The organism is Neisseria sp. HMSC065C04 (genome assembly GCF_001815375.1).
In the GTDB taxonomy this organism is placed as follows: Bacteria; Pseudomonadota; Gammaproteobacteria; order Burkholderiales; family Neisseriaceae; genus Neisseria; species Neisseria flavescens_D.
Window position 1 is genome coordinate 325,582 of sequence record NZ_KV820422.1, and the last position, 95,508, is coordinate 421,089.

At 48.7% G+C, this 95,508-nt stretch carries 88 protein-coding genes, 2 tRNA genes and 1 pseudogene (1 of these 91 only partly in view); 58 read left to right on the forward strand and 33 right to left on the reverse strand.

The genetic code is table 11. The features are described from left to right. From HMPREF3022_RS10475 to HMPREF3022_RS10495, 5 genes are all read left to right on the forward strand, one after another. Window positions 1-367, forward strand: the 3' portion of a protein-coding gene (locus HMPREF3022_RS10475; RefSeq protein ID WP_049331964.1) for a hypothetical protein. Its footprint begins 89 nt before the window's first position; the window shows 367 of its 456 coding nt (coding positions 90-456); its start codon lies off the left edge, out of view; it ends in the stop codon at window positions 365-367. A 23-nt stretch (window positions 368-390) separates the two neighbouring features. Further along, window positions 391-828 (forward strand): cytochrome b, encoded by a 438-nt coding sequence (locus HMPREF3022_RS10480; RefSeq protein ID WP_070765611.1) that lies wholly within the window; start codon window positions 391-393, stop codon window positions 826-828. 39 nt (window positions 829-867) lie between these two features. Further along, the gene (locus tag HMPREF3022_RS10485; RefSeq protein WP_070765612.1) at window positions 868-1,338 is read left to right on the forward strand and encodes an antibiotic biosynthesis monooxygenase family protein; all 471 of its coding nucleotides are present in this window, start codon (window positions 868-870) and stop codon (window positions 1,336-1,338) included. A gap of 289 nt (window positions 1,339-1,627) precedes the next feature. Next, window positions 1,628-2,206: a TMEM165/GDT1 family protein gene (locus HMPREF3022_RS10490; RefSeq protein ID WP_070765613.1), complete on the forward strand. Its 579-nt coding sequence runs from the start codon at window positions 1,628-1,630 to the stop codon at window positions 2,204-2,206. A 1-nt stretch (window position 2,207) separates the two neighbouring features. After that, window positions 2,208-2,858, forward strand: a complete 651-nt coding sequence (locus tag HMPREF3022_RS10495; RefSeq protein WP_070765614.1) for a TIGR01621 family pseudouridine synthase — start codon at window positions 2,208-2,210, stop codon at window positions 2,856-2,858. A 75-nt stretch (window positions 2,859-2,933) separates the two neighbouring features. Here the strand turns inward: HMPREF3022_RS10495 and HMPREF3022_RS10500 are convergent, their stop codons facing one another. Beyond that, window positions 2,934-3,860 (reverse strand): LysR family transcriptional regulator, encoded by a 927-nt coding sequence (locus HMPREF3022_RS10500; protein WP_049331956.1) that lies wholly within the window; start codon window positions 3,858-3,860, stop codon window positions 2,934-2,936. A gap of 175 nt (window positions 3,861-4,035) precedes the next feature. Here HMPREF3022_RS10500 and HMPREF3022_RS10505 point away from each other — a divergent pair, with 175 nt between their 5' ends. The 6 genes from HMPREF3022_RS10505 to HMPREF3022_RS10530 all read left to right on the forward strand — a co-directional run bounded on the left by HMPREF3022_RS10505 (window position 4,036) and on the right by HMPREF3022_RS10530 (window position 8,894). Next, a complete protein-coding gene (locus HMPREF3022_RS10505) occupies window positions 4,036-4,785 on the forward strand; it encodes a Nif3-like dinuclear metal center hexameric protein (RefSeq protein ID WP_049331953.1) in 750 nt (249 codons plus the stop codon). Window positions 4,786-4,908: 123 nt separating this feature from the next. Further along, window positions 4,909-5,490 carry a ubiquinol-cytochrome c reductase iron-sulfur subunit gene (gene petA, locus HMPREF3022_RS10510; protein WP_003681863.1) on the forward strand — a complete coding sequence of 194 codons (582 nt, stop codon included), beginning with the start codon at window positions 4,909-4,911 and terminating at the stop codon, window positions 5,488-5,490. A gap of 18 nt (window positions 5,491-5,508) precedes the next feature. Then, entirely contained in the window at window positions 5,509-6,858 is a 1,350-nt protein-coding gene (locus HMPREF3022_RS10515) for a cytochrome b (RefSeq protein ID WP_003681866.1), read from the forward strand. A 14-nt stretch (window positions 6,859-6,872) separates the two neighbouring features. Beyond that, window positions 6,873-7,658, forward strand: a complete 786-nt coding sequence (locus HMPREF3022_RS10520; RefSeq protein ID WP_070765615.1) for a cytochrome c1 — start codon at window positions 6,873-6,875, stop codon at window positions 7,656-7,658. 214 nt (window positions 7,659-7,872) lie between these two features. After that, window positions 7,873-8,478 (forward strand): glutathione S-transferase N-terminal domain-containing protein, encoded by a 606-nt coding sequence (locus HMPREF3022_RS10525; protein ID WP_039861850.1) that lies wholly within the window; start codon window positions 7,873-7,875, stop codon window positions 8,476-8,478. Window positions 8,479-8,489: 11 nt separating this feature from the next. Then, window positions 8,490-8,894: a ClpXP protease specificity-enhancing factor gene (locus HMPREF3022_RS10530; protein ID WP_049331951.1), complete on the forward strand. Its 405-nt coding sequence runs from the start codon at window positions 8,490-8,492 to the stop codon at window positions 8,892-8,894. Window positions 8,895-9,033: 139 nt separating this feature from the next. Here HMPREF3022_RS10530 and HMPREF3022_RS10535 read toward each other — a convergent pair. The 3 genes from HMPREF3022_RS10535 to HMPREF3022_RS10545 all read right to left on the reverse strand — a co-directional run bounded on the left by HMPREF3022_RS10535 (window position 9,034) and on the right by HMPREF3022_RS10545 (window position 10,450). Next, window positions 9,034-9,109 (reverse strand) — tRNA-Ala (locus HMPREF3022_RS10535). 6 nt (window positions 9,110-9,115) lie between these two features. Continuing rightward, window positions 9,116-9,192, reverse strand: a tRNA-Met gene (locus HMPREF3022_RS10540). Between the two features lie 106 nt (window positions 9,193-9,298). Beyond that, complete coding sequence (locus HMPREF3022_RS10545; protein ID WP_049331949.1) at window positions 9,299-10,450, reverse strand: class I SAM-dependent methyltransferase; 1,152 nt, start codon at window positions 10,448-10,450, stop codon at window positions 9,299-9,301. A 402-nt stretch (window positions 10,451-10,852) separates the two neighbouring features. Here HMPREF3022_RS10545 and mraZ point away from each other — a divergent pair, with 402 nt between their 5' ends. The 25 genes and pseudogenes from mraZ (at window position 10,853) to ftsZ (ending at window position 35,393) form a co-directional block, all read left to right on the forward strand. Continuing rightward, a complete protein-coding gene (gene mraZ / locus HMPREF3022_RS10550) occupies window positions 10,853-11,308 on the forward strand; it encodes a division/cell wall cluster transcriptional repressor MraZ (RefSeq protein ID WP_039861849.1) in 456 nt (151 codons plus the stop codon). Further along, window positions 11,305-12,267, forward strand: a complete 963-nt coding sequence (rsmH, locus tag HMPREF3022_RS10555) for a 16S rRNA (cytosine(1402)-N(4))-methyltransferase RsmH (RefSeq protein WP_049331946.1) — start codon at window positions 11,305-11,307, stop codon at window positions 12,265-12,267. Before mraZ ends, rsmH begins: the two co-directional genes overlap by 4 nt. Window positions 12,268-12,329: 62 nt before the next feature. Then, window positions 12,330-12,593, forward strand: a complete 264-nt coding sequence (gene ftsL / locus HMPREF3022_RS10560; protein WP_003681879.1) for a cell division protein FtsL — start codon at window positions 12,330-12,332, stop codon at window positions 12,591-12,593. A gap of 74 nt (window positions 12,594-12,667) precedes the next feature. Further along, on the forward strand, window positions 12,668-14,416 hold the full coding sequence (locus HMPREF3022_RS10565; protein ID WP_070765616.1) for a peptidoglycan D,D-transpeptidase PBP2: 1,749 nt from the start codon (window positions 12,668-12,670) through the stop codon (window positions 14,414-14,416). Window positions 14,417-14,442: 26 nt separating this feature from the next. Further along, window positions 14,443-15,921, forward strand: coding sequence for a UDP-N-acetylmuramoyl-L-alanyl-D-glutamate--2,6-diaminopimelate ligase (locus HMPREF3022_RS10570; RefSeq protein WP_070765617.1), 1,479 nt, complete (start codon window positions 14,443-14,445; stop codon window positions 15,919-15,921). Window positions 15,922-16,101: 180 nt separating this feature from the next. Then, window positions 16,102-16,623, forward strand: a complete 522-nt coding sequence (locus HMPREF3022_RS10575) for a M23 family metallopeptidase (RefSeq protein WP_070765618.1) — start codon at window positions 16,102-16,104, stop codon at window positions 16,621-16,623. 24 nt (window positions 16,624-16,647) lie between these two features. After that, on the forward strand, window positions 16,648-17,502 hold the full coding sequence (locus HMPREF3022_RS10580; RefSeq protein WP_070765619.1) for a peptidase: 855 nt from the start codon (window positions 16,648-16,650) through the stop codon (window positions 17,500-17,502). A gap of 21 nt (window positions 17,503-17,523) precedes the next feature. Further along, the gene (locus HMPREF3022_RS10585; RefSeq protein WP_070765620.1) at window positions 17,524-18,036 is read left to right on the forward strand and encodes a hypothetical protein; all 513 of its coding nucleotides are present in this window, start codon (window positions 17,524-17,526) and stop codon (window positions 18,034-18,036) included. Continuing rightward, entirely contained in the window at window positions 18,033-19,400 is a 1,368-nt protein-coding gene (gene murF, locus HMPREF3022_RS10590) for a UDP-N-acetylmuramoyl-tripeptide--D-alanyl-D-alanine ligase (RefSeq protein WP_070765621.1), read from the forward strand. The genes HMPREF3022_RS10585 and murF overlap by 4 nt, the downstream gene beginning before the upstream one ends. Before the next feature lie 2 nt (window positions 19,401-19,402). Beyond that, window positions 19,403-19,834 carry a hypothetical protein gene (locus HMPREF3022_RS10595; protein WP_070765622.1) on the forward strand — a complete coding sequence of 144 codons (432 nt, stop codon included), beginning with the start codon at window positions 19,403-19,405 and terminating at the stop codon, window positions 19,832-19,834. A 16-nt stretch (window positions 19,835-19,850) separates the two neighbouring features. After that, window positions 19,851-20,000 (forward strand): hypothetical protein, encoded by a 150-nt coding sequence (locus tag HMPREF3022_RS11780; RefSeq protein ID WP_003748282.1) that lies wholly within the window; start codon window positions 19,851-19,853, stop codon window positions 19,998-20,000. A gap of 101 nt (window positions 20,001-20,101) precedes the next feature. Beyond that, window positions 20,102-21,184 carry a phospho-N-acetylmuramoyl-pentapeptide-transferase gene (gene mraY, locus HMPREF3022_RS10600; protein WP_004518887.1) on the forward strand — a complete coding sequence of 361 codons (1,083 nt, stop codon included), beginning with the start codon at window positions 20,102-20,104 and terminating at the stop codon, window positions 21,182-21,184. Window positions 21,185-21,300: 116 nt separating this feature from the next. Beyond that, complete coding sequence (locus HMPREF3022_RS10605) at window positions 21,301-21,789, forward strand: group II truncated hemoglobin (protein WP_070765623.1); 489 nt, start codon at window positions 21,301-21,303, stop codon at window positions 21,787-21,789. Between the two features lie 52 nt (window positions 21,790-21,841). Beyond that, complete coding sequence (locus HMPREF3022_RS10610) at window positions 21,842-22,759, forward strand: SEL1-like repeat protein (RefSeq protein ID WP_070765624.1); 918 nt, start codon at window positions 21,842-21,844, stop codon at window positions 22,757-22,759. A 70-nt stretch (window positions 22,760-22,829) separates the two neighbouring features. Next, a complete protein-coding gene (locus HMPREF3022_RS10615) occupies window positions 22,830-24,080 on the forward strand; it encodes a tetratricopeptide repeat protein (RefSeq protein ID WP_283119075.1) in 1,251 nt (416 codons plus the stop codon). 70 nt (window positions 24,081-24,150) lie between these two features. Beyond that, on the forward strand, window positions 24,151-24,750 hold the full coding sequence (locus tag HMPREF3022_RS10620) for a tetratricopeptide repeat protein (RefSeq protein WP_070765682.1): 600 nt from the start codon (window positions 24,151-24,153) through the stop codon (window positions 24,748-24,750). Between the two features lie 42 nt (window positions 24,751-24,792). Then, window positions 24,793-26,129, forward strand: a pseudogene (murD, locus tag HMPREF3022_RS10625) (UDP-N-acetylmuramoyl-L-alanine--D-glutamate ligase). A gap of 13 nt (window positions 26,130-26,142) precedes the next feature. Further along, complete coding sequence (locus tag HMPREF3022_RS10630; RefSeq protein ID WP_070765626.1) at window positions 26,143-26,703, forward strand: L,D-transpeptidase family protein; 561 nt, start codon at window positions 26,143-26,145, stop codon at window positions 26,701-26,703. Between the two features lie 291 nt (window positions 26,704-26,994). After that, window positions 26,995-28,257 carry a putative lipid II flippase FtsW gene (gene ftsW, locus HMPREF3022_RS10635; RefSeq protein ID WP_070765627.1) on the forward strand — a complete coding sequence of 421 codons (1,263 nt, stop codon included), beginning with the start codon at window positions 26,995-26,997 and terminating at the stop codon, window positions 28,255-28,257. 4 nt (window positions 28,258-28,261) lie between these two features. After that, window positions 28,262-29,329: an undecaprenyldiphospho-muramoylpentapeptide beta-N-acetylglucosaminyltransferase gene (gene murG, locus HMPREF3022_RS10640; protein WP_070765628.1), complete on the forward strand. Its 1,068-nt coding sequence runs from the start codon at window positions 28,262-28,264 to the stop codon at window positions 29,327-29,329. Between the two features lie 165 nt (window positions 29,330-29,494). Continuing rightward, on the forward strand, window positions 29,495-30,904 hold the full coding sequence (gene murC / locus HMPREF3022_RS10645) for a UDP-N-acetylmuramate--L-alanine ligase (protein WP_063069306.1): 1,410 nt from the start codon (window positions 29,495-29,497) through the stop codon (window positions 30,902-30,904). 88 nt (window positions 30,905-30,992) lie between these two features. Next, on the forward strand, window positions 30,993-31,907 hold the full coding sequence (locus HMPREF3022_RS10650) for a D-alanine--D-alanine ligase (RefSeq protein ID WP_070765629.1): 915 nt from the start codon (window positions 30,993-30,995) through the stop codon (window positions 31,905-31,907). Next, window positions 31,897-32,616: a cell division protein FtsQ/DivIB gene (locus HMPREF3022_RS10655; protein WP_049331910.1), complete on the forward strand. Its 720-nt coding sequence runs from the start codon at window positions 31,897-31,899 to the stop codon at window positions 32,614-32,616. Before HMPREF3022_RS10650 ends, HMPREF3022_RS10655 begins: the two co-directional genes overlap by 11 nt. A gap of 74 nt (window positions 32,617-32,690) precedes the next feature. Then, entirely contained in the window at window positions 32,691-33,941 is a 1,251-nt protein-coding gene (ftsA, locus tag HMPREF3022_RS10660; protein WP_004518873.1) for a cell division protein FtsA, read from the forward strand. Between the two features lie 252 nt (window positions 33,942-34,193). Further along, entirely contained in the window at window positions 34,194-35,393 is a 1,200-nt protein-coding gene (gene ftsZ / locus HMPREF3022_RS10665; protein ID WP_070765630.1) for a cell division protein FtsZ, read from the forward strand. A 121-nt stretch (window positions 35,394-35,514) separates the two neighbouring features. On the opposite strand, the gene ispH is transcribed toward ftsZ, so the two are convergent. The 12 genes from ispH to carA all read right to left on the reverse strand — a co-directional run bounded on the left by ispH (window position 35,515) and on the right by carA (window position 48,850). Further along, window positions 35,515-36,483, reverse strand: a complete 969-nt coding sequence (gene ispH / locus HMPREF3022_RS10670; RefSeq protein WP_070765631.1) for a 4-hydroxy-3-methylbut-2-enyl diphosphate reductase — start codon at window positions 36,481-36,483, stop codon at window positions 35,515-35,517. Window positions 36,484-36,496: 13 nt separating this feature from the next. Next, window positions 36,497-37,003, reverse strand: a complete 507-nt coding sequence (lspA, locus tag HMPREF3022_RS10675) for a signal peptidase II (protein WP_070765632.1) — start codon at window positions 37,001-37,003, stop codon at window positions 36,497-36,499. A 147-nt stretch (window positions 37,004-37,150) separates the two neighbouring features. Continuing rightward, window positions 37,151-38,050, reverse strand: coding sequence for a glycine--tRNA ligase subunit alpha (gene glyQ, locus HMPREF3022_RS10680; protein ID WP_070765633.1), 900 nt, complete (start codon window positions 38,048-38,050; stop codon window positions 37,151-37,153). Window positions 38,051-38,131: 81 nt separating this feature from the next. Beyond that, the gene (yacG, locus tag HMPREF3022_RS10685; RefSeq protein WP_003682475.1) at window positions 38,132-38,314 is read right to left on the reverse strand and encodes a DNA gyrase inhibitor YacG; all 183 of its coding nucleotides are present in this window, start codon (window positions 38,312-38,314) and stop codon (window positions 38,132-38,134) included. Continuing rightward, window positions 38,311-38,931 carry a dephospho-CoA kinase gene (gene coaE, locus HMPREF3022_RS10690; RefSeq protein WP_070765634.1) on the reverse strand — a complete coding sequence of 207 codons (621 nt, stop codon included), beginning with the start codon at window positions 38,929-38,931 and terminating at the stop codon, window positions 38,311-38,313. Before coaE ends, yacG begins: the two co-directional genes overlap by 4 nt. Further along, on the reverse strand, window positions 38,931-39,818 hold the full coding sequence (locus HMPREF3022_RS10695) for a prepilin peptidase (RefSeq protein ID WP_049331886.1): 888 nt from the start codon (window positions 39,816-39,818) through the stop codon (window positions 38,931-38,933). Before HMPREF3022_RS10695 ends, coaE begins: the two co-directional genes overlap by 1 nt. Window position 39,819: 1 nt before the next feature. Beyond that, window positions 39,820-41,061, reverse strand: coding sequence for a type II secretion system F family protein (locus HMPREF3022_RS10700; RefSeq protein ID WP_004518865.1), 1,242 nt, complete (start codon window positions 41,059-41,061; stop codon window positions 39,820-39,822). Window positions 41,062-41,139: 78 nt separating this feature from the next. Further along, on the reverse strand, window positions 41,140-42,819 hold the full coding sequence (pilB, locus tag HMPREF3022_RS10705; protein ID WP_049331882.1) for a type IV-A pilus assembly ATPase PilB: 1,680 nt from the start codon (window positions 42,817-42,819) through the stop codon (window positions 41,140-41,142). A 403-nt stretch (window positions 42,820-43,222) separates the two neighbouring features. Next, window positions 43,223-46,438: a carbamoyl-phosphate synthase large subunit gene (gene carB / locus HMPREF3022_RS10710; RefSeq protein WP_070765635.1), complete on the reverse strand. Its 3,216-nt coding sequence runs from the start codon at window positions 46,436-46,438 to the stop codon at window positions 43,223-43,225. A gap of 23 nt (window positions 46,439-46,461) precedes the next feature. After that, a complete protein-coding gene (locus HMPREF3022_RS10715) occupies window positions 46,462-47,097 on the reverse strand; it encodes a DUF1643 domain-containing protein (protein WP_141750537.1) in 636 nt (211 codons plus the stop codon). A gap of 224 nt (window positions 47,098-47,321) precedes the next feature. Further along, window positions 47,322-47,579, reverse strand: coding sequence for a SemiSWEET family transporter (locus tag HMPREF3022_RS10720; RefSeq protein ID WP_049331825.1), 258 nt, complete (start codon window positions 47,577-47,579; stop codon window positions 47,322-47,324). 140 nt (window positions 47,580-47,719) lie between these two features. Beyond that, window positions 47,720-48,850, reverse strand: a complete 1,131-nt coding sequence (gene carA, locus HMPREF3022_RS10725; protein WP_070765636.1) for a glutamine-hydrolyzing carbamoyl-phosphate synthase small subunit — start codon at window positions 48,848-48,850, stop codon at window positions 47,720-47,722. Between the two features lie 501 nt (window positions 48,851-49,351). On the opposite strand from carA, the gene pilC reads away from it, so the two are divergent. Beyond that, complete coding sequence (pilC, locus tag HMPREF3022_RS10730) at window positions 49,352-52,816, forward strand: PilC family type IV pilus tip adhesin (protein ID WP_283119076.1); 3,465 nt, start codon at window positions 49,352-49,354, stop codon at window positions 52,814-52,816. 275 nt (window positions 52,817-53,091) lie between these two features. On the opposite strand, the gene HMPREF3022_RS10735 is transcribed toward pilC, so the two are convergent. The 3 genes from HMPREF3022_RS10735 to tal all read right to left on the reverse strand — a co-directional run bounded on the left by HMPREF3022_RS10735 (window position 53,092) and on the right by tal (window position 56,160). Then, window positions 53,092-53,826, reverse strand: a complete 735-nt coding sequence (locus tag HMPREF3022_RS10735) for a LytR/AlgR family response regulator transcription factor (protein ID WP_070585143.1) — start codon at window positions 53,824-53,826, stop codon at window positions 53,092-53,094. Window positions 53,827-54,064: 238 nt separating this feature from the next. Beyond that, window positions 54,065-54,952 (reverse strand): tRNA glutamyl-Q(34) synthetase GluQRS, encoded by an 888-nt coding sequence (gene gluQRS / locus HMPREF3022_RS10740; protein ID WP_070765638.1) that lies wholly within the window; start codon window positions 54,950-54,952, stop codon window positions 54,065-54,067. Between the two features lie 152 nt (window positions 54,953-55,104). Beyond that, window positions 55,105-56,160: a transaldolase gene (gene tal / locus HMPREF3022_RS10745; protein WP_070765639.1), complete on the reverse strand. Its 1,056-nt coding sequence runs from the start codon at window positions 56,158-56,160 to the stop codon at window positions 55,105-55,107. Window positions 56,161-56,295: 135 nt separating this feature from the next. Here tal and HMPREF3022_RS10750 point away from each other — a divergent pair, with 135 nt between their 5' ends. The 8 genes from HMPREF3022_RS10750 (at window position 56,296) to raiA (ending at window position 62,308) form a co-directional block, all read left to right on the forward strand. Then, window positions 56,296-57,270 carry a KpsF/GutQ family sugar-phosphate isomerase gene (locus HMPREF3022_RS10750; protein ID WP_070765640.1) on the forward strand — a complete coding sequence of 325 codons (975 nt, stop codon included), beginning with the start codon at window positions 56,296-56,298 and terminating at the stop codon, window positions 57,268-57,270. A 66-nt stretch (window positions 57,271-57,336) separates the two neighbouring features. Then, on the forward strand, window positions 57,337-57,873 hold the full coding sequence (locus tag HMPREF3022_RS10755; RefSeq protein ID WP_070765641.1) for a KdsC family phosphatase: 537 nt from the start codon (window positions 57,337-57,339) through the stop codon (window positions 57,871-57,873). Beyond that, on the forward strand, window positions 57,870-58,451 hold the full coding sequence (gene lptC, locus HMPREF3022_RS10760; RefSeq protein ID WP_004518853.1) for an LPS export ABC transporter periplasmic protein LptC: 582 nt from the start codon (window positions 57,870-57,872) through the stop codon (window positions 58,449-58,451). Before HMPREF3022_RS10755 ends, lptC begins: the two co-directional genes overlap by 4 nt. Next, a complete protein-coding gene (gene lptA, locus HMPREF3022_RS10765) occupies window positions 58,432-58,962 on the forward strand; it encodes a lipopolysaccharide transport periplasmic protein LptA (protein WP_070765642.1) in 531 nt (176 codons plus the stop codon). Before lptC ends, lptA begins: the two co-directional genes overlap by 20 nt. A gap of 70 nt (window positions 58,963-59,032) precedes the next feature. Next, entirely contained in the window at window positions 59,033-59,767 is a 735-nt protein-coding gene (gene lptB / locus HMPREF3022_RS10770) for an LPS export ABC transporter ATP-binding protein (protein ID WP_070765643.1), read from the forward strand. A 45-nt stretch (window positions 59,768-59,812) separates the two neighbouring features. Then, on the forward strand, window positions 59,813-60,430 hold the full coding sequence (locus HMPREF3022_RS10775; protein WP_283119077.1) for an energy transducer TonB: 618 nt from the start codon (window positions 59,813-59,815) through the stop codon (window positions 60,428-60,430). A 158-nt stretch (window positions 60,431-60,588) separates the two neighbouring features. Next, window positions 60,589-61,944, forward strand: a complete 1,356-nt coding sequence (rpoN, locus tag HMPREF3022_RS10780; protein WP_070765645.1) for an RNA polymerase factor sigma-54 — start codon at window positions 60,589-60,591, stop codon at window positions 61,942-61,944. Between the two features lie 49 nt (window positions 61,945-61,993). Beyond that, window positions 61,994-62,308 (forward strand): ribosome hibernation-promoting factor, HPF/YfiA family, encoded by a 315-nt coding sequence (raiA, locus tag HMPREF3022_RS10785; protein ID WP_003748344.1) that lies wholly within the window; start codon window positions 61,994-61,996, stop codon window positions 62,306-62,308. A 73-nt stretch (window positions 62,309-62,381) separates the two neighbouring features. Here raiA and HMPREF3022_RS10790 read toward each other — a convergent pair whose 3' ends face one another. Together HMPREF3022_RS10790 and HMPREF3022_RS11930 are read right to left on the reverse strand one after the other, a co-directional pair. Further along, the gene (locus HMPREF3022_RS10790; RefSeq protein WP_283119078.1) at window positions 62,382-63,659 is read right to left on the reverse strand and encodes an AmpG family muropeptide MFS transporter; all 1,278 of its coding nucleotides are present in this window, start codon (window positions 63,657-63,659) and stop codon (window positions 62,382-62,384) included. A gap of 261 nt (window positions 63,660-63,920) precedes the next feature. Next, a complete protein-coding gene (locus HMPREF3022_RS11930; protein ID WP_225905495.1) occupies window positions 63,921-64,094 on the reverse strand; it encodes a hypothetical protein in 174 nt (57 codons plus the stop codon). A 910-nt stretch (window positions 64,095-65,004) separates the two neighbouring features. Here HMPREF3022_RS11930 and ftnA (HMPREF3022_RS10810) point away from each other — a divergent pair. Continuing rightward, on the forward strand, window positions 65,005-65,490 hold the full coding sequence (gene ftnA / locus HMPREF3022_RS10810; protein ID WP_003686837.1) for a non-heme ferritin: 486 nt from the start codon (window positions 65,005-65,007) through the stop codon (window positions 65,488-65,490). A gap of 16 nt (window positions 65,491-65,506) precedes the next feature. Beyond that, window positions 65,507-66,004: a non-heme ferritin gene (gene ftnA, locus HMPREF3022_RS10815; RefSeq protein WP_003686798.1), complete on the forward strand. Its 498-nt coding sequence runs from the start codon at window positions 65,507-65,509 to the stop codon at window positions 66,002-66,004. Between the two features lie 171 nt (window positions 66,005-66,175). On the opposite strand, the gene pgi is transcribed toward ftnA (HMPREF3022_RS10815), so the two are convergent. Continuing rightward, a complete protein-coding gene (pgi, locus tag HMPREF3022_RS10820; protein WP_070765648.1) occupies window positions 66,176-67,816 on the reverse strand; it encodes a glucose-6-phosphate isomerase in 1,641 nt (546 codons plus the stop codon). A gap of 251 nt (window positions 67,817-68,067) precedes the next feature. Here pgi and HMPREF3022_RS10825 point away from each other — a divergent pair, with 251 nt between their 5' ends. The 7 genes from HMPREF3022_RS10825 (at window position 68,068) to HMPREF3022_RS10855 (ending at window position 78,003) form a co-directional block, all read left to right on the forward strand. Further along, entirely contained in the window at window positions 68,068-69,111 is a 1,044-nt protein-coding gene (locus HMPREF3022_RS10825; RefSeq protein ID WP_070765649.1) for a LacI family DNA-binding transcriptional regulator, read from the forward strand. A 195-nt stretch (window positions 69,112-69,306) separates the two neighbouring features. Next, window positions 69,307-70,629: an MFS transporter gene (locus HMPREF3022_RS10830; protein WP_070765650.1), complete on the forward strand. Its 1,323-nt coding sequence runs from the start codon at window positions 69,307-69,309 to the stop codon at window positions 70,627-70,629. 208 nt (window positions 70,630-70,837) lie between these two features. Next, window positions 70,838-73,141, forward strand: coding sequence for a DNA topoisomerase IV subunit A (gene parC, locus HMPREF3022_RS10835; RefSeq protein WP_070765651.1), 2,304 nt, complete (start codon window positions 70,838-70,840; stop codon window positions 73,139-73,141). Window positions 73,142-73,211: 70 nt separating this feature from the next. Further along, window positions 73,212-74,798, forward strand: a complete 1,587-nt coding sequence (locus tag HMPREF3022_RS10840; protein WP_070765652.1) for a two-component system sensor histidine kinase NtrB — start codon at window positions 73,212-73,214, stop codon at window positions 74,796-74,798. Beyond that, a complete protein-coding gene (locus tag HMPREF3022_RS10845) occupies window positions 74,791-76,416 on the forward strand; it encodes a sigma-54-dependent transcriptional regulator (RefSeq protein ID WP_049348773.1) in 1,626 nt (541 codons plus the stop codon). The genes HMPREF3022_RS10840 and HMPREF3022_RS10845 overlap by 8 nt, the downstream gene beginning before the upstream one ends. Before the next feature lie 48 nt (window positions 76,417-76,464). Next, complete coding sequence (locus tag HMPREF3022_RS10850; protein ID WP_070765653.1) at window positions 76,465-77,217, forward strand: class I SAM-dependent methyltransferase; 753 nt, start codon at window positions 76,465-76,467, stop codon at window positions 77,215-77,217. A gap of 102 nt (window positions 77,218-77,319) precedes the next feature. After that, on the forward strand, window positions 77,320-78,003 hold the full coding sequence (locus HMPREF3022_RS10855) for a 2,3-diphosphoglycerate-dependent phosphoglycerate mutase (protein WP_003679823.1): 684 nt from the start codon (window positions 77,320-77,322) through the stop codon (window positions 78,001-78,003). Between the two features lie 136 nt (window positions 78,004-78,139). Here the strand turns inward: HMPREF3022_RS10855 and HMPREF3022_RS10860 are convergent, their stop codons facing one another. Beyond that, window positions 78,140-78,931, reverse strand: a complete 792-nt coding sequence (locus tag HMPREF3022_RS10860) for a DsbC family protein (RefSeq protein WP_004518838.1) — start codon at window positions 78,929-78,931, stop codon at window positions 78,140-78,142. 135 nt (window positions 78,932-79,066) lie between these two features. On the opposite strand from HMPREF3022_RS10860, the gene HMPREF3022_RS10865 reads away from it, so the two are divergent. After that, a complete protein-coding gene (locus tag HMPREF3022_RS10865) occupies window positions 79,067-81,256 on the forward strand; it encodes a primosomal protein N' (RefSeq protein WP_070765654.1) in 2,190 nt (729 codons plus the stop codon). A gap of 79 nt (window positions 81,257-81,335) precedes the next feature. Here HMPREF3022_RS10865 and HMPREF3022_RS10870 read toward each other — a convergent pair whose 3' ends face one another. The 3 genes from HMPREF3022_RS10870 to HMPREF3022_RS10880 all read right to left on the reverse strand — a co-directional run bounded on the left by HMPREF3022_RS10870 (window position 81,336) and on the right by HMPREF3022_RS10880 (window position 83,504). Then, window positions 81,336-82,010: a hypothetical protein gene (locus HMPREF3022_RS10870; RefSeq protein WP_004518836.1), complete on the reverse strand. Its 675-nt coding sequence runs from the start codon at window positions 82,008-82,010 to the stop codon at window positions 81,336-81,338. Between the two features lie 336 nt (window positions 82,011-82,346). Then, window positions 82,347-82,685, reverse strand: coding sequence for an iron-sulfur cluster insertion protein ErpA (gene erpA, locus HMPREF3022_RS10875; protein WP_003680162.1), 339 nt, complete (start codon window positions 82,683-82,685; stop codon window positions 82,347-82,349). Window positions 82,686-82,817: 132 nt separating this feature from the next. Further along, window positions 82,818-83,504 (reverse strand): S24 family peptidase, encoded by a 687-nt coding sequence (locus tag HMPREF3022_RS10880; RefSeq protein ID WP_003680158.1) that lies wholly within the window; start codon window positions 83,502-83,504, stop codon window positions 82,818-82,820. Window positions 83,505-83,765: 261 nt separating this feature from the next. Here HMPREF3022_RS10880 and HMPREF3022_RS10885 point away from each other — a divergent pair, with 261 nt between their 5' ends. Further along, window positions 83,766-84,041 (forward strand): hypothetical protein, encoded by a 276-nt coding sequence (locus HMPREF3022_RS10885; RefSeq protein ID WP_003680156.1) that lies wholly within the window; start codon window positions 83,766-83,768, stop codon window positions 84,039-84,041. A gap of 80 nt (window positions 84,042-84,121) precedes the next feature. Here HMPREF3022_RS10885 and argC read toward each other — a convergent pair whose 3' ends face one another. Beyond that, on the reverse strand, window positions 84,122-85,168 hold the full coding sequence (gene argC / locus HMPREF3022_RS10890; RefSeq protein WP_049331768.1) for an N-acetyl-gamma-glutamyl-phosphate reductase: 1,047 nt from the start codon (window positions 85,166-85,168) through the stop codon (window positions 84,122-84,124). Between the two features lie 1,138 nt (window positions 85,169-86,306). Between argC and serB the strand changes: the two genes are divergently transcribed. Beyond that, complete coding sequence (gene serB, locus HMPREF3022_RS10895) at window positions 86,307-87,137, forward strand: phosphoserine phosphatase SerB (protein ID WP_070765683.1); 831 nt, start codon at window positions 86,307-86,309, stop codon at window positions 87,135-87,137. Window positions 87,138-87,208: 71 nt separating this feature from the next. On the opposite strand, the gene lpxH is transcribed toward serB, so the two are convergent. The 6 genes from lpxH to rpsT all read right to left on the reverse strand — a co-directional run bounded on the left by lpxH (window position 87,209) and on the right by rpsT (window position 93,996). Continuing rightward, a complete protein-coding gene (gene lpxH / locus HMPREF3022_RS10900; RefSeq protein WP_070765655.1) occupies window positions 87,209-87,916 on the reverse strand; it encodes a UDP-2,3-diacylglucosamine diphosphatase in 708 nt (235 codons plus the stop codon). A 155-nt stretch (window positions 87,917-88,071) separates the two neighbouring features. Next, entirely contained in the window at window positions 88,072-89,457 is a 1,386-nt protein-coding gene (locus HMPREF3022_RS10905; RefSeq protein WP_070765656.1) for a PIG-L deacetylase family protein, read from the reverse strand. A gap of 239 nt (window positions 89,458-89,696) precedes the next feature. Next, entirely contained in the window at window positions 89,697-91,505 is a 1,809-nt protein-coding gene (aspS, locus tag HMPREF3022_RS10910; RefSeq protein ID WP_070765657.1) for an aspartate--tRNA ligase, read from the reverse strand. Window positions 91,506-91,569: 64 nt separating this feature from the next. After that, entirely contained in the window at window positions 91,570-92,271 is a 702-nt protein-coding gene (locus HMPREF3022_RS10915; RefSeq protein ID WP_070765684.1) for a DUF502 domain-containing protein, read from the reverse strand. Between the two features lie 152 nt (window positions 92,272-92,423). Beyond that, window positions 92,424-93,563 carry a phospholipase A gene (locus HMPREF3022_RS10920; protein WP_070765658.1) on the reverse strand — a complete coding sequence of 380 codons (1,140 nt, stop codon included), beginning with the start codon at window positions 93,561-93,563 and terminating at the stop codon, window positions 92,424-92,426. Window positions 93,564-93,732: 169 nt separating this feature from the next. Continuing rightward, complete coding sequence (gene rpsT / locus HMPREF3022_RS10925) at window positions 93,733-93,996, reverse strand: 30S ribosomal protein S20 (RefSeq protein ID WP_002212556.1); 264 nt, start codon at window positions 93,994-93,996, stop codon at window positions 93,733-93,735. Between the two features lie 308 nt (window positions 93,997-94,304). Between rpsT and HMPREF3022_RS10930 the strand changes: the two genes are divergently transcribed. Next, on the forward strand, window positions 94,305-95,447 hold the full coding sequence (locus HMPREF3022_RS10930; protein ID WP_070625056.1) for an extracellular solute-binding protein: 1,143 nt from the start codon (window positions 94,305-94,307) through the stop codon (window positions 95,445-95,447). Window positions 95,448-95,508: the final 61 nt, after the last annotated feature.

The window sequence follows — 95,508 nt, forward strand, 5'->3', positions numbered from 1 at the left end:
AAGCGAACTCTTCAGCTCGCATGAAACCATCGTTGTTGTAAAACAAACCATTGTTTATGCGCTATTCGGGCTGATGGCTTGTATGGCAGTTGCAGGTGCAACAGGCATGAAAATGGGTGGAAAAAGCAAACATACTGCGATTGCCGCGAAACGCCGCCGTATGCCCTTTATCGCTGCCAATGGAATGCTGATTTTGCTGCCTTGTGCCTTTTTCTTGAATAACCGCGCTTCTTCCGGACAGTTTGACAGCGTGTTTTATATCGTTCAAATCGTAGAACTGATTGCCGGTATGGCTAATCTGACGCTGTTGGGACTGAGCATGAAAGACGGATTTTCTATCCGTAAACCCAAATTGAAATCCATTTAATTGTTAATTTAAGAGAAAACATCATGAAACCTGATATTCCGCAACGTTACGGCACTACAACCCGCTTTCTGCATTGGACTATGGCGACCTGCTATCTGTTTATGTTTGCAACCGCCATTGCTTGGAATATGGATGAAAGTCTGAAGTTTTTGACTAATCCTCATAAGGCGGTTGGCTTTCTTCTGCTGATATTGTCTGTTTGGCGTGTGATGCGGGCAATCCGCCAGTCCAGCAATCGATCGGTTGGCAGTATGGCTGCCAAATTTGGACATTGGGCAATGTATCTTCTGATGCTTGCCGTTTCAGTCACAGGTGTTATGAGACAAATTACTCAGGAAGGACAGATTCACGGAGCACTGGCATTTTCGTTGCTGTTCTTGTCTCTGGGACATATCGGCATGGTCGTTTACCACCACATCAAAGGCGAATCCGTAATGCCCCGAATGTTCGGAAGAGATTAAATATCTCACATCAATTCAAACCTATAAGGAACTATCCATATGAATATCCGTAAAAAAACAGCTCTGATTGCCGCTGCCGCCACTGCCTTTGTCGCTGTCGGTTGTACTGCAAATGCCAAACAGTGGCAGGAAAAATGTGAAGCCTTTCAAAACAGTGTCGTCCTCATTAATACTTTTGAAGTGCCGCAGGGTAAAGAAGCCGAAGCTTTGGCTTCTTGGCGAAAAGCGCGTGATTTTTTGAAAACCCAGCCGGGCTATATAGCTACGCGCCTGCACCAAAATATAGACCCAAACGGTAAATATCATTTGGTCAACGTAGCCCGTTGGCGCAATATGGAAGATTTTAAAGCTGCTACTGCCAAGATGCGTCAGGCCCTGCCGGATAATATGCCTGAAGGGGTTACAGCCAGCCCGGGTTTGTTTAAAGTGATTGAAAACGATATGCCGCATGGTTTTGGCAGATACAATGGCAAAGGATCCGGCCGTAAATTTGAAGTATGCGGCAAGTAATCGCAGGCCGTCTGAAACCTGCTTGAATGAGGTTTCAGACGGCCTTTTGTTTTTCTTTTTGTTGCTTCAGGCCATGATTTGCCTTACAATTCGCGCTTCACTCTTACGGGAGTAGCCATTCGGTGCAATGCCGAAACCGTTGTCAACATAATCGGCTTGTGCGGCCGTGGCAGCGGTATCTTCTCTGCTTTATCGGAAGACAGGCAAGACGTAAGCGTTGTCCATACCCTTGCGGGCGGTATGCACAGCGCTTTTTGTTTGCCCGCTTTTCGGTTGAGTATCTTAAATCATGGAAGCTTTTTTCTCCTCGATGCTGGGCGTTGCCATTGCCGAAATCGGCGATAAAACGCAATTACTGGCGCTCTTTTTGGCAGCACGTTTTGCCCACAAAAACGCGATTGTTGCCGGTATTTTTATTGCAACCCTGTTGAACCATCTTGTTTCAGCCGCACTCGGTGTCTGGCTGGCATCCGCTATTTCGCCCGAAGTCATGAAATGGGTGGTCGGCGGCAGTTTTATTGCGGTCGGATTATGGCTGCTGTTGCCGGACAAAGACGAAGACCCTGACGGCAAGTGGCTGAAATACGGCGCATTTACGGCGACGGTCGTCCTGTTTTTCTTGGCGGAAATCGGCGATAAAACGCAGATTGCAACAGTTCTTTTGGCGGCAAAATACCAATCTATCCTGCTGGTCGTGTTCGGCAGTATTGCCGGTTTGATGATTGCTTCTGTGCCTGCCGTGTATTTGGGCGAAATGCTGATGCGCAAGATTCCGGCCAAAGCAGTGCGCATTGTTGCGTGTATTTTGTTCTGCCTGCTGGGTATTTTGACCCTGCTTGGCGATGGTATTGTGTTGAAGGCCGTCTGAAATGTGGGACATTGTTTTTGAACACAAAGACTTTGTGGTCATCACTAAGCCTTGCGGCGTATCGGTGCACAGCGAATCGGAAGGGGATGTTTGCCTGACCGCATCGCTGGCGCAGCAGCTCGGTGTTGAACGCGTGTGGCTGGTTCACCGATTGGATAAGGCCACCAGCGGCCTGTTGCTGTTTGCGCTCAACCGCGACAGCGCGGCCGCTTTGTCGGCACAGTTTGCCGAGAAAACCATGCGTAAAACTTATTTGGCACTCGGTACGCACAAGCCGGCGAAAAAGCAGGGCTGGGTGAAAGGCGGTATGGCGCGTTCGCGCCGCGGTACATGGAAGCTGACGCGAGACGAGGATAATTTTGCCGTTACCCGTTTCAGCAGCCAAAGCCTGCAGCCCGGTTTGCGCCTGTTTGTGTTGCAACCGTTTACCGGCAAAACCCATCAGCTGCGCGTGGCCATGAAAAGCATAGGCAGTCCGATTTTGGGCGATACGCTGTATGGCGGCGATGAGGCGGAACATCTGTTTCTGCACGCTTGGCGTTTGGTGTTCGACTATCGCGGCGAGCATTTCGATATTCGGGTTACGCCTGATAAAACATGGCCGTCTGAAATCGATTTGTCGGCGTGTTTGGGTTCGGATGAATCCGAATAGAAGCAGTGAAACTTTTGTATATATTAAAAAAGGCCGTCTGAAAATTGTTCAGACGGCCTTTTGATTGTTTCAAGTTTACATTTCCAATTCGCTCAAACCCGGCAAGTCGGCAAAACAGCGGTCATGCGTGATTTGGCAGAAGTTGTCCAGATAGCCTTTGTTGGCATCTTCCGTGCGAATGGCGGCATAAAGTTTGCTTTGCAGGCCGTCTGAAGTGATTTTGCGGTGGACGACGTAGCCTTTTTCCAGATACGGCATGACCGTCCAATAGGGCAGGGCGGCGATGCCGCGTTTGCTGGCAACCAGCTGAATAATGGCAATGGTCAGCTCGCTGTGGCGGCGCGGCGGATTAATGCCTTTGGGCAGCAGTACTTTTTTGGGCAAATCCAGCATCTCATCGGGGACGGGATAAGTAATCAGGGTTTCGTCGATAAAGTCTTCCGCTTCCCAAATGTCTTTGTCGGCAAGCGGGTGATCTTCTGCGCAGATGCCGACCATTTCATAGGCAAACAGAGGGCGGTAGCTGATGCCGTTGAGCGGCTCGGCTTCGGAAACGATGGCAAGGTCGGCGCGGTGTTGCAGCAGCAGCCCGACCGGATCGGCTTGGAAACCGGAAACGATGTCTAATTCAACTTGCGGCCATAAGGGGCGGAACTCGCCCATGGCCGGCATCAGCCAGTCAAAGCAGGTGTGGCATTCGACGGCAAGCCTGAGTTCGCCGGCTTCGCCTTCAATAATCCGCACCAAATCACGTTCGGCGGAGGCAACCTGCGGCAACAGCTCGCGTGCCAGTTGCAATAGGCGCATACCGGCAGGCGTGAAGCGCAAAGGTGTGGATTTACGTTCAAACAACGGCGTTTCGTAATAATTTTCCAAGGCGCGGATTTGGTGTGATAGGGCGGATTGGGTCAGGAAAACCCGTTTGGCGGCAAGGGAAACGCTGCCGGTTTCTTCTAAAGCCAGCAAGGTTTTGAGATGACGCAATTCGATAATAGAGTCCATGTGTTTTCAGACGGCCTGTGGGTAAGGTGGTGTATATTAAAATAATTCATGATGATGTGCAAATGATTAATGTTGGGAATGATTGCTGAAATCGGAATGTAAGAATTTGAGGCATAAACAGATTTTGCGGTTAGAATGCGAAGCTGTTTTTGAAGATAGATATAAGGAGCGGAATATGGCTTTACGCCGCGAAATTCTGGCTTGGTGCGATGAGATATTGCAGGTCGGGCTGTTTAAGGACTATGCACCCAACGGTTTGCAGGTCGAAGGCAAAGAAGAAATTGCCAAAATCGCCACTTCGGTTACCGCCAGCAAAGCTGCAATCGATTTTGCCGTAGAGCAGGGGGCGGATATGCTTTTGGTCCACCACGGCATGTTTTGGAAAAGCGAGCCTGTCACGATTACCGGTTGGAAAAAAACACGCATTGAAACCTTGCTGCAACACCAAATCAATATGGCGGGCTACCACCTGCCGCTGGACGCGCACCCGCAATTAGGCAATAACGCGCAGTTGGCCGAGAAACTCGATTGGGTGCTCGAAAAACAATTCGGCGAGCAAAATCTGTTGAATACAGGCCGTCTGAAAACCACGGAAACGCTGGCGCAGTTGTCTGAACGCATTGAGGCGGTATTCGGCCGCAAGCCGACCGTTATCGGCGATCTTGAACGCGAAATCAAACGCATTGCCTGGTGCAGCGGCGGTGCGCAGGGATTTTTTCAGACAGCCGTAGACGAAGGTGTCGATGCGTATCTGACCGGTGAGATTTCGGAAGCGCAATATCATCTTGCCAATGAAACGGGTGTGGCATTTATCAGTGCCGGCCATCATGCGACAGAACGTTACGGCGTCCGTGCCTTAGGCGATGCCGTGGCAGAAAAATTCGGTATCGAAGTGGTTCACTTTGATGAAAACAACCCTGCCTGAGTATTGAGCAATATCATAAAAACTTTACCTTATTTTAAATAATGCTTTGAGTATTACAACAAACTAGGTAGAATTACGCTGTTTAATGGCTCGGTATTCCCAAAATTTTAGGACGACTGAATAATGGATAATCAAGAAATCAACAACGGTCGCCGCCGTTTCCTGACACTGGCTACATGCGGTGCAGGCGGTGTGGCGGCTCTAGGCGTAGCTACGCCTTTCGTGGCCAGCTTCTTCCCATCGGAGAAAGCTAAGGCTGCCGGTGCTGCTGTCGAAGTAGATGTCAGCAAAATCGAAGCAGGTCAAATGCTGACTGCCGAATGGCAGGGTAAACCGATTTGGCTGGTCAACCGCACAGATCAACAGCTCAAAGACTTGAAAAGTTTGGATGGCGCAGTTACAGATCCTAATTCCGAAGTGGATCATCAGCCCGAAAACTGTAAAAACGAGACCCGTTCGATCAAGCCGAACCTCCTCGTCGCTATCGGTATCTGTACCCACCTGGGTTGCTCTCCGACCTACCGTCCCGACGTTGCCCCTGCGGATTTGGGTGCAGACTGGAAAGGCGGCTTCTTCTGCCCGTGCCACGGTTCGAAATTCGACATGGCAGGCCGAGTATACAAAGGTGTTCCTGCACCGACCAACTTGGTTGTACCGCCTTACAAATATCTGAGCGATACAACTGTTTTGGTGGGCGAAGACTAAAAATAAGGAACGATAATTATGGCAAACCAAACCAATAGCAAAGCAAAAGCATTGTTAGGCTGGATGGACGCTCGCTTCCCTCTGTCTAAAATGTGGAATGAGCATTTGGCTCAATACTATGCGCCGAAGAACTTCAACTTCTGGTATTACTTCGGCTCTTTGGCCCTGCTTGTCCTTGTAATTCAAATCGTCAGTGGTATTTTCCTGACCATGAACTACAAACCGGACGGCAACCTTAACGCCTACCATCTGCCTGCTGCCTTTACCGCAGTAGAGTACATCATGCGCGACGTGTCCGGCGGCTGGATTATCCGCTACATGCACTCCACCGGCGCATCTTTCTTCTTCATCGTCGTTTATCTGCACATGTTCCGTGGTCTGATTTACGGTTCATACAAAAAACCTCGTGAATTGGTGTGGATTTTCGGTTCCCTGATTTTCTTGGCATTGATGGCAGAAGCCTTTATGGGTTACCTGTTGCCTTGGGGTCAAATGTCCTTCTGGGGTGCGCAGGTAATTATTAACCTGTTCTCCGCCATCCCTGTTATCGGTCCTGATTTGTCCACTTGGATCCGCGGTGACTTCAACGTTTCCGACGTTACTTTGAACCGCTTCTTCGCCCTGCACGTTATCGCAGTACCTCTAGTATTGCTCGGCTTGGTTGTGGCTCACATCATCGCCCTGCACGAAGTGGGTTCTAACAACCCTGATGGCGTTGAAATCAAGAAAAACAAAGACGAAAACGGTATTCCACGCGATGGTATCCCATTCCATCCTTACTACACTGTTAAAGACATCTTGGGTGTTGTTGTATTCCTGATTGTCTTCTGTTCTGTGTTGTTCTTTGCACCTGAAGGCGGCGGCTACTTCTTGGAAGCGCCGAACTTCGATGCAGCAAATGCGCTGAAAACACCTCCTCACATTGCGCCGGTATGGTACTTCACTCCGTTCTACGCAATTTTGCGTGCGATTCCTTCCTTTGCCGGTACTCAGGTATGGGGTGTAATCGGTATGGGTGCAGCAGTTGTCCTGATCGCCTTGTTGCCTTGGTTGGATAAAGGCGAGGTTAAATCTGTCCGCTATCGCGGCCCAATCTTCAAAACTGCGTTGGTTCTGTTCATCATTGCCTTCATCGGTTTGGGTATTTTGGGTGCAATGGTAGCAACTGATACTCGTACTTTGGTTGCACGTATCCTGTCTTTCGTCTACTTTGCATTCTTCCTGGGTATGCCGTTCTATACCAAACTGGATACCAACAAACCAGTTCCTGAGCGCGTAACCATGAGCACTACTAAACAAAAAATTATGTTCTTTGTTTACGTCGGTATTACCGTTGTCGGTGCTTACCTGTTTGCAACCAATATCTGATGAGGGCAGCGAAAATGAAACAAACTCTGAAAAACTGGTTTGCTGCCTTATTGTTGGCAGTGCCTATGAGTGCAGCCGTCGCCAGCGGCAGCGGACACTACGAAAAAGTCGATATCGACCTGCGTGATCAAGTCAGTCTGCAGCACGGTGCGCAAATCTTTACAAACTACTGTTTGTCTTGCCACTCTGCAAGCGGTATGCGCTTCAACCGTCTGAAAGACATCGGTTTGACTGAAGATGAAATCAAGAAAAACCTGATGTTCACAACAGACAACGTTGGTGATGTCATGGTAGCGGCAATGGATCCGAAAGATGCCTCCAAATGGTTGGGTGCGCCTCCGCCGGATTTGACCCTGATTGCCCGTTCTAGAGGTGCGGACTACCTGTACGCTTATATGCGCGGTTTCTATAAAGACCCAACTCGTCCGACCGGTTGGAATAATACCGTTTTGGCCGGCGCGAGTATGCCTCACCCATTGTGGGAGCAACAAGGTGTTCAAGCCGTTGAGTTGGATGCCAAAGGTCAGCCCGTTATGATTAAAGACGAGCATGGCAACCTGACTCCTAAACTGTATTGGGAATCTACCGGTCTGCACAGCCGTCGTCTGCCTAATGGTAAAGTAATCCAAAAAGAGTACGATGCGTATGTGCGCGATTTGGTAAACTACCTGGTATACATGGGTGAGCCTGCTCAATTGCAACGCCACCGTATCGGTTACATGGTTTTGACATTCCTGTTTGCCGTAATGTTGCCGTTGGCGTACTTCCTGAAAAAAGAATTCTGGAAAGACGTTCATTAATTCTTTTGAATCAAAAAGGCAAACCTGTTTCAGGTTTGCCTTTTTTGTTTGCTTAATCAATTTATGTCGGATTAATGCAAATCTAAAAATTGCTTAATGTAAACAGTGTGTTATTTTAAATTTCTGGATTAAGTATTTGAAATTATGTATAATTCTTTCTGAATTTTTATAAGGCTTAAGGCCGTCTGAAAAGATTGATCAGGAGTAGAAGATTATGATGACTTTGTATTCGGGTATTACTTGTCCATTCAGCCAACGTTGCCGTTTTGTGTTGTATGAAAAAGGCATGGATTTTGAAATCAAAGATGTGGACGTGTTCAATAAACCCGAAGACTTGGCTTTGATGAATCCGTATAACCAAGTACCGGTTCTGGTTGAGCGTGATTTGATTTTGCACGAATCAAACATCATCAACGAATACATTGACGAGCGTTTCCCTCATCCTCAGTTGATGCCGGGTGATCCTGTTATGCGCGGTCGCGGCCGTTTGGTACTGTACCGTATGGAAAAAGAATTGTTCAGCTTAGTGCAAGTGCTGGAAAACCCTGAATCTACCAATAAAGAACAAGCTAAAGCGCGTGAAGCCATTGGCAATGGTTTGACATTGTTGGCACCATCTTTTACTAAAAACAAATACATCTTGGGCGATGACTTTTCTATGATTGATGTTGCCTTGTCTCCGCTGTTGTGGCGTTTGGATTATTACGACATCAAACTGGGTAAATCTGCTGCGCCTTTGCTGAAGTACGCGGAACGTATTTTTCAACGCGAAGCCTTTATTGAGGCATTGACGCCGGCTGAAAAAGCCATGCGCCGCTAAAGGATGGATATATGGCAACTTCAACCAAACCGTATTTGTTGCGTGCTTTGTATGAATGGTGTTTGGATAATAACCAAACACCGCACATCGTAGCTTGGGTAAATGAACATACCCGTGTACCGATGCAGTATGTGCGTGACAATGAAATTGTTTTAAATATCGGTCCTACCGCCAGCCATAACTTGAATATCGACAACGAATGGGTCAATTTCTCTGCCCGTTTTTCCGGCGTAGCGCACGAGATTTGGATTCCGGTCGGTCATATTGTCAGTATATTTGGCCGTGAAAGTGGAGAGGGTATGGGTTTTGAGGTAGAACCATATCAGCCTGCTTTTGCCGAGGTTGCGGTAGCTGAAGATAAAAAAGCTGAATTTGCGGAAGAAAAACCGAAAAAAGTATTGAAGCTTGTGAAGTAAGTAAAAGATAAAAGGCCGTCTGAAATGTTTCAGACGGCCTTTATTGATTGGGTATTGAAATGGCAAAATTAATGAGCAACGGTTATTAATTAGCCCAAACAAAAAAGCTCTTGCATTTAACAAGAGCTATTTTGTTTAGTGGTGGAGGTAAGCGGGATCGAACCGCTGACCTCTTGCATGCCATGCAAGCGCTCTACCAACTGAGCTATACCCCCGAAATTTGGTGGCGAATCAGGGATTCGAACCCCGGACACAAGGATTATGATTCCTCTGCTCTAACCGACTGAGCTAATTCGCCGTTTCGTGAAGTCGCTATTATAGTTTTTTTTGAATATTTGGCAAGCGCTAATTTTGGTTTTTTTTATTTCTTATTGTTTTTAAAAAATAAAAAGTAGGTTGTCAGGCTATAGCTTATGGCAAATATCGCCGTGGCTAAAGCCTGCCCAGTCGATATCGATGTTTTTGCCAAAAGCGATCACTTTAAAAAGTTCGCCCATTTCGTGCTGATGTATCAGTTTCTGTACTGCGGCGGCTGCTTGGATGTATTCAACTGAATCTGGGCTGCCGATTTGTGCCAGCAAATCGGTGATGCCGAGATTGAGCAGGAAATAGGATTGGGGCAGGTAGCCGATTAAGTCTAAACCTGATTCCGTGCCGGCGCGTGCAATATCGGTGAAATTGACGTGCGCAGTCAAATCGGTCAGGCCGATATTGAAAAACGGATCATGGATGGTATGGTGGCGATAGTGGCCGATAAATGTGCCTTCTTTACGTTGCGGGTGGTAATACTGAGTGGCATCGAAGCCGTAATCGATAAATATTATGCCGCCGCGCTGCAATTTGGCGGCCAGGGTTTGGATAAAGGCATATTGTGCAGGATGTAGCTCGCTTGTGTATGAATGGAAAGGAGGGAGGTACAAGGAGGCTGTTTGTATCAGTTCGGCTTGGGTCAATGGTCTGATGGTTTCGATTAGCTCGTCATTCTCTAGGCTCACGCCGATTTGTTGAAACCCTTCATCTTGATAAATCAAGCGTTCAACCGGCATGGCATCCAATACTTCGTTGCCGATGATGATGCCGTCAAAGTGTTCGGGTAATGTGGTGAGGTGGATGACTTTTGCGGCTGTTTCGGGAGATGTGTGCTCAAGAATGTGTTGACGTTGTCTTTCTGCAAGCTCTGCCGATAGCTCGATAATGTAGTAATGATTCAGGCCGTCTGAAAGATTTTGCAAGAGTGTGGCAGCGAGATGACCTGTACCTGCACCAAATTCGTAGATATTGCCTGCTGTTTGCGGCAGTAATTCGGCAAGTTGTTTGGCAAGGGTTTGTCCGAATAAGGGGGAGAGGGTTGGGGCAGTAATGAAGTCGCCGTCCGTACCAATTTTATGGCTGCCTCCGCTGTAATAACCGTATTGAGGTGTGTAAAGGGCAAGCTCAATAAAACGGGAGAAGGGTATCCAGTTTTGATGTTGTTCAATTTCGTTTTTTATGAGCTTCGTCAGGTGTGCTGAAGAGGCTTGTGCATCAGTGGAAGGGAGGGGGAGTTGTGGCTTCATGACTGTTAGATAATGTAAAAAATTTGAATTTGTTTGTATATTATAGCCCCTTGTGAGAGGGGTGGTAATCGGGTGTAAAAATACTATATGTAGTATTTTAAAAACATAAATAATACTAGATATGGTGTTTTATGCCATATAAAATGGCTAGCATATTAATTTGTCATGCATTTTTGTATATATAAGCTATTGAATTTTAAGTGTTTAGTGTTTCATTTCAGATAAAGGGTTGATTTGACCTGATTGCCAAAATTTCTTATAGTGTCGGTTAGTGGGGCATAGTGGGTGAAAGTGGTTACTTTTTCCCAAAAAGTGTTCCGTAGAAGTGAAAACGAAATATTTTAGGAAGGTGGGATTTTTAATCCCACTCTAGTTTTATTTTAATCGAATTTGGGGTGTGATGTGTTTGGCGGTGCTCATGAATTGAGTATGGACAGTAAAGGGCGGTTGGCGATTCCTGCCAAATTCCGCGATATTTTGCTGCGCCGTTATACGCCTGCAATTGTGGTTACACTGGATTCCCGAAAAAAATTATTGATGTACCCCGAGCCCGTTTGGGAAGAAAAAGCCGAGCAGATTTTGAAGTTGAAAGTAGCTGGCAATGAAGCTTTGCAACGGTATCAGAATTTACTGCTGCACAATGCGGAGATTTTGGAGTGGGATAGCGCCGGACGCGTTTTGATTCCGGCCAATCTGCGCAAACGCGTGGATTTTGAAAAAGAAGTTACTTTGGTTGGCCGTGCAAACCGTATGGAGTTGTGGGGTCGCGAACATTGGGAAGAGGAAATGAATCAGGCTTTGGATATCGATCCTGATGAATTGGCTTTCCAATTGAGTCAAACGGATTTGCAATTGTGAGTAAAGTTGAAAATTATCAGCATGTTACTGTCTTGTTGCATGAGGCGGTGGATGCGTTGGCAATCCGTGAAGACGGGATTTATGTGGACGGTACGTTCGGTAGGGGAGGGCATTCCCGGCTGATTTTGTCGCGTTTGGGTGAGCAGGGTCGTTTGGTTGTTTTTGATAAAGACCCCGAGGCGATTGCGGTAGCTAATGAGCTGGCGGCGCAAGATAAACGTGTCAGTGTCGTACACAATGGTTTTGAAACATTTCAAACGGCCTTGGATGAATTGGGCATCGATAAGATTGACGGTGTGCTTTTTGATTTGGGGATTTCGTCGCCACAAATTGACGATGGCAGCCGCGGATTCAGTTTCCGCTTTGATGCGCCGTTGGATATGCGGATGGATCCGACCCGCGGGATGTCTGCGGCAGAATGGATTGCAACTGCATCCGAACAGGATTTACACGAGGTAATTAAGAATTATGGTGAAGAGCGGTTTAGTCGCCAGATTGCGCGCGCCATTGTTGCGCAACGGGAGGAAAGTCCCATCGATACAACCCGCAAGCTGGCGCAGCTTGTGGCGCAAAACGTCCGTACTCGTGAGCGCGGACAAGACCCTGCAACGCGCACCTTCCAAGCAGTTCGCATCTTTATTAACCGCGAGCTCGAAGAGGTAGAGGCAGTCTTGCCGCAGGTTGCAGGCCGTCTGAAAGAGGGTGGACGTTTGGCCGTCATTGCGTTCCATTCGCTGGAAGACAGAATTGTGAAGCAGTTTATTAAAAAATATTCGCAACATGCGCCTTTGCCCCGTTGGGCAGTGGTTAAGGAAGCGGATTTGCCTCAGCCGCCTTTGAAGGCTGTGGGCAAAGCAATCAAACCGGGTTCGATAGAGACTGAAGCTAATCCGCGTGCACGCAGTGCGGTTTTGCGGGTGGCGGAGCGCAGTAGCGGCGAATTTTCGGTTGTTGACTAGGGAAAGCGTTTCGGCATTGTTGCAAGGGATGTTTCTGTTGACAGGCCGTCTGAAAGTTTGAAATGGGTAAGTTGAATATTTTATTACTGGTTTTGGTGACGGTTTCTGCCTTTGCCGTAGTGTTTAAGCAAAACCAGTCGCGCTTGCACTTTATCGAGTTGGATAAGGCGCAAAAGCGGGAAATTCAGTTGGAACAGGATTACGCGCGCTTGAAATTGGAGCAAGCAAGATTGGCAAACCACAAACTGATTAAAGTGGCGGCCGAAAAGCAACATCTGCTTCCGCCTGGTGCGCATAATACGGCTATGCTGGAACGCAAAAAATAAGAATATAGCCTTGTTTTCAAGGTGTTTACGGGAATTAATAGCTCACTGAGCAGCTAAGTCATGAGAAGTCCAACATGTTAATTAAGAACGAATATAAACCTCAAATGCTGTCTGGAACAACAAAAACGAAAAAGCCGCTGACAAGTAACGGGCGAATCGGTTTGGTGCTGGGCGCTGTTGCGCTGGCATTTACCGGTCTGTTGGTACGCGGGGTTTATCTGCAAACCAGTCAGCATGAATTTTTGAAAAATCAGGGCGACCAACGTTTTGTGCGTACGCTTCCGCTGCCGGCATCACGCGGTATGATTACCGACCGCAATGGTGCCACATTGGCTTTGAGTGCGCCTACTGAATCATTGTATGCCATGCCTTCCGGTATGGAGGAAATGCCGACTGACGAGCAGTTAGAAAAACTGTCGGTCATTGCCGATGTGCCTGTTGAAGTTTTGAAAAATAAATTGTCTAAAAAAGACAAAGGCTTTATTTATCTGAAACGTCAACTCAGCTACGAGAAAGCAGAAGAAATCAAAGCATTGGGCATTAAAGGCATCGCATTCCAAAAAGAATTGAAACGCCATTACCCGATGGGCAATCTGTTTGCGCACGTTATCGGTTTTACCAATATCGACGGCAAAGGTCAGGAGGGCTTGGAGCTTTCCCGTGAGGACAGTCTGCGCGGTGAAGATGGTGCGAAAGTCGTATTGCGTGACAACAAAGGCAATATCGTTGACAGCCTCGACTCTCCACGCAACAGCGTGCCTAAAAACGGCCAAGACATGATTTTGTCTTTGGATCAGCGTATTCAGACGCTGGCTTATGACGAGTTGAACAAGGCTGTGGCTTATCACAAAGCCAAAGCGGGTACCGTTGTGGTATTGGATGCGCAAACCGGCGAGATTTTGGCTTTGGTCAACAGCCCGGCTTACGATCCGAATCAGCCCGGCCAAGCCAATAGCGAACAGCGCCGCAACCGCGCTGTAACCGATATGATCGAACCCGGTTCTGCCATGAAGCCGTTTACCATTGCCAAAGCATTGGATTCCGGAAAAGTGGATGCAACCGATACGTTCAATACTCTGCCTTACAAAATCGGTCCGGCTACCGTACAAGATACCCACGTTTATCCTACTTTGGATGTGCGCGGCATTATGCAAAAATCTTCCAACGTCGGTACCAGTAAACTTTCTGCCATGTTTACGCCTAAAGAAATGTACGATTTCTATCACGATTTAGGTGTGGGTGTGCGTATGCATTCAGGCTTTCCTGGTGAGACTGCAGGTTTGTTGAGAAGCTGGCGCAGATGGCAAAAAATCGAACAGGCAACCATGTCTTTCGGTTATGGCCTGCAATTGAGCCTGTTGCAATTGGCGCGTGCCTATACTGTCCTGACCCATGACGGCGAATTGTTGCCGGTCAGCTTTGAAAAACAGGCGGTTGCGCCTAAAGGCAAGCGCGTCATCAAAGCCTCTACTGCAAAAAAAGTGCGCGAGTTGATGGTTTCCGTTACTGAAGCCGGCGGTACCGGTACTGCCGGTGCTGTGGATGGTTTCGACGTAGGTGCGAAAACCGGTACGGCGCGTAAACTGGTCAATGGCCGCTATGTGGACAACAAACACGTCGGTACGTTCATCGGTTTTGCTCCGGCTAAAAATCCACGCGTGATTGTGGCCGTTACCATCGACGAACCGACTGCCAACGGCTATTACGGCGGCGTGGTTGCTGGTCCCGTATTCAAAGAAGTCATGAGCGGAAGCTTGAACATCTTGGGCGTTTCCCCGACTAAGCCTTTAAGTAATACCGCTACTGTCAAAGTACCGTCATAATCCAAACAATCAAAGAGATATTGTTTATGTTCAGCAAGTTAACCCCCTTGGCTGAAACCAACTTTCCGCCTCTGCTGTGTGAAAACGCAGCAGGGCGTTTGTTGCATTCAGACAGCCGTCAAATCAAACAAGGTGATATTTTCGTTGCCTGTCAGGGCGAATATACAGACGGCCGTAGCTATATCCCTGCCGCCATTGCCAACGGCGCCACCTTTGTTTTTTGGGATGATGACGGAAAATTCACATGGAATCCCGAATGGAACGTTCCTAATCAAGGCATTAAAGATCTGAAACATCGCGCCGGTATGTTGGCGGCACAGGTTTACGGCAATGTTTCAGACGGCCTTAAAGTTTGGGGTGTAACCGGTACCAACGGCAAAACCTCTATCACACAATGGCTGGCGCAAGCTGCCGATCTGTTGGGCGAAAAAACCGCCATTATCGGCACAGTCGGCAACGGTTTTTGGGGCGCATTGGAAGAGACCACGCATACCACGCCAGCTCCCGTTGATGTTCAAACCCTGCTCTACCGCTTCCGCCAGCAAGGCGCAACAGCCGCCGCGATGGAAGTTTCCAGCCATGGTCTTGACCAATCGCGCGTCAACGGCGTGCCGTTTCGCAGTGCAATCTTCACCAATCTCACCCGCGACCACCTCGATTACCACGGCACGATGGAAGCCTATGGCGCCATTAAGTCGCGCCTGTTTTACTGGCACGGCTTGAAACACGCCGTCATCAACGTAGATGACGAATACGGCGCAGAACTCGCAGGTCGTCTGAAAAAAGACTGTCCTGATTTGGCCGTTTACAGCTACGGCTTCAGCGAACACGCCGACATCCGCATTGTTCATTTCACCGCCTCTTCAGACGGCATGGAAGCCGTATTCCAAACCCCGTGGGGCGAAGGCCGCTGCCGCCCCCGCCTGCTCGGACGGTTCAACGCGCAAAACCTCGCCGCCTGCATCGCCTTGCTTTGTGCCAACGGTTATCCGCTTGATAAAGTATTGGATGTGCTGGCAAAAATCCGTCCCGCCTCAGGCCGCATGGACTGCATTATGAACAGTGGCAAACCCTTGGTCGTTGTCGATTACGCCCACACGCCTGACGCATTGGAAAAAGCACTAGCTACCTTGCAGGAAATCAAACCACAGGGTGCGGCTTTGTGGTGCGTATTCGGCTGCGGCGGCAACCGCGACCGCGGCAAACGCCCGCTGATGGGTGCCGCAGCCGTACAGGGCGCGGATAAAGTTGTCGTAACCAGCGACAATCCGCGTTTGGAAAATCCGCAAGACATCATCCATGACATCCTGCCTGCCGTACCTAATCCTGAACGCGTCGAGGTTGATCGCGCCGTTGCCATCCGTTATGCGGTTGAGCAGGCAGCTGCGAACGACATCATCCTTATTGCCGGTAAAGGACATGAAAACTATCAGGATGTACAAGGCGTGAAGCACCATTTCTCCGATTTTGAAATCGCAGAAAAAGCATTGGCAGAGCGCGGTTAAGCCATAACGCAAATATTCAGACGGCCCGAAACTTTAAGGCCGTCTGAAAAAGATTTAAACCTATACAATAAAAGCAATACGACACACGCATTACGGCACGTCAGCCATTAAACCCATCACAGTTGTTTGTTTCGGAGGACTTTTTAACAAGGCCGTCTGAACAACAAGGAGACCGATTTGATGCTGAAAATGCCGACAAAAACCTTATTAATCAGTGCAGCCGTAGTTTTATTCGCAGGCTGTACAACCAAACAACTTCCGCGTCCAACTGCCGAAATCGAGCAGTTGAGGGCGCAACAGCCTCCTGCTGAGCAAAGCCTGCTGAATCCTGTTAAAGGCAAACGTTTTGACGACACTTGGGGCGCAGCGCGCAGTCAGGGGCGCAGGCATGAAGGTGTGGATATTTTTGCTAAGAAAAACACGCCGATACGCAGTACCACGCCCGGTATCGTCACCAAAATCGGGCGCAACCGATTGGGTGGCAAAGTCATCGGCATCCAAGGGCCGGGCGCATGGCACTACTATGCCCACCTCAATAAATTTGCCCGTATCCGTCTGTATGAACGAGTAAAAGAAGGGCAGGTCATCGGCTATGTCGGTAAAACCGGCAACGCTAGAACCACACCGGCCCACCTGCATTACGGCGTATATCTGCCCAGCGGCGCGGTGAATCCGTATCCGCTGATTAATCAGAGCAGATAGGCCTTCTGAACAAGATTTGAGAGTATGAACGCAAAGAAATTGGTTAAGGCAACGAATATCGTCGGTATGGTGGCAGTTGTGCTGCTGGTGTATTGGGTATTTGTTCTGATTCTATCCAATGTTTTCGGGCTTAAGGTATTCCGCGAATACATTACGGAAATTTTCCTGATGAGTATTTTGGGGATTTTTGCCGTGATGGCGGGTGCCTTGATACTGAACATCATGCTGAATCTGACCCGTATCGCCGAGCGAGGACAAGAGGAAGAAAGCAAAGGTGGCCGGAAAACCTTATATTTGCTGTTGGCAGTATTTCCTGTTTTAGCAGCCTTGTTATTTGGCGGAAATTATCTGACTGTTCAGAAAAAACGTCAGATCTTGACTCAATCGCTAGAGCGTATCGTCAAGGATAATCCATCGCAAATCAACGCGTTGGCAGATTATCGTTTTGACTTGGCATACATCAAAAAAGCGGCGTTAATCCTTGAGATGATGTCGAAGGAAGATTCTGCCTTTAAAGCAGCTACAGTGATTGTGCCGGATACGATCGGTAATAAACAGGTTTATTTGGCTTTCTCAGTTGATTCCCAGTTAAGTGGGATTGATGAGCAGACACCCAATGCTCAGGGAGTAGGCGATGATAATGGTTTTGTCGTTACTCGGAATAGCAATAAAGAAACAATCAGCAAAACGCAATATCTTTATGCCCCAAATCTGAGCGAGCGTGAATACTTGCAAAGAATATTTGTCGGACAAACAAATGAAATACGTTATGAGGCAAAAGACGGTAATTACAGCCTTTGCCACCCCTACCGCCAAAACGGAAAAACCATTGTATTGTGTTTTTCCGATTACCAGCAGTATGGGAAAATCGGCAGTTGATAAGAGAAAGTGATTTGTAGTATGAAAAGTTGGTTTTCCAATACATTTCCTGATTATAAAAAATTGCCCAAAAGCGGCAAATTTATGGCATGGCTGACTTTTGTGCAGGGCGTGGTTTGGTTGATTCTGGCATCAATTCAGAGTGTGCAAGGACTGATTAACAACATGGCATGGGCTGTGTTTTTTGGGATTTTACTTTTCATTTTGGGTGTGTTGGCGCTGTCTGCAGCATGGAATGCGTTTAAATACCGTGCAGTAGGTTTTAAGAGAATGACGTATGTGTACATGCCATGCTTGTTCCAAATAGTCTTTGTAGGAGAGGCATTTTCTTTTACGTATTATATAGAAAGTGTACTGCAATTATCATTTAGTCTTACGGTACATAAGCTTACTGTCGGTGTAAATTTTGCCGCTATTCTTTTTATTGTGCTGGCAGGACGCAATTGTCGTCATTTAAAAATGGTTTCCCAAAATACGGATAAAAATGTGGAACCGTTAGAACAAGTAGAACAAGGACAAGAAACACAATCATGAAACCACTAGACCTAAATTTCATCTGTCAAACCCTCGGCCTTCCGATGCCGTCTGAAAATCAACCCGTTTCGCGTATTGTTACAGACAGCCGTGATATTCAGGACGGCGACGTATTTTTTGCGCTTGCCGGTGAGCGCTTTGATGCGCATGACTTTGTTGAAGATGTGTTGGCAGCGGGAGCAACGGCAGTTGTGGTTTCGCGCGAAGATTGTGCGGTTTTGAAAGGCGCTTTGAAGGTTGACGATACGCTTGCGGCTTTGCAAAAACTGGCGAAGGCGTGGCGTGAAAATGTGAATCCGTTTGTCTTTGGTATTACCGGCTCTTCCGGCAAAACGACGGTTAAAGAGATGTTGGCCGGCGTATTGCGTCATCGATTCGGCGATGAAGCTGTGTTGGCGACTGCCGGCAATTTCAACAACCATATCGGCCTGCCGCTGACTTTGTTGAAACTGAATGAAAAACACCGCTATGCCGTCATTGAAATGGGCATGAACCATTTTGGCGAATTGTCTTTGTTGACCCGAATCGCCGGTCCGAATGTTGCTTTGGTTAATAACGCTTTGCGCGCGCATGTCGGTTGCGGTTTTGATGGCGTCGGCGATATTGCTAAAGCAAAAAGTGAAATCTACGAAGGTTTGCTTTCAGACGGCATTGCGCTGATTCCGTGCGAAGATGCCAATATCGCTACATTTGAAGCCGCTACTGCGCAATTGAATGCTCAGACTTTCGGCGTTGCCAGTGGCGATGTCCATGCAGAAAATATTGAGTTGAAACCGTTGTCCTGCGAATTTGATTTGGTGCGTGGCAATGAACGTGTTGCCGTGGTGTTGCCAGTCCCCGGCCGTCACAATGTGCATAATGCCGTAGCGGCTGCTGCTCTGGCTTTGGCGGCAGGTTTGAGCCTTGCCGAAGTTTCAGACGGCCTGAAAAATTTCAGTAATATCAAAGGCCGTCTGAATATCAAGCAAGGCATTAAAGGCGCGACTTTGATTGACGATACTTATAATGCCAACCCCGACAGTATGAAAGCCGCCATTGATGTGCTCGCTGCTATGCCTGCGCCGCGTATTTTTGTGATGGGCGACATGGGCGAATTGGGTGAGGACGAAGCCGCCGCCATGCACGCCGAAGTTGGCGCGTATGCACGGGATAAAGGCATCGAGGCCGCATATTTTGTCGGCGACAACAGCGTTGAAGCAGCGGAAACGTTTGGCGCGGAAGGTTTGTGGTTTGCTGACAAAGATCCGCTGATTCAAGTGTTGAGCCACGACTTGCCTGAACGCGCTACTGTATTGGTCAAAGGCTCGCGCTTTATGAAGATGGAAGAAGTGGTCGAGGCACTGACGGATAAAGAGGTTGTCTGAAAATGGAACAGAAAAGGAAACGGCCTATACTGTTGCAGGTTATTGTTGGGATGATGGTAGTGGCAGCAGTTTTATGGCCGGTTGTAGTGTGGCAGTACATCAAAGATGTAGGGTTTGAGGCAATAAGCGAAGCATACGAAAGTACAAGTGGACGTTGGGGGTGGTTTGAATTTTGGTTAGGAAATTTTCATTTGCTTGTGCAAGTGATATTGATGCTGGTTAGTGCTGTTGGGCTATGGAGAGGTAAGGATTGGGCGCGTAGATTGTGGCTGTATGGCTGTATACTGTATATCGTCTACAATATGGTCGGTTATTTGGTTTCCCCTAGGAACGGTTTTCCATTGTTGGATGTCATCATTCGTGTTGCAATTTGTTACAGCTTGTTTTGCTTACATCCCAAGGATTATTTTCAGACTCAAGAAAATAAAACTTAAGAAGGCCGTCTGAAATATGAAAAAGATTTTACTATTGGCTGGATTGCTGATTGCCGCATTTTATGCCGGAATGAAAGTACAGGCATTTATCTATGAGGATACCTGCTTGGACTTGGGAGGCGGAAAGAATCCCGGAAACTATCCAATTTGCGTGGTAGAGAAATAATCTTACTCAATAAGACCGTCTGTAATTTCAGACGGCATACCGATTTATTTTTAATTGGGCGATAAGCCCGCTGTAACAACAAAAACAAAAAAGGAAGCCCCATGTTTTTATGGCTCGCACATTTCAGCAACTGGTTAACCGGTCTGAATATTTTTCAATACACCACATTCCGTGCCGTGATGGCTGCGCTGACTGCTTTGGCGTTTTCTCTATTGCTTGGTCCGTGGACCATCCGCAAACTGACTGCGCTTAAAGTCGGCCAAGCCGTCCGTACCGACGGCCCTCAAACCCACCTGATCAAAAACGGTACGCCAACCATGGGCGGCTCGCTGATTTTGACCGCCATTACCGTGTCCACAATCTTGTGGGGTAACTGGGCAAATCCTTATATCTGGATTCTCTTAGGCGTCTTGCTTGCTACCGGCGCACTCGGTTTTTACGACGACTGGCGCAAAGTGGTTTATAAAGACCCTAACGGCGTGTCTGCCAAATTCAAAATGGTGTGGCAGTCCAGCGTTGCCATCATTGCCGGTTTGGCGTTGTTCTACCTTGCGACAAATTCCGCCAACAATATCCTGATTGTTCCCTTCTTCAAACAAGTTGCCTTGCCGCTTGGTGTAGTCGGCTTCTTGGTATTGTCCTACCTGACCATCGTCGGCACATCCAATGCTGTTAACCTGACCGACGGATTGGACGGCTTGGCTGCATTCCCCGTTGTACTTGTCGCAGCCGGTCTTGCCATCTTTGCTTATGCCAGCGGCCACTCCCAATTTGCCCAATACCTGCAATTACCTTACGTTGCCGGCGCAAACGAAGTGGTGATTTTCTGTACCGCCATGTGTGGCGCGTGTCTTGGCTTTTTGTGGTTTAACGCTTATCCGGCACAAGTCTTTATGGGCGACGTCGGCGCGCTCGCGCTTGGTGCGGCACTCGGTACCGTTGCCGTTATCATCCGTCAAGAATTTGTCCTCGTCATCATGGGCGGCCTGTTTGTTGTTGAAGCCATTTCCGTTATGTTGCAGGTCGGTTGGTACAAACGCACCAAAAAACGCATCTTCCTGATGGCACCGATTCATCACCATTACGAACAAAAAGGCTGGAAAGAAACTCAAGTCGTCGTCCGTTTCTGGATTATCACCATCGTCTTGGTGCTGATTGGATTGAGTACCCTCAAAATCCGCTAAATCTCCAAAGGCCGTCTGAAAGTTTCAGACGGCCATTATGTAAGGTAAGCATGCTTGCCTGAATCCTCTATTTCAAAAATAAATTCCGCAATAATCCACACAGAAAGTCTCCAAACATGTACCAATCTTTCGGCGGCGCAACCGGCATCCGCACCCTGACCGACCGTTTCTACGACCTAATGGAACTTGAGCCACAATACCAAGCCTTGCGCCAAATGCACGGCGAAGACATGACCCTGATACGCGAAAAGCTCTACGAATTTTTCAGCGGCTGGCTCGGCGGCCCGCAACTCTTTGTCGAAAAATACGGCCATCCCCAACTGCGCGCCCGCCATATGCCTTTTGCCGTCAACGTACAAGTCCGCAACGAATGGATCGCCTGCTTTGCCCAAGCCATGAGCGAACTGGACATCGACAAAGCACTTGCCGAACCAGTGTTAATCCAAGTTTTTGCTATGGCAGATTGGTGTCGTAACCAAAACGAAGACGGTATCGAACCGCCTATGCCGCCAATGGCGGTTGACCCATGGGTGCGCACACCGGAATTGCAGCAGATTTTGAGTAGCTACGGTGTAAACGGATTTTTTGAGGAATTTTCAGATTAAGTCTGTTTGAAAATGCTGCTATGACATTAAAGAATATAAGAGAGAATGTAAAATGAAAAATTGGTTAAGAAGAATAGCAGTTGCTTTGTTTGGATTCGGACAGATGGCTAATGCAAGTGATATCCCAAATTTTGCAGAAACAGAGCAAGAAGCCAAACAAGGGAATGCTGCATCCCAATTTAATTTAGGTTTGATGTATTACTTGGGGAAAGGGGCTACCAAAGATTATAAACAGGCAGAACATTGGTTCCGTAGAGCGGCAGAACAGGGGGATGTTGAAGCGCAGAGCAATCTAGGGGGATTATATTATAAGGGACAAGGTGTTGCTCAAGATTATGAGCAAGCCAAATATTGGTTTCAAAAAGCTGCTGCACAAGGCTTTGCTAAAGCTCAGTATGATTTAGGAACAATCTATTTTTTTGGTAAAGGCATTGAACAAGATTATGATCAAGCAGCTCAATGGTATGAAAAGGCGGCAGAACAAGGGTATCTTGATGCCCAATACAATTTAGCCATTATGTATGATAACGGATTAGGTGTCGGTAAAGCTCCTGAGAAGGCGTTCCAATGGTATCGAAAGGCGGCGGAGCAGGGAGATAATCAAGCACAATATACTGTGGCTACAAGGTATATGCATGGTTTAGGCGTGCAAAAAGATTTTAAACAGGCGGTGCTATGGCTACATCGTGCAGCAGATCAAGAAAATATCAAAGCTCAATCAGATCTTGGCGTGGCTTATCATAATGGATTCGGTGTTCGTCAAGATGATAAGCAGGCCTTATATTGGTATCGTAAAGCAGCGGAGCAAGGAAATTCTGAGGCCCAATATAATTTAGGTGTTATGTATCATTACGGACAAGGTGTTCCTCAAAATCAATCTGTTGCTAAAGAATGGTTTAGCAAGGCATGCCATAATGGATCGCAACAGGGCTGTGATGCTTATCAAAAATTGGATCAGACAGGGTATTGAATCTTTTTAAAAGCCGTCTGAAAAATTAGGATAAAACAGAAATAATAATTTGAATGTAATGGATTTTAGAATGAAGGTTTCGATGAAAAAAATAATAATGGGCGTGATGGCTTGCTTTGGGTTAGGGCAGGCAGCTTTAGCTGAAAGTATTCCGGATTTTAAGAATATGTTGAGAGCTGCGGAGCAAGGAGATTCAGAAGCTCAATTAAGTATTGGAGCAATGTATGCGAATGGACAGGGTATTAGTCAAGACAACAGGCTAGCAGTGCAGTGGTTTCGTAAGGCAGCAGAGCAAGAGAATGCTAAAGCTCAATTTAACTTGGGTGTAATGTATCAGCTAGGGCAAGGTGTTGGTCAAGATTATGTACAGGCGGCAGAATGGTATCGTAAGGCTGCCGAACAGGGTGATACTGGAGCCCAAAATAATTTGGGTATGCTGTATCAAAATGGGCAAGGTGTTAGTCAAGACTATGCTCAGGCTGCAGAATGGTTTTATAGGGCTGCGAATCAGGAAAATACAGATGCTCAGTTAAATTTGGGTATGCTGTATGCTAATGGGCAAGGTGTTAGCAAAGACTATGAGCAGGCGTTGAAATGGTTTCGTAGAGCGGCTGGTCATGGAGATGCCGTAGGTCAGTATAATTTAGGTGTGGCATATGCTAACGGGGAAGGAGTGCATCAGGATTACATACAGGCTATAGGATGGTATCGTAAAGCTGCGGAACAAGGGAATGCAGATGCACAATATAATTTAGGCGATATGTATGCGAGTGGAGAAGGTGTACGTCAAGATTATGTAGAGGCGATTGAGTGGTACAGAAAGGCAGCAGAGCAGGGAGATGCTAAAGCTCAATTTAATTTGGGCGTGATGTACCTTCAAGGGCAAGGAGTTCGTCAAGATTATGTACAGGCAGCGCAGTGGCTTCGTAAAGCAGCAGAGCAAGGAAATGCTAAAGCCCAATATAATTTGGGTGTAATGTATGCCAATGGGCAAGGAGTTTATAAAGACGATGCACAGGCGGTGAGGTGGTATCACAAGGCTGCAGAACAAGATGTCGCTCAAGCGCAATTCAATTTGGGTATAATGTATGACCAAGGGAAAGGAGTTCGCCAAGATGATGTACAGGCAGTGCATTGGTATCGTAAGGCGGCAGAGCAAGGATATGCAGAAGCCCAATATAATTTTGGTGTGATGTATGCCAACGGAGAAGGTGTTCGTCAGAACTATAAGATTGCCAAAGAGTGGTTTGGTAAGGCTTGTGATAATGGATTACAACAAGGTTGTGATACTTATCGCGAATTGAATCAGGCAGGATATTGAATTTTTCTAAAGGCCGTCTGAAACCCTAGAATAAAACAGAAACAATAATTTGAAAGAAATGGATTTTAAAATGAATAAATTATTAAAAAAAATGATGGTAGCCCTGTTATCTTTGGGCTTGGTGCAGGCAGTTTGGGCGGATGCTGTGCCGGATTTTCAGGAAACGCTTCAAGCTGCGAAACAAGGGTATGCTGCAGCCCAATACAATTTGGGTCTGATGTATAACCAAGGGCAAGGAGTTCGTCAGGACTATACACAGGCGGTGCAGTGGTATCGCAAGGCGGCAGAACAAGGGGATGCAAAAGCCCAATATAATTTGGGTGTGATGTATGCCAAAGGACGAGGCGTGCGCCAAGACGATGCCGAAGCGGTCAGATGGTATTGGCAGGCGGCAGCACAGGGGTTAGTCCAAGCCCAATATAATTTGGGTGGGATGTATGCCGATGGACGAGGAGTCCGTCAAGATTATGCACAGGCAGTGCAGTGGTATCGCAAGGCTGCAGAACAAGGGTTTGCCCAAGCCCAATTTAATTTGGGTGTGATGTATTACAATGGGCAAGGTGCTCGTCAGAATCATAAGATTGCCAAAGAGTGGTTTGGCAAGGCTTGTGATAATGGATATCAACAAGGTTGTGATAATTATCGAAAATTGAATCAGACAGGATATTGAATTTTTCTAAAGGTCGTCTGAAAAAACTAGGACAAAACCAAAATGACTTTTCAAAATAAAAAAATCCTCGTTGCCGGGCTTGGCGGTACGGGTATTTCCATGATTGCCTATCTGCGCAAAACGGCGCGGAGGTTGCTGCTTATGATGCGGAGCTGAAAGCCGAGCGCGTGTCGCAAATCGGTAAGATGTTTGACGGGCTGGTGTTTTACACGGGTCGTCTGAAAGATGCGCTGGACAATGGTTTCGATATTCTGGCGCTCAGTCCCGGCATCAGCGAGCGGCAGCCGGATATTGAGGCATTCAAGCAAAACGGCGGACGCGTGTTGGGCGACATCGAATTGCTGGCAGACATTGTGAACCGCCGCGGCGACAAGGTGATTGCGATTACCGGCAGCAACGGCAAAACCACGGTAACGAGCTTGGTTGGTTATCTCTGCATCAAGTGCGGGCTGGATACCGTTATCGCGGGCAATATCGGTACGCCGGTTTTGGAGGCGGAATTGCAGCGCAAAGGCAAAAAGGCTGACGTGTGGGTGTTGGAGCTTTCCAGCTTCCAACTGGAAAACACCGAAAGCCTGCGCCCGACTGCGGCGACGGTATTGAACATTTCCGAAGACCATCTCGACCGCTACGATGACTTGCTTGATTATGCGCATACCAAGGATAAGATTTTCCGTGGCGATGGCGTGCAGGTTTTGAATGCGGACGACGTGTTCTGTCGTGCGATGAAACGGGCAGGGCGCGAGGTGAAATGGTTTTCTTTGGAACACGAAGCCGATTTTTGGTTGGAACGTGAGACAGGCCGCCTGAAACAAGGCAATGAAGATTTGATTGCCACGCAAGACATCCCGCTGCAAGGCTTGCACAATGCCGCCAATGTTATGGCTGCCGTGGCTTTGTGCGAGGCTGTCGGTTTGCCGCGCGAGGCATTGCTCGAACAAGTCAAAACCTTCCAAGGCCTGCCGCACCGAGTGGAAAAAATCGGCGAGAAAAACGGCGTGGTGTTTATCGACGACAGCAAAGGCACGAATGTCGGCGCGACCGCCGCCGCGATTGCCGGTTTGCAAAATCCTCTCTTCGTGATTTTGGGCGGCATGGGCAAAGGGCAGGACTTCACACCCCTGCGCGACGCGCTTGTCGGCAAGGCAAAAGGCGTGTTCCTGATTGGTGTCGATGCGCCGCAAATCCGTCATGATTTGGACAGCTGCGGTCTGAATATGACCGACTGCGCCACTTTGGAAGAAGCGGTTCAGACGGCATACGCCCAAGCCGAAACTGGCGATATTGTGTTGCTCAGCCCCGCCTGCGCGAGCTTCGATATGTTCAAAGGCTATGCGCACCGTTCGGAAGTGTTTATCGAAGCGTTCAAAGCTTTGTAAGGCCGTCTGAAAGATGAAAGTCGGGTTGAAAATCGGCTTGTTGGCAGTCGTGCTTTCGGCTGTCGCCGCTTTGGTGTTTTGGTTTGCCGCGCCGATTCGTTCCACGACAACCGTTACTATGCCAAGTGAAGCGCCGTTACCTGAAGATGCGGTTATCGACAGATTGGTAGTGCATAAAAGTAAGCGCACCATGTCGGCCTACTCGCAAGGCAGGCTGCTGAAAATCTATCCCATTTCGTTGGGCAAGCAACCGGTCGGGCATAAACAGTTTGAAGGCGACGGCAAAACGCCCGAAGGAAAATACCGCATCAATGAGCGTAATCCCAATAGCGGCTACCATAAAAACCTCGGCGTTTCCTACCCCAACGAAGCCGACAAAGCCTACGCGGCGGCACAAGGCAAAAGCCCGGGCGGGCTGATTAAAATCCACGGCATGAAAAACGGCTGGGGTTTTATCGGTAAAAAACACCTGCAAAGAGACTGGACCGACGGCTGCATCGCGGTAACAGACGAAGAAGTCGACGAACTCTACCGCAGCGTAAAACACAACGCGGAAATTGAGATTCTGCCGTAGGTTTTATGCCTGTTGAAGTGATGGGGCGGTTGTAACGGGTAGTTGATTGCTTATCATGCCGTCTGAAAAGCTCGACAGGGCAGGGGACTTGATACTGGGATTTTTATCTAAAATAAGCCGCCAATCCTTCCTAAGGACAGGTCAACACACTTTCTCTTTTTTGAACCGTAGATTCTGAATTGTTGGTTTGGAAATAAACCTTTAAAATAACGTTAATTCATTTTTTCAGACGGCCTCTTGCCCATTTGCAGGCCGTCTGAATATTTTATTCAAGCCGTTACGGATGTTTTCATGATTAGTCTTTCCAAAATGCTTGACCGGCCGATTGCGCGCGATGGTCGGAAGTTTGATGTTTCTCTCTTGTGGATGGTCGTCTTAATGACGGTCTTCAGCCTGATTATGATTTATTCGGCTTCTATTGCGTATGCGGCATCGGAAGGGGGCAGCCAGTTTTCTTTTGTGTCTAAGCAGGCAATGTTTATCCTGTTTACGGTGGCCATATGCTTGCCGCTTTTCCTGCTCAAGATGAGCTTCTGGCGGCGGATTATTCCGTTTTATTTTGCTGTTTCAGGTTTGCTATTGCTGCTGGTTTTGTTTGTCGGCCGCGAGATTAACGGCGCGACGCGCTGGATTCATATCGGACCGCTCAACCTGCAACCGACTGAATTTTTCAAATTGGCGACGGTCTTGTACTTGTCCAGCCTGTTTACGCGCCGTGAAGAAATGTTGCGCGATTTGGATTCTTTGGGTTGGTCGTCTTTGTTTACCGGTATTAGCGATTTGGTGTGCAGCCCTTTTAAAAGTGAAGCTTGGGTAAGGGTAAAGGAACGCTTCCGCAAGTTTAAGACCTTGATTCTGCCGATTATGTTGGTGGCGGTCGGTTTGGTTTTGATTATGGGTCAGCCGGACTTTGGCTCATTTGTCGTGATTGTCGTGATTACCATGGGTATGCTGTTTTTGGCAGGTTTTCCGTGGAAGTATTTTGCCGTATTGGTGGCGACCGTTGTGAGCGGTATGGGCTTATTGATTTTGGCTGCACCTTACCGTATGGCGCGTGTAGCGGCGTTTTTGGACCCTTGGAGCGATCCTTTGGGTAAAGGCTATCAGCTGACGCATTCCTTGATGGCGATTGCGCGCGGCAGCTGGTTTGGCGAGGGTTTGGGCGCAAGTTTGGAAAAACGTTTCTATCTGCCGGAAGCGCACACGGACTTTATTTTTGCCGTCATCGGCGAAGAATTCGGCTTTTTAGGGATGCTGGTTTTGGTGTTCTGCTACGGCTGGCTGGTGTGGCGCGCGTTTTCCATTGGCAAACAGGCGCGTGATTCGGGCTTGATGTTCAGCGCGTACATCGCCAACGGCATCGGCATTTGGATTGGTATTCAAAGTTTCTTCAATATCGGTGTAAACATCGGTATCCTGCCCACTAAAGGCCTGACTTTGCCGTTTATGTCTTACGGCGGTTCGGCTGTCTTTATCATGCTGGTGTGCATTACTTTGTTATTGCGCATTGATTATGAAAACCGCCAAAAAATGCGCGGTTATTCGGTGGAGTAAAACCATGAGCGGTAAAACTTTTATGCTGATGGCTGGCGGTACGGGCGGTCATATTTTCCCTGCATTGGCGGTTGCCGAGTCGCTGCAAAAGCGCGGCCATCATGTGATTTGGCTGGGCAGTCAGGATTCGATGGAAGAGCGTATCGTGCCGCAATACGGCATACGCTTGGAAACGCTGGCCATTAAAGGTATCCGCGGCAATGGTATCAAGCGCAAGCTGATGTTGCCGTTTACGCTGTATAAAACCGTCCGCGCGGCGCAGCAGATTATTAAGAAACACCGTGTCGAGTGCGTTATCGGTTTTGGCGGTTTCGTTACTTTCCCCGGTGGCTTGGCGGCAAAAATTTCCGGGGTGCCGATTGTGATTCACGAGCAAAACGCCGTAGCCGGTTTGTCCAACCGCCAACTGTCGCGTTGGGCAAAACGTGTTCTGTATGCTTTCCCCAAAGCCTTTCAACATGAAGGCGGATTGGTGGGTAACCCTGTCCGTGCCGATATTGCGGCATTGCCTGTTCCCGAAGAACGCTTTGAAAACCGTCAAGGCCGTCTGAAAGTTTTGGTGGTGGGAGGCAGTTTGGGTGCGGATGTGTTGAACAAAACCGTTCCGCAGGCTTTGGCATTATTGCCTGAGGAGGCCCGTCCGCAAATGTATCATCAGTCAGGCCGCAATAAATTGGGCAACCTACAGGCGGATTACGATGCGTTGGGTGTGCAGGCCGAGTGCGTCGAATTTATTACCGATATGGTATCCGCCTATCGTGATGCCGATTTGGTGATTTGCCGTGCCGGCGCGCTGACGATTGCCGAATTGACGGCTGCCGGTTTGGGTGCATTGCTGGTGCCGTATCCGCACGCGGTGGACGACCATCAAACAGCTAATGCGCGCTTTATGGTGCAAGCCGAAGCTGGTTTGCTGCTACCGCAAACCCAACTGACGGCAGAAAAACTGGCCGAAATCCTCGGCGGTTTGAACCGTGAAAAATGCCTGAAATGGGCGAAAAATGCCCGTACCTTGGCGTTACCGCACAGTGCGGACGATGTGGCGGAAATTGCCATATCTTGTACCGAATAAGCAGGCAGACTTTGTTCAAGGCCGTCTGAAAAGTTAATTAACGGCGTTTCAGACGGCCTTTATTGCTTTTGTTAAAATTCCTTTACAATAAAAGCATAGCGCAGAAGCGGATAGCCCTTTAAAATAACGCCTTTACGTACTAAAAACCAACCGGAACGCAACGTTATGATGAAAAATCGAGTGACCAACATCCATTTTGTCGGAATCGGCGGCGTCGGCATGAGCGGTATTGCCGAAGTTTTACACAATTTGGGCTTTAAAGTTTCCGGTTCGGATCAGGCGCGTAATGCCGTTACTGAGCATTTGAGCGCTCTCGGCATCCAAGTTTACCCAGGTCATACTGCCGAACACGTCAATGGCGCCGACGTGGTTGTTACCTCTACTGCGGTTAAAAAAGACAATCCTGAGGTTGTTGCCGCGCTGGAACAGCAAATCCCCGTCATTCCGCGCGCGTTGATGTTGGCAGAATTGATGCGCTTCCGTGATGGTATCGCCATTGCCGGTACGCACGGTAAAACCACAACCACCAGCCTGACCGCTTCTATTCTCGGTGCAGCAGGTCTTGACCCGACTTTCGTTATCGGCGGCAAGCTCAACGCCGCAGGTACCAACGCCCGTTTGGGTAAAGGTGAATACATTGTTGCCGAAGCCGACGAATCCGATGCCTCTTTCCTGTATCTGACGCCGATTATGTCCGTCGTGACCAATATCGACGAAGACCATATGGACACTTACGGACACAGCGTTGAGAAACTGCATCAGGCGTTTGTGGACTTCATCCACCGTATGCCGTTTTACGGTAAGGCCTTTTTGTGTATCGACAGCGAACACGTCCGCGCGATTTTGCCCAAAGTGAGTAAACCTTATGCTACTTACGGCTTGGACGATACTGCCGATATCTACGCAACCGATATTGAAAACATCGGCGCGCAAATGAAATTTACCGTTCATGTTCAAATGAAAGGACATGAGCAAGAGCCGTTTGAGGTTGTTTTGAATATGCCTGGCCGCCACAACGTCCTCAATGCATTGGCAGCTATCGGCGTTGCGCTGGAAGTTGGTGCATCGGTTGAAGCCATTCAAAAAGGCTTGCTCGGCTTTGAAGGTGTCGGCCGTCGCTTCCAAAAATATGGCGACATTAAATTACCAAACGGCGGAACCGCTTTGCTGGTGGACGATTATGGCCACCATCCTGTCGAAATGGCGGCAACTCTGGCCGCCGCACGCGGCGCATACCCTGAAAAACGTTTGGTCTTGGCTTTCCAACCACACCGCTATACCCGCACACGTGATTTGTTCGAAGATTTCACCAAAGTCCTCAATACCGTTGATGCGCTGGTGTTGACCGAAGTTTATGCCGCAGGCGAAGAGCCGATTGCCGCAGCCGATTCCCGCGCTCTGGCACGCGCCATCCGCGTATTGGGCAAACTTGAGCCAATTTACTGCGAAAACGTTGCCGACCTGCCGCAAATGTTGCTGAATGTTTTGCAGGACGGCGATGTCGTTCTGAATATGGGTGCCGGCAGCATCAACCGAGTTCCGTCTGCATTGGTGGAATTGTCGAAACAATCATAATAAACAGGCATATTGGCCTTTGAGGACAGATAGGTCGTCTGAACAATATTTCAGACGGCCTGTATCAGTATTTAAGAAAGTAGAAATTATGCAGAATTTTGGCAAAGTGGCCGTGTTGATGGGTGGCTTCTCCAGCGAGCGCGAAGTTTCTCTGGACAGCGGCGCCGCTATCTTGGCTGCCTTGAAAAGCAAAGGCGTCGATGCCCATGCGTTCGACCCCAAAGAAACCCCGTTGTCTGAATTGAAAACCCAAGGGTTTCAGACAGCCTTCAATATTTTGCACGGCACTTTCGGCGAAGATGGCGCGATTCAAGGCGCGTTGGAACTGATGGGTATTCCTTATACCGGCAGCGGTGTGGCCGCTTCCGCGCTGGGTATGGACAAATACCGTTGCAAACTGATTTGGCAGGCCGTGGGCTTGCCTGTCCCTGAATTTGCCGTATTGCATGACGACAGCGACTTTGATGCTGTTGAGGAAAAATTAGGCCTGCCGATGTTTGTGAAACCTGCCTCAGAAGGCAGCAGCGTCGGCGTGGTAAAAGTAAAAGAAAAAGGCCGTCTGAAAAGCGTTTACGAAGAATTGAAACATTTGCAGGGCGAAATCATTGCCGAACGCTTTATCGGCGGCGGCGAGTATTCTTGCCCGGTATTGAACGGCAAAGGCCTGCCGAGCATTCATATTATTCCAGCTACCGAGTTTTACGACTACGAGGCTAAATACAACCGCGACGATACGGTTTATCAATGTCCGTCGGAAGATTTGAGCGAGGATGAGGAAAACCTGATGCGCGAACTGGCCGTGCGTGGCGCGCAGGCAATTGGTGCGGACGGCTGTTCGCGCGTGGATTTTCTGAAAGATACGGACGGTAAACTGTATCTCTTGGAAATCAATACCTTGCCCGGTATGACCAGCCACAGTTTGGTGCCAAAATCTGCAGGCCATACCGGCTTGGATTTTGCTGATTTATGTATTGAGATTTTGAAGACCGCTCATGTGGGATGATGCAGGCGCACTGGGTCGGCTGACCCGCCGGCTATTGGTGCTGATGACCTTTCTACTGATAGGTTCGGGCATAGCTTGGCTTTACAATTCAAAATATTTCCCAGTGAAACAGATTGCCATTCAGGGTAAGCTGAAATATGCTTCCGGCAAAGAATTGCAAACCGTTGCACGAGAGCATATCAGGGGTAATATGTTCCGCGCCGATATTGATTCGGCGCAGGCCGCTTTTCAGGAATTGCCTTGGATTGACTCGGCAATGGTACGCCGCCGTTTTCCGGAAACTGTGGAAATTATCCTGACCGAGCGTGTGCCGGTTGCACACTGGCGCGCTGGCGGCTTGGTGGACAGTAAGGGCAATGTGTTTGCCGCAAGTCTGAAACAGGACCTGCCTATATTTGAAGGGCAGCAGGGGACAGGCAAAGACATGGTCAAACATTATGCGGACTTTTCCGGTATTTTGAGTCCGTTGAAACTGACCATCAAAGAATTGATCTACACGCCGCGTTCGGCATGGCTGCTTGTATTGAACAACGGCATTACCGTGCGTTTGGGGCGTGAAAACGAAATCAAACGTTTGCAGCAGTTTGCCCAGATTTGGCCATCACTGCTGCGTAAAAAACAAAGTCGTATCGAGTATGTCGATATGCGTTATAAGGATGGTTTTTCAGTCCGTTACAGGCCGTCTGAAAATCCTTCCGACAGTGAATAGCCGATTAGACGTGAAGCAATCTTGTTTCAAAAATAATCAAACCGTCAGTCAGACAACATAGCGAACGAGCAATTATGGAACAACAAAATAAATATATCAGTGCCTTAGACATTGGTACGTCCAAGGTCATCGCCTTAATCGGTGAGATTCGGGAAGATAACGAAATCCACATTGTTGGCTTGGGTCAAAGCCCTTCACGCGGCCTGCGTGCAGGTATGGTGACCAACATTGACGCCACTGCACAAGCCATTCGTCAGGCGGTAGAAGATGCCGAGCTGATGGCAGATACCAAAATTTCCCACGTCGTTACCGGTATTGCCGGTAACCATATCCGCAGCCTGAATTCACAAGGCGTAGTAAAAATTAAAGATGGCGAAGTATCGCAAGCCGACATCGATCGTGCCATCGAAACTGCCAAAGCCATCAATATTCCGCCTGATCACAATATTTTACATACCGTGGTTCAAGAGTACATCATCGACAACCAACCCGGTGTGAAAGAGCCTATCGGCATGAGCGGCGTGCGTTTGGATACCCGTGTACACATCATCACCGGTGCGAACACTGCTTTGCAAAATATCCAAAAATGTATCCAACGTTGCGGCCTGCAAATGGATCAAATCATGCTTCAGCCTTTGGCAAGCGGTCACGCCGTTTTGACTGAAGACGAAAAAGATTTGGGTGTGTGTGTCATTGATATCGGTGGCGGTACAACCGACATCGCGGTTTATACCAATGGTGCAATCCGCCATACCGCGGTTATTCCTGTTGCTGGCGATTTGATTACCAAAGACTTGGCACAAGCCTTGCGTACGCCGCACAGTGCAGCCGAGTACATCAAAATCCATTACGGTGCTGCCATTCCGACTATGGACGGCTTGGATGAAATGATTGAAGTTCCTAGCGTTGGCGACCGTCAATCGCGTCAAATTTCACGCCGTGTATTGGCTGAAATCATCGGCCCGCGCGTAGAAGAGATTTTGGAATTAACGCTGAACGAATTGCGCCGCTCTGGTTTCCCTGAAGAAGTGTTGACTTCCGGTATCGTTTTGACCGGTGGTGCTTCTATGCTGACCGGTATTGTTGAGTTGGCTGAAGAAGTCTTCAATCTGCCGGCCCGTATCGGTGTGCCGCAAGAAATGGGTGGTGTATCCGAGCGTATCCGCAATCCACGCTATTCAACAGCGATTGGCCTGCTTCAGACGGCCTATGCTGCCGAAGAGGGGGAGCAAACCAGCCGAACCGGTGCGATTGCCCTGAATGATTCAGGCAAAAAAATGGGTCTGTGGGAAAAAATCCAAAGATTCTTCAGAGACAATTTCTGATAAAAGTTTTCAGGGCAGGCGGTGTACCAACCGTTTGTCCTGAATATTTAAGTGGGATTAAACGGTTTTAAATAATTGCCAAGTGGATAATTTAAAACTTGTATATTTTCTGTTAAAAAATGTAGTAAAAATATAACGCCGACAGCCGAATGGTAAGAAGATTTTTGCCAGTATCTGGATACTTCTTATATAATACGGATAATGAGTTATTTTTGAACCGTCCTTATAAAGCGGGGCGCGGAGGATTATTGAATGGAATTTGTTTACGACGTAGCAGAATCAGCAACGAGCCCTGCTGTTATTAAAGTTATCGGTTTGGGTGGTGGCGGCTGTAATGCCATCAACAACATGGTTGCCAACACTATTCATGGTGTTGAGTTCATCAGTGCCAATACCGATGCGCAATCATTGGCTAAAAACAATGCGGCTAAACGCATTCAATTGGGTACAAACCTGACTCGCGGTTTAGGTGCCGGTGCAAATCCTGAAATTGGCCGCGCCGCTGCTCAAGAAGATCGTGAAGCCATCGAAGATGCTATCCGTGGTGCAAACATGCTGTTCATCACGACCGGTATGGGTGGCGGTACAGGTACCGGCTCTGCTCCTGTTGTGGCTGAAATCGCTAAAGAAATGGGTATCCTGACCGTTGCGGTTGTAACCCGTCCGTTTGCTTACGAAGGCAAACGCGTACATATCGCTCAAGCAGGTTTGGATCAGCTCAAAGAGCGTGTCGATTCCCTGATTATTATCCCTAACGACAAATTGATGACTGCCTTGGGCGAAGACGTGACCATGCGTGAAGCTTTCCGTGCGGCCGACAATGTACTGCGTGATGCTGTTGCCGGTATTTCCGAAGTGGTGACTTGCCCGAGCGACATGATCAACTTGGACTTCGCCGACGTGAAAACCGTGATGAGCAATCGCGGTATCGCCATGATGGGTTCAGGTTTCGCGCAAGGTATCGCCCGTGCCCGTTTGGCTACCGATCAAGCTATCTCCAGCCCGCTCTTGGATAACGTTACTTTGGATGGCGCACGCGGTGTATTGGTAAACATTACCACTGCTCCTGGTTGCCTGAAAATGTCTGAGTTCAACGAGATTATGCGTATCGTCAACCAAAATGCACACCCTGAAGTGGAATGCAAATTTGGTGCTGCCGAAGACGAGAGCATGAGCGAAGACGCTATCCGTATTACCATTATTGCTACCGGCTTGAAAGAAAACGGTACTGACAACCAACTGCGTGCTGCTGCCCGTACCCAACAATTGGTACGCGGTGCGGAAGAAGCACCTCAAGCTCAAAGCCAAAGTAGTGCTGAAAGCCTGGTTCGTACCAACCGCAATATCCGTTCTATGAATCTGACTGCTGCTGATTTCAGCAACCAGTCTGTACTGGATGACTTTGAAATTCCAGCTATCTTGCGCCGTCAGCAACATACTTCTGAGAAATAATCAGGATCATGTATGAAAAGACCTGCCTTAAAGGCGGGTCTTTTTTATTAGCAGAATAAACTTAAGGCCGTCTGAAAGTTTTCAGACGGCCTTAAGTTTTCAAATAAAGCAAATAACAAACTTACCCTTTATTTAGGATTTGCTTGTTTTCGCCTTCACGACGCAACTCTTTGGGCAAGACAAATACAATGCTTTCTTCTGCGCCTTCTCCTTCGCGTATGGTCTCGTGTCCCCAATCTTGAATGGTTTGTAAGACTTCTCGGACTAAGACTTCGGGCGCAGATGCACCGGCAGTTACACCGACCTTGGTTTTGTTTTCAAACCATTCTTTTTTCAGATAGGAAGCATTATCGACCATATAGGCATCAACTCCGCGCAATGCGGCTACTTCACGCAAGCGGTTGCTGTTGGAAGAGTTGGGCGAGCCGACAACAATTACGAGATCGCATTCTTCCGCCAATTCTTTAACGGCAGTTTGGCGGTTGGTTGTGGCGTAGCAGATGTCTTCTTTGTGTGGATTGCGGATATTGGGGAAGCGTTGATTTAAGGCCGCAATAATGTCTTTGGTTTCATCCACCGATAAAGTGGTTTGGCTGACGTAGGCAAGCTTATCAGGATTTTTGACGTTCAGTCCGGCCACATCTTCCACTGTCTCAACCAAAAACATTTTACCCGGGGGCAACTGTCCCATCGTGCCTTCTACTTCGACGTGGCCTTTGTGGCCGATCATGATGATTTCGTAATCTTGTTCATCGAGGCGAGCTACTTCTTTATGGACTTTGGTTACCAAAGGGCAGGTGGCATCAAAAACGCGGAAACCGCGTTGTGCCGCTTCTTCCTGTACGGCTTTGGATACGCCGTGAGCCGAGTAAATCAGTGTGGCACCTTTTGGGACATCCGCCAAGTTATCGACAAATATAGCACCTTTTGCCCGAAGATTATCCACGACGAATTTGTTGTGAACGACCTCATGGCGGACGTAAATGGGTGCGCCGTATTCTTCGAGTGCACGTTCAACAATGCTAATGGCACGGTCAACACCGGCACAGAAGCCGCGGGGATTGGCAAGGATAATGGTTTTTTGAGTCATGTGTGTTCCGTTTTCAGACGGCCTTTGTGTCATTTGAAGGTGTTTTTTTGTGCAGCAATCCATCTATTACCAAGCAAACTGCGCCAACGCAGATAAAACTGTCGGCAATGTTAAATGCAGGGTAGAACCAGTTTTGCCAATAGAAAAGCAGAAAATCGACAACGTGGCCGTGAATCAGACGGTCAACCACATTGCCAATCGCGCCGCCGATAATCATGGCCGCCCCCAGTTTGCCCCAGAGGCCAAACTCATCACGCAAAATGGCACGGGCCAAATACAGGCTGATGACGACGGCCAGACCTAAAAAGAAGAATTTTTGCCAGCCGCCTTGGTCGGCCAAAAAGCTGAATGCCGCGCCTGGATTATAGGCAAGCGTCAGGTCAAAAAAGTCTGGAATGATATTGAGGCGTTCGCCTTCGGTAAAGTGTTTCAAGATTTCCCATTTGCTCAGTTGGTCAAGAATGATAGCAACGAGGGAAAGTAAGAAAAAGGGCGTTTTTGCAGAAGAGGATGAACTCATGTTTTCAGACGGTTTATGTAATAAAGGACTTATTTTACCTGAAAGCAGGCTGGAAGTGTTTGCGATGGCATCGACGTTAGGCCGTCTGAAAATAGAAACGCCGCCACTTGAATGTATCAAAGGGCGGCGTGGTAAGCATGTGTGGGCTTATTGGTTTTTAAGCAATGGGAAGCCCAGTTTTTCGCGGCTTTCAACGAATTTTTGTGCAACGATACGGCTCAGTGCACGAATACGGCCGATGTAGGTTGCGCGTTCGGTAACGGAAATGGCACCGCATGCATCCAAGAGGTTGAACGTATGACCGGCTTTGAGTACAAGCTCGTAAGCAGGCAGGGCAAGACTGGTGTCTTCAACTGCAAGCAGGCGTTTGGCTTGTTCTTCATAGTCGTTGAATTGGCGCAAGAGCCAATCGGCATCGCTGTATTCGAAGTTGTAGGTGGATTGTTCGACTTCGTTTTGATGATAAACGTCGCCGTAAGTGATGATGTTGCCATCAAGGGTTTTTGCCCAAACGAGGTCGTACACGTTTTCTACGCTTTGCAGATACATGGCGAGACGCTCGATACCATAGGTGATTTCACCGAGTACAGGGGAGCAGTCGATACCGCCAACTTGTTGGAAGTAGGTGAATTGGGTTACTTCCATGCCGTTGAGCCAAACTTCCCAACCCAAGCCCCAAGCGCCGAGAGTAGGGTTTTCCCAGTCGTCTTCGACAAAGCGGATGTCGTGTACTTTAGGGTCGATACCCAATTCGCGCAGGGAATCGAGGTAGAGGTCTTGAATATTGGCCGGTGCAGGTTTGAGCGCAACTTGGAATTGATAGTAGTGTTGCAGGCGGTTGGGGTTGTCGCCATAGCGGCCGTCTTTGGGGCGGCGGCTGGGTTGAACGTAAGCGGCAAACCAAGGCTCCGGACCTAATGCACGCAGGCAGGTGGCTGGATGAGAAGTACCGGCACCGACTTCCATATCGAAAGGTTGGATAACGGTGCAGCCTTTGTCTGCCCAGTAGTTTTGTAATTTGAAAATAATTTGTTGGAAGGTGAGCATGGTGGATGGAATAGATTGGAATAAAGAGGGTATTTTACTGTTTTGAGCCTGTTTTGGATAGGCTGAAGGAAGCGGCGCAGTTTATTTGCCGTCCAATAGGTCTGAAAAGGGGTCGTCTTCCGAAGAAACGGTGTATTTTTCTTGTGCCCATTCACCTAAATCAATGAGTTTACACCGTTTGCTGCAGAAAGGGCGGTAGGGGCTGTCGGTGTTCCAAACGACTTCTTTGTGGCAGGTTGGACATTTTACAACAGGAGCGGTCATGCAGTTTCTTTCAGTGATTGTGCAATGGATTGATAGTATTGATGCAAACGGGCAACCTTGATTTTTGCTTCTTCCAAGCTATGGGTATTGTCCAATACATCGTCGGCATGAAGCAGTCTGTCAGAGCGAGAAGCTTGGGTTGCCATGATTTGACGCGTTTGTTCTTCTGAAAAACCATTGCGTTGGTGTACGCGTTCGATTTGGACAGACTCTGGAACATCTACAACCAAAATGCGGTCAGTCTCCGCTTTAAATGCCGGATTCTCAATTAAAAGCGGTACATCGACAATGCCGTAAGTAGAGGAGGTAAGTTGTTGTTTCTGCTGTTGGATTTTGTTTAAAATCAATGGCAGAAGCAGGTTTTCCAGTTGTTTTTTTGATTGAGGCCGTCTGAAAACCTCTTCCCGTAAAGCTGTACGATTCAGACGGCCTTCGCTGTCAAAAACCTCATCGCCGAAAAACTGGCGGATGGCTGGAAGCGCTTCGCCGTTTTCCGCAGTCAGTGAGCGGCTGATGGCATCGGCATCGATAATGGGTACGCCAAGCTCGGCAAACATTTGGGCGATAGATGATTTGCCGCTACCGATACCGCCGGTCAAGCCTATCCATAATGTCATTATCGGAATCCTGATTGTACGAGCCACCATTGTACCAGTTGGGTAATAGGTGCATTGGCAACCAAAATAATCCATCCTGCTACAGCAAGGCTGGGACCAAAAGCAAAATATTGACCTTTACCGACGCGGGCAATGAGTGCGCCCACCAGTCCGACCAAGGCAGCCATGAAGATCAGAACAGGCAAAATTCCTACGCCCAACCATGCCCCGATCGCGGCCAAAAGTTTGAAGTCGCCATTGCCCATGCCGATTTTACCGGTCAGAAGTTTATAGACGGCGCATAAAGCATAAAGGCTCATATAGCCTGCGATTGCGCCCCAAACGGCTGAAGGCAGGGGTACGAATGTGTCATTCAGATTAAACAGCAGGCCGATCCAAATTAGGGGCTGAGTCAGGCTGTCGGGTAAATATTGAGTATCGGCATCGATAAAGGTCAGCGCAATCAATATGGCAGTCAGAATGAATCCGCCAATAGTTGCCCATGACCAGCCGTATTGCCATGCGACAATACCGAATAAGACACCTGTCAGCAGCTCAATCAGCGGATAGCGTATGCCGATTGCGGTTTTACAGGAGTGGCATTTTCCGCCCAGGAAAACATAGCTGAGGATGGGGATGTTGTGCCAAAGTTTGACTGGGCTTTTGCATTTTGGGCAGCGTGAATCCGGTTTGCGCAGATTAAATGGCTGTTTTTCTTCATCTGTGAGCTCGATGCCCAAATGCTCTTTAGAAAATTGTGTCCATTCGCGTTCCATCATTATCGGCGTACGATAAATGACAACGTTCAGAAAGCTGCCAATCAGTAATCCCAAAATAACGGCTAAAGGAATAGCGAATGGTGCAAGAACGGAGAGGGCGTCGATGGCAGAGTAAATACTATCAAGCATATCAACCTACGACATTACCCAAGTTAAACAGAGGCAGATACATGGCAATCAGCAAGATACCGATGAGCGAACCCAATACCACCATGATGATAGGCTCCATCAAGGCAGATAAGCGGGAGACGGAGTTGTCTACTTCATCTTCATAGAATTCGGCTGCTTTGTTCAGCATATCGTCCAAAGAGCCTGACTCTTCGCCGATGGCTGCCATTTGGATCACCATGTTGGGGAACATATCTGTACTTTGCATACTGGATGTCAGCGACAGGCCTTGGGTTACCTTGGCTCGAATGTCTTGAGTGGCTTCTTCATAGAGAATATTGCCGGATGCGCCTGCAACTGAATCTAATACTTCCACCAAAGGAACGCCGGCTGCGAAGAGGGTGGAGGTCGTACGCGCCCAACGGGCGATGGTCGCTTTTCGGACGATGGTGCCAAAAACAGGCAGTCTCAAAATCAGAGCATCGATTCGTTTTTGGAAGGTAGGCGATTTTTCATGGAGTTTGTACAGGCCGAAGGCGGAAACAATCAAAAGGATGATCATAATCCAGCCGTAGTCGACGAATAAATCAGACAAGTTCATGACAAGTTGGGTAAGGCTTGGTAACTCTGCACCCATATTGGCATAAACTTCTTTAAAGGCAGGTAGCACAAACATCATCATGATGAAGATAAGCGCAATCGCCACCACGATAATAGCAATCGGGTAGGTCAGCGCGGTTTTAACCTTTTTCTTAATGGCTTGGGTTTTTTCTTTATAGACAGCCAGTTTGTCCAATAAGCTTTCCAATACGCCGCCGGACTCACCTGCGCTGACCAGATTGCAATAGAAACGGTCGAAATATTTTGGATATTTGGAGAATGATTTACCCAATGCACTGCCTTGTTCTACATCGGAACGAACCTGCATCAGCATTTCGGTCATGCTCGGATTGGAGTGGCCGCGCGCAACGATTTCAAAAGCCTGCATCAGCGGCAAGCCTGCCTTCATCATCGTTGCCAGTTGGCGCGTAAACACCGTGATGTCTTCTTGGGTAATACGGCGTTTGCGTGCGGTTTTGACTTTGCTGATACGCAAAGGGCGAATGCCTCTGCGTTGGAGTTTTTTGCGTGCTTCTTCTTCGTCTTTGGCAACTACTTCACCACGAACAAGACGTTCGGTCTCGGTATTTTTCCCTTCAAATGTAAAACGCTTGCCTTTGCTTCTTGAGCCGAACAGACTTCTTTTTTGCTCTGCTTGAGCCATGAGTTATCCCTTGTTTGTAAGAAATAAAGCGGACTGTTTCCCCGTACCGCTTTATTTTAATTTTGAAAATATGGCAGTTTAGTCATTGGTATGAGCAGTCACTTCTTCCAACGAGGTCAGGCCTTGCATGACTTTCATGAGGCCGGCACGACGCAAGTCTACCATGCCTTCCTGATAGGCCATGTTCATGATATCAACTTCCGTACCGTTGTTCATAATGACTTTTTGCATTTCATCGCTGACCGGCATGACTTCATAAATACCGACGCGGCCTTTAAAGCCTTTGCCGCGGCAGCTGTCGCAGCCAACCGGGCGGTAGAGTTTCCAATCTTGAGCCAAGTCTGCATCGGTAAAGCCGGCTTTTTTCAATGCCGGAACCGGCGGGCGCTCAACTTCGCGTTTGCAGTTTGGACACAGTCTGCGCAACAGCCTTTGCGCCATAATCAGGCTGACCGAGCTGGCGATGTTGAAAGGCGCAACACCCATGTTCAAAAGGCGGGACAGTGTGGCCGGTGCATTATTGGTATGCAAGGTCGAGAAAACCATGTGGCCGGTTTGAGCGGCTTTAATGGCGATGTCGGCGGTTTCTAAGTCACGAATCTCACCGACCATAATAATATCAGGATCTTGACGTAAGAAGGATCGGAGTGCGGCGGCAAACGTCAGACCTTGTTTTTCATTGACGTTGACTTGGTTGACGCCCGGCAGGTTAATCTCGGCCGGATCTTCTGCCGTCGAAATGTTCACATCTTCCGTGTTCAAAATACTCAGACAGGTGTAGAGAGAAACGGTTTTGCCCGAACCTGTCGGGCCGGTAACCAATACCATGCCGTAAGGGCGGTTGATGGCCTCAAGCAGCATTTCTTTTTGGAAAGGCTCTAAACCGAGCTGGTCGATATTGAGCGATGTACCATCGGAATTTAGGATACGCATTACCACTTTTTCGCCAAACAATGTCGGCAACGTGCTGACACGGAAGTCAATCGGACGGCCGTGTTTATGGAAGGCAATTTGAATTCTGCCGTCTTGCGGAATACGTTTTTCGGAAATATCCAAACGCGCCATCACTTTGATGCGCGATGCCAGCTGGCCGCGCACGGCGACAGGTGGCTGTACGACTTCACGCAACTGTCCGTCCACGCGGAAACGGACGCGCGCCATTTGTTCGTAGAATTCAAAGTGGATGTCCGATGCACCCGCATTCAGGGCATCGGATAAGGTTTTGTGGATGAAACGGGGAATAGGGCCGTCTTCAGCTTCTTCGTTATCGATATAAAGCGATTGAGATTGCTGCGTTGCTTCATGTTCGTCGTTGATTTCTTTCAGAATGGTGGTCGAACGTTGGCCCAGCCATTCCAGCAATGAGCTGAGCTGGTCGTCGGGAACCACTACCAAGTCGACACTTAAACCTGAAGCAAAAGCGATTTTTTGAAAGTTTTGGATTTGGGTCGGATCGGATACGGCGAAATAAACCTTGCGTCCGCGTTTGAAAATCGGAATGCAACGGTTTTGCACCATTTGCTCTTCCGTCAGAATGTCGCTGACTACATTATTGCGCGGGTAGTAGTGCAAATCCAAAAGGGGATAGCTGAATACGCGCGCAACTAACTCCCCCAAAGCTTTAGGGGAGATGATGCCGTCTGAAAACAGGTTGGGCAGGATTTCTTTGCCTGATTGTAAAAGGTTGTTGTAATGTTCCGCTTGTTGATTTGAGATGGTCTGGCTTTGAACCAAAACACGCAATAATCCGACACTCATTTTATTTTCCGTTTCTTGTGCAGTTTTCCCTTTAATTTAGAGGAAAGCCGTATTATTTTATCATTATTATGATTAAAGCATATATTTAATTATGCAAATCTGCTTAAGTTGCAAAGACATGCTTCTGCTTTAATTGTATTTTTATTTCAGACGGCCATTATAAAGCAAGGAGAATAGGCGTTAAACTCGATATTTTTGGATTATGATGAAAAAACAACAATTTTGTCGTATGAATCCAATCAATAACGAAATTATATTTCATGTTGCTATTGCTTGTTTGGAGATGGCAGAAAAGGTTGTTTTGATGGACAGACGGTTGGAATTTGAAATATGAAAAGGCCGTCTGAAACTGAGCAATCAGGTTTCAGACGGCCTTTTAGCTATTTAAATCCGATAGGATTGATTAGGCTTTGTTTTTCAGACGGCCATGCAATTCCTGTACGCTGTACACGCCCAAGTGCTCGCGGCTTTTTGCGCCTTCGCTCATGGCTTCGCCGCCGGCGATGGTGGTGTATTGCGGTACGCGTTGGGTGAGGGAGGTGCGGCGGATGCTGTGGCTGTCGGTAACAGATTGCACTGTGCTGCCGACAGTGTTGACCACCAGTGCGATTTCGCCGTTTTTAATTGCGTCCACGATGTGTGGGCGGCCTTCCTGCACTTTGTTGACCGCTTGCACGATGATGCCGTGTTCTTTCAAGTATTCGGCGGTACCGCGAGTGGCGCAGACACCGTAGCCGAGTGCTTGGAAGTTTTGTGCGGTTTTGACGATGAGCGGTTTGTCTTCGTCGCGTACGGCGAGGAACACTTTGCCTGTTGTGCTCAAGCGTTCGCCTGCGCCGAGTTGGGCTTTGAAGTATGCTTCGCCGAAGCTTGCGCCTACGCCCATGACTTCGCCGGTAGAGCGCATTTCAGGGCCGAGAATGGTGTCCACACCCGGGAATTTGATGAATGGGAACACGGCTTCTTTAACGGCGTAGAAGTCTGGAATGACTTCTTTTTCTACGCCTTGCTCTTTCAGCGAAATGCCTGCCATCACGCGTGCGCCGACTTTGGCGAGCGGTACGCCGGTGGCTTTGGATACGAACGGTACGGTACGGCTGGCGCGTGGGTTTACTTCCAGTACGAAGACCACGCCGTCTTGTACGGCAAACTGTACGTTCATCAAGCCGACCACGCCCAGTGCATATGCCATGGCTTTGGTTTGACGGCGGATTTCGTCTTGAATTTCTTCGTCCAAAGAGTATGGAGGCAATGAACAGCCGGAGTCGCCGGAGTGGATACCTGCTTGTTCGACGTGTTGCATGATGCCGCCGATCACGACATCTTGGCCGTCTGAAACGCAGTCTACGTCCACTTCGATGGCGTTGTTCAAGAAGAAGTCGAGCAATACTGGGCTGTCTTCGGAAACTTGTACGGCTTCGCGCATGTATTTTTGCAACTCTTCGGCAGAGTGAACAATCTGCATGGCGCGGCCGCCGAGTACGTAAGAAGGACGGACAACCAACGGATAACCGATTTCTTCGGCTTTAACGAGGGCTTCTTCTTCGTTGTGGGCGATGCGGTTGGGCGGTTGGCGCAAACCTAAGTCGTTCAACACTTTTTGGAAGCGTTCGCGGTCTTCGGCGGCGTCGATGCTGTCGGCAGATGTGCCGATGATGTTCACGCCGTTTGCCACCAAGGCATTGGCCAGCTTGAGCGGGGTTTGGCCGCCGTAATGAACAATCACGCCCCATGGGTTTTCAGTGCGGACGATTTCCAATACGTCTTCCAAGGTCAGCGGCTCAAAGTACAGGCGGTCGCTGGTGTCGAAGTCGGTGGACACGGTTTCCGGGTTGCAGTTGACCATGATGGTTTCAAAACCGGATTCGCGCAGGGCGAGTGCGGCATGAACGCAGCAGTAGTCAAATTCAATACCTTGGCCGATACGGTTTGGGCCGCCGCCGAGAATCATCACTTTTTTACGGTCGGAAGGATGGGATTCGCATTCTTCTTCGTAAGTGGAGTAGAGGTAGGCGGTTTCGGTAGCAAACTCGGCGGCACAGGTGTCGACGCGTTTGTAAACCGGATGCAGGTTCAGCGCGTAGCGGTGTTCGCGGACTTCTTTTTCGCTTACGTTCAACAATTGTGCCAAACGTTTGTCAGAGAAGCCTTTGCGTTTTAGACGGCGTAAAGCGGCATAATCCAAGTCTTGCAACTGGCCGTCTGAAACCAATTTTTCTTCTTTCACCAAGTCTTCGATTTGCGCCAAGAACCAAGGGTCGATGGCGCAGATTTCGTGGATTTCTTCCAGCGTGAAGCCTGCGCGGAACGCATCGGCTACAAACAGCATACGCTCAGGGCCTGGGTTGGCCAGTTCGCGGCGGATTTCGGCTTTGTCTTCGCTGCGCGGATTGAAGCCGCACAAGCCGGTTTCCAAGCCGCGCAGGGCTTTTTGGAAACTTTCCTGAATGGTGCGACCCATCGCCATCACTTCGCCCACCGATTTCATTTGCGTGGTCAGGCGGTCGTCTGCGGCGGGGAATTTTTCAAACGCAAAACGCGGGATTTTGGTCACGACATAGTCGATGGAAGGCTCGAACGACGCGGGCGTGCGGCCGCCGGTGATGTCGTTGCGCAACTCGTCCAGCGTAAAACCGACAGCCAGTTTCGCCGCTACTTTGGCAATCGGGAAGCCCGTCGCTTTGGAAGCCAGCGCGGACGAACGGCTCACGCGCGGGTTCATCTCAATCACAATCATCTCGCCGTTTTCAGGGTTTACCGCAAACTGAACGTTTGAGCCGCCGGTATCCACGCCGATTTCGCGCAACACTGCCAACGAAGCATTACGCATGATTTGGTATTCTTTGTCGGTCAATGTTTGTGCAGGCGCAACAGTGATGGAGTCGCCGGTATGCACGCCCATCGGGTCGAAGTTTTCAATCGAGCAAATAATGATGCAGTTGTCGTTTTTATCGCGTACAACTTCCATTTCGTACTCTTTCCAGCCGAGAACGGACTGCTCAATCAGCAATTCATGCGTAGGCGACGCATCAAAACCACGTTCGCAAATCGCCAAAAACTCGTCTTTATTGTAGGCAATGCCGCCGCCCGAACCGCCCATCGTGAAAGAAGGACGAATCAGGGTAGGGAAGCCGACCTGTTCTTGCGCTGCCAAAGCTTCGTTCATGGTGTGGCAGACAAAAGATTTCGGGCAAGACAAACCGATTTTTTCCATCGCTTCTTTAAAGCGGCCGCGGTCTTCCGCCTTGTCAATCGCGTCTTCGGTCGCGCCAATCAGCTCGACGTTGTATTTCGCCAGCACGCCGTTGCGCGCCAAATCCAGCGCACAGTTCAGCGCAGTCTGGCCGCCCATGGTAGGCAGAATCGCATCAGGTCGCTCCTTGGCGATAATTTTTTCTACCGTCTGCCACATAATCGGCTCGATGTAGGTAACATCCGCCATTTCAGGGTCGGTCATAATCGTGGCGGGGTTGGAGTTTACCAAAATGACTTTATAGCCTTCTTCACGCAAGGCTTTGCAGGCCTGTGCGCCCGAATAGTCAAATTCGCAGGCCTGACCGATAACGATAGGGCCGGCGCCGATGATAAGGATGGATTTTAGGTCGGTACGTTTAGGCATGTTATGACTCTCTATGATTTCAGTTAATTTTCTCTATACTTAGATAATATTCTAGTAATATCGGGTTTTAATTTTTGTCGCTGCCATACAGTTGGATGTTTAGGTGTTCCATTTTGATTTCTTGGCAACTCAATCTCTTTATCTTTTTTTAGCATGTTTTGTATTAAATTGATACGCTCCAAAATATCCTTCTCATATAATAGATCTGACTGATAGCTTCCATATGCCATAATATAATTATCGTATTTAAATTCAGAAAGATGCTCAAATATCAGGTTGCTATTTAAATCACGTTTCTCCCAATTTGAGAACAAAGGTGCGGTTTGGGGATTTGCGTAATCAAAAAGATTTAGAATTACCTGATTAAATCCTGCATTGCCACATACTTCACGAAGTATACGAAGAGTTGTATCTCTAGATAAATTTCTCCCATCGCTACTCAAGCTCCCTGGGTTGAACATAATGACCAACAATGTTCTGTTATTATTTGATTTTTTCTGAATACACCAGTGTCGATATTCTTTTTGGCTTTCCCAAGAAATTTCCCAGCCATCCAGTGTCGCAGAATAGATGTTACCGCCCATTATCGGATTCATTATTTGCTCCTGTTTAATGTATAGTAAGCCGTAGCCTGCATGTAGGGTGTGTGCAGTACGCACGCGTTCTCCATTTTCCCTGCAACTCCAACCCACCGCGTGCGTGCCTTGCGGCACACACCCTACCGATGGGTTCAAAGGTCGTCTGAAAAAACGCTCGCAGCGTTTGTTCCATCTGCCTTGCGATAAAGGCTGCCTGAAAAATTCCTGCTGTTGATATTTCGGGCATTCTTTTTTCAGACGACCTTTTGCGTTTTAATTTTACACAGGGTCGTCTGAAAACTTCCTTAAAAACTAGTGACAAATGTAATCAAACCCAAAATGATGCCTGGGGCGTTTGCCAGCATAACGGGGTAGTCGCGTTTTTCTTTCAAAAAGCCGTAGGCAACCCATAATGTGCAGTTGATGGCGGCGACGAGGGGCTGCAACGGCGAGCCGGGGTTGCCGGCAAGGTTGTTTTGGATTTGTGGGATATAGGAAACGTACATACCGACGGCGGTTAGGGTGGCGACGACGGAAAGAATGCGCATTTGCTTTTCTGTCATGGTTTTTCCTTTCTGATTAGAGGGTTGGGTTTCAGACTGTGTAGATGTTGAGAGAGAGTGTACCTGAATTCATATTTTTGAAGTTTGGTTTTCAGACGGCCTGTTGTTGAGTTGAGTGTGGCCGTCTGAAAAAATCAGCTTTATTGTTTTGCTGCTTTGATATTGTCAATAAATTTGTCAAACAGATAACCGACATCTTGCGGGCCCGGGCTGGCTTCGGGGTGGCCTTGGAAGCAGAACACAGGTTTGTCTGTCAGTTCGATACCTTGCAAGGTGTTGTCGAACAAGGATTTGTGGGTAATGCGTGCGTTGGCGGGTAGGGTGTCGGCATCGACGGCGAAACCGTGGTTTTGGCTGGTGATGACGACTTTGCCGCTGTCCAAATCTTGTACAGGGTGGTTGGCACCGTGATGGCTGAAGCGCATTTTCAGAGTTTTCGCACCGATGGCGAGGCTGATCAGCTGATGTCCCAAACAAATGCCGAAAATCGGTTTGCCGCTTTCCATCAGTTTTTGTACGGCTTTGATGGCGTAGTCGCAAGGCTCGGGGTCGCCGGGGCCGTTGGACAGGAATACGCCGTCAGGATTGAGTGCCAATACTTCTTCCGCGCTGGTTTGTGCGGGAACAACGGTCAGGCGGCAGCCGCGTGAGGCAAGCATGCGCAGGATGTTGGTTTTGACGCCGAAATCGTAGGCGACGACGTGGTAAGGCTGTTCGGAAGGGGTAACGAAACCTTTGCCCAATTCCCATTCGCCTTCGGTCCATTCGTAAGTTTCTGTGCAGGAAACTTCTTTTGCCAAGTCTTTGCCGACCATGCTGCCGAATGCGGTAATCAGTTCTTGTGCTTTTTCAACAGTGGCATCTGCACCGGTCAAGATTGCACCGCCTTGTGAACCTTTTTCACGCAACAGGGTGGTTAGGCGGCGGGTATCGATGTCGGCGATGGCGACGGTTTTGTTGCGTACCAAATAGTCGTGCAGGCTTTCGGATGCGCGGAAGTTGCTGTGTAAGAGGGGCAGGTCGCGGATAATCAAACCGGCGGCGTAAACGCTGCGGCTTTCTTCATCTTCGGCGTTGGTGCCGGTGTTGCCGATGTGTGGATAGGTGAGGGTAACGATTTGTTTGCAGTAGGAAGGGTCGGTCAGGATTTCCTGATAGCCGGTCATGGAAGTGTTGAACACGACTTCGCCGGAAGTCGAACCTTCGTAACCGATTGATGTGCCGTGAAATACGCTGCCGTCAGCGAGAACGAGAAGAGCCGGAGTGGTCATGATGGAATCCTGTTTGCCTGATGATGATCGGTTCGAAAAAAAATGGGTCAGGCCGTCTGAAAAATAAAAATTGTTTACAAAAAAGACAGCCTTCGGAAATCTCGGCTAAAAAAAAACACGCTCCGCAGCTTTGATTTTGCTGTGTAACGTGCTTTTTCAGACATAGCGGTCTATGCCGTAGAAGCAGTGTATTTTAAGTCAAAATGATAGGAATTTCAAGCATAGAGCAAATAATCGATAATTTAAAAACGTTTTATCTTTATGGTACAGTCCCTTGCTTTTGGAATGCTTGATGAATAAGGTTGAACTAAATATTCAGTCAGGCCGTCTGAAAACTGAGCAGGCAGATTGTTTCATTTTTGTTGTGTTTGAAATGCAGGTGTAGGGAAATTCAGCCGAATCAAACATGAAACAGGTTGTTTATGCTAGAATCGTAACCTTATAAAAAATAAAAACAACGTCATTTTTAGCTGAGATTATCCGATGAAAAAAGAACACATTATGCAAAACGCTCCATCAGGCCGCCATCGCCTCATTCATGCAAGCGTAGCTTCCGCTTTAGCACTCATCAGTATTTCCGTTCAGGCAAATACGCAGCAATTTGCCCAAACTCCTTTTTACCTGCAAAACAAAACCGACGTCAGCGGCCAACCCAAAGTCAAACACAATATTATGTTTTTGATTGATGATTCGGGCAGTATGTTGGCTGATGCAAAGGGTGATTATCATGTCCGTGATGAGCAAAAAAAAATCAATATTGCAAAATCGGCATTAAAGCAGGTTTTAGCGCAATATAAAGATCAGTTCAACTGGGGCTTGCAGACTTTGCACAATAATCCTCGGTATTGGAAATGGGATGAGAAAAAAAGGAAAGAGAATAATGCTATTTACGCATATGCAGAATTGCCTAGCCCCGACGATACCAAAGGCGATATGAAGGATTCTGAAGGCTTTACGGATGGTTCTGCCGGTCGAAACTGGGAATATGTCAGTAAAAAAGTAGACGAGATGTTGGCTTATCAAGGTACGCCGACAACGCGCCGTTATTATGAAGTTGTCAAAAATTTTGTCATTCCAAATATTAAATACCGTTGTCAAAAATCTTATGTTGTTGTGGTATCTGATGGTGATGCGAACTTAAGTTGTAGTAACCAGTCTTCTGGGGAAGACCCACGTAAATCCGCAAATACTAACTTCAATTATGATCGAAAATATTATTATTCAAATTATTACCGTGCTATTCAGCGTAGCTCGGATGAGGTCTATGAATATTTCGGGCCGTCTGAAGTAAAAGCTTATGAAGATAAATATGGGCAAGGTAAGAAATTTTCAGGAAACGGCCTTGAAGGAAATTTTGATCTGCCAAATTATGATCCGCGATTGAATACTCCTGAAGGGGAGAAAAAGTTTCAATGTCAATATACTGACTATAAAAAAGATGATTCAGGGAATTGGGTGCTTTTAGGTGAAAAGGATGGTAAACAAGAAGTCCAAGGCATTGGCGAAATTATTGTTCCTTATTGGGATAGGAACTATAAGGATGAAAAACGCGGTATGCGATTCTTTAGTCAGACTTTGGCAGAAAAAGACATCAAAACAGAAAAAGATGGCAAAGATGATGCAGGTAAGAGCTGGGATGGTGATCCAAACGACCCTAAAGGTTTAGATTATAGTAAGCAATTGGTTCAGACTTTTACCGTGGGCTTTGGTGAGGGAATCTCTAAAGTCGGGAGAGAGTATCTGGAAAAGGGTGCCAGTCGCCCAGACTGGTATTTCAATGCCTCAAAACCTGAAAAGTTGCTCGATGCTTTCAAGACCATCGTCGATAATATTGAAAATGACAGTAAAATAACAAAATTTGAGGGAACATCTTCAACTGCGCCTGCAACGACCAGTACAGGTATTCCCAATATGGCGGCAACGGTTCATTTGAATACCGGCTCTTGGAGTAGTCAATTGCGGTTTTATAAATTGAACCGTGATGGTACACCTATCAATACGACTGAGTTTGTTCAGCCATCATTTAATAACCGCCTCACTTTGGTTAATGATGGCAGTAAGACCTATTTTATCGATAGAGTTGCAGATAATGAGGCTTCAAATGCTGATTTTGGTATTTCAGACGGCAGTGCGAAAGATAAGTTGGAATGGAAAAATGCATTGCTGAAATGGACTGGCCGAGTAGGTAGTGATGAAACCATCAAAGCGGATGCAGAGGCAAAAGGTTATAACCAGTCTTATCGCATCCGTCCAACTGATCCAGCTGACGCAAGTAAAGATGAGCGCAATTTGGGCGATATTTTAGACGGTTCGGTTGCTTCGATTGGCGATAAGCGCGATAACCGTCAAGAGTTTTTGGTCGCTGCTGCCAATGACGGCATGGTACATATTTTCCGTAATGGTACGCCTAGCAATCCTTATGACTTGAAACTCAGCTATATTCCGGCAGGTATGGAGCGCGAGGACGAGAACGGTCAAGCAACAACTTTAGGTAAAGTTCTGAAGGATATTGCTCGCGATGGTTACGGCTCCGGCACACCACACCGCTATATGGTCAATGGTGGCTTTGTTCTCCGTCAAACGCCTGATAAGCAAACCTTTATGTTTGGTGCGATGGGTCAGGGTGGACGCGGTGCGTATGCGTTGAATATTGGTGCAGTGGCTAACAGTGATCATAGTGGTTGGGATAAGACCGTACCTTTGTTTGAAACAGAAAAAGGCTCTGGCAATAAGCTGGGTTATACCATTGGTTCGACGCAAATCGGCCGTGTTTCCATCAAGCGCGATACTACTCCGGTTAATTTGGAATCTAATGTGCGTTATGCGGGCTTCTTGGCTAGCGGCTATCGCACTGAAGATGTGAATAGTGCCGACAATGAAACAGCTTTGTATGTCTATGATATGACAGGGAAAGAGGCAGGGACGAAAAATACTGGCACTAATGTTTCTTCTGAAGCTGGCAAGCTCTTGGCCAAAATTTCTGCGCCGAATGGCAAAGGCGGTCTCTCTACCCCCACTTTGGTAGACACCGATTTTGACGGTATTGTCGATATTGCCTATGCAGGCGACCGTTACGGTAATATGTTCCGCTTTGACTTGAGTGGTGAAACTCCGTCCAAATGGTCTGCGCAAATGATTTTCCAAGGCTCGGGTAATCAACCGATTACGTCTGCGCCTGCGGTATCACGTCGCGGTAAAGACAAGTATGTTGTTATTTTTGGTACGGGTAGCGAGATTTATCAGAATGAACTAGAAGGTACCAACGGACAAATCAATGCCGTTTATGGTATTTACGACGATGTATCTACTGATGCGGTTTTGGCGAAAAGTAGTGAGTTGGAACAGCAAACCAGAGAAAGTTACGGCGAGCACATTTACGTCAGCGACAATAAGGTTGGTGAAGGTAAAAAAGGCTGGAGTCTGACTTTAGGTCCGAATGAACGTGTGACTGTCAAACCGACGATGATTTTGCGTACAGCTGTTCTGACCATTCGTAAGTATGAAAGCAAAACAATTCATACTGATTCTTCCAGTACCGATGTTTGTTTGCCGGACAGCACGTCCACACAAACGACAGCGAAAACGATTATTCTGGGCGTAAATGCCGAAAACGGCGGACGTTTGGGCTTGCGTGATGCGCGTATCTCCAGAAAGGATCGTACATTTTTTATCAAACGTGAAAATAATGGCCAGATTTATTACGCCAACGGTATGACTTTTGATGGTGTTATCAACTTTACTTATATGAATTCCAGCAAAGCCGACGATTCTCCGGTAACTGCCGATGGCGATAGCGGCGGCACGGGTACGGATAAGGAGTTGAACGCAACGCCGAGCGTGCCAAACAATAAATGTTTCGCAACCAAAGGTGATCGCAGTCTCTTGTCTAACCAACTGGTCAGCCTGAAAGTAGAAGGCCGTACATGCGGACTCAAACGCATCAGCTGGCGTGAATTGTTCTTTTAATTGGTAAGGCTTAAGCATCGAGGCCGTCTGAATTTTTTCAGACGGCCTTTTCTGTTGAGTGGTAGTAATTGAGAGATGCTGGATTAAAAAATGGAAAACTTTGTTTGTGGATATAACAAGGTTTGATCAAATTGAAAGCTTGGATAGAGCTAAACGACAGACTTGGGCTATTCTTTTTTAATTTTCTACTATTTGGCTGAGAAGTTAAAAGGCCGTCTGAAAATATCTTTTCAGACGGCCTTTGATTTAAAAAGAGCTAATCAAGGAGCGCATTGTTAGATGCTGTTTTTAATAATTTTCCGCAGGGTGGACAGTTGTCGGCGGCTGACAGGCAATGGGGTCGGAATATCAAGAATTTTTGCGCCCCATGTGGATGCGGATTCGTCGTTTTCGTCATCGTCCAGTCGAATCAGGCTGTCGAGGGTATGGCGGAAGACGAGGGCATTGCGGTGGATGCGGATGACTTTGTCGCCCAGCAATTCTTCCCAGTAAACCAAGGTCTTCGGTAATTCGTAGCTTTGGCCGTCACCGGTAAACAGATAGACGGTTTTGTGTTCCGCCATCAGGTAACGTGCCTGTTGCCATGGGATTTCAACCATGCGTTCGCGGTTGTACACTTTGAAATGGGTGAAACTGTCTGCTTTTTCGCGGTTTTTCTCGATGATGCGGTCAAGTGCGGTTTGCAGGCGGGTCATTTTGATCGGTTTGAGCAGATAGTCTGCTGCAGCCAGCTCAAATGCGCGCAGGGCGTGTTCTTCGTAGGCTGTGGTGAATACAATTTCCGGCTGGCGTTTGGCGGTACGCTTAATGCGTTCGACAAACTCGAGACCGTCGATTTCCGGCATGCCGATGTCGGCAAAGACGATGTCGACTTCGTGGACGCTCAGCCACTCCAATGCTGGCATGGCATGGTGAAAGACGTTGAGCAGTACGACATTGCACTCTTCCAATAATACACGTAAGCGTTCTGCTGCTAATACTTCGTCTTCTACAATAATGGCACTTGGCATAGCGGTATTCTTTTTGTTGTATCGTGGGAGATCTGCCGCGCTTTGTCATCCTCAATAACGCGTCAGCCGTATGTTGTTACAACCTTGAAATTATCAGTTTGTGACAATTTTAGGAAATTTTTAAAATATACATGATTTTTCGCTTCTTGGGCATGGTTTGGGATGAGTCGGAAGATTACTTACATAATTTTATGAAATATTGTAATACCCAGAGTAATTTTGTTGTAATCATGCTAATTCAGTCCGTGATAATGGACGATTTTGGGATTTTGTCCATTTGCCAGTGCACTACCGCCCAATCGAGCAATTCTTGAGGGCGGTTTATGGCGGGGGCATCGGATAGGTTGAGGTAGGTTAGAACTTGGCGTAGGAGTTGTTCTTTTTGATTCAAATCCAAAGCCGGGGCAAGGGTTTGTTTTGACCATTTTTGCCCTTGGCTGTTGGTCAGTAGGGGAAGGTGGGCGTAGGCCGGTGTGGGAACGCCGAGGCATTGTTGCAGATAGATTTGGCGCGGCGTGGAAACGAGCAAGTCCTGACCGCGGACAATATGCGTTATTCCTTGGTCGGCATCATCGGCAACCACAGCAAGCTGATATGCCCAATAGCCGTCGGCACGAAGCAGGACAAAATCGCCGATGTCGTGTACCAGATTTTGTGCGTAATGTCCGACAATGCCGTCTGAAAAACCGATCACGCGATCGGGCACTTGAAGGCGCCATGCCGGCGTTTTGTTTTGCGTGTCGGGTCTTTGCTGAGGATTGCGGCAACGGCCGTTATATACAAATCCGTCTGCGCCATGTGTTGCCGCCGCCTGCCAGTCTTTGCGGCTGCAATAGCAGGGATACACCAGCCCGGCTGCTTTGAGGCGGTCGAGGGTGTCTTGATATAGGTCGTAACGGCGGCTTTGATAGGCGACTTCGCCATCCCACTCAAAGCCGAAGGCTTCAAGCGTGCGCAAAATGTCGGCAGCGGCGCCGGGCATTTCGCGCGGGGGGTCGAGGTCTTCAATGCGGACCAGCCATTTACCCTGATGAGCGCGTGCGTCGGCATAGGAGGCGACGGCGGTCAGTAGGGAGCCGATATGAAGCAGGCCGGTAGGGCTGGGGGCGAAACGTCCTATATACATGGCAGGGTGGTTTTGTAGGGCAGGGGCAGTATGCCTGCACGGTATTCAAATCGTGATAGAAAAGGGCGTGCCGTACACGCCCGAATTTGGGTTTCAGACGGCCTGAGACTTTTCAAAATGATTTAAGTTTCTCGACCATCCGTTCAATCCGCTTAAGCCAAGGGAGCAAGCAGTTTGGCGAAAGCGTCTTCAAATTGTTTCAAACCGTCTTCCTGCAAACGAGTTGCCAAAGTTTCGACATTAATGCCGAGTTTCGCGGTTTCGGCAAGCTGCGCTTGGGCTTCGTCCACACCTTCGGTCAAAGTGGCTTTGGCGGTGCCGTGGTCGATAAAGGCTTTGAGTGTCGCATCGGGAACGGTATTGACGGTATGGGCGCCAATCAGGCTGTCAACGTACAAAGTGTCAGGATAGGCAGGGTTTTTCACGCCGGTAGATGCCCATAAAAGTTGGACGCGGTTGGCACCTTTTTCGGCAAGTGCGGCAAATTCGCTGCTGCCGAAGTATTGCGCCCAATCTTGATAGGCGGCTTTGGCCAGCGCAATGGCGACTTTGCCTTTGAGGTGGTCGGGCAGGGTGGCGTCCAATGCGGCATCGACACGGGAAATAAAGAAGCTGGCGACAACTTGGATATGGGAAACGTCGTGTCCTGCTTCCAAACGTTTGGCAATGCCGCGCGTGTAGGCCGCATAGGCTTTAAGGGTTTGGGCGCGGGAGAAAAGCAGGGTCAAGTTGACGCTGATGCCGTCTGAAACAAGGGTTTCGAGTGCTTCGATGCCTTCGTCGGTTGCCGGTACTTTAATCATGGCATTTTTACGACCGATGGCGGCGTGCAGGCGGCGCGCTTCTTCAACCGTTCCTTGTGCGTCTTTGGATAATTCAGGCGAAACCTCGAGGCTGACGAAGCCGGTTTTGCCGCCGGTGGATTCGTGTTCGGCAAGGCATACGTCGCAGGCGGCTTGCACATCGGCAACTGCCATGGTTTCGTAGCGTTGTTTCGGGGTCAGGTCCTGCTGTTTGAGTGCGGCTACTTCATCGGCGTACAGGGCATCGCCTGCAAAGGCTTTTTGGAAAATGGCAGGATTGGAAGTTACGCCACACACACCTTGCTTCAGCATTTCTGCCAATTCGCCGCTTTGTACCAGCGAACGGGAGAGATTGTCCAACCAGATTTGTTGTCCTAATGCTTTAACGTCCGATAAAATAGTCATCTCTGATTCCTTTTACATAATAGGTTTGTTTGTGAAGTAGGCGGTAATGCTACGCCGATTCGATGAATTTGAACAGTTTACGGCTGATTAATTTGGGCAAAACAAACCTAAATTCAAGCACGAAAGGTGGCTTTGATGGCGGAAAACACACTTTATCTCGACTGGGCGCGCGATGTATTGGATACGGAAGCCGAAGGTTTGCGTGAAATTGCGGCGGCTTTGGATCATGATTTTGTCCGTGCGGCAGAAGCGTTGTTGCACTGCAAGGGCAGGGTCGTCATTACCGGCATGGGTAAGTCCGGACACATCGGCCGCAAAATGGCGGCAACCATGGCTTCGACAGGCACGCCTGCGTTTTTCGTCCATCCTGCCGAAGCGGCACACGGCGATTTGGGCATGATTGTGGACCACGATGTCGTGGTTGCCATTTCCAATTCCGGTGAAAGCGATGAAATTGCAGCGATTATTCCGGCATTGAAACGCAAAAACATCACGCTGATCTGCATTACCGCCCATCCGACTTCCACTATGGCGCGTCATGCCGATATCCATATTACCGCGGCGGTTTCCAAAGAAGCCTGTCCGCTCGGCCTTGCACCGACTTCCAGTACGACCGCCGTGATGGCCTTGGGCGATGCGCTGGCAGTGGTATTGCTGCAGGCGCGTGCGTTTACGCCTGATGATTTTGCTTTAAGTCATCCGGCCGGCAGTTTGGGCAAACGCCTGCTGCTGCGCGTGGCGGATATTATGCACAAAGACGAAGCCCTGCCTGCCGTTTTGTTGGGTACGCCGTTGAAAGAAGCCATTGTCCGCATGAGTGAAAAAGGCTTGGGTATGTTGGCGGTAACCGATGCCGAAGGCCGTCTGAAAGGCGTATTTACCGATGGCGACTTGCGCCGTCTGTTTCAAGAACGCGACAGCTTTGCCGGTTTGAAAGTGGACGACATTATGCATGCTTCTCCGAAAACCATCTCCGCCGATCGTCTTGCCACTGAAGCCTTGAAAGCCATGCAGAGCGGCCATGTGAACGGTTTGCTGGTGATCGAAGAAAACGGCGTACTGATTGGCGCGCTGAACATGCATGATTTATTGATGGCACGAATTGTCTGAAACGACGGCAAAAACGTTTTCAGACGGCCTTATGCTAGAATAGGCCGTCTGAAATAAGGAAAACTTATGCAAAACCTCTCTTCCGACCTGCAACAACGCGCTTTAGGTATCAAACTGCTGATACTGGATGTAGACGGCGTTTTGACCGACGGCCGCATTTTTATCCGTGACAACGGCGAAGAAATCAAATCGTTCCACACTTTGGACGGACACGGTTTGAAAATGCTTCAGAACAGCGGCGTACAAACGGCGATTATTACCGGCCGCGATGCGCCTTCCGTCGGTATCCGTGTGAAGCAGCTCGGTATCAACTATTACTTCAAAGGCATTCACGACAAACGTGCCGCCTACGCCCAATTACGCGAACAGGCCGGTGTGGAGGAGCATGAGTGTGCCTTTGTCGGCGACGATGTTGTCGATTTGCCCGTGATGGTGTGTTGCGGATTGGCGGTCGCCGTCCCTGAAGCGCATTGGTTTACTTTGCAATACGCCCATTATGTAACCAGACGTTCCGGCGGCGCAGGCGCGGTGCGTGAAGTGTGCGATTTGATTATGCAGGCGCAAGGTACGCTTGAACCTGCTTTGAAAGAGTATGTACGATGAAAATCAGATGGCGTTACGGAATCGCTTTTCCGCTGGTGTTGGCCGTTTCACTCGGCGCATTGGCGGCGTGGCTCGGCCGCATCAGCGAAGTACAAGTCGAAGAAGTTGTCCTCAATCCGAATGAGCCGCAATATTCGATGAAAGGCATCAACGGCAAACGTTTTGACCAAGAAGGCCGTCTGAAAGAAAACCTGAGCGCGGTCGATGCCGTTCAATATCCGAATAGTGCGGACGTGCATTTGGACAAACCGCATCTTTCGTTTTACCGAGACGGTAGCCTGTTGTACGAAGTCGGCAGCGACAAGGCAGCGTACAATATTCAAAACAAAAAAGTCGTTTTTGAACAAAATGTTGTCTTAAACAAAGCGGCAGATGCCAAGCGTTTGGCCGGCATCGTCAAAACCGAACGCTTGAATGTCGATACCGAGGCGCAATACGCCCATACCGACAGCCCCGTTACTTTCCAATACGGACAGTCCAGCGGTCAGGCAAACGGCATGACTTATGATCACAAAACCGGTTTGCTGAATTTCCCTTCCAAAGTGAAAGCCACAATTTATGATACAAAAAATTTGTAAAACCTTAGTCCTTGTTGCCGTTTTTGCCGCCAGCCCGGCCTTTGCCCTGCAAAGTGACAGCAAGCAGCCGATTCAAATCGAAGCCGACCAAGGCTCGCTTGACCAAAACAACCAAAGCACCACCTTTTCCGGCAACGTCATCATCAAACAAGGCACGCTCAATATCCGTGCCGGCAGCGTGACCGTTTCGCGCAACGACAAAAGCGAGCAGTTGATGAAAGCTACCGGCTCGCCCGTCAAATTCAGCCAAGAGTTGGACGGCGGCAAAGGCGTGGTCAACGGCCAAGCCAATACCGTGACGTATTCTTCCGCAGCCAGTCTGGTTACCCTGACCGGCAATGCCAAAGTACAGCGCGGCGGCGATGTAGCCGAAGGTGCGGTCATTACGTACAACACTAAAACCGAGGTTTACACCATTAACGGCAGCGCCAAATCCGGTGTGAAATCCGCTGCGAAATCCGGCCGTGTCAGCGTTGTCATCCAGCCGTCCAGCACGCAGAAAAACAAATAAGAAAACACACAAAAAGGCCGTCTGAAAAAGGTTCAGACGGCCTGAGGTCAATATCGAAAGTCAACAGAATATGAGCGCAAACAACAGCCGTCTTGTGGTTCAAAACCTGCAAAAAAGTTTCAAAAAACGCCAAGTCGTCAAAAGCTTCTCCCTTGAAATCGAAAGCGGCGAAGTCATCGGCCTGCTCGGCCCCAACGGCGCGGGTAAGACCACCAGCTTTTACATGATTGTCGGCCTGATTGCCGCCGATGCAGGCAGCGTGATGTTGGACGGCCAAGAATTGCGCCACCTGCCCATTCACGAACGCGCCCGCCTCGGCGTCGGCTATCTGCCGCAGGAAGCCTCGATTTTCCGCAAAATGACCGTGGAACAAAATATCCGTGCCATTTTGGAAATCAGCATGAAGGACAAAAGCCACATCGATGCCGAACTTGAAAAACTGTTGGCCGATTTGAACATCGAGCGCCTGCGCAACAACCCTGCACCGTCCTTGTCCGGTGGCGAACGCCGCCGTGTCGAAATCGCGCGCGTGTTGGCCATGCAGCCGCGTTTCATTTTGTTGGACGAACCTTTTGCCGGCGTTGACCCGATTGCCGTCATCGATATTCAGAAAATCATCGAGTTCCTCAAATCACGCGGTATCGGCGTATTGATTACCGACCACAACGTGCGCGAAACCCTCAGCATCTGCGACCGTGCCTACATCATCAGCGACGGTACGGTATTGGCTTCAGGCAAGCCGGATGATTTGGTCAACAATGAACAAGTCCGTTCGGTTTATTTGGGCGAAAATTTCAAATATTGAGTTTAGGCCGTCTGAAAAGGTGTATCTGTGTTGAAACGAATTTTTTTGTCTTCCTTTGCCGTTTTGGCAGCTACTGCTGTGCATGCCATGCCCGAACAGTCATGGCAGGATATGGGTGTGCGCCAAGGCGTGATAGATAAAAATGGCAAGCCGATAACCGGTATCGTAACGGCGACAGCTATCGTGGATAAAGAAGGTAAGCTGGGAAAAAGCCTCCATTGGGAAGTGGATGCGCTGGAATTGTTGAAACTTGCTCAAGAAGTAGGTTTGCCAAAACAAGTCGAGCCTTATAAAGAGTGTACTTATAATCAGAAAACCCAACAAACGGATTGTAAGACACTGGAAAGCCTTAAAAAATTCAGATTCTTTTATACTGTGCCAAATGGATTCAAAGAAGAGATAAAGACGAAACCTGTCCAAGTTGCTCCCCCACCTTATCCACAGCTTTCTACAGAGAATGGCGAGGAAGGGACTGTGGTATTAAATGTCTTTATCAATATAGATGGCAAAGTATTTGTATGGGTAAAAAAGAGCAGTGGATACTCGCGTTTAGATGCTGCAGGACGAAAAGCGGTTTTGCAGACAAAATTTCAACCCGCTACCTATCGCGGGAAGCCTGTTGCCATGTTTTTTACTCGACGTATTGCGTTTATTTTAAATTAGAAAATATCTCTACTGTCGAATAATTCATTTATCGGTTGATAAAAGAATAATATATTGAAATAATCATCCAATATATAAACAATATATCCGATACTTTCAGACGGCCCGTCAGATACAGGCCGTCTGAAATCCATAAAGCACATTTACTATCAAACATTATGTCTTCACTCGTCCTTAAACTCAAACAGACCCAGCAGCTCAACCAGCGGCTGCAGCAGTCTTTGCGCATCTTGCAGATGTCGGGTCTTGAGCTTGAGCGCGAAGTGGAAGACTGGTTGTCAGACAATCCTCTGCTTGAGCGTCCGGAAACCGATGAGTTTGCCGACAGCGGGCTCAACCGTGCCGTCACCATGCCGCGTGCCGGTCAGCAGTTGGGCGGCGACGATGCCGAAGATATTTGGAGCAACATCGCCGAAGAAGAGGATTTCAAACACTATCTGCATGCCCAAGTGTGCGAGCATCCGCTCTCGCAAGTGGAGGCGGCCTATGTTCATGTCTTGATTGATTTTTTGGACGAACAAGGCTACCTCACCGACAGCCTCGAAGAAATCATCGACCACACGCCGTTGGAATGGATGCTGGACGAAGAAGCCCTGCAAAATGCGCTGGATATATTGCAAACCTTTGATCCGCCCGGCGTGGCGGCGGCTGATTTGACCGAGTCGCTCATGCTGCAGCTGATGCGTTTGCCGGCTTCTCCGGCCAGACAAATGGCCGCGCATTTGGTGCAAAGTTCGCTTCAAGATTTGGGCAAAAACCGTAAACAAAACGTTCTGCGTTTCCGCAAACTCTATCCCCAGACCGACAGTGAAACCATAGAAGCCGCGCTCGATATGATTGCCGGGTTGAATCCTTATCCGGCTTACGGCTTCGCTTCTGCCACCCCCACGCCTTATATTCAGCCTGACGTTTGGGTGAGAGAGGGCAAGGACGGCTGGGAAGTCATCAGCAACGAAGCGGCCTGGCCGAAGCTACAGCTCAATCAGGAATATTGCGACCTGATGAAATCGGCGGAAGAGGGCGCGCCGGAGTGGAAGGAAAAAATCAGCGAAGCCAAACAGCGCATTGATTCTTTGGAACTGCGCAAAAGCACAGTCCTCCGCCTTGCCGAGTATATCGTCAAAAATCAGGAAGATTTTTTCATCTTCGGCGAAATCGGCCTGTCACCCATGCTGATGAAAGATGCCGCCGCCGAATTGGGTTTGGCGGAAAGCACCATTTCGCGCGCCGCCAATCAGAAATATTTGTCTTGCCCGCGCGGCCTGTTTGCGTTACGCTATTTCTTCACACAGGCAGTCAATGCCGACAATGAGGGCGAAGGGTTCAGCCAAGGCGCAATCAAAGCTGTCTTGAGTCAGCTGATTGAAAGTGAAGACAGCAGCAAACCTTATTCGGACGAGGCCCTCGTCAAATTATTAAAACAACGCGGCATTGAAATCGCCAGACGTACAGTGGCTAAATATAGAGAATCATTAGACATCCCGCCGGCACACAAACGAAAATTTACCGAGTAGATATATTCCGATCCGTTTTGACGGACTAACCAACCGAAGGAGCTGTATCATGAATCTGAAAATCACCGGTCTGAATTTTGATGTTACCGAAGCCATCAAAAACTACGTTTCCGACAAGTTGGCACGAATCAGCCGCCACGCCGACAACATCATTTCCGTGACCATCACGCTCTCGGTGGAAAAAGTCAGCCAAAAAGCTGAAGCCGATGTCCATCTGGCAGGCAAAGATTTGCACGTTGAAGCGATTGAACAGGATATGTACGCCGCGATTGATGTTTTGATGGACAAACTTGACCGCGCTGTTTTGAAACATAAAGAAAAAAGCGGCGATGTCCGCAGCACTGTCAAACCTGAAGCAGAATAAAGTTTTTGTATGATAAAGGCCGTCTGAATATTCAGACGGCCTTTTGTTTTGCTAGAAGTTGTAGACTGGCAATCTAGTTACTCACTTTTTGACCATTCCATGGTGCCACTTTAAACAGCAGCAACATGCCGGGTATGCCCAGGGCAAAACACAGCCAGTAGAAATTGAAGTAACCCATCGCTTCAATCAGATAGCCTGCCGTTGCATTCATGAATGTACGCGGTACGGCAGATAGGCTTGTAAAAAGGGCTAATTGTGTGGCCGTAAATGCCGTATTGGCTTGTTGCGCCATATACGAGACAAACGCTGCTGTGCCTAAGCCGACGCCGATTGCTTCAGCCGCAATTACAACTGCTAAAAAGATTCGTTCCGATGCACCGACTTGGTCAAAATGTCCGAAGCTTGCCAGCCATGCAAAGCCTAAAATGGTGATCCACTGTACCAAACCGAATAACCACAGAGCACGATTAACCCCAAGTTTGGTGATCCAAATGCCACCGATAACGCCAAAAATTACAGCCGGCCATAAACCTGCGTTTTTTCCAATCAGACCAATATCGGTTTTAGAGAAGCCCATATCGAGATAAAACGGTTGAGCCAAAGCAGTTGCCATGCTGTCGCCCAGTTTATACAGCAAGATGAACGCCAAAATAGTCAAAGCCTGCTTCACACTCTGGCGGGTAAAGAAATCGTGAAATGGTTCGATAACGGTTTCTTTTAAGCCTTTGGTTTCAAGAGTTGAGTGATCTGGCTCGCGTGCTATGAACAAGGTCGCAAGTAAACCTGGGATCATAAACAGGGAAGTAATGATGAAGACGGTTGACCAAGGCAATCTGTCGGCCAAAATCAGACTTAATGAGGCCGGAATTAATGAAGAAATACGGTAGGCATTCACATACAGCGAGTTGCCTAATACCAATTCTTCATCTGACAGTACTTCGCGTCGGAATGCATCAATCACAATATCTTGGCTGGCGGAGAAGAATGCTGTAGCACAAGCTAAGCCTAAGATGATGGATAAATGTTCTTGCGGTCGGACAAATGCATAGGAAGCCAAAAGCAATAGGAGTGCTATTTGGGTAATCAGCATCCAACTGCGCCGTAAACCTAAAAATGGCAGGCGTACGGTGTCCAAAAGAGGGGACCAGATGAATTTCCAAGTGTAGGGGAAACCAATCAATGCAAATAGTCCAATGGTTTTCAAATCAATGTGTTCGCTACGCAGCCATGCTGGAATCAGGCTGTATAGAAAATAAAGCGGCAACCCCGAAGTGAAGCCTGTGAAAATGCAGATCAGCATTTTGCGCGAAAAAATCTTGCGCCAAGTGCTGGGTTGGGGTGCGGTTGTCATAGTGGAATCAATAAAAAAGAAAAGGGATATTGTAGCAAAGATGGGGGATATGGCGAATCAACTTCTGCTATCTTTATTGAATAATAAAAGGCCGTCTGAAACTTTGACAAATTAAGTTTCAGACGGCCTTTTGTTGGAACAACTGGTTTGGCGGGCAACGGAGACTTCAGGACGGAAGAAGGGTTGCTTGGGTGTATTCATAAAATTGAAGTTAAGAAAGTTTCAGACGACCCCTAGAGATCGTTTGAACGATGAGAAATATCAGTGGTAATTTGTGCCGTCAGTGTAGCCGTTTCCTGATTTGTCCACAGCAAAAGCAGAAATCGGACCGATCGTTACTGTCCCTTTAGGCTGAGTTTCTTGGTAATACTCATATGCTGCAACACCCATACCAGTTGCAGCACCAACAGCAGCACCAATTGTGCCACCGACCATAATAGCTGGTCCGGCAGGAATACTGCCAAAAGCTATACCGACACCCAGACCAATACCTGCACCAATTGATCCCCCTATTTATGCACCATTTGCTCCTCCTTGAAGGATTCTCTCTCCTAAGCCTCCTCCATAAATTAGTTCCAGATCCTCAATGGATAGTTCAATCATGTTATTTTTCCTTTTCAAAAAAATTAGATGTAGAATATTGAGTCAATACACCCAATATGGAAAAAATAATAAAAGCATGAATATAAATCATAAAATCAACATTATCTCCTTGGTAGCTTTCATAAATAAAAACGATTGGTATTGATATACAAATTAAAATATACAGGTACTTTGAAATTACCAGTAACTTATACACAAATTTTGATTTCATAGCCTAGTCTTTCATTTGAATAAAATCTACCCTAATCAACTTTCCAACCAACTTCCTAACTTCTTCATGCTTTCCCTGATTGAAGTTAACCAGTAGATTTTTCAACAATATGTATATTATGTTAAATAATAAATGGTAATTGTCACATTCAAATATTAAGGATAACCTACTTTGAAACTATATCGCTTTGATGCGTAATTCTATAAAAAACATTGAATTTTCATGTTTTCTATTTATCCAGTATTTTGGAGTTGATAAGTGAGAGCAAAAAACTTTGGAAATCTACGATTCTCCTTCCAACACCTCATCATTTCTCTAGAGAATTTAGGCAAAGGAGATATTGATAACTCATTTCATTAAATTGAACCAAATGAGAATGATTTATTTTTAAAATCCTTTTAAATTAATGGGTTACATAAAAATTGATAAAATAAAATTGACTATTCTCAATAAAATGAGTAAAATTCATCCGCAAATACAAATTTTTTATTGTGATACATCTATTAACCGCATTGAGAAAAGGAGTTAGTTATGCTAAGTAAGTCAATTACAGCAAAATTAAACGAACAAATTAATCTCGAGTTGTATTCATCAAATGTCTATTTGCAAATGAGTGCATGGTGCCATAAACATGGTTATGAAGGCGCTGCAGCATTTTTACTTCGTCATGCCGATGAAGAATTGGAACATATGCAAAAGTTGTTTACTTATGTGAGCGAAACCAGTGGAATGCCTTTGTTAGGTAAAATTGACGCCCCTAAACACGATTACGCTTCATTAAAAGAAGTTTTTGAAACAACACTTGAACACGAAAAACTAGTGACATCTAAAATTAATGAGTTAGTTGAGAGTACTTTTGCAGAAAAGGATTACTCTACTTTTAACTTCTTACAATGGTATGTAGCTGAACAGCATGAAGAAGAAAAATTATTTAACAGTATTGTTGATAAATTCAAACTTCTTGGTGAAAGTGGTACAGCGCTCTACTACATTGATCGTGAATTAAAAACTTTATAAGAATAGGAGAAATAAAATGTTATCAAATAGCGTGATTAAACTATTAAATGATCAAATGAATTTAGAGTTTTATTCTTCTAACTTATATTTACAAATGAGCGCCTGGTGCGAACAACAAGGTTTCGAAGGAGCTGCAAAATTTTTATCAGAGCATGCGGCTGAGGAAATGCAGCATATGCGTAAACTCTTCACTTATTTAAATGAGACCGGCGCATTGGCTATCATCACACAAATTGATGAACCACCTCATCAATTTTCATCATTGAAACAAGTACTTGAATTAACTTATGAACATGAAAAGTTAATTACCTCTAAAATCAATGAATTAGTTGGTAGAACTTTTGAAGAGAAAGACTACTCTGCCTTTAACTTCTTACAATGGTATGTGGCTGAACAACATGAAGAAGAAAAATTATTCAGTGGAATTTTGGATAAATTAAATCTTCTTGGTGAAGATGGTAAAGGTTTGTTCTTAGTTGATAAAGATTTAGGCGCATTAACAACAAACAACTAATCAAGTCTGATGAAAAAGGCTAAGTCATTATCGATTTAGCCTTTTTTTATATCAAAATCTAGCTACTTTTGTCTAAAAGTGCGGTGCTTTAACGGTTCATTCTTACCGCCGATTAGGTTTTGAAATGCCCGTAAGACAGGCAGATATGCTTGTCTTACGGGCATTTTATTTTCAGACGGCCTTCGATCTTGCGTTGCAACTGCGGTAGAAGGCGATCAGACCGTTGGTGGAGCTGTCGTGTGCAGGCGTGCCGCGTTCGAGTTCGGGTTCGATGGTTTTGGCCAGCTCTTTACCGTATTCCACGCCCCATTGGTCGAAGGGGTTGATACGCCAAATCACGCCTTGAACGAAAGTACGATGTTCGTAAGCAGCCATCAGCATGCCGAGGTTGAAAGGCGTCAGGCTGTCGATGAGCAGGCTGTTGCTCGGACGGTTGCCGGGGAATTCTTTTTGCGGTGCAAGGCGGTTGCGTTCGTCTTGGGGCAGGGCGGCCAATTCGATTTGTACTTCGTTTAAGGTCTTACCTTTCATCAGCGCTTCGGCTTGGGCGAAGGCATTGGCAACGGTAAAGCGGTGTTGGCGGTGGTTGCCGTAGACTGTGGTCATGGGGACGATGAAGTCGACGGGAATCAGACGCGTGCCTTGGTGTAGAAGCTGGAAGTAGGCATGTTGGCAGTTGACGCCTTCATCGCCGAAGACGATGCCGCCGGTGGTGCAGGAAACGGGTTGGCCGTCTGAAGTACGCTGTTTGCCGAGGCTTTCCATATCGAGCTGGTTGAGCCACGGGGTAAAGAGGCGCATGTTGTGGCTGTATGGGACAACGGTTTGTCCGTCTGAATGTTGGAAGTTGTTGTACCAAACATTGATGAGCGCCATCAGGACGGGAATGTTGCGGCGGAATGGCGTTTCGAAGAAGTGGGTATCCATCGCGTGTGCACCGGCAAGCATTTTGCGGAACGCTTTTTCGCCAACGGCAACCATCAGCGGCAGGCCGATGGGCGACCAGACGGAATAGCGGCCGCCAACCCAGTCGGACATGGCGAAGACTTTGTCGGGGGAGATGCCGAAGTTTTGGGCTGCGGCCACATCGGCGGAAATGGCGCAGAAGTGGCGGTAGATGCCGGAATCAGGCAAACCTGCATCTCGATACCAAGTACGCGCAGCGTAGGCATTGAGCAGGGTTTCCGGTGTGCGGAACGATTTGCTGGCAATGCTGAATACGGTGGTTTCGGGGTTGAGGCCGAGAAGGGTTTGGGCCAGGTCGGCATCATCGGAGTTGCTGACAAAGTGGACGCGTATGTTTTGCCAATAAGGCTGCAGCGCCTGTGTGGCCATGCGCGGCCCTAAATCGGAGCCGCCGATACCGATGTGAACCAAGTCGGTAATCGCTTTACCGGTAATGCCTGCGTGCGTGCCGTCTAAAAGTTGGCGTGCGAACTCGAATGCGCGGTTGAGTTCGTGATGAACATTTGGCACGATGTTTTCGCCGTCAACGTAAACAGGTTTGGCATTGGCAGGCAGGCGCAGGGCGGTGTGGAGGACGGCGCGGTGTTCGCTGGTGTTGATTTTTTCACCGCTGTTCATGGCCTGCATATATTGTGGCAAATCGGCTGCTTCGGCGAGTTGGCACAATAAGTCAAGGGTGTTTTCATCTAGGCGGTTTTTACTGTAATCAAATAACAAACCGTGCAGAATTTCGTGCATATTGTTGAAACGTTCGGCATCTGCGGCGAAGCGTTCGCGCAGGGTAACGTGTTGAGTACCGGCATGATGGGTTTCCAAGGCCTGCCATGCGTCTGAGTATGCGGACATTTCGTTTCCTTAGTATGTAACGGTAAACAAGCAGGGTATCTATTTTCTGCTTTTTGTAGTTGTTTGTAGTTTAACAAATTTGGACAACTTTTGGGAGGTGGGAGGGTCGGTTTTGTTTAAGAAATGTATGCGAAATGCAATGAAAACGGTTGATTATCATCAAGTTTCTGTAAAAAAGGGGGTATGACACCGATGTCTGCTGTGTTATCCTATGTAACATTATTGAAATCTTGTCGGGACAGGTCCGTAAGATGGCTACAATTTATGATGTCGCTGCTTATGCCGGGGTATCTCCCAAGACGGTCAGCCGGGTGATTAACGGCGATGCGTCGGTCAGTGATAAAACCCGTTCTAAAGTAGAAACAGCGATTGCTGCTTTGGGCTATATTCCGTCTTCTGCGGCGAGGATTATGCGGTCACACCGTTCTGGCTTGATCGGTCTGATTACCGGCGCCATTTCGCGGACAGGCGAGAATACGGGCGGACACGGCATACCGGATATGTTCTTGATTAAGGGCATTCAGCAGCGGATTCGCGCACAAGGCAAGATTTTGATGATTGCCGACATCGACAACAAGCCGGGTCAGCCCGGTCAGATGGAGCCACTGATCCGTACCTTTATGGAGCATCGTGCCGAGGGGATTTTATATGTGGCAGGTTTCCATCAGGAAGTATTGCTGCCGGAAGTGCTCAACCGTTGCCCGATGGTGTTGGTCAACTGTTTTGATTTGGCAGGTACGCCGTCGGTTTTGCCGGACGACGAAGCAGGGCAGTATGGCTTGGTGCGCCGGATTATCCAAAGCGGACACAAACGGATTGCTTATGTGACTTTGCAGCCGGGCGTGGAAGCGACAAGATTGAGATTGGCCGGATACCGCCGTGCTTTGGCTGATGCGGATATTGTCTTCGATCCTGATTTGGTGCAAACTGGTTATCCTGACTTCAGCAATGACAGCGGATCTTTGATTTCGGCTATTTTGAAACTGTTGTCTTTGCCGCTTCCGCCGACGGTAATTTGCTGCGGTAACGATGAAATGGCAGTACGCGTGTACGGGATTTTGAGGACGCGCGGCATGCGGGTTCCCGAGCAAGTCTCTGTTGCTGGATATGATAACCACAGCGCGATTGCGGAAACGCTGTTTCCGCCGTTGACCAGTACTGAGTTGCCCTATTTGCGCATGGGTGCGATGGCGGCGGATTTGCTGTTCCAATACATCGAACATCCGGCCGGTACGGTTCGGCCCGTCAAGGTCGTTGGGGAAACCATCTGGCGTCAGTCTGTGATGAATAAATAGTTTCAGACGGCCTAAAAATAAGCTTCAAACAACACAAACACACATCAAAACAAGATTATATAAACGGTCAAAATGAAGGCCGTCTGAAAACAGGGTTGCCTCATTGAAAAAGGCGGCCCAATACAATAAGAGCGTCATACTGCTGAAATTGGAGTTTGTTGTTTCCATAGTTTATTATCCAGGAGTAGCCTTCCTATGAAAATCTCCCCACAAGTGGCGATGACACTTCGCCAGATTATGCTGATGAACTTCGGTTTCTTCGGCATTCAATACAGCTTCGGGTTGCAGCAAACTGCGATTAACCCGATTTTCAGCTTTCTTCATGCCGATCCGAGCCAGTTGCCGATTTTGAATATGGCAGGCCCGATTACCGGTTTGCTGGTGCAGCCGATGATTGGTGCGATGAGTGACCGCACTTGGGTGCCTGGATTGGGTCGCCGCCGCCCGTATTTCTTGATTGGCGCCATCGGTTGCAGCCTCTGTCTCTTTATCTATCCGCACGTTACCGCATTGTGGGTAGCTGTATTGTTGCTGTGGCTCTTGGACATCAGTAACAATACTGCAATGGAACCTTTCCGTGCCTTTATTGCCGATACGGTTCCTGAACATCAGCAATCTACCGGTTTCTTGATGCAGTCTGTGTTTACCGGTTTGGGTATTACACTGGCCAACGTTTCCCTCTATATCTTCCAGCAAATCGGTTGGTTGAAACAAACTTCCGAAGCGGGTATCCCGTATTGGGTATTCGGTTCGTTCTATATTGGTGCGGTTTGCTCTATCGGTTCGGTTTTGGTTACCGTTTTATCGACATCCGAACGCGAGCCTAGTCCTGCAGAAATGGCAGCCATTAAAGCTCAGCCGAGCGGTCCGGCTCATGCTGTTAAAGATATTATCGTTGCTGTACGCGAAATGCCGACTGCCCTGAGGCAACTGGCTTTGGTGTATCTCTTCCAATGGTACGCACTCTTTATCTACTGGCAATATATTTCTCACAGTATCGTCCAATCCGTTTGGGATTCGACTGTTGAAAATACCGAAGCGTATAGTCAAGCGGTTGCATGGACCGGTTTGGTAAACGCTTCCTACAACGTTGTAACCTTTATCTCTGCTTTTGGCTTGATGTGGATGGCACGCAAATATGCCGCCAAATATGTTCATGCCTTTGCCGTAACCCTTGCCGCACTGGCCTTGCTTAGCATTCCGCACATCGGTAATAAATACTTAATGTTTGTCCCAATGATTGGTTTCGGTGTCGGTTGGGCAAGTATGATGGGCGTGCCGTTTATGATTGTGGTCGGTTCTATTCCGAAAGAACGTTATGGCGTGTACATGGGTATTGTGAACATGATGATTGTGATTCCAATGCTGATTGAAACCGTATCTTTCGGCTGGGTGTACAAAACCTTCTTGGGTTCAAATCCTGCCAACGCGATGACGTTTGCCGGTGTTTTCCTCGCTATTGCCGCCGCGTTGACCTTAACCATTAAAACTGCGGCCAAACCGGCTACTGCAGAATAACGAAGTTTTGATTTAAAACCAAAATGAAAAGGCCGTCTGAAACATGAAATGGTTTCAGACGGCCTTTTTTGTCGAAACGGATTCCATTTGCTGACCTGATTCGGTAAGCCTTATTGTCGCTGCACTACCGTTCATCACTCAAATTGGCTATGACTACCGATTTTGCTTTACAATATCCTTCTTTAATTTATTTCGTTTTACCATCCTGATGACAGAACACATTTCCGCTCCAAGCCCATCTCCTATCGGCGAAGACTACCTGCTGTTAGGTCAATACGCCGAACGCGCCTATCTCGAATACGCCATGAGCGTGGTTAAAGGTCGCGCGCTGCCTGAAGTTTCAGACGGCCAAAAGCCTGTACAACGACGTATTTTGTTTGCCATGCGCGATATGGGTTTGACGGCGGGGGCGAAGCCGGTGAAATCCGCGCGCGTGGTCGGCGAGATTTTGGGTAAATATCACCCGCACGGCGACAGTTCTGCCTATGAAGCGATGGTTCGCATGGCGCAGGATTTTACCTTGCGCTACCCCTTAATCGACGGCATCGGTAACTTCGGTTCGCGCGACGGCGACGGGGCGGCGGCGATGCGTTATACCGAAGCGCGGCTGACGCCGATTGCGGAATTGTTGTTGTCTGAAATCAATCAGGGGACGGTGGATTTCGTGCCGAACTACGACGGCGCGTTTGACGAGCCGTTGCACCTGCCTGCCCGCCTGCCTATGGTGCTGCTTAACGGTGCGTCAGGTATCGCGGTGGGCATGGCGACCGAAATTCCGTCGCACAATCTGAACGAAGTCACGCAGGCGGCGATTGCGCTGTTGAAGAAGCCGACGCTGGAAACCGCCGACCTGATGCAGTACATCCCTGCGCCCGATTTTGCCGGCGGCGGTCAAATCATCACACCGGCGGACGAATTGCGCCGTATTTACGAAACCGGCAAGGGCAGCGTGCGCGTGCGTGCGCGTTACGAAATTGAGAAGCTGGCGCGCGGACAATGGCGCGTGATTGTGACCGAGCTGCCGCCTAACGCCAATTCCGCCAAAATCCTTGCCGAAATCGAAGAGCAAACCAACCCGAAACCGAAAGCAGGCAAAAAGCAGCTCAACCAAGACCAGCTCAACACCAAAAAGCTGATGCTGGATTTAATCGACCGCGTGCGCGACGAGTCCGACGGCGAACATCCCGTGCGTCTGGTGTTCGAGCCGAAATCCAGCCGCATCGATACGGATACCTTCATCAACACGCTGATGGCGCAAACTTCGCTGGAAGGCAATGTGTCCATGAACTTGGTGATGATGGGGCTGGACAACCGCCCCGCGCAGAAAAACCTGAAAACGATTTTGCAGGAATGGCTGGATTTCCGCGTCGTGACCGTAACACGTCGTCTGAAATTCCGTTTGAACCAAGTGGAAAAACGGCTGCACATCCTTGAAGGTCGTCTGAAAGTCTTTCTGCACATTGACGAAGTGATTAAAGTCATCCGCGAATCAGACGACCCGAAAGCCGATTTGATGGCGGCGTTCGGGCTGACCGAAATCCAAGCCGAAGACATTTTGGAAATCCGCCTGCGCCAGTTGGCGCGTTTGGAAGGGTTTAAACTCGAAAAAGAATTGAACGAATTGCGCGAGGAACAAGGCCGTCTGAATATTCTTTTGGGCGACGAAAACGAAAAACGCAAGCTGATTATCAAAGAGATGCAGGCGGACATGAAGCAGTTCGGCGACGCGCGCCGCACGCTGGTGGAAGAAGCCGGACGCGCAGTGCTGACGCAAACCACCGCCGACGAACCCATCACGCTGATTCTGTCGGAAAAAGGGTGGATACGCAGCCGTGCCGGACACAACCTCGATTTGAGCCAAACTGCCTTCAAAGAAGGCGACCGTCTCAAACAAACCCTTGAAGGCCGAACCGTTTTGCCCGTCGTCATTCTCGACTCATTGGGCAGAACCTACACGCTCGATGCCGCCGAAATCCCCGGCGGACGCGGCGACGGTGTGCCGGTTTCATCCTTAATCGAGCTGCAAAACGGCGCCAAACCTGTCGCCATGCTCACCGGCCAGCCCGAACAGCACTACCTGCTCTCAGGCAGCGGCGGCTACGGCTTTATCACCAAGTTGGCCGATATGGTCGGACGCGTGAAAGCGGGCAAAGTAGTGATGACTGTGGACAGCAGTGAAACCGTCCTGCCGCCCGTTGCCGTCTATGCTTCTTCGCTCATCAATCCCGACTGCAAAATCGTACTGGCCAGCAGCGACCACCGTCTTTTGGCGTTTTCCATCGGCGAGCTCAAAGTCATGCCCAAAGGCCGCGGTTTGCAGCTGATGTCGCTGACCGACGGCGCATCTTTGGAACACGTTATGGTAACGACCTCTCCTGAGTTTACCGTTGTATCGGTCGGCCGGCGCGGCGCCGAGCATCAGGAAAAACTGCGGATTGCCGATATTGACGGCAAGCGCGGTAAAAAAGGCAAAGTATTGGAAATATCAGGCCGTCTGAAAAGTTTGTCTTAAGGCAAAAACCAATATATTCAAATAAATTAAATTTACTACGACATTGCATGAAAATAAAAAAGGTTCACTTATGAACAGAGCCAATCTTCAAGAGCTGGGTAATCTGAGGGAGCGGATTCCCGGCGTCATCAACATCGCTCGAATAGCCATCGTCTTGCCGCTATTGGTTTTGCACGCTTTCGGCAGCTATACGGGCGGCAATTTGATTGGCGTTTCGTTGCCGGCGGTTGAGTTTTATATCTGGGTAACGCTGTATTTCTTCCTGATTATGCTCTCAGTGCTCCGCCCGGGCTGGCAGTGGCAATCCTTGGATTTGCCCAATGCCAGCGCAGTGGTCGACATCACCATGATCATGGTTTTGGTGTATATCTCCGGCGGTACGGCTTCCGGTTTCGGGATTTTGGTTTTGCCGTTTGTCGCCACGTCGTGTCTGCTCAGTTATGGCCATTATCCCATGCTGTACGCAGGCTATACGGCAATGCTGTTTATTTTGAACCTGTTTTTAGACGGCAGTATGCGTTTCGATTCGTTTAATTGGGACGCAAAATCAGTGGCAAATTCTTTAATGCTGATCGGCGCCAGCTATCTGGTGGCGATGCTAACCTCGTTTGCCGCCCGTTATCTCGAACAGGCCACAGAGTCCGCCAGCCGCCATCAATTGGCCTACCGCCGTATCAGCGGCTTGAACCATTTGGTTTTAAACCGCGTACAGGAAGCAGTGGTGGTGATTGATGCAACCCAGCGCGTGTGGCTGTTTAACAAACAGGCAAAAATCTATTTTCCCAGCCTGATTATCGATCAGCAGGAAATCGTGTTCGGCGAACTGGTGGCACGCTGGCAGCGCCAACCCGACAAACCTTTTGAAACCGATATCCATATTTTCCAACACGCCATGCACGTCCGAGCCGTACCGCTGATTCAGGAGCAAACCGAGCTGCTGATGTTGTACGTCCGCTCATTGCGTGAAGTGGCTGCGGAGGCCATGTCCACCAAGCTGACTTCGCTCGGACAGTTGACTGCCAACCTTGCCCACGAAATCCGCAACCCGATGTCCGCCATCCGTCATGCCAGCGATTTGTTGCAAGAGGGTGATGAGGTAGACCCGCTCAAGGCCAAGCTCTACAACATCATCGACAGCAATATCCAACGCATCGACAAGATGTTGGAAGACGTATCCCTGCTTAACAAACGAGACAACATCAGCCGCCAGCCGATTAATCTGATGAAATTCTGGTTGGAGTTCAAGCAGGAATTTACCTTGAACAATCCCGATGCCATCGGCTGTCTGCGTATGAATATGGATGGCAACAACCTGACCGTATTGGTTGACCCCATGCATTTGCAGCAAGTGATGTGGAACTTGTGCAACAATGCTTGGCGACACAGCCGTCAGGACGAAAACGCCATTACCGTCCTTATCCGCTCTAGCGGTAGGATGCATATTTCCATCGTAGTGGCGGACAACGGCAAAGGCGTGCCGCCCGATGTACGAAATCATCTGTTCGAGCCGTTTTACACCACCGAAAAACAAGGCACCGGTTTGGGGCTTTACGTCGCACGCGAGTTGGCACACGCCAATATGGGGCAGCTGCATTATCACCCTGAAATGAACGGGTTTGAATTGATTTTACCGAAGGAGCAAGCGCAGGATGAATAAATTGCAAGAGCCGGTTTTGATTGTCGATGACGAGGCAGACATCCGCGACCTGATGGAAATGACCCTGATGAAAATGGGTCTACGCGTCGATACGGCGGCTGGTGTTGAAGAAGCCAAAGACAAGCTGGACAACAACGATTATTCGCTGGTGTTGACCGATATGCGTATGCCCGACGGCTCCGGCCTCGAGGTGGTCCAATACATTGACGAGTTGATGCTCGACACGCCCGTTGCCGTGATTACGGCTTTCGGCAATGCCGACCAAGCCGTTGAAGCCTTGAAAGCAGGGGCGTTTGACTATCTGCAAAAACCGATTACGCTGTCGCAACTGCGTTCATTGGTGAAATCGGCCGTATCAGTTTCAGACAATACCAACGAACCCACGCCGTCTGAAAAAGTCAAATCTCAGCCTGCGCCTGTTTCTGCCGCCCTGTATAAACCCGAACCCCAGCCGGTCAAGCCTGTTGTTACGCCTCCTAAGAGCGTACAGAGTGAATTTAACCGGCCTTTGACCGTTCCGGAAGGGCTCAATTCCTTAAAAGAGCGGTTTTCAACCGGCAACATCAATCCTGCTTTACAAGAAGAACCTATCCTGAAAGGCGACGACGATATGCCGCGCCTGCTGGGTACTTCGCCGCAAATGGTCGAAGTGCGCCACCTGATTCGCAGATTGGCACGCAGCCTTGTTCCCGTTTATATTTCCGGCGAATCCGGTACCGGTAAAGAGCAGGCGGCACGCACGATTCACGAGCTGTCCGACCGCGCCGACAAACCGTTTATTGCCGTCAACTGCGGCGCGATTCCTGAAAACCTGATGGAAAGCGAATTCTTCGGCTACAAAAAAGGCAGCTTTACCGGCGCGGATCAAGACCGTCTCGGCTTTTTCCAACACGCCGACGGCGGCACACTGTTTCTCGACGAAGTTGCCGATTTACCGCTTGCCATGCAGGTCAAACTCCTGCGCGCCATCCAAGAAAAAGCCGTGCGCCGTATCGGCGATGCGCGGGAAACCTTTGTGGACGTACGCATTATTTGTGCAACCCATAAAAACCTCGAAGCCTTGGTTGAAAGCGGCGCATTCCGCCAGGACTTGTATTACCGCCTCAACGTTGTCTCCCTGCACATGCCGCCTTTACGCGAAATGCGCGAAGACTTGGGCGCGCTGATTCTGTATTTGCTGTACAAACACCGCCACGGCAATCAAACCTACAAACTCAGCCCGAAAGCCCAAGAAGCCCTGCTGCATTACAGCTATCCCGGCAACTTCCGCGAGCTGGAGAATATCCTCGAACGCGCCGTTGCACTGACGGTCGGCCAAGTGATACAAGTGGACGACTTGCAGATTCAAAACGCCCCGCAGGCCAAGGCCGATCGCAGCAGCCTTTCTTTTGACGACATCGCCGAACCTGACGCGCGCGAAACCACGCTCAATCACAGCCCCATTCCGCCGTTTGATCCGCGCACCATGCAGATACAGGATTATCTCGACCAAGTGGAACGCAGCATCATCGAGCAGGCCTTGCAGCAAACCCGTTACAACCGTACCCAAGCCGCCAAACTTTTGGGCATCAGCTTCCGCTCCATGCGCTACCGCATGGAACGCTTGGACATCAATTAAAACGTTCAGACGGCCCAAGTTTTCCAGGCCGTCTGAAACATAAGCCTTATGTACAAGATTTATTTTGACGAAACCGCATCTGCCGAACTTCGCAGCCTTGCCGCGCCTTTTGGGTTGACCATTATCGACCGGCAGCCTGAAGCAGGCAGTTTCCTTATCGCTGACGAAAGCGGCATTAGTTTGTGCCGCGCCGGTGAAAAAGGCCGTGTCCGCGTTGATTTTGATGGCGGTGCCGCCCATTATCGGCGCACTAAAGGCGGCGGCGAGCTGATTGCCAAAGCCGTCAACCATACTGCGCAACCGACTGTCTGGGATGCTACCGGCGGACTGGGGCGCGACAGCTTCGTACTTGCCTCGTTGGGTTTGAATGTACACACTTTTGAACAAAATCCTGCGGTTGCCTGTCTACTTTCAGACGGCCTCAATAGGGCGGGGCAAAGTGAAGAAACACGGGAGATTACCCGGCGAATTACTTTGCACTTTGGCAATGCCGTTGATTTGATGCAGGAATTGGCCGCGAAAAAAGGCAGACCCGATGTAGTGTACCTTGACCCGATGTATCCGGAGCGTCGCAAAACCGCAGCCGTGAAAAAAGAAATGGCTTACTTTCATGACTTGGTCGGCGCGGCACAAGACGAAGCCGAATTGTTGGATGCGGCATTGGATACCGCCAAAAAGCGCATTGTCGTCAAACGCCCGCGCTTGGGCGAATTTCTCGACGGGCGCAAACCTGCTTATCAATACACCGGCAAAAGCACGCGGTTTGACGTTTACCTTCCGACAAGGCCGTCTGAAGACTAGAAGCAAATTTGCAACATATCAAAAGAAGCCGCCGACGTTATCAGCGCGGCGGCAAAGTGTGCTATAAATACCTTTTCCCAAACTTCATTGGAGCAAACAATCATGGAATTAGTATTCATCCGTCACGGACAAAGCGAATGGAACGCGAAAAACCTTTTCACCGGCTGGCGCGATGTCAAGCTGAGCGAGCAAGGTTTGGCAGAAGCCGCAGCAGCAGGTAAAAAGCTGAAAGAGAAAGGCTATGAGTTTGACATCGCCTTTACCTCCGTTCTGACCCGTGCCATCAAAACCTGTAACATCGTTTTGGAAGAATCCGACCAACTGTTTGTTCCACAAATCAAATCATGGCGCTTGAACGAGCGCCACTACGGCCAGCTGCAAGGTATGGATAAAAAACAGACCGCAGAAAAATACGGCGACGAGCAAGTCCACATCTGGCGCCGCAGCTACGACACCCTGCCTCCGCTGCTCGATCCTAAAGACCCTCACTCCGCCCACAACGACCGCCGCTATGCCAACCTGCCTAGCGATGTCGTACCTGATGGCGAAAACCTCAAAGTTACCCTCGAGCGCGTCCTGCCTTTCTGGGAAGACCAAATCGCTCCAGCCATCTTGAGCGGCAAACGTGTATTGGTGGCGGCACACGGCAACTCCCTGCGCGCTTTGGCAAAACACATCGAAGGCATTTCTGACGAAGACATCATGGGCTTGGAAATCCCAACCGGTCAGCCGCTGGTGTACAAATTGGATGAAAACCTGAAAGTAATTGAAAAATTCTACCTGTAAGGTAAAGGGAAAAAAGGACGTGTTGGACACGTCCTTTTTTATCTTTGTCTGTATCGAGGCCGTCTGAAGGCAGTTGATGGCGGGCGATATGAAAAAAGGACGCGTAAAGCGTCCTGTATGGAGATTAAATCCTGTATTACTGGTTTTTCTCGATGATTTCTTTGAGGTGGGGCATAGGGCTGTAACCACTTTGGCTGCGGCCGTTAGGGAAGACCACGGTCGGCGTGCCGTTGAAGCCGAATTGTTCGCCCAATGAAGTGGTTTCCGCAACAGGATTTTCGCAGTTTGCTTTTCCGCTTGGGAGTTTGCCTTTGCGCATCCAGTCGATCCATGCCTGGGTCGGATTAGGTTGACACCACAACAGCTCGGCTTTGCGCGCGGCATCAGGGTGCAGGCTTGGAATCGGCATCATGAAGGTATAAATCGTGATGTCGGTCATTTTTTCAAACTCATGCTCCAAGCGTTTGCAGTACGGGCAGTCCGGATCGGAGAAAACAGCGACTTTCAATTTGCCGTTGCCACGAACTTCTTTGATGGCTTTGTCCAAAGGCAGGGAAGCGAAGTCGATTTTGTTCAAATCGGCAGCGCGTTCTTCAGTCATGCTTTGGCGCGTGTTGACGTTGATGAGGTCGCCAACAAGCATATAGTCGCCTTTGGCATCGGTATAGATGATTTGTTTGCCGCTGACGACAACTTCATAAATGCCTTTAATCGGTGTTTCACTGACGCTCAAAACTTTCAAATCTTGGGCAGCATAGACTTTTTCCAGGCGCGCTTTCAAAGAAGCGGCAACGGATTTGTCGGCGGGCGCTTCCGCTTTGGCAGCAGGTGCAGGCGCTGCGTTGGCGTTGGATACGGCAGGTTGACCGCATGCCAACAAAGGAAGGACGGCAAACGGTGTTAAGATTTTGATTAACTTGGTTTTCATGCGAGAGACTTGCGTGTGTTGAAAATAGGGCATTGTATCAAACCTCCGTCATGTCTGCATTGTACTAAGGCTCAAATTATCGTCTGAAAATAGCTTTCGGCTGTTAAAATACGAAAAAATGATTTGATTGTTTGTATGATCTACCACCACATCGCCGTAAACGTGCCGCTTTCAGACGGCCTTTTGACTTATTCCCATTCCGAGCCGCTTCCTCCGGGAACGCGGGTGCTTGTGCCTTTCCGCAATAAAACCGTTGTCGGGATTGTGTGGGAAACGGATATCGCGCCTAATATGGATACGGCGCGGATTTTGAGTGTTCAGACGGCCTTTATGGAAGAAAAGCCGTTGCCTCAAAGCTGGCGTGATTTGTTGGCGTTTACGTCGCGTTATTACCACTATCCGACGGGGCAGGCAGTATTTGCTGCATTGCCGCAAGGTTTGAAGGAAACGCGCGCGGTGGAAATGCCGCAGCCGCCGTTGTTTTACGCGCTGAACGAAGCGGGCAGGGCGCAAATGCCACCGCCGGCACGGTTCAACAAAAAAGCAGCTTTGTGGGATGCGCTGCTGTCGGGCGGGATGACGATGGTGGCGTTGAAGCAGGTGAACGCGCAGGCGGCGAAATTGATTGAGGATTGGGCGGAACAGGGCTGGATTGAAACAACGGAAGCGGCGAAGTCCGTTTTAGAGTCGTGCCATGGGCAGGCTTCGCACTCTGAATTTGTGTTGAATGCCGACCAGCAGAAGGCTTCCGATGAAATTCAGACGGCCTTTGGTAAATTTCAGCCGTTTCTGCTGTACGGCATCACCGGCAGCGGCAAGACTGAGGTGTATTTTGATGCGATGGCGAAAGTGTTGGCGCAGGGGCGGCAGGTGTTGTTTCTGTTGCCTGAAATCAACCTCACGCCGCAGCTTTTGAAGCGGGTGGAAAACCGTTTTGCCGACGTGCCGACCGCCGTGTTGCACAGCCAGATGGCTGCAGGCAAGCGCACGCAGGATTATTTGCGCGCGATGTTGGGGCAGGCGAAGCTGGTGATCGGCACGCGGCTGGCGGTGTTCACGCCGATGGATGATGTCGGGCTGATTGTGGTCGATGAGGAACACGACGGCTCGTTCAAACAAGACAACGAATTGCGCTACCACGCCCGCGATTTGGCGGTGTGGCGGGCGAAGCAGAGCGGCTGTCCCGTCGTGTTGGGCAGTGCCACGCCCAGCTTGGAGAGTTGGCACAAGGCGCAAAGCGGCGCGTACCGCCTGCTGCAACTGACCGAGCGCGCCCATGCTTCCGCGCAACTGCCGCAAGTGGAAATCCTCAACGTAGGCCGTCTGAAACTCGACAACGGCTTCTCGCCGCAAGCCTTGCAGCTTTTAAAACAGAACTTTGAAGCGGGCGGCATGTCGCTGGTGTACCTTAACCGGCGCGGCTTCGCGCCCGCGCTGTTTTGCGGCGACTGCGGCCATACCTTCGGCTGCCCGAACTGTTCCGCCAAAATGGTGCTGCACCAACGCGCCCGCCAACTGCGCTGCCACCACTGCGATCACCGCGAACCCATCCCGTACAAATGCCCCGACTGCGGCAACCAAGACCTGACCGCTGTCGGACACGGCACACAGCGCGTCGAAGAAACACTGCGCGCCTTCCTGCCCAAGGCCGCCGTCGTCCGCGTCGATAGGGACAGTACGGCGCACAAAAACGACTGGGCGGATTTGTACCGCCGCATCGCCAACGACAAAATCGACATTCTGGTCGGTACGCAGATGCTCGCCAAAGGCCATGATTTCGCGCGGCTCAACCTCGTGATCGTGTTGAACGCCGACGGCAGCTTGTATAGCGCGGATTTTCGCGCGCCGGAAAGGCTGTTCGCCGAGCTGATGCAAGTGTCCGGCAGGGCGGGGCGCGCCGACAAACCCGGCAAGGTGTTGATACAGACCCAACTGCCCGAACATCCCGTATTCGCCGCCGTCAAAGCGCAGGACTACGCCGTGTTTGCCGAAAACGAATTGAACGAGCGGCAAATGTTCGCCATGCCGCCTTTCGGTTTTCAGACGGCCGTCCGTGCCGATGCGCCGCGCGTTGCCGATGCGATGGAATTTCTCAACGCCGCCAAAGAAACCCTCGCCCCACTTTTGCCTGAAAGCGTCTCCCAGTTTGGCGCCGCTCCCATGCTGATGGTACGTCTTGCCGAACGCGAACGTGCGCAAATTTTCCTCGAATCGACATCCCGACAGGATTTGCACCGCGCCGTGAGTTTGTGGGTGCAGGTGTTGCAGCAAAACCGCGACGGTAAAATCAGATGGTCCGTGGACGTTGATGTGCAAGAGGCTTGATTGAAATGGCTCAATCAATAAGGAAATAAAAGGCCGTCTGAAAATCTGTTTTCAGACGGCCTTAAGTTTTTGAATCGGTTTAGAAGAATTTTGCAGCTATATAGCCGAGTGCAAGCAGGCTCAAAACGGCGAATACAATAGCCATTGTAAGCAGAAACTGTGTTTTCTTCCTCGCTGCAAGTGCGGCCAGCTCAGGATTTTGGCCTAACTCTTCGCGTAATTGGGATTCCAATTCGGCACGGATTTTTTTACGCAGTTTTTTCTCTTCCTGCTCACGTTCATATTTGAGCTTATGGGCAATTTCGGTTTGTTTTTTATGCTCGAAAGAGATTTTTTCCTGCCATTCAATGCGCTTGCGCTGGATGGCCAGCTCATTTTTTTCTGTCAAATCAAAGTGGCAGGTTTTACATTCCTGTGCGTCGAGTTCGTCGATAATCGTCATGCAGACTGGGCATTGGATAGGGTCGGGAGTGTTGACTGCCAACACGGGTTCTTCTTCGACCGCTTCCAACTCCATAGCCTGACGGACGATCACGTCCAAACCCAAATAGCTGAAGTAATGCTGCGCATTTTCGCGCTCGTCTTGGGTACATTTTTCGGCCACAATGGCTTGCGGACGCTCGGCCAAGGCTTGAATCAGGCTCTCGACTTCGTTTTCAGGCAGGTTGTCATACAGGCAGGCATGGATGCGCTCCCTATCCGTGTTCGGCGGATAGGAAACGTATACGTCGAAAAATTTTTCTTGTTTGCTCATTGATATCCCATGAGTATTTCGACTGCGTCAACCAAATGGGTTTAGCCTAAGGTTTTGTTATTGTGTTTGAGCTGTTTTGGCTTGCGATGCAGGCAAAAACAGAGGCCGCAGTCTGAGGCAGACCGGATAGGGGGTGCCTTTGTGTCGTTAATCGGCTGGACAATGATTTTTTATTTATATGGCAATATGCATGTCCAATGTTATGTCTATTGTAGAGTAAATATTCACGCCCGATATTATTATTATAAGGTAAATCTGATATTGTTTAAAATAAATTCACACAAAAGGCCGTCTGAAGATACAGACGGCCTGTTTTTTATGGCAAAAACGGATTGTTTATACGGAGAAGGACGAACCGCAACCGCAAGTTGTCTCTGCATTCGGATTGCGGATGACGAATTGAGAACCTTGCAGGCTTTCGGTGTAGTCGATTTCCGCACCAACCAGATATTGGTAGCTCATCGGGTCAACCAAGAACGTCAGGCCGTTTTTCTGGATTTCAAAATCGTCGTCGTTTTTGATTTCATCAAAGGTAAAACCATATTGGAAGCCGGAGCAACCGCCGCCGTTGACGAATACGCGCAATTTCAAATCGGGATTGTTCTCTTCGGCGATCAGGTCGGCAACTTTGGTGCAGCAGCTGTCAGTAAAGATAATAGGGCTTTCGTCTGACATGATGTGATTCCTTTTATATGAATATTTTTACTATTGTCGCGCAAACCGTTAGTCAAGGCAAGTTTGTGCAGACAGGATCTGCCAGCTTACATGGAGGGTATGGCAGAAATTTCAAGCATCAGTATGTCAGATTTAGATGCTTCTGCCAAACCATTCTACACGGCCGATGATGGCAACGTCGTCGGTCGGGTTTTTCAAGTCGATTTCAAAAGTAGGGTAGGCTTCGTTGGCAGAAATGACGTTGACGATGCCGCCGGGTATCAGTTGCAGGCGTTTGACCAAAAGGTTTTCGTTGAGGCGCAAAACATAGAGGCCGTCGCGCGGCGTGGTTTGACCGTGGTTGATGAGGATGGTATCGCCATCATTCAGTACACCTTCCATCGAGTCGCCTTTGACTGAGATAACGGAAAGATTTTTGATGTCGCGCGTCACATAATTTTCAATCCAATAGCGTCGGAACGCCATGGCGAACATCGGCTGTTCGTCACCGACGAGCTGTCCGTGTCCGGCCGCGGCCTGGATGTCGTAACGCGGTACGAAGACAAATTCGTCTATATCGACTGGATTACCCAGTGTGTCGGTTGCCGTGGCTTTTGGGGCTTCGGAATCGGGAAAGGGGGAACCTTCGCCTGTCAAAAGCCAGTCTATGCTGCAGCCTTTAAGTTGTTTGATTTTTTTTAGCGTTTCCGATTTCGGCAGGCCGCCTTCGTTCCAGATACGGCTGAATCCGGCGATAGTCATATCGATGTCGGCGGCGATTTTAGCTTGGCGGGCTTCATCTTTCCATAAGAAAGCCAGGCGGTCTTTAAAGGTATCCATGTTTATGCCTTTATGGAGGTATGTTTTTTATATGGTTTGGACGATTTGAGTGTATTTTACCTTAGTTTTTATAAAATTGTAAGAAAAAAATTACTTCATCTAAGAAAAAGTATTGCATATTCTATTTTTTCTTAGTATTATTCGTTTTGTCTTAGATAAATTGATATTTCTAATTTTCTATTCGATTTTTCTTAGTTTAATTTTATTTGGTTTAGTTTTTCTGATTTAAACCTGCTATATGATTATGATGAGAGGTGTGAAATGACTCGTTCGCGTAAAAATACTTTTTGGGTGCTGCTGGCGTTGGTACTGGGTTTTTTTGCTCTGCCTTTCGGATCTTCGGAGGCGCATGAGGCGGATGGTAATCTGACGGCTTCGGAATGCGAACGCTTGGGCAGCTTGAGTCTGGATCAGATGGACGGCAGGCTGCTGGCTTTTGCCAAAGAATGCGATATGGTGGAGGCTACCCACGATTGGGAGCAACAGTACGGCAACTTGAATGAAGAAGAAATGCTTGCCGGCGTGGTGTATGAGTAATGTTTGTGAATGAATCGATAAAGGCCGTCTGAACGATCAAAGTTTCAGACGGCCTTGTGTTTTTAATAAGGATGGCTGGCTTAAGGCATCAATGGTGCATTAGTCAGGCCGGTGGTTTCGGGCAGGCCGAACATAATGTTCATATTCTGCACGGCTTGACCGGCTGCGCCTTTAACCAAGTTGTCGATGACAGAAAGAACAATCCACACATCGTCTTGATCGGGCGCTTTTTGAACGCTGATACGGCAGAGGTTGGCGCCGCGTACGCTGCGGGTTTCAGGTGTCGAGCCTGAAGGCAAAATATCGACAAAAGGACTGTCGCGATAGTATTCGCGCAGTAAGGCTTCAGGATCGGTGTGTTCTTGCAGGTGCAGATACAGGGTGGCGTGCATGCCGCGTATCATCGGAACAAGGTGTGGTACGAAAATCAGGCCGTCTGAAACATGGTCTTGCAGTCCGGACAGGGTTTGTCGGATTTCAGGCAGATGGCGGTGACCACCGACGCCATAGGCTTTGAAGTTGTCACCTGCTTCGCACAATAGGGCGTTGGTACTGGCTTTGCGGCCTGCACCGGAAACACCGGATTTACAGTCGGCAATCAGCGGCGCGTTGGCTTTCAGACGGCCAGCCTGAAGCAGCGGCAATAAGGGCAGAGAAACGCAGGTAGGGTAGCAACCCGGATTGGCCACCAGCATGGCTTTGGCGATGTCGTCTTTGTAAAGTTCGCACAAACCGTACACTGCTTGGGAAATGAGTTGCGGCGCTGCATGGGTCATTTTGTACCATTTTTCCCATGTGGGGATGTCGCGGATGCGGAAGTCGGCAGACAGGTCAATCACGCGTACGCCTTTTTCGACAAGGGACGGTGCTTCTTTCATGGCCACGCCGTTGGGCGTGGCAAAGAACACGAGGTCGCAATGGTCAAGTCCGGCATCCTCAGGCGTTTGGAATGCAAGGTCGTAAATGCCGCGCAGGCTGGGGAAGTAGTCGGCAACCGCAATACCGGCTTCGCTTCGGCTGGTGACGGCAGTGACTTCTACGTTGGGGTGGCTGCTGAGCAGGCGTAACAATTCGACGCCTGTGTATCCGGTTGCACCGACAATACCGATTTTAATTTTTGTGGCCATGGTGTGGCTCCTTTGTAGGGATGACAATGCGTTTGATTATATAGTAATTAATTGCCGCCGGTCAGCGGGGCTTGTGCCAAGCTTTGCAATAGAGGGTTAAACAGGCCGTCTGAAATATGGGATTAACGATATTGGAGAGAGGATTTCAGACGGCCTGAAAGTTTGGAAAACGCAGTTTGCGGTTTTATTTGTCTGTTGATTTGTGGTGGGTGTTTCGTCTTTATCCTATCCATATGAATACAAAATAAAAATGTAAAAAAATGCCCCCGGGTTGGAGGACCGGAGGCAAGTATCCAAGGAGTAGCTCTCATCAATAAGAACTAGTTACTTGGTACTATATCCCTTGTTAGGATTGAAAGCAAGCGTTTTGCACATTTTTACATTTAAATAATTTTTCATTCAAATTCAGTGAACTATCAGATAGGGATTGAATCTTGAGATGATGGTAATAGAGGGTAGGCTAAGGACAATTAAAACGGCAGGCATCAGTGATTGGGAGCAGCCATACTCTGAGCATTACTCTGATGTGTGTGTACATGGCCATATTGATTGAGTCGGTCGGGGGGGGGGGAAAGCTGAAATCTCCTGACTAACCGAGTTGAGTTAAAGTGAGGCTTTCTTCAAACTGATTGATAAAATAGCTGAAAGGCATGAAATGCGTACGCAGATGAGGAAGGGTTTGTTTTTAAATATAAATTTCTAAATCATTTATTTAATTCAATTTTGATATTGTTAAATCATCGGGCCAAAAAAAGGTTGCCATCGGAAGGGGAGCCGTTGGCAACGAATGGAGGTGGTAATGCAATGAAAGCTAGATATAAGGAGTAGTGCCAAACTAGCTATAAGTAACTATATCGAAACTGTAAGAAAAATCAACACAAGTTGCCTGTTACTGGCAAAAATTTTTAGTCGGCTTGCCTAAAATCAAATTTTTGAGTAATTGCTTGGTTAGTTGATGCAGGGATTGGTATTGGTAGCTCTGCTGAATTGTTTACAGGCCGTCTGAAAATTGCCGGGGTTGTTCGGCTATAATGCTGTTTTGGTTTTTTAAGGCTTTTGCAAAAATACGGTTTCGGGGTTTTAGGCTGAATGTGTACCCGATATGTTTGCAAAGGTTTTGGGGCATGAGGAGAATGAAATGAAGAAAGTTTTGGTGTTGCAACATGGGGATTTGGGCGCGTGCGACTGGTCGGCGTTTGGCGGTTTGGTGTCTGCACCATTAGGAAAGTCGGTATTGCGTCTGCCGGTTGATGATGATTTTGAATTGACGGACGAGATGCGGGCTGCGTTGATTGCGCAGCAGATAGATGGTGCGGTGTTGCCGGATGTGGCTTTTGCTGATTTGGGACTGATTATTAGCGATATGGATTCGACGCTGATTACGATTGAGTGTGTGGATGAGATTGCGGCCGGTGTTGGACTGAAGGATGAGGTGGCAGCGATTACGGAGCAGTCGATGCGCGGCGAGCTGGACTTTGAGCAGTCTTTGCGCAAGCGTGTGGCTTTGCTGGCCAGTTTGGACGAGCGCGTGTTGGAAGAGGTGTACGAGAATGTGTTGCAGCTGTCGCCGGGCTCGGAATTTTTGTTGGAAGCGTGTAAACGGAATGATGTGAAGTTTATGCTGGTGTCGGGCGGATTTACGTTCTTTACGGAACGCCTGCAACGGCGTTTGGGCTTGGATTTTCATTTTGCGAATGTGTTGGAAGTGGAAAACGGCAAGCTGACAGGCCGTCTGAAAGGGCGGATTATCGATGCGCAGGCTAAGACGGATTTGTTGCGTGAATACCGTGAGCGTCTGGGTTTGGCCCCGTGGCAGGTGGTGGCGATGGGCGATGGTGCGAATGATATTCCGATGATACGGGAGGCGGGATTCGGTATTGCTTATCGGGCGAAACCAAAAACTGAGGCGAATGCGGATGCGTGCGTGCGCTTTGGTGGTTTGGAGCGGATACGCGGTTGGTTTGCGTAAACCGTTTGAGGATGTTTGTCAGTCAGGCCGTCTGAACGATCGGGAAACCAGTTTTCAGACGGCCTGATGTTTTATAAGGCGATAAAACGGTAACCTTCGGCATTGACTTCGAGAATGGAGGCGTAATTGTCGCGCCAGTCACCGAGTACGATACGGGTGTAATCGGCGTTGCGGTGGATGTTTTCGCGGTGGGTATGGCCGTGGATGAGCAGGGGCGTGTGGAAGCGTTGGAGGGTTTCGTGGGTAAAGGCCGGATTGACGTCCATGATGTCGGCGGTTTTGTGTTGTTTGTCCTGTTTGCTCTGCTTACGGATTTTGGTGGCGATGTTCAGCCGGAGTGTGAGTGGCAGGAACAGGAACAGGCGTTGCAGCCATTTTTGATGGACGGTACGGCGGAATTTTTGATAAGAATGGTCGTCGGTGCAGAGGGTGTCTCCGTGACAGAGCAGGGTGGGAGTGCCGAATAGGTCGATAACGGCGTACTCGGGCAGTAAGGTCATGCCGGTATCGCGGGCGAAGGTTTTACCGATGAGGAAGTCGCGGTTGCCATGGATAAAATAGCAGGCGATGCCACGCTCGGTCAGGCCGCGGATGGTTTGTTTGATGGTTTGAACCAAAGGGCTGTTTTCATCATCGCCGATCCAAAAATCGAAAAGGTCACCAAGAATGTATACGGCTTGGGCGTGGACGGCTTTTTCTTGCATAAATTTTTGGAAGAGTGCGGTCAGCTGAGGATGGGATTCGCTCAGGTGCAAATCGGCGATGAAGTAAATCGGCATGATGATGTGGAGCGTATGGGAAGGGTTTTATTATAACTTGGGTTGCCGCGTTTGGATTTGGGCTTGGTGTTTTTCGTTTGTAATGCAGTGATTTTATTGTTTTGATTTGGTGTGATAAAGGCCGTCTGAAACATCTTTTCAGACGGCCTTTTGGTTTATTGGGCTTTGCCCTGATAAGTGATTTGTTTCAGCGTATCTTCTTGGTACAAGTCGCTGATGGGGACGGTATAGAAGAATTCGTTGCTACGGACAAAGCGGTTGACCAAGTCTTTGTCGAGATGGAGGACGTGGTGTCGCAGTTTGTTTAGGCCTTTGAATATCATGGTGCTCCAACGCATATAGCCGTCTGAATTAGGGCGGATGTCGTTCATGGCGTCAAGGGCGAGGAGTTTGCGGTTTTGCTCTTCTTTATCCAAAGGATGGGAATAGATGCTTTGGAAGTAAAACGGTTGCTCGGAGGATGGCGGCAGGCTGAGGGAGGAACCTACTTTGCCGATAGGGAAGTCGTCGCTCAGATAATGTATGGTGTGCAAAAACAGATTGCCACGGCGGTAATCGATTTTGCGCAGGGCTTCGATGGCGGCCAGCGCAGTATGTTGGTGATCGGGATGTGCATCAATATTGGGGGACGGTGTCACGATAATATCTGGCTGGAACGTTTCTATCAGATAGCCAAGGTTGTCCACCAAACTGGTCCAAGTCGAGCCGGGCTTGAGGTGTTTCGCCAATGGGGAGGTATTGGCACGGCGGAAAATGTCGACGTCGGTCGTATCGATTTTGGTCGATTTAATCTCTTTTTCCGGATTTTGGCGCATGGCGGTCAATGTACTGTCGAAGTAGCCCAGTTGCAGGATATTTTCAGACGGCACGCCGGCTAAAAGGGGAACGGTCAGGCTGTTCCAAACGCGCATTCTGCCTTTTTGCAGATATTGTGCCTGGGTGTCGCAGTCGCACGTGCTATAAAGGTTGCCATAGTGGAAGCTGCCGCCTTCGCTGGCGGTTAAGGTGCAGATCATTGAATTGGCAGCATGTTTTTCGTATAAACCGTATGCGCTGAGTTCGGCATCGTCGGCATGGGGCGCGAGGACAAGGATTTTTTTGCCGTCGAGGTTTTCTCGCGGATAAACAGAGAGTTCGATTTCTTGATCGGACAAGGTTAGGTATTTGCCTTCCAAGCGGATGGTTTTGTCGCTGTCGGAGAAGGTGTCGCTCAGATTGATATAGCGCACGCCTTTTGCGCCGTATTCGAAATATTGCTTCCATTTGCCCTTAGATGAAATGGTTTCAACAAAAGGCAATACCAGCAATCCTGCCCAAGTGGATTTGATACGGATTTTGGCAATAACGGTATCTTGCCCGCTGATAGTGGCAGGTAAAGTCAGGCTGCCACCCTTGAGGGTAGTATGCGCGGTAGAGGGGAGGGAGGGATAGTTATAGTCTTGGTGTGTGTTATAGGCAAACTGTTTTTTGTGAATAATTGAAGTAATAATAAACAACAAAATAAAAAAAGTCAGTATCAGCCCCGTCAGTATCAGAAACATTGTTGGGTTCCTTTATTGTTGTAACAGTCATGATAGTGCTTGTGGAGCTTATTTGTTTGTTTTTCTTACAAACGGTTGTTTTTTATACTCTAACGTCATTAAAGTGAACGTTTAAAATAAAACAGTTTGCGGGTTGATTATATATAAACGATCAAAATGTAGAAAGGCCGTCTGAAAAGTTTGAAAGAAATTTCAAAAATTTCAGACGGCCTTGATATTTTAAAGGTTAAGCCGATAAATTATGCTTCTTTTGTTTCAACTGCTTTCTGACGCAGACGCAGGCTCAATTCGCGAAGTTGTTTGTCGTCGACCACATTAGGTGCATTGGTCAGCAGACATTGTGCACGTTGTGTTTTCGGGAAGGCAATCACGTCGCGGATAGATTCTGCACCGGTCATCAGGGTAACCAGACGGTCGAGGCCGAATGCAAGGCCGCCGTGAGGAGGTGCACCGAATTTCAGGTTGTCCAAGAGGAAGCCGAATTTCTCTTGTTGCTCTTCAGGGCTGATTTTCAGCGCGGCAAACACTTTCTCTTGTACGTCTGCACGGTGGATACGGATAGAGCCGCCGCCGATTTCCCAGCCGTTCAATACCATGTCGTAGGCACGGGCCAGACAGTTTGCAGGGTCGGAAACCATCAGGTCTTCATGACCTTCTTTAGGCGCGGTAAACGGATGGTGTACGGCAACGTAGCGGTCGGCTTCTTCGTCGTATTCGAACATTGGGAAATCGACAACCCACAAAGGTTTCCATTCGTCTACGAAGTAGCCGTTGTCTTTGCCGTGTTCTAAACCGACTTTGATGCGCAATGCGCCGATGGCTTCGTTCACGACTTTGGCTTTGTCTGAGCCGAAGAAGATGATATCGCCGTTTTGCGCGCCGGTACGCTCGATGATTTCTTTCAGGGCGTTTTCAGACAGGAATTTGACGATTGGAGATTGCAGGCCGCTGTCTTCGCCGTTGGAGAGGTTGCTCACATCGTTTACTTTGATGTATGCCAGACCTTTTGCGCCGTAGATCCCGACAAATTTAGTGTATTCGTCGATTTCTTTGCGGCTGAATTTTGCGCCGTTCGGTACACGCAAAGCGACCACGCGGCCGCCTTTCATGTCGGCTGCGCCACGGAAGACTTTGAATTCTTCCGTTTTCATCAGGTCGGTCAACTCGGTAAATTTCAAGTTGATGCGCATGTCCGGTTTGTCAGAGCCGTAGTAGAACATGGCTTCAGAGTAAGGCATGCGTGGGAAGTCGCCCAAATCTACATTCAAAGCATCTTTGAAGACTTGTTTGGCCATGCCTTCGGTGATGTCCATAATTTCATCCTCGTTCAAGAACGAGGTTTCCAAGTCGATTTGAGTGAATTCAGGTTGACGGTCGGCACGCAAGTCTTCGTCACGGAAACATTTGGTGATTTGGTAGTAACGGTCGAAACCGGCCACCATCAGCAATTGTTTGAACAATTGCGGAGATTGCGGCAGAGCGAAGAATTCGCCCGGATGGACGCGGCTTGGTACGAGGTAGTCGCGTGCGCCTTCCGGAGTGGAGCGGGTCAGCATCGGTGTTTCGATGTCGATGAAGCCTTGTGCGTCCAAGTAGCGGCGAACGCCCATGGCTACTTGGTAACGCAGACGCAGGTTGCGTTGCATGGTAGGACGGCGCAAGTCGATAACGCGGTTGGTCAGGCGAACGTTTTCGCTGATGTTTTCATCGTCGATTTGGAACGGAGGCGTAGCGGCAGCGTTCAAGACTTCGATTTCTTTGGCAAGGATTTCGATTTTGCCGGAAATCATTTTGTCGTTGGTTGTACCTTCAGGACGGTTGCGTACGCGGCCGGTAATGCTCAAAACGTATTCGTTGCGGGAAGAGTCGGCAGCGGCAAATGCTTCCGGAGTGTCAGGGTCGATAACGACTTGAACGATGCCTTCGCGGTCGCGCAGGTCGATAAAAATCACACCGCCGTGGTCGCGTCGGCGGTGTACCCAGCCTTTGACGGTCACGGTTTGGTCTAAGTATTGCTCGCTGATAAGGCCGCAATAGTTGGTACGCATAAAATCACCTTTTTATATTGTTCAATTTGAAAAAGAAGGAAAGGCCATCTGAAAAAAGAAGACCTTAATTGTTGTGTTCGGTATGACCGTCTCTAGACGGTTTTTGGGCGGGCAGGGATTTAACCGGTAAGTCGTCCGGCATCACCATGCCCAGCGAAATTACATATTTCAATGCCTGATCCACACTCATGTCCAGCTCGCGCACGTCGCTTTTTTTCACCATGATGTAATAGCCGCCGGTCGGGTTGGGCGTGGTTGGAACGTAAACGGAAATATAGTCGTCATCTTGCGGCAGGCTGCCTTTGAGTTTAGCGGGGATATGGCCGGAAACAAAGGCTATCGTCCAAATGCCCGGTTGCGGAAAGGGAACCAGTACGGGGGTTTTGAACGAGCGGCTGCTGTCGGAGAGCAGGGATTCGGAAACTTTTTTAACGCTGGAGTAGATGGATTTGACGACGGGAATGCGTCCCAAAAGGCTGTCCCACGCGCCTAGAATCCGTCTGCCTAATACGTTGGCGGCAAATACGCCGGTAACGAACAAGACGACTGTGGCGGCAACAATGCCCAAACCGGGTATGTTGAATCCCCAGAAATGCTGGGGCTGCCAGCTTTCCGGCAATAGGCTGATCAGTCTGTCGGCGGCGGAGATGATGTAGGTCATCGCCCAGATGGTTACGGCAATCGGCAACCAAACCAGTACGCCTGTAATCAGGTATTTCTTTAAAGCCTTGGCGATTTTTCCGCTTTCGGCTGCGGCTTCTGTCATCTTTGTTTCATTCCGGCAAGTTTTGCCCAAACTTTGCATTATACGCGTTTGGACGCTAGGAAACGAGTATTTTAAACGAATGGCTTGTTTTGTTTTATTGTTTCAGACGGCCGCCTTGATTGCAAAGGCCGTCTGAAACAATATGGGGGCATTTAGATACCGTCCCAGTCGTTGAACATCAGGCCGAAGCCGATGCCGTTTTGTTTGTGGTTGTAGTCAATCAAGCTTTCGCCGTAGCCGTGGAAGCCGCGGACAACACCTTTGAGTTTGCCTTTGAGCGGGAAGGTATAAGCAGCTTCAACGGCACCGCGTCCGCTTTTCGGGTTGTAACGCAGGACGGAATAAACATTTTGTTTGTCATTAAAGCGGTATTGGACTTTCAAGTCGCCGTAGCCCATGTATTTGTTGATGTCCGGATTGTCGTCGTCATCCCCTTTTTGGTCGAAGGCGCGCATCCAAACTCTAGGAATAACGGTCAGCTTGCCCCATTCCATGCCGGCCATGGCGTAAACCCGGTTCCATGAGCGCGATTCCGGGCGGCTTTGACCGTTGGATTGGTGAACAAAACCTGCGCCAACCATACGCAGTTTGCCGCCGAAAGGCAGGTCTGCTTTAACAGGTTGGGTAATGAAGATTTCGGGCTCGTAGTCGGTGTTGCGGAACGGAGCGGATTTGCGGCCTTGGTTGAAGATTTGCCAGTCGGATTTTTGGGTGTAGCCAAACCATACGTCGGCACGGGTTTTAAATAAATCTTCGGCAATCTTGCTTTTGAAGGAAACCTGCATTTTGGTTTCGAGGCGTTTTTGCTCGCTGAATTTTTCCTGCGTAGTTATGCCGCGACTGGGGGATTCCGGGTAATAGTTGGGGCTGCTGTTGTACCAAACGGGCATGAGGTACATAGGGTTGTGCTCGCGTACGCTTAACAGGCCGCGTGTGTCGTTTTTATCCAAATCGTACATCAGGCTTAAAGGCGTATAGCTGTCGGCAGTTTCGCTTAATACGTCGTCTGAAATATTCGGATGGGTAGGGTTGTCGAATACGATGGCCGCTTCTTTTTTCTCAATGCTCTTGCGCATGCTTTTTTCGAGGTCAACCGGTGTTTTGGCGGTTTCGGTTTGCGCTTGCGGCAGTGGGGATTGAGGGGGAAGTTGCGCCGAGTAGATGTTGTCGTAACACGCCAAACGGGTGGCGTTGTCTTGAATGGTGGTGCAGTGTAGAGCGGTATCGGCGGCGGCCAGCGGGGCTGCGGCAATGAATCCGATACTTAGGGAATGTTTCAACATCTTGTTCATGAGAGTTTCCGTTGTTTTTCAGACGGCCTGATGAAAGGGTAAATGGTTTTGTTTAGTCGGTTTGGGCGGTGAATACGGCAATGCCCCTGAAAGGCAGGACCTCAGGGGCATCGTATCAGCTCGATTCATCCTGCTTTGGTTGTCAGGATTTCCGGCATCTGCGTCAGTATTAAGCCAAAGCTTTTACTTTAGCAGACAGACGGCTTTTGTGACGGGCTGCTTTGTTTTTGTGGAATACGCCTTTGTCAGCGATACGGTCGATGACTTTAACGGATTCTTGGTAAACTGCTTGAGCAGCAGCTTTGTCACCGGCTTCAACTGCTTTCAACACTTTTTTCACAGCGGTACGGAATGCAGTACGCAGGCTGGCGTTGTGGGCGCGTTGTTTAACCGACTGGCGGGCACGTTTGCGGGCTTGTGCGCTGTTTGCCATATTGAATATCTCCTGAAAAATAAATTCTGTAAACGCGCAATTTTAAAGACAGATTTCCTTATATGCAAGCTTTTTCTCTATAAACGCGCGCAAATCAGCCGTATTTTGCCCAAAAACGACAGCCGGTGCAACGCTTTTGGGAAAAAGATGATATTGCTTTGCCTTATTTCAATAAAAATCAGATGGATATTGCTTTGCGTTTGCTTACGTTTCCATTACAATAGCCTAACTCTGCGCCGGGGTGTTTATGGGGTGCAGGGTTTCTTATTTATTGACATTAACCACTCTTTCATCAGGAATCTGCCCGTATGAAAAAATCTGTATTAGCCGTATTGGCCGCATTGTCTTTGGCCGCGTGCGGCGGTGGCGAGAAAAAAGCCGAGCAACCTCAAGCAGGCAGCGCGCCTGCTGCCAATGCCGAAGCAGCCGCCACCGATACTTTGAATATCTACAACTGGTCAAACTACGTTGACGAAAGTACAGTCGAAGACTTCAAAAAAGCCAACAATTTGAAGCTGACTTACGATTTGTATGAAAACAACGAAACGCTGGAAGCCAAAATGCTGACCGGCAAATCCGGCTATGACTTGGTTGTGCCCGGTATTGCCTTCCTACCGCGCCAAATTGAGGCAGGTGCATACCAAAAAATCAATAAGGACTTGATTCCGAACTATAAAAACATCGACCCTGAATTGCTGAAGATGTTGGAAACCGCCGACCCAGGCAATCAATACGCCGTTCCATACTTCTCAGGTGTGAATACGATTGCGATTACGGCGAAGGGCAAGGAGCTTTTGGGCGGAAAATTGCCTGAAAACGGCTGGGATTTGCTGTTTAAACCTGAATACACCAACAAGCTGAAATCTTGCGGCATCGCTTTGTGGGATACACCGAGCGAAATGTTCCCAATTTTGTTGAACTACTTGGGTAAAGATCCTAAAGGCTCGAATCCTGAAGATTTGAAAGCGGCGGCGGAAGTTTTGAAAACCATCCGTCCAGACGTGAAACGTTTCAGCCCTTCCATCATTGACGAATTGGCACGCGGCGACATCTGCTTGGCGGCAGGTAATGGCGGCGACTTGAACTTGGCCAAAGCGCGTTCCGAAGAAGTGAAAAACAACGTCGGCATCGAAGTGTTGACGCCAAAAGGCATGGGCTTCTGGATTGAATCTTGGCTGATTCCGGCCGATGCGAAAAACATCGTCAATGCCCACAAATACATCAACTACACACTTGATCCCGAAGTGGCTGCGAAAAACGGTATTGCCGTAACCTTCGCACCGGCCAGCAAACCTGCACGCGAAAAAATGCCTGCCGAGCTGGTGAATACACGTTCTATTTTCCCGAACGAGCAAGACATGAAAGACGGTTTCGTCATGCCTCAAATGAGCGCAGATGCGAAAAAACTGTCTGTCAACTTGTGGCAAAAAATCAAAGTCGGTTCAAATTAATTGTGAGCTGATTGTTTGAAACAAAGCAAAGGCCGTCTGAAATTTTTCAGACGGCCTTTTT

What these genes read in the sequence shown, in the direction of transcription:
- HMPREF3022_RS10480 (WP_070765611.1), top strand. Translation starts at nt 391, where the DNA reads ATGAAACCTGATATTCCGCAACGTTACGGCACTACAACCCGCTTTCTG.
- HMPREF3022_RS10485 (WP_070765612.1), top strand. Translation starts at nt 868, where the DNA reads ATGAATATCCGTAAAAAAACAGCTCTGATTGCCGCTGCCGCCACTGCC.
- HMPREF3022_RS10490 (WP_070765613.1), top strand. Translation starts at nt 1,628, where the DNA reads ATGGAAGCTTTTTTCTCCTCGATGCTGGGCGTTGCCATTGCCGAAATC.
- HMPREF3022_RS10495 (WP_070765614.1), top strand. Translation starts at nt 2,208, where the DNA reads ATGTGGGACATTGTTTTTGAACACAAAGACTTTGTGGTCATCACTAAG.
- HMPREF3022_RS10500 (WP_049331956.1), bottom strand. Translation starts at nt 3,860, where the DNA reads ATGGACTCTATTATCGAATTGCGTCATCTCAAAACCTTGCTGGCTTTA.
- HMPREF3022_RS10505 (WP_049331953.1), top strand. Translation starts at nt 4,036, where the DNA reads ATGGCTTTACGCCGCGAAATTCTGGCTTGGTGCGATGAGATATTGCAG.
- petA (WP_003681863.1), top strand. Translation starts at nt 4,909, where the DNA reads ATGGATAATCAAGAAATCAACAACGGTCGCCGCCGTTTCCTGACACTG.
- HMPREF3022_RS10515 (WP_003681866.1), top strand. Translation starts at nt 5,509, where the DNA reads ATGGCAAACCAAACCAATAGCAAAGCAAAAGCATTGTTAGGCTGGATG.
- HMPREF3022_RS10520 (WP_070765615.1), top strand. Translation starts at nt 6,873, where the DNA reads ATGAAACAAACTCTGAAAAACTGGTTTGCTGCCTTATTGTTGGCAGTG.
- HMPREF3022_RS10525 (WP_039861850.1), top strand. Translation starts at nt 7,873, where the DNA reads ATGATGACTTTGTATTCGGGTATTACTTGTCCATTCAGCCAACGTTGC.
- HMPREF3022_RS10530 (WP_049331951.1), top strand. Translation starts at nt 8,490, where the DNA reads ATGGCAACTTCAACCAAACCGTATTTGTTGCGTGCTTTGTATGAATGG.
- HMPREF3022_RS10545 (WP_049331949.1), bottom strand. Translation starts at nt 10,450, where the DNA reads ATGAAGCCACAACTCCCCCTCCCTTCCACTGATGCACAAGCCTCTTCA.
- ftsL (WP_003681879.1), top strand. Translation starts at nt 12,330, where the DNA reads ATGGGTAAGTTGAATATTTTATTACTGGTTTTGGTGACGGTTTCTGCC.
- HMPREF3022_RS10565 (WP_070765616.1), top strand. Translation starts at nt 12,668, where the DNA reads ATGTTAATTAAGAACGAATATAAACCTCAAATGCTGTCTGGAACAACA.
- HMPREF3022_RS10570 (WP_070765617.1), top strand. Translation starts at nt 14,443, where the DNA reads ATGTTCAGCAAGTTAACCCCCTTGGCTGAAACCAACTTTCCGCCTCTG.
- HMPREF3022_RS10575 (WP_070765618.1), top strand. Translation starts at nt 16,102, where the DNA reads ATGCTGAAAATGCCGACAAAAACCTTATTAATCAGTGCAGCCGTAGTT.
- HMPREF3022_RS10580 (WP_070765619.1), top strand. Translation starts at nt 16,648, where the DNA reads ATGAACGCAAAGAAATTGGTTAAGGCAACGAATATCGTCGGTATGGTG.
- HMPREF3022_RS10585 (WP_070765620.1), top strand. Translation starts at nt 17,524, where the DNA reads ATGAAAAGTTGGTTTTCCAATACATTTCCTGATTATAAAAAATTGCCC.
- murF (WP_070765621.1), top strand. Translation starts at nt 18,033, where the DNA reads ATGAAACCACTAGACCTAAATTTCATCTGTCAAACCCTCGGCCTTCCG.
- HMPREF3022_RS10595 (WP_070765622.1), top strand. Translation starts at nt 19,403, where the DNA reads ATGGAACAGAAAAGGAAACGGCCTATACTGTTGCAGGTTATTGTTGGG.
- HMPREF3022_RS11780 (WP_003748282.1), top strand. Translation starts at nt 19,851, where the DNA reads ATGAAAAAGATTTTACTATTGGCTGGATTGCTGATTGCCGCATTTTAT.
- mraY (WP_004518887.1), top strand. Translation starts at nt 20,102, where the DNA reads ATGTTTTTATGGCTCGCACATTTCAGCAACTGGTTAACCGGTCTGAAT.
- HMPREF3022_RS10605 (WP_070765623.1), top strand. Translation starts at nt 21,301, where the DNA reads ATGTACCAATCTTTCGGCGGCGCAACCGGCATCCGCACCCTGACCGAC.
- HMPREF3022_RS10610 (WP_070765624.1), top strand. Translation starts at nt 21,842, where the DNA reads ATGAAAAATTGGTTAAGAAGAATAGCAGTTGCTTTGTTTGGATTCGGA.
- HMPREF3022_RS10615 (WP_283119075.1), top strand. Translation starts at nt 22,830, where the DNA reads ATGAAGGTTTCGATGAAAAAAATAATAATGGGCGTGATGGCTTGCTTT.
- HMPREF3022_RS10620 (WP_070765682.1), top strand. Translation starts at nt 24,151, where the DNA reads ATGAATAAATTATTAAAAAAAATGATGGTAGCCCTGTTATCTTTGGGC.
- HMPREF3022_RS10630 (WP_070765626.1), top strand. Translation starts at nt 26,143, where the DNA reads ATGAAAGTCGGGTTGAAAATCGGCTTGTTGGCAGTCGTGCTTTCGGCT.
- ftsW (WP_070765627.1), top strand. Translation starts at nt 26,995, where the DNA reads ATGATTAGTCTTTCCAAAATGCTTGACCGGCCGATTGCGCGCGATGGT.
- murG (WP_070765628.1), top strand. Translation starts at nt 28,262, where the DNA reads ATGAGCGGTAAAACTTTTATGCTGATGGCTGGCGGTACGGGCGGTCAT.
- murC (WP_063069306.1), top strand. Translation starts at nt 29,495, where the DNA reads ATGATGAAAAATCGAGTGACCAACATCCATTTTGTCGGAATCGGCGGC.
- HMPREF3022_RS10650 (WP_070765629.1), top strand. Translation starts at nt 30,993, where the DNA reads ATGCAGAATTTTGGCAAAGTGGCCGTGTTGATGGGTGGCTTCTCCAGC.
- HMPREF3022_RS10655 (WP_049331910.1), top strand. Translation starts at nt 31,897, where the DNA reads ATGTGGGATGATGCAGGCGCACTGGGTCGGCTGACCCGCCGGCTATTG.
- ftsA (WP_004518873.1), top strand. Translation starts at nt 32,691, where the DNA reads ATGGAACAACAAAATAAATATATCAGTGCCTTAGACATTGGTACGTCC.
- ftsZ (WP_070765630.1), top strand. Translation starts at nt 34,194, where the DNA reads ATGGAATTTGTTTACGACGTAGCAGAATCAGCAACGAGCCCTGCTGTT.
- ispH (WP_070765631.1), bottom strand. Translation starts at nt 36,483, where the DNA reads ATGACTCAAAAAACCATTATCCTTGCCAATCCCCGCGGCTTCTGTGCC.
- lspA (WP_070765632.1), bottom strand. Translation starts at nt 37,003, where the DNA reads ATGAGTTCATCCTCTTCTGCAAAAACGCCCTTTTTCTTACTTTCCCTC.
- glyQ (WP_070765633.1), bottom strand. Translation starts at nt 38,050, where the DNA reads ATGCTCACCTTCCAACAAATTATTTTCAAATTACAAAACTACTGGGCA.
- yacG (WP_003682475.1), bottom strand. Translation starts at nt 38,314, where the DNA reads ATGACCGCTCCTGTTGTAAAATGTCCAACCTGCCACAAAGAAGTCGTT.
- coaE (WP_070765634.1), bottom strand. Translation starts at nt 38,931, where the DNA reads ATGACATTATGGATAGGCTTGACCGGCGGTATCGGTAGCGGCAAATCA.
- HMPREF3022_RS10695 (WP_049331886.1), bottom strand. Translation starts at nt 39,818, where the DNA reads ATGCTTGATAGTATTTACTCTGCCATCGACGCCCTCTCCGTTCTTGCA.
- HMPREF3022_RS10700 (WP_004518865.1), bottom strand. Translation starts at nt 41,061, where the DNA reads ATGGCTCAAGCAGAGCAAAAAAGAAGTCTGTTCGGCTCAAGAAGCAAA.
- pilB (WP_049331882.1), bottom strand. Translation starts at nt 42,819, where the DNA reads ATGAGTGTCGGATTATTGCGTGTTTTGGTTCAAAGCCAGACCATCTCA.
- carB (WP_070765635.1), bottom strand. Translation starts at nt 46,438, where the DNA reads ATGCCTAAACGTACCGACCTAAAATCCATCCTTATCATCGGCGCCGGC.
- HMPREF3022_RS10720 (WP_049331825.1), bottom strand. Translation starts at nt 47,579, where the DNA reads ATGACAGAAAAGCAAATGCGCATTCTTTCCGTCGTCGCCACCCTAACC.
- carA (WP_070765636.1), bottom strand. Translation starts at nt 48,850, where the DNA reads ATGACCACTCCGGCTCTTCTCGTTCTCGCTGACGGCAGCGTATTTCAC.
- pilC (WP_283119076.1), top strand. Translation starts at nt 49,352, where the DNA reads ATGCAAAACGCTCCATCAGGCCGCCATCGCCTCATTCATGCAAGCGTA.
- HMPREF3022_RS10735 (WP_070585143.1), bottom strand. Translation starts at nt 53,826, where the DNA reads ATGCCAAGTGCCATTATTGTAGAAGACGAAGTATTAGCAGCAGAACGC.
- gluQRS (WP_070765638.1), bottom strand. Translation starts at nt 54,952, where the DNA reads ATGTATATAGGACGTTTCGCCCCCAGCCCTACCGGCCTGCTTCATATC.
- tal (WP_070765639.1), bottom strand. Translation starts at nt 56,160, where the DNA reads ATGACTATTTTATCGGACGTTAAAGCATTAGGACAACAAATCTGGTTG.
- HMPREF3022_RS10750 (WP_070765640.1), top strand. Translation starts at nt 56,296, where the DNA reads ATGGCGGAAAACACACTTTATCTCGACTGGGCGCGCGATGTATTGGAT.
- HMPREF3022_RS10755 (WP_070765641.1), top strand. Translation starts at nt 57,337, where the DNA reads ATGCAAAACCTCTCTTCCGACCTGCAACAACGCGCTTTAGGTATCAAA.
- lptC (WP_004518853.1), top strand. Translation starts at nt 57,870, where the DNA reads ATGAAAATCAGATGGCGTTACGGAATCGCTTTTCCGCTGGTGTTGGCC.
- lptA (WP_070765642.1), top strand. Translation starts at nt 58,432, where the DNA reads ATGATACAAAAAATTTGTAAAACCTTAGTCCTTGTTGCCGTTTTTGCC.
- lptB (WP_070765643.1), top strand. Translation starts at nt 59,033, where the DNA reads ATGAGCGCAAACAACAGCCGTCTTGTGGTTCAAAACCTGCAAAAAAGT.
- rpoN (WP_070765645.1), top strand. Translation starts at nt 60,589, where the DNA reads ATGTCTTCACTCGTCCTTAAACTCAAACAGACCCAGCAGCTCAACCAG.
- raiA (WP_003748344.1), top strand. Translation starts at nt 61,994, where the DNA reads ATGAATCTGAAAATCACCGGTCTGAATTTTGATGTTACCGAAGCCATC.
- HMPREF3022_RS10790 (WP_283119078.1), bottom strand. Translation starts at nt 63,659, where the DNA reads ATGACAACCGCACCCCAACCCAGCACTTGGCGCAAGATTTTTTCGCGC.
- HMPREF3022_RS11930 (WP_225905495.1), bottom strand. Translation starts at nt 64,094, where the DNA reads ATGGTCGGTGGCACAATTGGTGCTGCTGTTGGTGCTGCAACTGGTATG.
- ftnA (WP_003686837.1), top strand. Translation starts at nt 65,005, where the DNA reads ATGCTAAGTAAGTCAATTACAGCAAAATTAAACGAACAAATTAATCTC.
- ftnA (WP_003686798.1), top strand. Translation starts at nt 65,507, where the DNA reads ATGTTATCAAATAGCGTGATTAAACTATTAAATGATCAAATGAATTTA.
- pgi (WP_070765648.1), bottom strand. Translation starts at nt 67,816, where the DNA reads ATGTCCGCATACTCAGACGCATGGCAGGCCTTGGAAACCCATCATGCC.
- HMPREF3022_RS10825 (WP_070765649.1), top strand. Translation starts at nt 68,068, where the DNA reads ATGGCTACAATTTATGATGTCGCTGCTTATGCCGGGGTATCTCCCAAG.
- HMPREF3022_RS10830 (WP_070765650.1), top strand. Translation starts at nt 69,307, where the DNA reads ATGAAAATCTCCCCACAAGTGGCGATGACACTTCGCCAGATTATGCTG.
- parC (WP_070765651.1), top strand. Translation starts at nt 70,838, where the DNA reads ATGACAGAACACATTTCCGCTCCAAGCCCATCTCCTATCGGCGAAGAC.
- HMPREF3022_RS10840 (WP_070765652.1), top strand. Translation starts at nt 73,212, where the DNA reads ATGAACAGAGCCAATCTTCAAGAGCTGGGTAATCTGAGGGAGCGGATT.
- HMPREF3022_RS10845 (WP_049348773.1), top strand. Translation starts at nt 74,791, where the DNA reads ATGAATAAATTGCAAGAGCCGGTTTTGATTGTCGATGACGAGGCAGAC.
- HMPREF3022_RS10850 (WP_070765653.1), top strand. Translation starts at nt 76,465, where the DNA reads ATGTACAAGATTTATTTTGACGAAACCGCATCTGCCGAACTTCGCAGC.
- HMPREF3022_RS10855 (WP_003679823.1), top strand. Translation starts at nt 77,320, where the DNA reads ATGGAATTAGTATTCATCCGTCACGGACAAAGCGAATGGAACGCGAAA.
- HMPREF3022_RS10860 (WP_004518838.1), bottom strand. Translation starts at nt 78,931, where the DNA reads ATGAAAACCAAGTTAATCAAAATCTTAACACCGTTTGCCGTCCTTCCT.
- HMPREF3022_RS10865 (WP_070765654.1), top strand. Translation starts at nt 79,067, where the DNA reads ATGATCTACCACCACATCGCCGTAAACGTGCCGCTTTCAGACGGCCTT.
- HMPREF3022_RS10870 (WP_004518836.1), bottom strand. Translation starts at nt 82,010, where the DNA reads ATGAGCAAACAAGAAAAATTTTTCGACGTATACGTTTCCTATCCGCCG.
- erpA (WP_003680162.1), bottom strand. Translation starts at nt 82,685, where the DNA reads ATGTCAGACGAAAGCCCTATTATCTTTACTGACAGCTGCTGCACCAAA.
- HMPREF3022_RS10880 (WP_003680158.1), bottom strand. Translation starts at nt 83,504, where the DNA reads ATGGATACCTTTAAAGACCGCCTGGCTTTCTTATGGAAAGATGAAGCC.
- HMPREF3022_RS10885 (WP_003680156.1), top strand. Translation starts at nt 83,766, where the DNA reads ATGACTCGTTCGCGTAAAAATACTTTTTGGGTGCTGCTGGCGTTGGTA.
- argC (WP_049331768.1), bottom strand. Translation starts at nt 85,168, where the DNA reads ATGGCCACAAAAATTAAAATCGGTATTGTCGGTGCAACCGGATACACA.
- serB (WP_070765683.1), top strand. Translation starts at nt 86,307, where the DNA reads ATGAAGAAAGTTTTGGTGTTGCAACATGGGGATTTGGGCGCGTGCGAC.
- lpxH (WP_070765655.1), bottom strand. Translation starts at nt 87,916, where the DNA reads ATGCCGATTTACTTCATCGCCGATTTGCACCTGAGCGAATCCCATCCT.
- HMPREF3022_RS10905 (WP_070765656.1), bottom strand. Translation starts at nt 89,457, where the DNA reads ATGTTTCTGATACTGACGGGGCTGATACTGACTTTTTTTATTTTGTTG.
- aspS (WP_070765657.1), bottom strand. Translation starts at nt 91,505, where the DNA reads ATGCGTACCAACTATTGCGGCCTTATCAGCGAGCAATACTTAGACCAA.
- HMPREF3022_RS10915 (WP_070765684.1), bottom strand. Translation starts at nt 92,271, where the DNA reads ATGACAGAAGCCGCAGCCGAAAGCGGAAAAATCGCCAAGGCTTTAAAG.
- HMPREF3022_RS10920 (WP_070765658.1), bottom strand. Translation starts at nt 93,563, where the DNA reads ATGAACAAGATGTTGAAACATTCCCTAAGTATCGGATTCATTGCCGCA.
- rpsT (WP_002212556.1), bottom strand. Translation starts at nt 93,996, where the DNA reads ATGGCAAACAGCGCACAAGCCCGCAAACGTGCCCGCCAGTCGGTTAAA.
- HMPREF3022_RS10930 (WP_070625056.1), top strand. Translation starts at nt 94,305, where the DNA reads ATGAAAAAATCTGTATTAGCCGTATTGGCCGCATTGTCTTTGGCCGCG.